This is a genomic window from Microbacterium tenebrionis, from assembly GCF_020682665.1.
GTDB lineage: Bacteria > Actinomycetota > Actinomycetes > Actinomycetales > Microbacteriaceae > Microbacterium > Microbacterium tenebrionis.
This window is the reverse complement of record NZ_JAGTTM010000001.1, coordinates 674505-785997: the sequence shown is the minus strand read 5'-3', so window position 1 is coordinate 785997 and position 111493 is coordinate 674505. Positions and strand designations below refer to the sequence as shown.

Below are 111493 nucleotides of genomic sequence, written 5' to 3'. Positions count from 1 at the left end.
CTCGTCGATCTCCGCGCGGGTGGCCTGGCCGCCGGTGCCGCCCGATCCGCGGGTCGACAGGGAGCCTGCGACCGCCGCGCGGCGCAACGCAGTCTGCAGCGGAATCCCCTCGGTCCACGCCGCGAGGAACCCCGCGTCGAAGCTGTCGCCGGCGCCCGTGGTGTCGACGACGTCGCACTCGAGCCCGGGGGCGCGCAGCACGGTTGCGCCGCCTGTGGCCAGACCGCCCGCGGCGCCGTCCTTGACGACGACGAGCGGTCCTCGTGCGGCCAGGGCGAGGGCTGCACTCTCAGCATCCGATGGGTCTTCTCCGAGCGCACCAGCCAGGGCGATCGCCTCGGCGGCGTTGGGCAGCAGCACGTCTACGAGCGGCAGGCATTCCGCGATGCCGGCCCAGCGACCGGCGGGATCCCAGTTCGTGTCGAGACTCGTCGTCACGCCCCGCGCGCGGAGGGAGGCGAGCACAGCGGGGAGCTCCGCGGTGAGCTCCGGCACCAGGAACGACGAGGCGAAGTGGACGTGCGCCGCATCCGAGGATGCCGCCAGCACCTCATCCGCCGTGATGCCGGCGAGCGCGCCGGTGAGCGTGAGGATCGCCCGGTCCTCGGGTGCCGAGAGGATGACGGACACCCCCGTCGGCTCGTCGACCGTGCGCAGCGCAGACACGTCGACGCCCGCCTCTGCGAGCAGTTCGCGGGTGCGATCGCCGAAGACATCGGGCCCCACACGCGCCACCAGCGCCGTGTCCACGCCGAGTCGAGCGAGACCCGCCGCACAGATCCCCGCACTCGACCCGAGCACGAGGTCGGCGGCCTCGAGCAGCTGCTCGGCCTGGCCGAAGCGGGGCACGACGTCGCCGCGCAGCACGAGGTCGAGATTCGCGTCGCCCGCGACGAGTATGCGTGTCATCAGCCCTTCATCCCCGACATCGTCATCGTCTGCACGAACTGCTTCTGCGCGAACAGGAAGAAGATCACCAGCGGCGCCGTCGCGATGACGTTGCCCGCCATGAGCAGTTCCCACTGGGTACGGCGCGTGCTCTGGAAGTTCGCGATGCCCAGCTGCACGGTGAAGATCGAGTCGTCGTTGATCGCGATCAGCGGCCAGATCAGATCGTTCCACGAGCTGAGCAGGGTGAAGATCGCCAGTGTCGCGATGGCGGGCTTGGCCAGCGGCAGGACGACCCGCAGGAACGTCTGCAGACGGTTCGCGCCGTCGAGCGCAGCGGCCTCCTCGATCTCAGCGGGGATCGACAGGAAGAACTGCCGCATGAGGAAGATGCCGAACGCGGATGCCAGCCACGGGACGAACGCCGCGGACAGGGTGTTGATGATGCCGAGCTTCGAGAACATCACGTAGGTGGGGATCATCAGCAGCTGGGTCGGGATCATGATCGTCGCGACGATCATGAAGAACCCGACGTTGCGGCCGCGGAACCGCAACCGCGCGAACCCGTACCCGGCGAGCGAGCACAGGATCACGTGCGCGACGATCGCGATCACCGAGACGATCACGCTGTTCATCAGCCAGATGAGGATGTCGGTCGTCGTGAACAGCGCGATGAACCCGTCGAGCGTGAACCGCGAGGGAACGAACGGCGGCGGGAACTTCACCAGTTCGTCGGCGGGTGAGAGCGACGCGAGGATCATCTGCGCGAACGGGATCACGAAGATCAGCGCGATCGGCGCGAGCACGAGGTGCCAGCCGCTAAACCTCTTGCGCCGGCGCGGAGGGCGCCCCGTGCGACCGGTCATGATCGCGTAGGTGTTGAGCACCATCAGAATGCCTCCATCTTGCGGCTGCGCGCATAGATCACCATTCCGATGGTGATGAGCAGCGTCACCGCGAACAGGATGTACGCTGCCGCCGAGCCGTATCCGAACTCGAGGGTCTTGAACGCCTTCTCCCAGAGGAAGTACACGATCGTCTTCGTGGCATCCAGCGGGCCTCCCCTGGTCGTCGTGTAGACGAGATCGAACAGTTGCAGCGCGGTGATCGTCTGCCAGATCGTGACGAACACCGTCACGGGACCGAGCTCGGGCCAGACGACCTTCCAGAACGTCTGCCAGCGGTTCGCGCCGTCGATGCGGGCCGCCTCGAGCAGCTCCTGCGGCACGTCCTGGAGGGCGGCCAGGTAGATCACGGTCGTGAACGCCGCCTGCCCCCACAGCGACATGATCGCGATGACGAGCATGGCCTGGCTCGGGTCCTCCAGCCACCCCTGCGCCGGCAGACCGACCGAGCGCAGCACGTTGTTGGCGAGGCCGTATTGCGGGCTGAACAGGTAGGTCGCGAGGATTCCGGTGGCCGCCGCGGAGGCGACGAAGGGCACGAAGATCGCGGTCCGGTAGATACCGATGAAGCGGATCTCGCGGTTCAGCGCCACGGCGAGGAACAGGCCGAGCAGGACGGATGCCGGGACGAACAGCAGCACGTACAGGCCGGTGTGGCTGACGGCCTCCCAGAACTCGGCATCCGTCATCAGGTACGAGTAGTTGTCGGCGCCGATGAACTGCGGCTCGGCGAAGCCGTTCCACTTCTGCAGCGAGAGCAGGAATGCCCACGCCGCGGGGAAGATCGACAGACCGAGGATGATGATCATCGCCGGGCCGGCGAAACCCCATCCGGTCAGGTCGGCCCGCAGGCGGCCGCGCCCCCGCCGCTTCTGCTGCCGCTCACGCGCGGCATCGTGGGGTTCGGCAGTCACCGGTCGTTCGCTCGTCATCGTCATCGTGGCTCCTCGCGCCGTGCGATCCCGCTTCTGGTGTCCGGTGCTCAGGAGAGCACGATCGACCTCGTCAGATGACGGGGCTGATCCGGGTTCAGACCGCGCCGCTCGGCCGTGACGACCGCGAGACGCTGCGCGAGGGCGAGCTCGATCAGCCCGTCATCGGCCCCCTGCACGACGGTAGCGCCCGTGCGCTCGACGTCGCGAGCGAGTCCGTCGTCGCGGACGCCGAGGAACCAGACCAGCGAACCCGGATGCGCGACGGCGAGCGGCCCGTGCCGGTAGTCGAGCAGCGGGTACGACTCCGCCCATGCCTGCGCGGCCTCGCGGATCTTCAGCGCCGCCTCCTGCGCGAGCCCGTACGTCCAGCCGCGACCCAGATACACGACGTGGTCGAAGTCCGTCGGCAGGTCCGGCTGGGCGGCGAGCGCCTTCTCCAAGCGGTTCGGCAGATCGGTCACGTCCTCGCCGAAGGCGGCACGTGCCAGGAGGAGGAATGTGGTCGGAAAGCGGGTCTGGACGACCGACTTCTCGTCGGCGAAGTCCAGCAGCAGCACATCATCCGCCGCGTCGGCGCAGGGCGAGTCGGCGACGCCGGTGACGACGACCTTCCGCACCCCGTCCGGGACGGCCGCGAGCGCCTCGAGGATCTCGGTCGTCGTGCCCGATCGCGTGATCGCGAGGACGGCGTCGTAGGGACGCCACGGACGCGGCTCGGATGCGTAGGCGGCATCCGTCTCGCCGAAGCCGGCCTGTTCCCGCAGCAGCGCGAACGACTCGGCGACGAACGCGGACGTGCCGCATCCGATCACCAGCATCCGCTCGCCGTCCCGGCGAAGCACCTGCGCAGCGCGCTCGCGCAACTCCAGGGCCTGCCGCCAGACGGCGGGCTGACTGGCGATCTCTTCAGAGGTGATGCTCATTGCTTTCCTTCTCCTGCTCGGTCGTTCCTGTGCGATCGCGAGGGCTCAGTCGCCCGAGAGCGACCGGTCCGCCTTCTCGGCGGCCGCCTTCAGTGCGTCCTCCGGCGTGCCCTGTCCCTGCAGGACCTGCGAGATCGCATTGGCGATGGCCTCGGACAGGCCCACGTACCCGGACACGGTCGGGCGGGCGTTGATCGCGTTCTCGTTGTTCTCGGCCATGACGTCGAGCCCCGGGAGGGCTGCGACCTGCTCGGCGAACTCCGGCGTATCGATCTCGCTCGTGCGCAGCGGGAGGTTGCCGTACGCGACGTTCCAGCGCAGATCCTGCTCCGGCGCGGTGAGCCACTTCATCAGCTCGACCGACCAGTGGTTCTCGTTCACGTCCTGGGTGTCGAACAGCGCCCAGATGTCGGGCCCCGAGACGGTCTGGTGGTCGCCGTCGGTGCCAGGGAGGATCGTGACGCCGTAGTCGGTGCCCGCCGTGTTCAGATCCCACAGCTGCCAGGGGCCGGACGTCATCATGCCGATCCGATCGGCGGCGAACAGCTGTGCGAACTTCGTGTCGGTCTGGTCGAGGTAGATGCTCTTGTCGTCGACGGCCATCTGGCGCAGGAACTCCAGCGCCTCTGCGCCCTCATCGCTCGCGAACGCGGCGGCGGACCGGTCGTCGGAGAGTATCTCGCCGCCGTTCTGCCACAGGTGCGGCCAGAACTGCCAGGTCGTCTCCTCGGATCCCGAGACCGAGTAGGCGTAGCCGAACGTCTCGTTCGCCGGGTCGGTGAGCTTCTTCGCGGCATCCCGGAAGTCGTCCCACGTCCACTCCTCGGTCGGATACTCGACGCCCGCGGCGTCGAAGACCGTCTTGTTGTAGATGAGCGAGATGTTGTCGACCAGGGCGGGGAAGCCGATGATCGCCTCGCCGGTGGGCTGCACCGTGGCGCGCGCGGCCTCCGAGAACTCGTCCCAGCCGACCTCAGGGTCGGCGACGGCGCCGGTGATGTCGAGCGTGCGCTGCGAGGATTCGAGCTCGCTGGCCCACGATCCGAATGCGTAGGAGATGTTCGGGTAGCTGTTGCCGGCGAAACCGGCCGACAGCTTCTGGAGGAGCTCTTCGGTCGAGGATGCTCCGGGCGAGATGTCGATCGTCACGTTCGGGTGGAGTTCCTCGAACTCCGTCGCGAGCCCCTCGAGGATGGTCTGCGCCTCGTCGCTCTGACCTGTCCACCAGGTGATGGTGACGTCGGCCTCCGGGTCGAGCTCGGTGGCGCCCTGGCTGCCTGCGCAACCGGCGAGGCCTCCGACGACGGCCAGTGCCGTGCCGATGACGATGGGGATCCGGCGACGGGTGCGGCGCTGCATGGTCCGGTCCTTCATGGTGGTCCTCTCTCTGAGCGAGTCGGTATTCATCGTGGCGATGCTTTGCTCATATCGCAATAACTTTGCGCGAAGCGATCATGTTGGATGCGCATGTAATGTTCGATTCGTTCGCTCTGCCCTACTCTCGGAGAACCGCGACGCGCCGCCCGCGCTCGCGCCCGCACTGCGCCGAAGGAGTCCCCGTGACCGATGCCCCGCTGTCCTGGGAGGAGCTGCGCGAGCTGCCGCTGGCATCCTGGACGCCCGTTCCTCAACTGCGACTGCCCGCCACCGACGCCGACCGGGCGGCGTTCCCTGCGATCGACGTGCACAACCACCTCGGACGCTGGCTCAGCGACGGCGAATGGATGATCGAGGACCCCGCCGCGCTCGTCGTGGTCATGGACGAGACCAACGTCGAATGCGTCGTCAACCTCGACGGGATGTGGGGCGACGAGGTGACGGCGAACGTCGAGCGCTACGACCGCTCCTTCCCCGGACGCTTCCTCACCTTCTGCCAGCTCGAGTGGGAGCGGCTCGCGGAGCCGGACGGCGTGGCGGCCCTGCAGGCGTCGCTGGCCGATTCCGCGGCCCGCGGAGCACGTGGCGTGAAGATCTGGAAGAGCCTCGGGCTCACGGTGCGCGACGCCGACGGGACGCTCATCCTGCCCGATGATCCCCGCGTCGTCGCCGTCGTCGAACGGGCCGGAGAACTGGGCCTTCCGGCGCTCATCCACACTGCCGACCCCAAGGCGTTCTTCGCGCCTCTCGACGCCTGCAATGAGCGCCTCGACGAGCTCATGCAGATGCGGGAGTGGTGGTTCGGCGACCGCACCGTGCATCCGACGTTCGATCGGCTCCTCGCCGCGCACCGAGCCCTCGTCGAGGCCTGCCCCGGCACCCGATTCATCGGCGCGCACGCCGGCTGCGCCGCCGAGGACCTCGATCTCGTGGAGGGCATGCTCGACGCCTGCCCGAACTACACGATCGACATCGCCGGTCGCATGGCTGAGCTCGGCCGGCAGCCCCGTCGATTCCGCCGGCTCATCGAGCGGCATCCCGACCGCGTGCTGTTCGGCACCGACATCTACCCGGCCGAGCGGGAGCAGTTCCGCCTGCATTTCCGCTTCCTCGAGACCGAGGACGAGGCGTTCTCCTACGCCCCGGGCGAGCCGGTCCCGCCGCAGGGTCGCTGGACGGTCTCGGCGCTCGGCCTGGACGCCTCGACGCTCGAGCGGATCTACCGCACGAACGCGCTGCGGGTGCTGGGGATCTGAGCGCGCTCAGCGCACCACTCTGCTGAACGCCGCGACGACGTCGGCCATCGCTTCGCGCGCGGGGCGGGTGTAGGCCCGCGGGTCGACGAGGGCGGGGTCCGCCTCCAGCGCCTGACGCACCGCCGCGGTGCTCGCGATGTTCAGCGCCGTTCCCACATTCACCTTGCGGATGCCGGCGCCCACGGCCGCACCGATGACGTCGTCCGCGACGCCCGACGATCCATGCAGCACGAGTGGCACCTCGACCCGCGCGGCGATGCGGGCGACGAGTTCGACATCGACACCTGCCGTACGGTCGCGCATCGCATGCGAACTGCCGACGGCGACGGCGAGCCCGTCCACGCCCGTCGCGCCGACGAAGGCGGCCGCGTCGCCCGGATCGGTGCGGACTCCCGGCGCGTGCGCACCGTCCTTGCCGCCGATCTCGCCGAGCTCCGCCTCTATCCAGAGCCCGGCCGCGCGGGCACGGCGTGCGGCATCCGCTGTCGCGGCGACGTTCGCATCGTCGTCCAGGCGCGAAGCGTCGACCATGATCGAGCTGATGCCCCATGCACTGGCGTTCTCGATCACGAGGTCGACCAGCGCGGGATCCTCGACGTGATCGATGTGGATCGACAGCGGCACGGAAGCGGCATCTGCCACTGCGGCGCACGCGGCGGCAATGGGCCGAGGATCACCGCCGTGGAAGCGGATCGCGTTCTCGCTGATCTGCAGGATTGCGCCGGTTCCGGCAACCTCCGCACCCTGGGCGATCGCCTCGGCGTGCTCGAGAGTGATCACGTTGAACCCGGCGACGGCGCGCCTGGCGGCGACGGCCTCGGCGATGAGGTCGGCAGTGGTCGCGAGGCTCATGCCCTCGCCTCGTCGAGCCGGCCGCCCAGGCTCACCGGCAGCAGGTCGGCGTGCGCGGCGGTGAGCGCATCGCACAACTCCCAGATCTGCTCCGGCGTCAGCGTCGAGCTCGCGTTCGGGTCGGTGAGCACGGCGCGACGCACTAGCTCGGGATCCCCCTCCTGAGCCGCGCGGATCGTGAGGTCGGCGACGGAGAGGTAGGTGCGGTTCAGCGCCGCGCCCGCCGGGGGAATCGACCCCCAGGCGACGGGATGGACGCCGTCGGAGTCGACCGTCGCGGGCACCTCGACCACGGCTCCCCGAGGCAGGTTGTCGATGAGTCCGTCGTTCGGGACGTTGGCGTGGATCTCCCGCCGGGTTCCGGTGACGATCGAGTGGATGATCTGCGGCGCATACTCGGCCGCATCGCCCTCATCGTGCAGTGGGATGTCGTCCCCGGCGGTGAGAAGCTGCTGCGCCTGGTGGAACTCGCGCACGTTCTCCTCGGAGATGCCGACGTACTGCAACGGCTCGATGCGGAACCGTTCGATCTGAGCATCCGACCGGAGGAACCAACTGAGGTACTCCGAGGAGTGCTCGCTCGTCTCGGTCGGGTAGAACCCCACTCGGCGGAAGATCTCGGCGCGCACCCGGCGCTGCAGATCCTCGTCCCCGTCGATGAGCGCCCGCAGTCGCGGGTAGAGGTCCTCGCCGTCGCGGCTCCACTCGGTGAGCCACGCCTGGTGGTTCACCCCGGCCGCGCGGTAGTGCGTGCCCTCGAGCGGGACGCCGATGAGCTCGCACAGGTCGTTGACCGTCCAGTAGACGCTGTGGCAGAGGCCCACGGCCTTGATGTCCGGGGCGACGACGGACATCCACCAGATGTTCATCGCCATCGGGTTCGTGTAATTGAGGAACCACGCGTCGGGGCAGACCTCCCCCATGTCGCGGGCGATGCCGGTGAGCACGGGGAACGTGCGCAGGGCGCGGAACACGCCGCCGACGCCGGTCGTGTCGCCGATCGTCTGACGGAGACCGCGGGATGCCGGGAGCTCGAGGTCGACCTTCGTGGCGTCGATGCCGCCGACCTGGATCATGTTGATCACGAAGTCCGCCCCGGTCAGTGCCGCGCGACGGTCGGCGGACGCCGTAACCCGGATGCTCCGGTCGAGCTGCGTCGCGACGTTCAGCGCGGTGAGCCGGGCGACCTCGAGGCGATCGGTGTCGATGTCGTGCAGCGCGATGTCGAGCGTCGGCAGGTCGGGGAGACGCAGCAGGTCGGTGATCAGCTGGCGGGTGAAGACGACGCTGCCGGCGCCGAGGAAGGTGATCTGGGGCATGTCCCGATTCTGGGCAGAATGCTCATTCCACGCAAGCATATGAGTGAATTGACACTCATATGCTCATCTGACATGCTCACTTTCCATGGCCACCGCGTACAGCACCAGCACTGTCGCCGAAATCGGCGGCTCCCCCAAGCGGTCTCGGCGCATGGCCGCGATCCTCGATCTCATCGCCGAGCGCCGCGAGGTCTCGCTGGCCGAACTCGCGGAGCAGTTCGGCAGCTCTGCCGCGACCCTTCGGCGCGACCTCACCGTCCTCGCCGATCAGGGCCTGATCATCCGCACGCACGGCGGAGCCAAGGCGACAGGATCACTGGCCGAGGTGCCGGTGGCGCTCCGCGATACGCGCTTCCAGGAGGCGAAGCGGCGCATCGCACGTGCGGCTGCCGCCCGTATCCCGCGCGAGCGGCACGCCATCGCGCTGAGCGGCGGGACGACGACGGCCGGTGTCGCGCGGGAGCTGGCCGGTCACACCGACCTCACGATCGTGACGAACTCCCTGTCGATCGCGTCACTCGTCGCACCGTACCCGCGGCTGCGCGTCGTGATGACCGGCGGCATCCTGCGCCCGCAATCGCTCGAACTGGTCGGCGTACTCGCCGAAGGCACGTTCAACGCGGTCAACGTCGGAACGGCGATCCTCGGAGCGGACGGCTTCACGGCGGCAGCCGGGGTGACGACGCACGACGAGACCGAGGCGCGCACCAATCACGCCATGGTCGCCAAGGCGCAGCGCACGATCGTCGTCGCCGACGGCTCCAAGATCGGCGCGGTCGCACTCGCCCAGATGGCCGAGACCTCCGCCGTCTCGATGCTGATCACCGACGAATCCGCGGATCCGGCGGCGCTGGAAGAGCTGCGCGCGGCCGGGGTCGAGGTCGTCATCGCGTAGGCGGGGCACCCCCTATGGCGCACGCCCGTGGACACGGGCGTAGGCTCGAGGCGTGACAGACAGCGAGCATCCGGCCGGCGCCCGCGCCCAGCTTCTGGCCGCGGCCCGCAGCGACGACTGGGGCATCCTCCCGCCGCTGTCCGCCGACGTTCGGGCTCGGCGATCCGCCGTGCTGATCCTGTTCGGCGTGCTCGACAGCATCCCCGCCACGACACCGGATGCCGCGATCGCGAAGGATCTCGACGTCCTGCTGCAGCGGAGGGCTCCGACACTGTCATCGCACCCCGGCCAGGTGTCGTTCCCCGGTGGCGGACGCGAGCCCGCCGACAGCGACGACGTCGACACGGCATTGCGCGAGGCCGAGGAGGAGACCGGGCTCGACCCGACCGGCGTGGAGGTACTCGGGGTGCTGCCCGCCCTCCCGCTCGCCGTGAGCAACCACCATGTCACGCCGGTGCTGGGCTGGTGGACGAAGCCTTCCAAGGTCGCCGCCGTGGATCACGCCGAGACCGTGGAGGTCTTCCGTGTACCGGTGGCGCAGCTGCTGGACCCCGCGACCCGCTTCACCTCCACACTGACGCGCGAGGGCATGACCTTCCGAGGCCCGGCGTTCGACGTCGACGGGACCATCGTGTGGGGCTTCACCGCCATGGTGCTCGACCGGCTGTTCGAGACGTGCGGGTGGACGGTTCCGTGGGAGGTGTCGCGGGAGCGGCCGGTCACCGTCTGACCAGGTCTGTGCCGCTGGGTAGTCTGGACGGGTGAAGATCCTCGTCCTCGGTTCCGGTGCCCGTGAGCACGCGATCATCCTCGCGCTGAAGGCAGAGGACGCCGGCCACGAGTTGCTCTGCTCCCCCGGCAACGCCGGCATCGCCGCGGATGCGACCCTCGTCACGGTCGACCAGCTCGACGGCCGCGCCGTCGCCGCATACGCGGACGAGCACGGGGTCGACCTCGTCGTGATCGGCCCGGAGGCGCCGCTCGTCGCCGGCGTCGCCGACGCCCTGCGCGAGCGCGGCATCCCCGTGTTCGGCCCCGGAAAAGCAGCCGCCCAGCTCGAGGGCTCCAAGGCCTTCGCGAAGCGGATCATGGATGCCGCGGGCGTGCCGACCGGACGCGCCGTGCGTGCGGCATCCGTCGCCGAGGTCGAGGCCGCATTCGACGATCTGGGCGCGCCGTACGTCGTCAAGGCCGATGGGCTCGCGGCCGGCAAGGGCGTCATCGTGACCTCCGACCGCGCCGAGGCGCTCGCACACGCGTCGCAGTACCTTCCCGCAGGACCCGTGCTCGTGGAGGAGTTCCTCTCCGGCCCCGAGGTCTCGCTCTTCTTCCTCTCCGACGGAGACACGGTGCGCGCGCTCAGCCCCGCACAGGACTTCAAGCGGGCCTTCGACGGCGACGAGGGACCGAACACCGGCGGCATGGGCGCGTACTCGCCACTCCCCTGGCTCGCGGCGCAGTTCGGCAGCGAAGCCTCGTTCGTGGCAGAGGTCACCGAGAAGGTCGCCCTGCCCGTCATCCGCCAGCTGGATGCCGAGGGCACACCGTTCATCGGGTTGCTGTACGCCGGCCTCATCCTCACCCCCGCAGGTGTGAAGGTCATCGAGTTCAACGCGCGCTTCGGCGACCCCGAGACCCAGGTGGTGCTCCCGCGCCTGCGCACTCCGCTGTCGCAGCTGCTGCTGGCAGCGGCATCCGGAAATCTCGAGGCGCAGCCGCAGCCGGAGTTCGCCGACGATGTGGCGATCACCGTCGTGCTCGCCAGCGAGGGTTACCCGGAGGCACCCCAGACCGGCCGTCAGATCTCGGGCCTCGCGGATGCCGCGGGCATCGAGGGCGTGCGGATCGTGCATGCCGCCACCGCGGGGCCGGATGCTCCCGGCGGCGACCTCGTCGCGACCGGCGGCCGCGTACTCAACGTCGTCGCGGTCGGATCGGACTTCGCCGATGCGCGCACCCGCGCGTACGAGGCGATGGGCCGCATCGGCCTGGACGGCGCGCACTACCGCCGCGACATCGCGGCCGCCGTCGCGGAGTAGGCGGGGGCGCTCAGACTTCATCTCGACCGGCCACGGCGACGTGCCGTGGGAGGACGCGTTCCGGATGCTGAACGCGATCGGCTACGAGTCGTTGAGCGAAGGCGCACAGCGCCGCAGTCGAAACGGGTTGAGCGAGCGAAGCGAGTCGAAACCTACAGCTCGATCCAGTAGCGCCGCAGGCGCGGGTGGCCCTGCTCTGCGGCATCCACGACGTCCTGCAGGACGCCGCCCGCGCCCTCGATCGTGCGGTACGACCCGGCGTTGTCGTCATCGCAGGTGAGCATGACGCTCTCGAGCCCGAGCTCGCGGGCGCGATCCATCGCCAGCGCGAGTCCGGCGTGCGCGTAGCCCTGCCGACGACGAGTCGGACGCACCGAGTACCCGATGTGCCCGCCGAAGTGCCGAAGCCACTCGTTGAGCTCGTGCCGGAACGACACGAATCCGACGACCTCGCCGTCGTCGGTGATCCAGAACAGGTCGTTGTGCACGCGGCCGTCAGGTGCGGGGATGCTCGTGTCGGCGAGTTCCCGGGCCTTCGTGAGCAGTTCGTCGAACGTTCCGCGCTCACTGTCGGTGGGAGCGGTCATCCCCGAGCCGTCGATGTGGATGCCGCCGAACTCGTCGACCGCCGCCGCCCACGAGTCGTAGAGGTCTGCGGTCGGGCGGGTGAGTGCGATCGTCATCGTCTCAGCGTAGGTGCTTCGGACGACGCAGGAAGAGCACGGCCACGACCCCGAGCAGGATGAACGCCGCCGGCAGCAGCATCGTCTGGGCCATGGCATCCGCGAACGGGGCCGCGATCGCATCCGGCGGCGCACCGCCGCCGAAGCCGCCCGACGCATCGTCCGCACCGGGCAGGTTCGCCTCGAGGCGACTCTGCATGAACGCGGCGATCGCAGCAGATCCCAGCACCGAGCCGATCGTGCGCATCGTGTTGTAGATGCCCGAACCGGCCCCGGCCTGGCGCATCGGCAAGTCGCGCGTCGCCGTCGTCGCGAGCGGCCCCCACATGCCGGCGTTCCCGAAGCCGAGGATCAGCGACGGCAGGAGCATCCACAGGATCGGGGTGTCGGTGTTCATCATCCACGCGAACAGGAACAGCGATACCGCGACGAGAAGAAGACCGGGCACGAGCATGACGCGCGGGTCGACACGGTCGAGGAGCCTTCCGGCGAACGGCGAGACGATGCCGGCGGCGAGCGCCATCGGGATCAGCAGCAGCGCCGACTCGGTCGGGGTGAGTCCGCGGGCGAGCTGCAGGAAGAACATCAGCGGCAGACCCTGAGCCGTGACGGTGAACCCGACGATGGCGATCGTGATGTTCGACCAGGCGAAGTTGCGGTCGCGGAACAGGCCGAGCGGCACCAGAGGCTCGTTCTTCGTGCGGCCCTGATACCAGAGGAACAGCGCCATCACGACAATGCCGGCGCCGATGAGGCCCCACACCGAGATCGGCCCCCAGATCACGCCCCAGTCGTAGGCCTCCGCCTCCTGCAGTCCGAACACGATGAGGAACATCGCGATCGCACTGAGGAAGACGCCGGGCACGTCGAAGCGGTGCGTGTGCGTCTCGAGCTTGGGCACGAGCATCCAGGCCAGCACGAATCCGACCACGCCGACGGGCAGGTTGATGAAGAAGATCCACTCCCAGCCGAGCCCGTCGACGAGGAACCCGCCCGCGAGCGGCCCGACGAGCATCGCGACGCCGGATGCCGCGCCCCACAGCCCCATCGCCGCTCCCCGCCGCTCGGGCGGGAAGGTGCGGGTGATGACGGCCATGGTCTGCGGTGTCAGAAGGGCGGCGCCGAGGCCCTGGGCCGCGCGCGCCCAGATGAGCATGTTCAGACTCGTCGAGAGCCCGCATGCGAGCGAGGCGAGTGTGAAGACGGCGAGCCCGATCAGGTAGAGGTTCTTCGGCCCGAAGCGGTCGCCGAGGCGGCCCGTGATGAGCAGCGGAACGGCGTAGGCCAGCAGGTAGGCGCTCGTGACCCAGACCACCCGGTCGAGGTTGTTGGACTCGGGATCGAGAGCCGCCTTGATCGCAGGGTTCGCGACGTTCACGATCGTCGTGTCGACGAGGATCATGAAGAAACCGATGACGAGAGCCCAGAGTGCGGGCCACGGGCTGCGCGGCGGTGCTGCAGCGGGTTCGGTGCGAGGTGCGGGGGCGTCGGTCACCCGGCAACGGTACACCCGGCATCCGACGACGCCCCCGGGACCGGGATAATGGGCACGTGAGCGAAGCGAAGAGCATCCCCGGCTGGCGTCATCTCTACTCCGGCAAGGTCCGCGATCTGTATGCATCGGAGGACCCGGCCGACACCCGCATCCTCGTCGTCGCATCCGACCGGGTGAGTGCTTTCGACTTCGTGCTCTCCCCCGGCATCCCCGACAAGGGCGCCCTGCTCACGAGACTCAGCCGCTGGTGGTTCGAGCAGCTCGACTTCCCGAACCACCTCGCCGAGGGCGAGGTGCCCGAGGCGGTCGCGGACCGCGCGATGCTCGCGCAGTCTCTGGAGATGCTGCCGATCGAGTGCGTCGTGCGCGGGTACATCACCGGCTCCGGCTGGGCGGAGTATCAGGAGAGCGGAACGGTGTGCGGCATCCCGCTGCCGGTCGGCCTCGAGAACGGCGACCGCCTGCCCGAGCCCCTGTTCACCCCCGCGTACAAAGCGCCGATGGGCGAGCACGACGAGAACATCGACTTCGACCGCGTCGTCGAGCTGGTCGGTGCCGAGCGCGCGGCAGAGTTGCGCGACACGTCGCTGGCGATCTACGCGCGCGCCTCGGCGATCGCCGAGGAGCGCGGCCTCATCCTCGCCGACACGAAGTTCGAGTTCGGGACGGATGCCGACGGCACGTTGCGCCTCGCCGACGAGGTGCTCACGAGCGACTCGTCGCGGTACTGGGATGCCGCCGCCTGGGAGTCCGGCTCCACGCCAGCGGAGCGCATGGCGTCGTTCGACAAGCAGATCGTCCGCGACTGGCTGGCCTCCAACTGGGACAAGCAGGGTGAGCCGCCGGCACTCCCTGACGAGATCGTCGAGCGCACGGCAGACCGATACCGGGAGCTCATCGAGCGCCTGACGGCCTGAGGCAGCATCCTCGTCGCGCTGCGGCCCGGCCCGGTCCGACACTTCGGGGGCCTTCTGCACAGATGTCGGACAGATGCGACGGATCGGTCCGACATCCGTCGCCCCGATCCCCGGACTGTCGCGCACACGGCCGGCACTCAGCAATCGGTAATGTTGCTCCGACCCCGAAAATGAGGAGCACCCCATGCCGGTCTGGAAGATCCACGGCGACGGCCGCACCGTCGCGCCGGGCAACGTCGTCCGCCCCGAAGAGCGGCTGAACTGGCCCGCCACCTTCGCGATCGGCGCACAGCATGTCGTCGCCATGTTCGGCGCGACCTTCCTCGTGCCGATCATCACCGGGTTCCCGGTGTCGACGACCCTGTTGTTCTCGGGCATCGGCACGCTGCTGTTCCTGCTGCTGACCCGCAACCGCCTGCCCAGCTACCTCGGCTCGTCCTTCGCGTTCCTCGCACCGATCACCGCCATCAACGCCGGGCAGGCACTCGAGACCCCGCAGCAGATCACGCAGGCGCTCGTCGGCGTCGTCGTGGTTGGCGTGCTGCTCGCCGCGATCGGCTTCCTCGTGCAGGCCGTCGGGGTGCAGTGGATCGACCGATTCATGCCGCCGGTGGTCGCGGGATCCATCGTCGCGCTCATCGGCTTCAATCTCGCCCCCGCCGCCTGGAACAACTTCACCCTGCAGCCCGAGCTCGCCTCGGTGACGCTGATCGCGGTGATCCTGTTCAGCGTGCTGTTCCGCGGGTTCCTCGGCCGCATTTCGATCTTCCTCGGCGTGATCGTCGGCTACATCGTGGCGATCTTCACGAACCAGGTGTCGTTCGACGGCATCGAGGACGCCGCCTGGATCGGGCTGCCCGACTTCCACCTCGCCGCGGTCACCGACCCCGCGGCCTGGCTGTACGTGCCGATGTTCCTGCCGGTCGTGCTCGTGCTCATCGCCGAGAACGTCGGGCACGTCCGCGGTGTCGCGACCATGACGAACGACCCGTCGATCAACAAGCACACCGGTCGCGCGCTCGTCGCCGACGGCCTCGCGACGACCCTCGCCGGCGGATTCGGCGGGTCTGCGACCACGACGTACGGCGAGAACATCGGCGTCATGGCCGCAACACGCGTGTACTCGACCGCGGCGTACTGGGTGACCGGCGGCGCGGCGATCCTGCTGGCGTTCTCGCCCAAGGTCGGCGTGATCTTCAACTCCATCCCGCCGGGGGTGCTCGGAGGCGTGACCACCGCGCTGTACGGCCTCATCGGCGTCATCGGCATCAAGATCTGGGTCGACAACCGCGTGGACTTCTCGCGCCCCGTCAACCAGTACACCGTCGCGGTGTCGTTCGTGATCGCCGTCGGCGGCTTCGCGATGAGCTGGGGAGCGTTCCAGCTCGGGGCGATCGTGCTCGGCACGGTGGCGGCGCTGCTGATCTACCACCTGGGCAACGCGATCGCCCGTGCCCGCAAGACCGGCGCGGACGACGGCGGCCCCATCCCGGCCGTCGGCCCGCTCGGCGGCGACCCGGAGTAAGCCGGCGACCGGTCCGATCTGCTGACCTTGCCCCGATCTGCTGACGAATCCGCGAAGAACGTCAGCAGATCGGGCTCCTGTCCGCAGACCGGGGCGCGAGACCGGATGCCCGACGTCAGCCGATGCGGCCGATGACGGCGTCGGCCGCGACCATGTCGCCGACGGAAGCCGTCTGCGACAACATGCCTGCGCGGTGGGCGGCGACCTGGGTCTCCATCTTCATGGCGTCGAGGACGGCGACGGCATCCCCCGCCGCGACCTCGGCACCGTCGTCGACGAGCCAGCGGACGAGGCTTCCGGGGACGGGGGCCCGCAGGTCGGCCGGGTCGGCGGATGCCGGCTCCGCAGCGGCCTCCCCCGACGGCGCGGAGGCGAATCCGCGCAGCAGCGCCGCGGGAACTCCGAGCACAACGCGCTTGCCGTCGATCTCGACGCCGAAGCGCTGCATCCCGGCATCCTCGAGGGGCGCCGGGCGCAGCTGCGGCTCGAGCCGCGGGAGCAGGGATGCTTCGATCCACTGCGTGTGCACCCCGAACGTCTCGGTGGCGAATTCCGGCTGGTCCACGGCGAGCCGGTCGAACGAGACGAGAGTCGCCGGCCCCTCGATCTGCAACTCGCGCAGCGCACGGCGCGCCCGAACCAGCGCAGCATCCCGCGAATCGGCGTGCACGATCAGCTTGGCGATCATCGAGTCGAACGCCGGCTGCACGGCGTCCCCCGCCTCGATGCCGCTGTCCCAGCGCACACCGGGCCCGCCCGGAACGCCGAGCGCCGTGACGAGCGCCGGGCTCGGCAGGAAGCCGCGCCCCGGGTCCTCGGCGTTGATGCGGAACTCGAACGCGTGGCCACGCGGCTCGGGCGTCGACGTGAACGACGGCCCCTCGCCCGAGGCGATGCGGAACTGCTCACGCACGAGGTCGACACCGGTGACCTCCTCGGTCACGGGATGCTCCACCTGCAGGCGGGTATTCACCTCGAGGAACGAGATCGTGCCGTCGGCGGCGAGCATGAACTCGACCGTGCCCGCGCCGCGGTAGGACACCTCGGCGCAGATGCGACGAGCGGCCTCGTGGAACTGCTCGCGCTGCTCGGACGTCAGACGCGGCGCCGGGGCCTCTTCGATGAGCTTCTGATTGCGGCGCTGCATCGAGCAGTCCCGGTCGCCGACCACGACGACGCCGCCCTGCCCATCGCCGAGCACCTGCACCTCGATGTGGCGCGGGCTCTCGAGGAACCGCTCGACGAAGCACTCGCCGCGGCCGAACGCGACGATCGCCTCGCGCGTCGCGGCGTCGAAGGCCTCGGCGACCTCGGACAGCTCGCGGACGACCTTGATGCCGCGACCGCCACCGCCGTACGCGGCCTTGATCGCGATCGGCACGCCGTGCTCCTCTGCGAAGGCGACGGCCTCGGCGGGACCCGACAGCGGCTGATCGGTACCGGCGGCGAGCGGCGCCCCCACCTTCTGCGCGATGCGGCGGGCGGTCATCTTGTCGCCGAGCGCGTCGATGCTGTCGGGCGCGGGTCCGATCCAGGTGAGCCCGGCGTCCTCCACGGCGCGCGCGAATGCCGCGCTCTCGGACAGGAACCCGTACCCGGGATGCACGGCATCCGCGCCGGACTTCCGCGCAGCGTCCATCAGAGCAGGGATCGACAGGTAGGTATCCGCCGCGGCCTGCCCGCCAAGTCCGACGGCCTCGTCGGCGAGGCGGACGTGCAGCGCCTCGGCATCCTGATCGGCGTACACGGCGACCGAACCGTACCCGGCCTCGGCGCACGCGCGGATCACGCGCACGGCGATCTCGCCGCGGTTGGCGATCAGAACCTTCTTCATGAGCGTGCTCCTTCGATGCGGAAGCGGATGCGGGCGCCGGGAGGCAGTTGAGCTGCGAGATCGAGGCAGCGATCGGTGACCGCGCCGATGATCGGATAGCCGCCGGTGAGCGGATGGTCGGGGAGGAACAGCACGGGCTGGCCGTCCGGCGGCACCTGGATCGCGCCGGTCACCGCGCCCTCGCTGGGCAGTTCCCCCGGTGTCTCGCGTTCGAGCGGCACGTCGCCGTGCAGACGGATGCCGACGCGGTCGGAGCGCGGCGTGACGAGCCACTCCTGCGTCGTCAGAGTCTCGAGAGCGGATGCCGTGAACCAGTCATCGCGCGGGCCGAGGGTGATGGCGAGCTCGACGAGGTCGCCGGATGCCGGCAGGTCGCGCGGCCGGGGAACCGGGTCGACGGCGGCCACCGCCGCATCGCCGATTGCGACGATGTCTCCGGCGGCGAGCGCGGCGGGCCCCAGGCCGGCAAGGGTGTCGCTGGAGCGACTGCCCAGGGCTGCGTCGACGTCGATGCCGCCGCGCACACCGATGACGTAGCGGAGCCCCTGCGCCGGGTGGCCGAGGGCGAGTTCGTCGCCGGAGACCGTGGCGAACGGGGAGCCATGCGGGATCCTGCGTGCGACGCCGTCCGCGTCGGTGAGCGTGATGTCGCCTGTGGCTCCGGCGACGACCGCGACGCCGTCGCCGTGGAACCGCAGCGCCGTTCCGCCGACGCTCTCGAGCACGGCCGCGCCGGGTGCGTTGCCGACGGCGCGGTTCGCGTCGCGCATGGCCGTGCGGTCGGCGGCCCCGGATGCCGAGACGCCGAGGGCGGCATGCCCGGGGCGTCCGAGGTCTTGGACGAGGAGCTGCAGCGACGGGCGGATGACCTCGATGGCCGGACGAGGCCGGGTGAGGGAAGAAGGCTTCGGCTCGCTCAACGCCCCGTTACTGGACTCATCCGCGCTGCCGAGCGGAGCAAGGGATGTCTCGGGGGAGCTGGCATCGGGTCTGGCGGGAGCCGACCGCAGGTCGGCGGGGGCATGTCTCCCCCGAGGCATCCCTTGCGCAGCGGACGCTTCGACAGGCTCAGCGGCCGACACGGCCTCCCGCGACGCGACGAAGCGCACGGACGTCCCGGGCGCCAGGAGAGCGGGCGGGTCGCGGTCGATGTCCCACATGACGGCATCCGTGCGTCCGATGAGCTGCCAGCCGCCGGGGCTCTCGCGCGGGTACACGCCCGTGAAGGCTCCGGCGAGCGCGACCGACCCTGCGGGCACGCGCGTGCGCGGTGACGACCGGCGCGGCACGTCGAACAGCGGATCATTGCCGACGACGTACCCGAACCCGGGGGCGAAGCCCGAGAACGCGACCTGCCAGTGCGCGGCGAGGTGCCGGTTCACGAGCTCTTCCGCCGAGACGCCCAGGAGCGCCGCGGCCTCGGCGAGGTCTTCGCCGTCGTACTGCACCGGAATGGTGACTGCGCTGGTGTGCGGCACGTGCTCGACATCCACGACCGTCGCCGAGAGCACCGCCGCCAGGGAGGCAGCTGTCGTGCGCACCGGGTCGAACCTGACGAGGACGGTCCGAGCGCCGGGAATGCGCTCGACGACGCCGGGCGTGCCGTCCCACGCGAGGTTCAGGCGCATCGCCTCGTCGAGATCGGCCGCCTCGACGAGGAGTGACCGGTCGGATGCCGTGAGGATGCGCATCAGACGATGTACTCCGCATCGGGCACGTCGGTGATGAACATGTATCCCGGCGCGTGGGTCACCGCGAACGGGGGCTTGGACGCCATGATCGCCGCCTGCGGGGTGACGCCGCAGGCCCAGAACACGGGGATCTCGCCGTCGCGCACCTCGGGGGCGTCGCCGAAGTCCGGCCGCGCCAGGTCGGCGATGCCGAGCGAGGCCGGGTCGCCGATATGCACGGGAGCCCCGTGCACAGCCGGGGTGCGACCCGAGATCTGCACGGCATCCGCCACTCGCCCGGCGGGGATCGGCCGCATCGAGACGACCATCTCGCCCCGCAGGCGTCCGGCGGGGGTGCAGTCGATGTTCGTGCGGTACATCGGCACATTGCGCCCGAGCTCCTGGTGACGGATCGGGATGCCGGCATCCACCAGCCCCGTCTCGAACGTGAAGCTGCAGCCGATGAGGAACGCGACGAGATCGGGATGCTCCTCCCACGCGTCGCGTGCATCGTTCTGCTCGCTGACGAGCTCACCGTCCCGCCAGATGCGGTACCGCCCGATGTCGGTGCGGATGTCGCTCCCCGGCGCGAGCGCGGACTCGACCTGTCCCGCCTCGATGACCTCGAGCACCGGACACGGCTTCGGGTTGCGCTGCGCGTACAGCAGCGTCTCGAAGGCCCAGTCCGCCGGCACCGCGATGAGGTTCGCCTGCGTGAGGCCTGCGGCGATGCCGCTGGTGGGCTCCGAGACACCGGAACGGTATGCGGCGCGGGCTGCCCGCGCGGAGGCGAGCTGATCGGCGGACGCGAGCACGGCCACGCTCACGCCCCCGCGAACGGCGCGATCGTGATGCCGGCGTCCTGCAGCATCCGCTTCGTCTCGGCCGCCATCGCGATCGACCCGGGGCTGTCGCCGTGCACGCAGATCGACTGCGCGTCGACGCGCACGTCGGTGCCGTCGATCGCGCGGATCACGCCCTGGTCCGCAAGCCGCACCATGCGCTCGGCGACCGCGGCCGGGTCGTGCAGCACGGCCCCGTCCTGGGCGCGCGAGACGAGCTGACCGTCAGGCTGGTAGGCGCGGTCGGCGAACGCCTCGGCGGCGACCTGCAGGCCGGCGCGGGATGCGACCTCGAGCACGACGCCGCCCGCAAGCCCGAGCAGCACGAGGTTCGGATCGATCGCCTTGATGGCCGCGACGACATCGGCCGACTGCCGCTCGTCGCGGGCGATCGTGTTGTACAGCGCGCCGTGCGGCTTCACGTAGGCCACGCGACCGCCGACGGCCGACGCGAGTCCGATCAGCGCGCCGAGCTGGTACTCGACGTGCGCCTGCAGCGTCGGCGAATCGATCTCGACGTTGGTGCGGCCGAAGTTCTCGTAGTCGCGGTAGCCGGGGTGGGCGCCGATCACGACGCCGCGCTGCACGGCTGCGGCGAGTGTCTCGCGGATGCCTTCGGGGCTCCCCGCGTGGAAGCCGCACGATACGTTCGCGCTCGTGACGATCTCGAGCATCGCCGCGTCGTCGCTGACGACGCGGTCGGCGACGTTCTCACCGAGGTCGGAGTTCAGGTCGATCACTGCCATGGTCAGGCCCCCGTTCCGAGGAAGGCGAAGATGGGTCCGACCGAGACGATACCCATGTACCAGGTCAGCAGGGTCACCAGGGTGCCGGCGATGAGCAGCCACAGCGGGTACTTGCGGGTGCCGAGCAGGTCGCGGCGGAACCACCCGATGTACATGAACACCGTGAGGCCGATCGGCAGGATCAGGCCGTTGAAGCCGCCGACGAACACGAGGATCGCTGCGGGCGCTGTGCCGATCAGCAGATAGATGATCAGCGAGACGATGATGAAGCCGATCGTCGCCCACTGCAGCGACCAGCCGCCCAGGAACCGCTTGTGGAATGTCGAGAGGAACGTCGCCGAGGTGTAGGCGGCGCCGATCACCGAGCTGATGGCGGCTGCCCAGAAGATCGCGCCGAAGATCCGCAGACCCGCCTCGCCGAGGACGATGCCGAACGCCTGACCCGCCGGGTTGGCGGCCTGCGTCGTGAGGTCGAGGGCGACGCCGGATGCCACGACACCGAGGATCGCGAGGAACAGCACGTAGCGCATGATGCCGGTCACGAGGATGCCGTTGGCCGCGGCGCGCATGACGGGGCCGGCGTGCTCGGGGCCGGTGTGACCGGAGTCGAGGTAGCGGTGCGCACCCGAGTAGGTGATGTACCCGCCGACGGTGCCGCCGACGATCGTGGTGATGGTGGCGAAGTTCAGGGTGTCGGGCACGAAGGTCTGCCGCAGCGCGTCGCCGATCGGCGGCTGCGACATGATCGCGACGATCACCGTCATCACGATCATGCCGACGCCGAGGACGACGAGGACGATGTCCATCACCTTCCCGGCCTTCTTGATGAGGAAGATGATGATCGCCAGGGCGCCGGTGAGCAGTCCGCCCCACTTGGCGTCGATGCCGAGGAGGGCGTTGAGGCCCAGCCCGCCGCCGGCGATGTTGCCGATGTTGAAGGCGAGGCCGCCGATGACGACGAGGATCGCGATGACGTGGCCCGAGAACGGGATCGCGGCGTTGGCCAGTTCGCCTGCGCGCTTGCCCGAAGAGGTGATCATCCGCCAGATGTTCAGCTGCACGGCGATGTCGACGAGCACCGAGATGAGGATGGCGAACGCGAAGGCCGCGCCCATCGTGGCGGTGAAGGTGGCGGTCTGGGTGATGAAGCCGGGGCCGATGGCGCTGGTGGCCATCAGGAAGATAGCGCCGATGACGGCGCTGCGACCTGCGCGCTTCTTCACGGCCGCGAGCTTCGCGTCGGTCTGAGACTGCTCTGATTGCGTGTGCTCAGGCATGGAGGGGGTTCCCATCGTCGTTGTTGGGTGTCGAGTGACACCGAGTGTAGAACACTTCAGGGTCTGATTGTTCTACAACTTTGTTTCGGGGATGCTACGACCAGGTCGCAGACGCCTAACATGAAGGCGTGATCCAACAGGGCCTGATCCAGCAGGGCGTGCTGGCCGACTCGCTCCGGCAGAGCATCATCGACGGCGAATTCGCGCCGGGATCGAAGCTGTCCGAGGCGATGCTGTCGGAGCGGTTCGAGGTCTCCCGCAACACCGTGCGCGAGGCCTTCCGCGTGCTCGCGGAGCAGGGGCTGCTCGACCACGCACCGCACCGCGGCGTCTCGGTCGCCGCCCCCACGATCGGCGACGTCATCGACATCTACCGAGCGCGGCGCACGATCGAGTGCACGGTGCTGCGCGAGTGCGAACCGGAGCACCCTGCCGTGCAGCGCATGCGCGACGCGCTCGCCGAGTCGGAGCGGTGGCTGCCCAAGGAGCAGTGGCAGCGCGTCGGCAGCGCCAACATGGCCTTCCACGTGGCGATCATCGATCTCGCCGACAGTCCGCGCCTGGCGCGCACCTATCGCAACCTGGCCGCAGAGCTGCGACTCGTCTTCCTCGAGATCGACGACCCGAGGGCGCTGCACGAGCCGTTCGTCCGGCGCAACCGGATCGTCCTGGATGCCCTGCTCAGCACGGGTCCGGCCGCTGCTGCCGACGCGCTCGAGGACTACCTGATCCAGTCCGAGCGACTCGTGCTGGGCGCTTTCGCCCGGATGGGCCGGAGCTAGGGAATAGATCGCGACCGGAGGCGTTTCACCAGTCATGAACGAGAAGCTTGCCGCGGCAACTACGATGGGTGCCGTCACCCTCTACGTCGCCGATCTCGACGCCATGACGGCCTTCTACCGCGACGTCATCACCCTGCAGGTGCTCGGCGCCGAGGGCGACGCCGTGACGCTCGGGCGGGCCGGCGTGCCGCTGGTCGTGCTGCACCACTCGCCCGGCCTCCAGCATGCGGCGCGCGGCTCGGCCGGCCTGTTCCACACGGCCATCCTCTTCGAGACGCAGGCGGCGCTGGCCTCCGCCCTGCTGTCGGTCGCGCAGCGCGCGCCGCAGCTGTTCACGGGCAGCGCCGATCACCTCGTCAGCCAGGCGTTCTACCTGAACGACCCCGAGGGCAACGGCATCGAGCTGTACTGGGACCGCGACCGCACGGAGTGGTCGTGGACGCACGGCCAGGTCGAGATGGCCACCCTGTACCTGGACCCGAACGCGTTCCTGCAGGAGCATCTGACGGAGCAGGCTGCGGCAGGCGCCACGGCGTCCGAGGCCGCACGCATCGGCCACGTGCACCTGTCGGTCGGCGACGTCGCGACCGCCCGCGATTTCTACGTCCGCCTGCTCGGGTTCGACACCACGGCATCCCTGGGCGAGCAGGCTCTGTTCGTCAGCGCCGGCGGCTACCACCACCACATGGCGATGAACGTCTGGAACTCGCGCGGCGCGGGGCCCCGGATGCCCGCGCTCGGCCTCGGTCAGGTCGACCTCGCCCTGCCGGATGCCGACGCGCTCGGCGAGCTCGGCGAGCGTCTGACGCACTTCGGCACGCAGGTCGCCGACGACGGGCGGACGCTGACCTTCCAGGACCCGTGGAACAACACCCTCAAGGCGCAGCTGGCCGCGTAGGCGCCGCCGCGGGACGGCGCGCCGCTCACGCCGATCCGCGCACCACCAGCTCGGTCGGCAGGATCGTGACCTCGGGCGGCTCGTTGCCGGCCAGGCGCGACAGCAGAACCCCTGTCATCGTCTTGCCCATCGCGTACATCGGCTGCCTGACCGTCGTCAGCTGCGGATCGGTGCTCAGGGCGACCTGCGAGTCGTCGAAGCCCACGATCGCCACATCGTCGGGAACGCGCACCCCCTTGGCGCTGAGCATCCGCAGCGCGCCGCGCGCCATGAGGTCGCCGGCGGCGAAGATCGCATCCGGCCGTCCTGCGGCCAGCAGACGCCTGGCCGCCTCGGCCCCGCTGGCCTCGCTGTAGTCGCCCGCCGTCTCGGCGAACGGCTCGAGCCCGGCATCCGCGAGCGCCGATCGAAACCCCTGGAGCCGATCGACCGAGGCGAGCATCGTCTGCGGGCCCGCGATGGTCGCGATGCGCTTGCGACCGGTGTCGATGAGGTGCTGCGTGGCCGAGCGCGCGGCCGAGGCGTTGTCGACGTCGACGACGTACTCACTGGGCCGTTGGTGCAGCGGCCGGCCGCCCCAGACCACCGGGACGGCGTCGGCGATGCGCTCGACGAACGCGTCACTGGTGTGGTGCGAGACGATCAGCGCCCCGTCGACCCCGCCGTTGCGCACGAAGCTCGTCATCTTGTCGCCGGGGTCGCCGGTGGCGATCAACAGGTTGAGCAGATAATCCGAACCGCCCAGCGCACCCGTGATCCCGGCCACGATCGACGCGAAGAACGGGTCGCCGAAGAAGCGCGTGGTGTCCTCGGGAACGATCAGCGCGATCGCGTGCGTCTGCCGTGAGGCGAGCGAGCGCGCCGCCCTGTTCGGGACGTAGTTGAGCTCGGCGATCGCCGATTGCACGGCGTGCAGCGCCTCGGGGCTGACCGCGGCGGAGCCGTTCACGACGCGCGAAACCGTCGACCGGGAGACCCCGGCCGCGGCGGCCACCTGTTCGATCGTCGCGCGTGAAGCCACGATGCTCCCTTCTGCCGCCGCTCCCGGCGGTCAGAGGGATCGTGCGGCGATGATCCGAGCGTACTCGCGACCGCTGTCCTTCACCGTGCGCTGCTGGGTGTCGTAGTCGACGCGGACGATGCCGAAGCGCTTGTCGTACCCCCACGCCCACTCGAAGTTGTCCATGAGCGACCAGTAGAAGAAGCCGCGCACATCCACGCCGGCATCCACGGCATCCAGCACCGCGCCGAGATGCGCACGCACGTACTCCGTGCGATCCGCGTCGCGGATGCGGCCGTCGGCGTCCACGACGTCGTCGAACGCGGCGCCGTTCTCGGTCACGTACAGCGCCACACCGCGCTCGCCGGTGTACTCGTCGGAGAGCCGGCGCAGGAGGCGCGTGAGCCCTTCAGGCTGGATCTCCCAGTTCTGCGCGGTGCGCGCGAGCCCGCGCTCGACCGCATGGATACCGGCATCCGAGGGGTAGGGGCTGCGCCCCTTCCGCGTCGTCGCCGGTGCACCGGAGACAGGCGGATGCTCTGGCGCCGTGCCCGACAGGAGATCGCCGTGGTAGTAGTTCACACCCTGCGTGTCGATGCGCTGCGAGATGGTCTCGAGGTCGCCGTCGTGCACCGCCGCCTCGAAGCGGGCGACCGCCTCGGCGTCGACCGCGCGGATGTCCTCGACGATGTCGGCCGGGTACTCGCTGCGGTGGATGGGGTCGAGGAACCAGCGGTTGAACTGCCCGTCGACCCGGCGCGCGGCATCCGCATCCGCCGGATTCTGCGGGTCGGCCGCGTCGGCGACCGTGTGGTTCAGGGTGATGCCGAGGTTCAGGCCCGCATCGCGCCCGCGGAGCTCGCGGATCGTCTCGCCGTGCGCGAGCAGCTGGTGGTGCGCGGCGAGCAGACCGTCGGCGATGCTCATCCGTCCCGGGGCGTGCTCACCGCCGGTGTACGAGAGGAACGACGAGCACCATGGTTCGTTGAGGGTCGTCCACACGTTCACGCGGTCGCCGAGCGCGTCGTGCACGGCTCCGGCGTAGTCGAGGAATCTCCAGACGACGTCGCGGTTCGTCCAGCCGCCGTCCTCCTCGAGCGCCTGCGGCATGTCCCAGTGGTAGAGCGTCAGCCAGGGCAGGATGCCGGCGCCGAGCAGCTCGTCGACGAGGCGGCTGTAGAAGTCGATGCCCTTCGCGTTCACCGCGCCGCCTTCCGGGCGCACCCGCGACCAGGACGTCGAGAAGCGGTACGTCTGCAGCCCCAGCTCGCGCATGAGCGCGACGTCGTCCCGGTAGCGGTGGTAGTGGTCGCACGCGAGGTCGCCGTTGTCGCCGCCGATGACCGCTCCGGGCACGCGGGAGAAGGAATCCCAGATCGAAGCCGTGCGCCCGTCTTCGAAGGCCGCCCCCTCGATCTGATAGGCGGCGGTCGCCGCACCGAAGAGGAACGGATCCGGGAACGGCCGAGACGTCATGGGGGTCATCCTTTGTTCGCATCAATCTATGGGAGCGCTCCCAGAGTTGTCAAGAGGCTGTTGTCCACCACATGACGAGTACCCTTGCTCCGTGCCCTCCTCCGCGCTCTCACCCGCTCTCGCCCGCGCCGAATCGCTGATCCGCAGCATCCCGGACTACCCGGAGCCCGGCATCCTGTTCCGCGACATCACGCCGCTGCTCGCCGACGCCGAGGCGCTCCGGGCGACCACCGACGCGATCGTCGAGCCGTTCGCCGGGCAGTTCGACGTCATCGCCGGCATCGAGGCGCGCGGTTTCCTCATCGCCGGCGCCGCCGCGATCGCCGCCGGCGTCGGGCTCATTCCGATCCGCAAGGCGGGGAAGCTCCCGCGCCCCGCGGCATCCGTCGACTACGCGCTCGAGTACGGCACTGCGACGATCGAGATGCACGACGACCTCCCGGCCGGATCACGCGTCCTGCTCATCGACGACGTGCTCGCCACGGGCGGAACCCTCGCCGCCGGGCGCGAACTCGTCGAACGGCTGGGCTCTCACGTCACGGGCATCTCGGTGCTGTTCGAGATCGACGGGCTCGGCGGACGCGACGCGATCGGCGACCTGCACACGGTCTTCCACTCCTGAGGAGTCCGGCCTCGCCGCCTCAGCGTTCGGCGGCGGGCGGCTTCGCGAGATCCGGCGGCGCGACGCCGCGCTCGATCGCGGTGCGGATCGACATCGCCGCATGCGCGAGACTGCTCACGGCGACGAGCTGGCGGGCTCGGGCGTTGATGGCCAGGAGCATCCGCCGGGCGACCACGTCCGGAGATCCGTCCGGCTGGAGGGCTGCGATGTTGCGACCGGCGAAGGGCTCGAGCGCGTCGGCGTACCGCATGAGCTCGTCGACGTCGTAGTCGAGGCCCACCTCGGCGGCCTGCGCGAGCGCGTGGGCGAGACCCTGTTCGGCGGCCCCAGGGTAGCCGCGCCAGTCCCGCCGCCGCATCAGCTCGTACGTGCGCTCGCGGTACGCCGCCAGACCGGGGTCGGTCTCGGATCCTCTCGGAGTCCCCAGCGCGAACGACTGGCAGGCGTTCATCACCTCCAGCGTCGAGACCCCGTCCGAGTCGATGAGGTCGGTGAGCGCGCGGATGGCCGCGGTGGATGCTCCGTACGAGTCGCGCATCACCGCGATCAGCAGCGCCCGGTCGACATGACTCTGCTCGTAGACGGCCGTGGTGCGATTGCGCAGCGTGCCCGCAGGCAGGATGCCGACCCGCATCCAGTGCTTCAGCGTCGTCGTGCTGACCCCGCTCTGAGCCGAGAGCTCGCTGAGCTTCATGCTTCCTCCCCCGATCCGACCGTTGGAGAGCGGCGGGCCACACCACTCTCCACGGTGCGAGATCTGTGCCAAGACTCTAGCCTGCCTTGTGCAGGGACACCCTCGCCGCTGGGGAACAGGGTGCGGGATCGTCGATGAGCATCGCTCTCGACGCGCCTGGGCGGATGACCGGGGGGTTCCAACGTCCGCCCGGGCAGCCTCTCCCGGCATCGGCCCCGCAGCCTGGGCGATAGACTGAGCCCGCCCGCCATCCCGCGACATCCGGAGCCGTTCATGCCCACCATCGTCGTCGACGTCATGCCCAAGTCCGAACTGCTCGACCCGCAGGGGAAGGCCGTCTCCGGTGCGTTCGCGCGCCTGGGCGTCACGGACTTCAGCGACGTCCGCATCGGCAAGCGCTTCGAGCTCACGGTCGACGGCGAGGTGACCGACGAGGTGCTCGCCGCGGCCGAGAAGGTCGCCGGCGACGTCCTGTCGAACTCGGTCATCGAGGACGTCGTGGGCATCGAGGTCGTCCAGTGACGCAAGGAACGGCCGCGACCGGCAAGAGGACCGTCCGCATCGGGGTCATCACCTGGCCCGGATCGCTCGACGATCGCGACGCGCAGCGCGCCGTCCGCCTCGCCGGCGCCGAGCCCGTCGCGCTGTGGCACGGCTCGCACGACCTCGAGGGCGTCGACGCGCTGGTCCTCCCCGGCGGATTCAGCTACGGAGACTACCTGCGCTCGGGCGCGATCGCCGCGCTCTCGCCGATCATGGCCGAGGTGAAGGATGCCGCCGCGAAGGGCATGCCCGTGCTCGGAATCTGCAACGGCTTCCAGATGCTCGTCGAGGCGCACCTGCTGCCCGGCGGACTCATCCGCAACGATCACCAGCACTTCGTGCGACGCGATCAGAAGCTCACGGTCGCGAACTCCGACACCGCGTGGACCAATACGTTCAAGACCGGTCAGGAGATCGTCATCCCCCTGAAGAACGGCGAGGGCGGCTACATCGCCGACGACGAGACGCTCGACCGGCTCGAGGGCGAGGGGCTGGTGGCCTTCCGCTACGCCGGGGTCAACCCGAACGGGTCGCTGCGTGACATCGCCGGCGTCGCGAACGAGGCGGCCAACGTCGTGGGCCTCATGCCGCATCCGGAGCACGCCACGGAGCCGGGCTTCGGCCCCGACACGTCGGCGGCCATGCGCTCCGGCATCGACGGCCTCGGCTTCTTCGCGAGCGCCATCGCCGCCGTCGCCCGCGTCGCCGCGTAGATCCCGCTCAGACCGTGCCGGCCGGCGGCCAGACGCCGATGATCACGGCCATGATGACGATCGTCACGAGCTCGTGAGCGATGTTCAGCGTGGTGAGCTGAGTCGTGAATCCGGCCCACAGCAGCACGCCGTCACGACCGAGCCGAGGAAGAACGACCCATCGTAGAAGTGCCAGGCGATGGCGGATGCTCCGGCGAGCACCCACTCCGGTCGATAGGCTCGAAGGGTGAGACTCTTCGTCACCGTACCCACAGCTCGGCTGGCCGAGAACCTCGGCACCCTCCCCGAGGGGGTCGAGCTCGAGATCTGGGATCTCGAGTCCCCCGCCCCGCGCGAACGCATCGACCTCGTGGTCGGTCCGTACATGGGCGGCACGAAGGCTCTCGGCGCTCTCGCCGGCCTCGACATCGGTCTCGTGCAGAGCCAGTCCATCGGCTACGACGGCGTCGAGGACACCCTGCCCGCCGGCATCCCGTTCGCGAACGCCGCGAGCGTGCACGAGACCTCGACGGCAGAGCTCGCGCTCGCCCTCACGCTCGCCGCGCAGCGTCAGCTCCCCCGGTTCGTGCTCGCTCAGCAGAGCGGCCAGTGGTCGCCGGTCTTCGCCGAGAGCCTCGCGGATCGCAAGGTGCTGCTGGTCGGCTTCGGCGGCGTCGGCGAGGCGATCGCGATGCGCCTGGAGCCCTTCGAGGTCGACATGACCGTCGTGGCCCGGACCGCGAGGCCGGTCTGGCACGAGCGACTGGGGCGCGTGCAGGTGCACGCGATCGATGAGCTCCCGGCGCTGCTGCCCGATGCCGAGATCGTCATCCTCGCCCTCCCCGGCGGACCCGAGACCCGCCACCTGTTCGACGACGGGATGCTCGGCCGCATGGCCGACGGCGCGCTGCTGGTCAACGTCGGCCGCGGCACGCTGGTCGACAACGACGCGCTCGCCCGCCAGCAGGGTCGCATCCGCGCCGCACTGGACGTGCTCGACCCCGAGCCGCTGCCGGCGGAGCATCCGCTGTGGAGCACACCCGGAGTCCTCATCGCGCCGCACGTCGGTGGGGCATCCACCGCCATGAATCCGCGGATCGCGCGCCTGATCCGCAAGCAGATCGAGAGGATGCTGCGCGGCGAGACCCCCGCGAACATCGTCATCGACGGCTGAACATCGAACCGATTCGATCCGCACGGTAGCGCGTCTGTAAGCGCTTGCCGTAGGCTCGAGCCATGACAGAGCTCGAACAGTTCGCAGCCCCCGGTTCCGAGTGGTGGCGCAGCGCCGTCATCTACCAGATCTACCCCCGCTCCTTCGCCGACGCCTCCGGCGACGGCATCGGCGACCTGCCCGGCATCACCAGCCGCCTGGACGCGCTGAAGGACCTCGGCATCGACGCGATCTGGCTGAGCCCGTTCATGACGAGCCCGCAGAAGGACGCCGGTTACGACGTCGCCGACTACCGCGACGTCGACCCGATCTTCGGCACCCTGGCCGACTTCGACGAGATGCTCGCGCAGGCCCACGCCCGCGGCATCCGCGTCATCGTCGACCTCGTCCCCAATCACTCCTCCGACCAGCACGCCTGGTTCCAGCAGGCGCTGAAGGCGGCCCCCGGCAGCCCCGAGCGCGCCCGCTACATCTTCCGCGACGGCAAGGGCGAGAACGGCGAGCTGCCTCCGAACAACTGGGAGAGCGTCTTCGGCGGCGGCCAATGGACCCGCATCACCGAGCCCGACGGCAGCCCTGGCCAGTGGTACCTGCACATCTTCGATGTCTCCCAGCCCGACTTCGACTGGACGAACGACGAGGTCCGCGAGGAGTTCCGCGGCATCCTGCGCTTCTGGCTCGATCGTGGCGTCGACGGCTTCCGCGTCGACGTGGCGCACGGCATGATCAAGAAGGACGGCCTGCCCGACTACACGCCCCCGGCCGATGCCGACTCGATGGGCGGCGGCGAGGACGACGTGCCGTACTGGGGTCAGGACGGCGTGCACGACATCTACCGCGACTGGCACGAGGTGCTCGCCGAATACGACGGCGACCGCGCGCTGTGCGGTGAGGCGTGGCTGCCGACGCTGAAGAAGACGGCGCTGTGGGTGCGCCCCGACGAGATGCACCAGACGTTCAACTTCCCGTACATGATGACCGAGTGGGATGCCGAGAAGATCGGCGCCGTCATCCGCGAATCGCTCGACGAGTTCGGTGCGGTCGGTGCGCCCAGCACCTGGGTGCTCTCGAACCACGACGTCATCCGTCACGCCTCGCGCCTCGCGCTCACGGCCGACAGCCCGCAGGGCGACGGCATCGGGCCGAAGTCCCAGGGCAAGCCGGACCAGGCGACCGGCCTCGCGCGCGCCCGTGCGGCCACGACCGTCATGCTGGCACTGCCGGGGTCCTCGTACCTGTACCAGGGCGAGGAACTCGGGCTGCCCGAGGCGATGGAGATCCCCGACGCGTTCCGTCAGGACCCGACCTGGTTCCGCACGAACGGCGAGCGCTACGGGCGCGACGGATGCCGCGTGCCGCTGCCCTGGGAGGCGGACGCCCCCGCCTTCGGCTTCAGCCCCACGGGCGCCTCGTGGCTGCCGCAGCCGGCCGAGTGGGCGTTGTTCGCGCGCGACATCGAGGAGGCGGATGCCGCATCCACCCTCAACCTGTACAAGCGGCTGCTGACCCTGCGCCGCGAGCGCGAACTCGGCACCGGGTCGCTCGTGTGGGAGGACCTCGGCGAGAACGCGGTCGCGTTCCGTCGCGGCGACCTGCACGTGGCCGTGAACCTCGGCGCAGAGCCGCTCGAGCTCGGCGAGGGCGTCTCCTTCGTCGTGCAGAGCCAGCCGTTCGAGGGCACCGCGTTGCCGACCGACCACGCCGTCTGGTACACGAAGGCCTGAGCAGACGCCAGATGGTGAGCATCGATGAGGTCGCGCGGAAGGCCGGGCTGTCCACGGCCACGGTCTCCCGCGCCCTCAGCGGTCGCGGCTACGTCTCGGCGGCGTCACGCGAGAAGGTGCTGCTCGCCGCGCAGGAGCTCGGCTACGTCGTCTCCTCCCGCGCGTCGAGCCTCGCCTCGGGCCGCACGCGCAACATCGGCGTGATCGTCCCGTACCTCGACCGGTGGTTCTTCAGCATGGTGCTCTCCGGGGTCTCCAGCGCCCTCATGAAGCACGGTTACGACATCACCCTGTACAACATCACCGCCGACAGCGACGCCCGCAAGGACGTGTTCGAGACGGCCCTGCGCCGCCAACGGGTCGATGCCGTGATCGCCGTGGCGATCGAGCTCGACGAGGACGAGACGGAGCACCTGCTGGCACTCGACCTGCCGGTCATCGCGATCGGAGGGCCGAACCCGGCCCTGGACACGCTGTCTATGGACGACGTCGCCCTCGCACGCCTGGCCACCGAGCACCTGCTCGGGCTCGGGCACACCGAGATCGCCCACATCGGCGCGAACCCCGAGTTCGACATCGACTTCCACATCCCCACCAACCGCCGGCTCGGATTCGAGCAGGCGCTGGCGGACGCCGGCATCGCGCCGAACCCGGCCTACCTCGAACCCGCCGACTTCACGGTCGATGGCGGCTACCGGGCTGCCAAGCAGCTGCTCGGACGGCCCGGTCCACGGCCGACCGCGGTGTTCGCGGCATCCGATGAGATGGCGATCGGCGCCGTGCTCGCGGCGCGCGACCTCGGCTACCGGGTGCCGGAGGACCTCTCGGTCGTCGGGATCGACGGCCACGAGCTCGGCGAGTTCTTCCGTCTGACGACCGTCGACCAGTTCCCGCTAGCGCAGGGCGAGCGGGCGGCGGATGCCGTACTGGCCAAGCTCGAGTCGAGCGACGAGCCCACCGCGCACGGCGAGCTGCCCTTCGAGCTCATCGTCCGCGGCACGACGGCCCGGCTTCCGAAGGCCTGAACGGAGTCGAAGCCGCACAGCTCCCACGCTAAACTGGTCCGCGGAGCGTCGGGAAGCCTGGTCGACATGTACTGCTGTCGACCCGAAAGGCGCCCATGTCGCGCATCCGCTCCTTGTTCCCCTCGTCCTCCGCCTCGGAGTCGATCCGCATCGGCGAGATCCTCCGCAAGGAGACCGTCGGCGGCATCCTGCTCGTCGCCTGCGCCGTCGTCGCGCTGGTCTGGGCGAACTCGCCATGGGCCGAGACGTACTTCGCGGTCCGTGACTTCGAAGTCGGATACGAGCCCTGGCACCTGCGCCTGAGCATCGGGGCCTGGGCGGCGGACGGTCTGCTGGCGATCTTCTTCTTCCTCGTCGGTCTCGAGCTCAAGCGCGAGTTCGTCAGCGGTGACCTGCGCCGTTTCAGTACGGCGGTCGTGCCGATCGTCGCCGCCGTCGGCGGTGTCGCCGTGCCCGCCCTGATCTACCTGGCCGTCACGGCCGGCTCCGCTGAGGCATCCCGCGGATGGGCGATCCCGACCGCGACCGACATCGCCTTCGCCGTCGCCGTGCTCGCCGTGATCGGCTCGCACCTGCCCAGCGCCCTGCGGATCTTCCTGCTCACCCTCGCCGTGGTCGACGACCTCATCGCGATCGGGATCATCGCGATCTTCTACACCGAGACGGTCGAGGTCGTCCCGCTCCTGCTCGCGCTCGGAGTGATCGCCGTCTACGGCACGATCGCGCAACTGTACCGCCGCTTCTTCCGGCTGCGCCCCACCGCGGCCTGGTTCATCCTGCTTCCGATCGGGCTCATGGCGTGGGCGCTGCTGCACGCCTCCGGCATCCATGCGACGATCGCCGGCGTGCTGCTCGGATTCACGGTGCCCGTGCTGCACCGCAGAGCCGACCGCGGCGAGGATGCCGGGCCCGGCCTCGCCGAGGAGTTCGAGCACCGGTTCCGTCCGCTGTCGGCCGGGTTCGCCGTGCCGGTGTTCGCGTTCTTCTCGGCCGGCGTCACGGTCGGCGGTGCGGACGGGTTCGCCTCCGCGTTCTCCGACCCGATCGTCATCGGCATCATCGTCGCGCTCGTGGTAGGCAAGCCGCTCGGGATCACAGCCGCGACATGGATCATCACCCGCATTCGGCGGATCGACCTCGACCCGGCACTGCGCTGGATCGACATCGCCGGGGTCGGCATCCTCGCCGGGATCGGATTCACGGTGTCGCTCCTGGTGGCCGAGCTCAGCTTCGCCGCGGGCAGCGCGGCGGCCGATCATGCCAAGGTCGCGGTACTCACGGCATCCGTGGTGGCCGCCGCCCTGGCGTCCGTCCTGCTGGGCGCACGCAACCGGCGGTACCGGCGGCACCGGAATCAGGACAGTTGACCGAGATCAGGATGATTCGGCGCGAAGGATCCTGATCCGGGGCACCCCTCCTGATCTCAGATGATGTCGCCGGTCAGGCCGGCGGGAACCCCCCGCTGAGTCGTCCGTGGAAGCGGCCGCTCGGCTCGTTGAGTCCGATGAGCTCGACCGTTTTGCCGTGCCGCACGTACTTGGTCTCGATGGCGTCGAGCGCGGCGACCGTCGACGCATCCCACACGTGCGAACGCGACAGGTCGATCACGACGTGGTCCGGGTCGGTGCTGTACTCGAACTGGGTCGTGAGGTCGTTGCTGGAAGCGAAGAACAACTCGCCGTCGACGGCGTAGTGCGCAGCATCGGCCGTCACCGTGCGCGTGACGGTCGCGAAGCGCGCCACGCGCCTCACGAACAGGACGGATGCCGCGATCACTCCAGCAACGACCCCGATCGCCAGATTGAGGGTGATGACCACGGCGAGCACAGTCAGCACCATGACCGCGGTCTCGCTCTTCGGCATCCGCTCAGCGTGGACGGGCGGATGCTGTGCCAGTCGAACGCCCCGATCGTGACCATGATCATCACGGCGACGAGCGCGGCCATCGGGATCGTCGCGACGAAGTCGCCGAAGGCGACCACGAGCAGGAACAGGAAGACCCCCGCGAAGAACGTCGAGATGCGGGTGCGCGCGCCGGATTCCTTGACGTTGATCATCGTCTGCCCGATCACGGCGCATCCGCCCATGCCGCCGAAGATGCCCGACAGGATGTTGGCCGCGCCCTGCGCCCAGGCCTCGCAGGTCTTGCTCGAGTGGGTGCCGGTGATCTCGTCGACGAGCTTGGCGGTCAGCAGCGACTCCATGAGCCCGACGACCGCCATCGCGAGCGCGAACGGCGCGATGATCGTGAACGTCTCCCACGTGAACGGCACGTTCGGGATGAACAGCTCGGGGAGGCTCCGCGGAAGCTCGCCCTGGTCGCCGACCGTCGGCACCTGGATGGCGAGAACGATGACGACAGCGGTCACGATGATCACCGAAACCAGCGGTGCAGGAACCACTCTCGTGATGCGCGGCATGACGATCATCACGATGATGCCGAGCGCGACGAGCGGATACACCAGCCACGGCACGCCCAACAGGTGCGGCACCTGCGAGCTGAACACGAAGATCGCCAGCGCGTTGACGAGCACCTCGCGGGTCAGATGCGGGGGCTCTTCAGCGCGGTGAGGACGGTGGGGTTCGACAGGTAACGGGCACGGTCGTCGAGGATGCTCATGCGGACACGGTGACCTTTCGAACCGGGGGAACGCTCCGAGTGGGGCAGGTCAACTGTAGCGAGACGAGCCAGTTCGCGATCCGCGCGATCGTCAACGCCGTGCTGAAGCCGGGCCCCGCGCTGGAGACGTACGCACACAGCTAGGCTCGGCCCCATGAGCATCGACCTCGACGCGCTGTACCGCGATCTGCACCAGCATCCCGAGCTGTCCTTCCAGGAGACCCGGACAGCGGGCATCGCCGCCGGTCACCTTCGAGATCTCGGGCTGGAGGTCGAGGATAGCGTGGGCATCACCGGCGTCGTCGGCATCCTCCGCAACGGCGACGGCCCCGTCGTCTGGGCGCGCGCCGACATGGACGCGCTGCCCGTGGAAGAACTCACCGGCCTGCCGTACGCGAGCACCGCGACCGGCATCGATCCGGACGGCAACACCGTGCCGATCATGCACGCGTGCGGTCACGACATGCACGTGACCGCCATGATCGGCGCCGTCGAACGCCTGGTCGCCGAGCAGAGCGCCTGGTCGGGCACGCTCGTCGTGCTCATCCAGCCGGCCGAGGAGTACGGCGCCGGCGCCAAGGCGATGCTGGATGCAGGGCTCCTCAACCGCCTGCCGAAGCCCGATGTCGTGCTCGGGCAGCACGTCACTCCCCTGCCGGCCGGTGTGATCGGCGTGCGGCCGGGCCCGCAGATGGCGGCCGCCGACGGCATCACCGTCACGCTGCACGGCCGGGGCGGGCACGGCTCGCGCCCGCACACGACGATCGACCCGGTGGTCATGGCCGCCGCCACCGTGATGCGACTGCAGACGATCGCCTCGCGCGAGCTCGACCCGCGCGAGGTCGGCGTCGTCACGGTCGGCTCGATCCACGCCGGCACCAAGAGCAACATCATCCCCGCGGATGCGACGCTCGCCCTGAGCCTGCGCTACCCGGACGACGCCGCCCGCGCACAGATCATCGCGGCGGTCGAGCGGGTCGTGCGTGCGGAGGCCGCGGCATCCGGGGCAGAACGCGAGCCGGAGTTCCGCACCGAGCACACCCTGCCGCCGACCATCAACGACGCCGAGGCGACTGCGCGGGTGACCGCAGCGCTGGAGCGCGCGCTCGGCGAAGGCACCGTGATCGACCCCGGCATGTTCACCGGCAGCGAGGACGTGTCGTGGTTCGCCCGTGATGCCGGAGTGCCGCTGGTGTTCTGGTTCTGGGGCGGGGTGGATCCCGAGGTGTTCGCGCAGGCGAAAGCCGCGGGGACGCTGTCGAGCAGCATCCCGACGAATCACTCGGCGTACTTCGCACCCGTCATGCACCCCACGATCGAGGTCGGAGTGACGGCGATGGCGACCGCGGTGCGCGAGTTCCTGGACTGAGAACGACCCCCTAGACCTGCACGACGCGAGGCGGCGGCGGGGGCGGCAGTTGCCGACGCGGCACGCCGTGCGCCTCGCGGTGCAGCCGCTCCATGCGGGCGTCGAGCTCGGATGCGGCTTCCGCGGCGCCGGTCAGGCTCTCGACGAGATGCGAGGGCACCTGGTTGGAGAACTTGTAGTAGATCTTGTGCTCGAGGCTCGCCCAGAAGTCCATCGCTATGGTGCGGAACTGCACCTCGACCGGCACCGGCAATGGCCCGGTCGAGAGGAACACCGGCACCTCGATGATCGCGTGCAGACTCTTGTAGCCGTTGGCCTTGGGCTCGGCGATGTAGTCCTTGACGACGCGGACCGTGACGTCGTCCTGCTGGGTCAGCAGCTCGAAGAGCTGGTAGACGTCGGCGACGAAGCTGCAGGTCACCCGCACGCCGGCGATGTCGGTGATCTCGGCGCGGATGCGCTCGAAGTCGGGCTCGTCGATGCCCTTGCGCGCGATCTTCTCGACGATGCTGTCGGGCGTCTTCAGTCTGCTCTTGACGTGCTCGATCGGGTTGTAGGCGTGGTCGTGCAGGAACTCGTCGCGCAGGATCGAGATCTTCGTCTCGACCTCCCGCATCCCGAACTCGTATTCCCGGAGGAAGCGCTGGAACTCGTCGCGGAGCTCGCGGGTCTGGCGGATGGAGTCTTCGGTGACCTCGATGGTCGTCATGGTTTCGACGTTACGGGTTCGTGATCGGAACGGGCTGTGCGTTCGGCACGAGCGGACAGGATGCCGCTTCCGCCGCCCGCGCTCGTAGGATCGCAGCATGACGGATGCTCTCTGGCCCCTCCGCACCGAGCGACTCGAGATCCGGCCGGCCGCCGCCGCCGACCTCGGTGCGATCTGGGAGTACCGGCGCCTGCCCGAGGTGAACCGCTGGCTGGGGCCGGCGCCCGCGACGCGCGAGGCCTTCGACGAGCTGTACCTCGACCCCGAGCGGCTCGCGACGACCCTCCTGATCACGCGGCAGCAGGACGGCGCGGTGATCGGCGACCTCATGCTGAGGATCGGCGATGCCTGGGCGCAGCGCGAGGTGATCGAGCAGGCGAAGGGCACCGAGGCGGAGCTCGGCTGGACGCTCGCACCCGAGCACACCGGCCAGGGCTACGCGACAGAGGCGGTGCGCGGGGTGATCGACCTGTGCTTCGGGGCTCTCGGCCTGCGCCGGGTGCTTCGCCGACAACGAGCCGTCCTGGCGCATGATGGAACGCCTCGGGATGCGGCGCGAGGAGCACAGCCGCAAGACGGCGCTGCATCGCTCAGGCGAGTGGATGGACGGCATGAACTACGGCCTGCTCGCGGAGGAGTGGCCGGCCTCCGGCTGACGCCGTGAGGATCGCGTGAGGGTCGCGCACGCCGCCGTAGGGATTTCGTGAGGATGCCGTCCGGACGGCTGCCGCGAGCTTAGGTTCGTCGTTCGTGACAGACCAGACCCCGGATGCCCCGCCGCTCGCGAAGCGGCTCATCATCGGCGACCCGCTCACGAGCGAACAGGCCGAGGAGCAGCTCCTGCCCAAGCGCCGCGCGCTGCCGATCTTCGCCTCGGACGCGCTGAGCTCGGTAGCGTACGCGCCGCAGGAGCTCGTGATGATCCTCCTCATCGGCGGACTGTCGTTCCTGTCGTTCAGCCCCATGGTCGCCGCAGCCGTCGTCGTGCTGCTCATCGTCGTCGTGCTCAGCTACCGGCAGCTCATCAAGGCGTACCCCTCCGGCGGCGGCGACTACGAGGTCGCCCGCACCAACCTCGGCGAGATCCCCGGCGTCGTCGTCGCCGCAGCTCTGCTCGTCGATTACGTCCTCACGGTCGCGGTGTCGGTGGCATCCGGCGTCGACAACATCATCTCCGCCCTCCCCGGTCTGAACCCCTGGCGGGTCGAGCTCGCCGTCGGGTTCGTGATCGTGCTCGTCATCGTGAACCTGCGAGGCGTCCGCGAGGCATCCACCGTCTTCGCGATCCCGACGTACGTGTTCATCGGGTCGGTGGGCGTCATGATCGTCACCGGCCTCGCGCGCACCGTCCTCGGCGACGCCCCGGTGGCCTCCAGCGCCGAGTTCGCGGTGCACGCCGAGAGCCTCAGCCAGGCGGCGGTGATCCTGCTGATCCTGCGCGCGTTCTCGAGCGGATGCTCCGCCCTCACCGGTGTCGAGGCCGTCTCCAACGGCGTGCCGGCATTCCGCACCCCGAAGGTGCGCAACGCCCAGGCGACCCTCGTGCTGATGGGATCGATCGCGATCTGCCTGTTCGCCGGCCTCACCGCCCTCGCGCTCATCACCGGCGTGCACTACGCCGAGAACCCGTGCGACCTCATCGGGTTCGACTGCTCGAACCCGCAGCCGAGCCTCATGGCCCAGGTCGCCGCCGCGACGTTCGGCGGAGGCAGCATCCCGTTCTTCATCGTGCAGGCGGCCACCGCCTGCGTGCTGCTGCTCGCGGCCAACACGGCCTTCAACGGCTTCCCGCTGCTGGGCGCCGTGCTCGCCCGCGACGGCTACGCCCCCAAGGCGCTGAACACCCGCGGCGACCGATCAGGTGACCGACTCGGGCTATCTGCGGCTGTACATGTCACAGCTGCGCAAGAAGCTCGAGGCGACGCCCGCCGAGCCCGTGCACCTGCTGACCGAGGCGGGCATGGGGTACCGGCTCGTGCTGTAGCCGGCCGGTCCCGGCTAAGGCGTCATCCGGTTCGTCCGCGCACCGCGCCCGACGCCGTTCACCGTGAGCAGCGACCCGGTGTCGGTGAACTCCTGCAGGATCTCGTTCTGCCGTTCCGAACCCTCCCGGTAGGTGAGCAGACTGACGACCACGGCGACCAGCAGGGCGCACACGAATCCGGGCAGCAGCTCGTACATCTGCGGCCATACGGCCTTCCAGAAGAAGACGCCGGCGGCTCCGACGAACATGCCGGCCAGCGCACCCCAGTTCGTGAGCTTCCGCCAGAACAGGCTCAGCAGGATGATCGGGCCGAAGGCCGCACCGAACCCCGCCCACGCGAACGACACGAGTCCGAGGATGGTGTCGTTGGGCACGATCGCGAGCAGCGCCGCGATGATGCCCACACCGAGCACGGTCAGCCGGCCGAGCGTCACCAGGAGCTTCGGCGACGGGTCCTTCCTGACCACCTTGAACAGGTCCTCCACGAGTGCGGAGGATGCCACGATCAACTGACTGGAGATCGTGCTCATGATCGCCGCGAGCACGGCGGCCAGCACGAGGCCGGCGACGAACGGATGCAGCAGCGTCTGCGACATCACCAGCACGACGGTCTCCGGGTTGCTCAGATCGATCCCCTGCTGCGCCATGTAGGCGATGCCGACGAGCCCCGAGAACACCGCGCCGATCAGCGAGATGATCATCCAGGTCATGCCGATGCGGCGAGCGCTCTTCGCCTCGCGCGGGCTGCGCAGCGCCATGAACCGCACGATGATGTGCGGCTGCCCGAAGTAGCCCAGGCCCCAGGCGAGCGCGGAGACGATGGCGAGGATCGTGCCGCCGGTCAGTGCGGTGCCGCCGATGAGCGACAGGTGATCGGGTGCCAGCTCGTCGATGTACGCACCGACCTCGCCGAAGCCGCCGACGGCGATGACGGCCGCGACCGGCACGACGATGAGGGCGATGACCATCATCAGTCCCTGCACCACGTCGGTGAAGGATGCGCCGAGGAACCCGCCGAACAACGTGTAGAGCAGCGTGACCCCGGCGACCAGCCCCATGCCGAGCAGGTAGTCCGAGTTGAACGAGCTCTCGAAGAACACGCCGCCGGCGACCATGCCGCTGGAGATGTACAGCGTGAAGAACACCAGGATGACGACTCCGGCAAGGATCCGCAGCAGGCGGGACGAGTCGCGCAGCCGGTTCTCGAAGAAGCTCGGCACCGTGATCGAGTTGCGCGACACCTGCGTGTACGCGCGCAGGCGCGGCGCCACGAGCAGCCAGTTCAGGTACGCGCCGATCGTCAGGCCCACGGCGATCCAGGCCTCGATGAGCCCGGACAGGAAGATCGCGCCGGGTAGGCCCATCACGAGCCATCCCGACATGTCGGATGCCCCGGCGCTGAGCGCCGCGACCCACGGCGGCAGGTCCCTCCCGCCGAGCATGTAGTCCTCGTGATCGGTGGTGCGGCGGAACGCCAGATAGCCGATGAGGAGCATGGCTGCGAAGTACAGCCCCAGTGCGATGAAGATGAAGATCTGATCGGACATCGTCGTCCCTTTCGTCATCGATCGTTCCCCCGATAGTGACAGGGTTGCGCTGCGACGGCTACCCCTACCCTCGCAGCAGCGAGGCGCGCACCGACGGTCTGGTCCGATCGGGGGTGAGCACGGCGAGCACGCGTACGAGCGTGGTCAGCCACAGCAGCGCCAGCCCGATGATGATCGCCTCAAGCGCCGTGATCGAGAACAGCCCGAACGCGAACGCCAGCACGACGGGGACGACGATGAGCAGCGCCACCCCCGCTGTGGTCAGCATCAGGGCGGGCGGCGGGCCGGGGATCGTGGTCACCGTCAGGACGCCGGCCACGACGAACAGCACGAGGGTCGAGAAGGCGGCGACGTTGTGCACGACGACGATGCGCTCGAGGGGGAACAGCCCCACCGCGGCGAGCGCAGCGCCGGCGGCCGCCCAGAGCACGACGACCCACGCGACCCGCCGCAGCGCCGCGTCGCCCTGGATGCGGTGCAGATCGCGGCCGATGTACGAGCCGACCGTGGCGGTGAGGATGCCGGCGACGACGAGCGTGCCGTTGAACGCCCACGCACCGGTTCCGATGCCGAGCTGCGAGAAGTTCAGCTCCCACCACTGCGGGTCGGCTGCCGTGATCATCGCGAACAGGGTGCCGATGATGAGGTAGCGGAACAGCAGGTTCGCGAGGTCGGCGGTGCGCAGACCGATGCCGGCCTCGAACGCGAGGCGGCCGGCCACAGCGCTCGCCACCCCGGTGATGAGGCCTCCGCCGACGGCCGACAGCTGCAGACCCTGGAGGCCCGCGCCGAGCACCTCGGTGGTCAGCAGCACGCCGAGCGCGGTGACCCCGGCGAAGGCGACGGTCAGCGCGATGGCCGACAACGACGAGATGATCGCCTGCCAGCGCGGCATGGCCGCGTGCTCGCCCCGGCGGTGCAACCGCGAGCTGACTGCGAAGGATGCCGCGGCAATCGCACCGGCGACGATCGCAACGGGAATCCCCACCGATCCGTCACCGGCGACGGGCCGCGGAGTGCCCCACAGTAGCAGCGTCCCGGCCAGGGCGCCGACGAGGAAGCAGACGACGGTGGCCCAGATCGCTCTGGTCTCCTGCGACATCCGCTGCTCGGCATCCATGCCCTCATCACATCACGGAGGTGCGACGTGGCGCGGTCGCCGTCCCCCGATCTGCGGATGTCGTCCCGATCTGCGGGCGTTCTCGAAGGATTCCTCCGCAGATCGGGAGCGGCTCAGCGGATCGGGTCGCTCATCAGCCGCGCATGGCGACGCCGCGGCGCCAGTAGCCCATGAACGCGACCTGGGCCCGGTCGATCCCGAGGTCCTTCACGAGGTGGCGGCGCAGGGTCGTCACGACACCGCTCTCGCCGGCGATCCAGAAGTACCGGTCGACATCGGCGACGCCGGCGCCCAGCGCCTCGCCGCTGCCGGAGTAGATCGGCGTCTCCCAGACGAGGTCCTCGCCGGCGGCATCCTGAACCGCGATCTCGGTGTGCCCGGTGTCGCCGAGATAGTCGAGCACGGTCGGGATGACGCGCAGCCCGTGCGCGGCATCCCCGCGGGCCAGCCAGTGCACCTCGACACCGTCGGGCGCGGCGATCGGCAGCGCGTCGTCCGCCGTCGGCACCTCGATGAACGCGATGCCGCGCAGGTCGCGCGGGGCGTCCTCGAGGATGCGCGCGATGGCCGGCGCCGCCGTCTCGTCGCCGACGAGCACGACCGAAGGTGCCGCCCCCGGGGCGTACTCGATACCGCTGCGGTCCTCGCGGCCGCGCCGGGGACCGACGATCCACAGCTCGTCGCCGACTGCCGCGCTGCTCGCCCACAGCGAGGCGGGACCGGTGAGCCCCGGCGCCAGGTGCAGTACGAAGTCGACGACGACCTCGGTGCCGGACGCTTCGACGTGCTCAGCGGCCGGAGTGCGCAGCTCGCGGATCGAGTACGTGCGCATCGAGCCGCGCTCGTCCTCCGGGACGGCGAGGTACGCGCCCCACCAGTCGTCGGTCTCGCGATCGATGTCGGGCAGGATGCCGGATGCTGGCGGGAAGACGAGCTTGATCCGCGCGTCGTAGACGTCGCCCGGGGTGCCGAACTCGTCGAGCTCGCTGCCGCCGAAGGTGACCCGCACGAAGTTCGGCGAGACGCGTTCGACGGCGCGCACCTCGGCGCGGGCGAGGACGTACGGCGGACGGGTGCGCGTGTCAGCGGACATGATGCCTTCCGATCGGGGTCACCATGGGCTTTCCCGAGACCGGGTCCGTGGTGATCTGGTTCGCCATGCCGAAGACCTCTTCGACGAGCGTGCGGGTGAGGACCTCGCTCGGCGCGCCCGCCGCGTGCACCCGGCCCTGGCGCATCGCGACGAGCTCGTCGCTGTAGCGGGCCGCGAGGTTGAGGTCGTGCAGCACCATGACGATCGTGGTGCCGCGGGCGCGGCTGAGGTCGGTGAGCAGGTCGAGGACCTCGACCTGGTGGGCGACGTCGAGGAACGTGGTGGGCTCGTCGAGAAGCAGGATGTCGGTCTCCTGCGCGAGGGCCATGGCGATCCAGACGCGCTGGCGCTGGCCGCCGGAGAGCTCGTCGACGCTGCGATCGGCGAGATCCGAGATGCCGGTGGCCTCCAGTGCGTCGGCGACCACCTCGTAGTCGTGGGCCGTCCAGCGGGCGAGCACCTTCTGATGCGGATGCCGCCCTCGCCCGACCAGGTCGGCCACCGCGATGCCCTCGGGCGCGATCGGCGACTGCGGCAGCAGGCCGAGGATTCGGGCGACCTCCTTGGTGGGCCGGGAGTGCACCGACCTGCCGTCGAGGACGATCTGGCCGGATGCCGGTGACAGCAGTCGCGCGAGCGAGCGCAGCAGCGTCGACTTGCCGCATCCGTTCGCTCCGACGATCGAGGTGATCCTCCCCGGCGCGATCTGCAGGTCGAGGCCGTCGATGACGGTGCGGTCGCCGTAGCCGAGAGTGACGGCGCAGGCTTTGAGGGTGTGCGCTTCGGTCACAGCGAGCCTCCCGAGCGGTTGGTGCGGATGAGCAGGTAGATCAGGTACGGCGCGCCGAGGACGCCCGTGACGACCCCAACCGGGTACCGGGTGCCGAGGGCGAACTGGGCGAGCAGGTCGCCGCCCAGCACGAGCACGGCGCCGACCAGCGCGGACGGCAGGAGCAGGTTCGCGCCAGGGCCCACGATGCGCGCGGCGATCGGCCCCGCCATGAACGCGACGAACGCGATCGGGCCCGTGCCGGCGGTGGCGAAGGCGAGCAGTGCGACGGCGCCGATGATGAACAGCACGCGGGTGAGGTTCACGCGCACACCCAGGCCCGCGGCGGAGTCGTCGCCGAGCTGCAGCATCCCGAGGGCCCTGGCCTGCGCGAACAGCAGCGGCAGCAGCACCAGACTCGCGACCGCGAGCGGGGCGACGTCATCCCACGAGGCGTTGTTCAGGCTGCCGGCGATCCACCGCATGGCGGTCTGGATGTCCCACTGCGCGGCTCGCGAGAGCACGTAGGAGATGACGCTCTGCAGCATCGCCGCGATGCCGATCCCGATGAGGATCACCCGGATGCCGGAGAATCCGCCCTTGTTCGAGAGCAGGTAGATGGCGATCGCCGTGACCAGCGCCCCCGCGACCGCGAGCGCCGACACGGACGGCCCGCTGAGCCCGAGGACGACGATCCCGACGACCGCGGCCGCGCTCGCGCCCTGCGTGATGCCGATGATGTCGGGGGCTGCGAGCGGGTTGCGCAGCAGCGTCTGGAACGAGACGCCGCCGATGCCGAACGCGATGCCGACGAGCAGCGCCATGGCGGTGCGCGGCAGCCGCAGCTCGCCCACCGTGAACGACGCTCCGGGCACCGTCTCGCCGAGGACGACGCGGATCACCTCGTCCGGCGTGTAGAAGGTGTTGCCGACCATGAGCGCCGTCGCGGCGAGCGCGACGAGGAGCGCCCCGAGGATGCTGTTCGCGACGACGTGCCTGCGGCGGCGCATCCGGCGCCCGGCGGCGATCGCCGCCCCCGCATCCGATCCCTGAGCCTGTCGAAGGGTCGGCACCCGCGCGGCCATCACAGCTCCCTCACCCTCTGACGGCGCACAATCCAGATGAAGAACGGCGCGCCGATGACGGCGGTGATGATCCCGACCTGGATCTCCTCCCCGTTCGGCGCGATCACGCGGCCGACGATGTCGGCCGCCAGCAGCAGGGCAGAGCCTGCCAGCGCGGTGAACGGCAGCAGCCAGCGGTGGTCGGTGCCGATGAGCATCCGGCAGACGTGCGGGATGACGAGGCCGACGAATCCGATGGGGCCGGCGATGGCGGTGGCGGCGCCGGCGAGGATGACGGCGCCGAGCGCCGAGATGAGCCGCGTGCGGAAGACGTTCTCGCCGAGCCCTGCGGCCATGTCGTCGCCGAGCGCGAGCGAGTTCATGCCGCGCGAGCACGCGAAGCAGATGAGGGCGCCCGCCGCGAGCACGGGCGCGGTGATCGCGATCCTCGGCCATTCCGCGCCGCCGACGCCGCCGACCTGCCACGACTGGAACGCTGTCAGCAGATCGACGCGCGGGAGCATGACCGCGCTGATGAGCGAGGCGAGCGCGGCGGATGTCGCGGCTCCCGCGAGCGCGAGCTTGAGGGGGGTGGCGCCGCCGCGGCCGAGCGACCCGACGGCGTAGACGAAGACTGCGGCGAGCGCTGCGCCGACGACGGCGACGGCGATCTGCGTGAAGGCGCCGGTCGCGCCGAAGAAGGCGAGGCCGATGACGACCGCGAGCGATGCGCCGTTGGCGACACCCAGGATGCCGGGGTCGGCGATGGGGTTGCGTGTCACCGCTTGCATGGTCGCGCCGGAGAGCGCGAGGGCGGCTCCGACGAGGATCGCGAGGACGGTGCGCGGTATCCGCTTGACGATGGCGGCCTGTTCGACGGTGTCGGTGTGCCCGCCGAGGGCGGCGAGGATGTCGCCCGGCGAGACGGCGCGGACGCCGAACGACACCGACAGGATGCTCAGGACGAGGATGACGCCGACGCCGATGAGCAGCCACGCTGTGCGCACCGATGCCGGGCGCCGCAGACCTGCGGCGCCCGGCTTCGGTGCTGTGGCGATCGAGGTCACTTGCCCGTCAGCGGTGCCTCGAGGATCGAGAAGTACTCGTCGATCCCCCACGGGATCGACAGCGGCGACGGGTTGGCGGAGTTGGCGATCGGGGTGGCGTCGGGCAGGATCGCGATCTGCCCCTGGGCGACCGCGGGGATCTTGCCGAGCAGCGGGTCCGCCTGGAGGGCGGCGACCATCGACTCGTCGCCGTAGGTGATGAACAGGTCGACGTCGTCGAACTTGTCGACCTCTTCGGCGCTGACGGTCAGGTAGAAGTCGGTCGCGTCGGCGTTGTCCTTCAGGATCTGCGGCTCGGGAAGACCCAGGTCGAGGAGGAATCCGGGGCGCGTGTCGATGGGCGTGTAGAAGCCCACCTGGCTGAAGTCGTTGGGGTCGATGTAGGTGAACAGGACCTTGGCGTCCTTCAGAGCCGGGTGCGCGTCGAGCGCGTCCTGCGTCTGGGACTCGAGGTCGGCGACCAGCTCTGCGCCCTCATCGGCGAGCCCCAGAGCTGTCGCGTTCATGGTGATCATGTCCTGGTAGGAGGTGCCCCAGGCGACCTCGGGGTAGGCGATGGTCGGCGCGATCTTGGAGAGCGTGTCGTAGTCCTCCTGCGTGAGTCCGGAGTAGGACGCCAGGATCACGTCGGGGTTCGTGTCGGCGACGGCCTCGAAGTCGATGCCGTCCGCCTCGTCGAAGAGCACCGGGGTCTCGGCGCCGAGCTCGTCGAGCTTCTCCTCGACCCAGGGGAGGACGCCGTTGTCGTCGTCGTCACCCCAGGCCACCTTGCTCATGCCGACCGGCACGATGCCCAGCGCGAGCGGCACTTCGTGGTTTGCCCACGCGACGGTGGCGACGCGCTCGGGCTTCTCGGTGATCGTCGTCTCGCCGTAGACGTGCTCGATCGTGACGGGGAATGCGTCGTCGGATGCCGGGTTGGAGCCCGCTGCGGTGTCGTCGGTGCTCGTGGGTGCCGTCGAGGAGCATGCGGCGAGGCTGAGCGCGAGGACCGCAGCGGCGCCGAGGGCGAGGAGTCGGGAGGTAGGCACGGGCGTTCCCTTCAAGGGTTTCGGTGGGTTCGGGAGGCGGCCGGGAGCCGGACGGCTTTGGTAAGCCTCCCCTAAGGTAGCACGGGGTTAGGGTGACCTCAGTTGCTGATGACGTGATGGCGACGGCGCTAGCGTTGTGCCATGAGGGTCACGGCGTCGGTGCGCAGCGCGAAGCGCAGTCCGCTGCTGCAGGTCGCGAAGTCGGCGATCGCCACGATCGGCGCGTGGCTGATCGCGGGCTGGCTCATCCCCGGTCCTCTGCCGGTGTTCGCGGCGATCGCCGCGCTGCTGGTGGTGCAGCCGAGCGTCAACCAGTCGTTCGCGAAGGCGCTGGAGCGCAGCATCGGCGTGATCGTCGGCGTCGTCATCGCCGTGGCCCTGAGCCTGCTGCTCGGCGCGCAGAGCTGGGTGGTGCTGCTGGCGATCGTCGTGGCGATGCTCGTCGCGTGGGCGCTGCGCGCCTCACCGGGAACGGGCAATCAGGTCGCGATCTCGGCGATGCTCGTGCTCGCTCTCGGATCGTCGAACCTCGAGTACGCGATCGATCGGATCCTCGAGACGCTGATCGGAGTGAGCTTCGCGCTCGTCGTCAACGCGCTGCTCGTGCCCCCGGTGCTCATCGCCCCCGCCCGTCGAGACCTCGGTCTGCTCGGCACCGAGATCGCTGCGAGCCTGGACCGCCTGGCCGCAGCCCTCTCGAGCACGCAGCGGCCGGGCGATCTGCAGGGGCTGATGGTCGAAGCGCGCCTGCTGCGCCCGATGCAGGCGGCGGCTGCGGCATCCGTATCGGCCGGCGAGGAATCCCTCACGCTCAACCCGCGCCGCGCGGCCAGAGGCGAGATCGCCGAGATGCGCGCGCTGCTCGATCGCCTCTCGCCGATCGTCACGCAGGTGATCGGGATGACGCGCGCGTTCTTCGACCACTACGACGACACGCTCGCCGCGGAGCCGACGGTGCACGCGATCGCCGAGCAGCTGCGCCGCGCGGGCCACGACGTCAGGCTCGCGGTGCAGGTCGCCGACATCGCTCCCGAGCCCGCGGCCGAGACCTCGGCGATCCCGGCGCTGACCGCACCGCTGCAGGTGAAGCCGCCGGCATCCGGTCACTGGATCCTCATCGGGTCGCTCATGGAGGACCTGCGCCGGATCCGTGGGGGGATCATCGGCGACGACTGAAGGTGAAGGTCGATCACGCCGTCGCGAAGGGGCTGTGGGCGACGGGCGAGACGCCGACCCGACCGTGAACGCGGCCGCGTGGTCGCTGACATCCGAACGCGTCGTGAAGAAGCCCGAGGGCCTCGACCTCGACCACCTGCTCGACCTCATCGAGCGCGACATGAAGGATGCACCGAGCATCTCGCCGTTCGCGCCGATCTGGATCACCGAGATGTCGAAGAGGCTGGATCACTGACCCCGCGGATCAGCTTGTGCGTGCCGTCGCACCACGGTTTGATCGCTGAAGACCCGCAACGACAGAGCGCGACGGTTCGACGAGGATTGTCGATGGTCTGCCCGTCTTCACCGACGACCTGAACCGCACCGCGCACGAGGAGCGGCCCGTCGGCGCACGCGGTGATCTGCACGTCGCGCTCAGGCATCGTCGCCCCCGGGTCGCAGAGAGCTCTCGCCCGCTTCGAACGCAGCCCTGACATGATCCGCAGCGCGATCGTCGAGCATCAGGCAGGCACCGGCCCCGAAGAAGATGTCCTCGATGAGTTCGGGGCGATCCTCCCCGAGCCCGCCGGCGAGATCGCGCGCCGCGATCTGCTCATGCACAGCATCCGCCTCCACATGCTCGTCGAAGTACTCCGCGACGTCGTCGCCGAAGCCGAGCCTGCGCACACCCTCGGCATACGAGCGGTTGGGCAACGACGAGGTCATCTCGAAGGCTGCCAGGTGGCCCACGATCGCGCCGATCAGCGACCGGTTCAGGCCGAACATCGACATGGCGTTCTGCGAGGCCAGCGTCACCGCCGGAACCCGATCGAGGTAGCCGCCGTAGTGTGCGTCGAGTCCGAGTCCACGCATCGTACGGGCGAAGATCTCCGCGTGCATGCGCTCGGGCCGTCCACCTCCGTACTCATCGGACTGGATCTCGACGAGCGCAACCTTCGCGCGACCGGTGAGCCGAGGAATGGCCCAGGAGTGCGGATCGGCTTCGCGCAGCGTGTAGATGCTGCGCTGGATCACGAACTCCCTCACCTGGTGGAGCGTCGCGTGTTTGGCGACGTACCGAGCAAGGGAGGGGCCGGGGTTCGGCGCCGTGAGCTCGAAAAGCGCGGCGGCGATGGACTCAGCATCCGCGGGCGGTACTGCGCCCACGGCGACGTCGCGGCGAAGCTCGCGTTCGAACTCCCGCTCGATCCCTCGCCGGACAGCCAGCAGCTCAGGGTTCCACTCCCATGCAGGGTCGATCCAGTCCAGAGATCCGTACGCGCACGCGTACAGCAGGAACAGGGTGATCTGCAGGTCGTCATCCGTTGCGATACCGGAGCTCGCGGTGAGCGCGTCCGCCGCGAGTTCGACCAGGTCTGCGCTTCGCCTATCGGCGATCGAGCCGGTGTGAATCGGATCGTCGAATCGGAGCCGGTTCAGCAGTGCGGCGCTGAGCGCCCCTCGTGCCGACACGGCATCGACGGCGTGGCTGTCGATCATGGATCCCCTTCGCGGGCGCTCGCGGATGCACCCGGCGACCAGCATTTCACGGGAACAGCCCAGAGCATCGGGGGTTGACGCAGGCCCTCAGCGTCTGATCGCCCTGATGATGGGGGAGGATCGTAAGGACATGGCTTCCCTCACCGACTCCCTCCCCGACGGCTCCGATGCGGATGCCGTCTACACGGCGTTCGTCGAATGGGCGGAGTCGACCGGCATCCAGTTGTATCCGGCGCAGGACGAAGCGGTCATCGAGATCGTCTCGGGGAACAACCTGATCCTCTCGACCCCAACCGGCACGGGGAAGTCGCTCGTCGCGATCGGTGCGCACTTCGCCGCCCTTGCCGACGGCCGACGGAGTTACTACACGGCCCCGATCAAGGCTCTGGTCAGCGAGAAGTTCTTCGCCCTCGTCGACGTGTTCGGCGCCGAGAACGTCGGCATGGTGACCGGCGACTCGGCGGTCAACGCGGACGCCCCGATCATCTGCTGCACCGCCGAGATCCTCGCGAACCTCGCCCTGCGTCAGGGCGATGCCGCTGATGTCGGGCAGGTGGTGATGGACGAGTTCCACTTCTACGCCGATCCCGACCGCGGGTGGGCCTGGCAGGTCCCGCTGCTGACGCTGCCGCAGGCGCAGTTCGTCCTGATGTCGGCGACGCTCGGGGACGTGACGTCTCTGGCTGACGATCTGACGCGGCGCACGTCGCGCGAGACGTCGGTGGTGACGGGCGTCGAGCGGCCCGTGCCCTTGCACTTCTTCTACGAGCTCTCCCCCATCCACGAGACGATCGAAGACCTGCTCTCCACGGGGCAGTCCCCGATCTACATCGTGCACTTCTCGCAGGCGGCGGCGATGGAGCGCGCGCAGGCGCTGTCGAGCACGAAGATCGCCACGCGGGAGCAGCGCGACGAGATCGCAGCCGTGATCGGTGAATTCCGGTTCACGACCGCGTTCGGGCGCACGCTGTCGAAGTTCCTCCGGGCCGGCATCGGCGTGCATCACGCTGGGATGCTGCCGAAGTACCGCCGCCTCGTCGAACAGCTCGCGCAGCGCGGGATGCTGCGCGTGATCTGCGGCACCGACACCCTCGGGGTCGGCATCAACGTTCCGATCCGCACGGTGCTGCTGACGGCCCTGACGAAGTTCGACGGCACGCGGATGCGGCAGCTCAATGCCCGCGAGTTCCATCAGATCGCCGGCCGCGCAGGGCGCGCCGGTTTCGACACCGCGGGCACCGTGGTGTGCCAGGCACCGGAGCACGAGTCCGAGAACGCCGCCGCGATCCGCAAGGCGGGCGACGACCCGAAGAAGAAGCGCAAGATCATCCGCAAGAAGGCGCCGGACGGCTTCGTCTCGTGGGGCGAGCCCTCGTTCCGCAAGCTCGTGGATGCGGAGCCGGAGCCGCTGACCTCCCACATGCAGATCACGAGCGCCATGATGCTGAACGTCATCGCTCGCGGCGGCGACGTGTTCGGCAATATGCGCGCGCTGGTATACGACAATCACGAGCCCCGCGCGCGGCAGCGACAGCTCGCGCTGCGGGCGCTGGGGATCTACCGGACGCTGCGCGAGTCGGGCATCGTCGAGGAGTACGAGGACCGGTCCCTGAGCCCGTCGAAGGGCGTCCGTCTCACCGTCGACCTGCAGCCGAACTTCGCGCTGAACCAGCCGCTGTCGCCGTTCGCGCTGGCGGCGTTCGAGCTGCTCGACCCGGATGCCGCGACCTTCGCGCTCGACATGATCTCGATCGTCGAATCGACGCTCGACGATCCGCGGGCGGTCCTCGGTCAGCAGGAGTTCCTCGCCCGCGGCGAGGCGGTCGCAGAGATGAAGCGCGAGGGCATCGAGTACGACGAGCGGATGGAGCTGCTCGAGCAGATCACGTATCCGAAGCCGCTGGAAGAGCTGCTCGGAGCGGCGTTCGAGACGTACAGCGCTGCTCAGCCGTGGATCCGCGACTTCGAGCTGCATCCGAAGTCGGTCGTGCGCGACATGTACGAGCGAGCCATGTCGTTCGGGGAATATGTCGCGTTCTACAAGATCGCCCGCTCGGAGGGCGTCGTGCTGCGGTACCTGTCGGACGCATACCGCGCCGCATCGCAGACCATCCCCGAAGAGCTGAAGAACGAAGACCTCCGCGACCTCATCGAATGGCTCGGCGAGCTCGTGCGGCAGGTGGACTCCAGCCTGCTGGACGAGTGGGAGGAGCTGCGCGCCGGCACGGACGACGGCCAGGTCGACCTCGCCGCCCTGAAGAGCGCGGAACACGTGGACGAGCCGATCGTCCCTCCCGCGCCCAAGCGACTGACCGCGAACGTCCGCGCCTTCCGCACGCTCGTGCGCAACGAGCTGTTCCGGCGGGTGCAGCTCGCCGCCCTCGAGGACGTCGACGCTCTCGTCGAGCTCGATCCCGCGTTCGGAGCCGATGCCTGGAACGACGCCCTGGATGCGTACTTCGCCGAGCACGACGAGATCCTCACCGGGGCGGATGCCCGCAGCTCGAAGCTGCTTCTGCTGACCGAGGGATCATCGCAGTGGACGGCGCGTCAGATCTTCGACGATCCCGCCGGGGATCATGACTGGGGTATCTCGGCGACCGTGGATCTGGCGGCATCCGATGAGGCGGGCGAGGCCGTGGTGACCGTCACCGCCGTCGACCGCCTCTAGCGGGGCCCGCTCAGGCCTGCATGACGGCGAGGACGTTGCCCGCCGGGTCGCGGAACCACGCGATGTCGGGGCTCTGTCCCCCGCCGCACACGATGCCGCGCTCGTCGGACGGGAACTCCGCGTCGCTGTAGATCTTGGTCTGCACGCCGCGGGCGATGAGGTTGTCGACGACGGCATACACGTCCGCCACCGGGAAGTTCAGGATCGTGAAGCTCGCAGGCTCGTGGTTCGGCTTCGAGTACACGAGGATCCACCCGCCCCTCGGCAGACGGATGTCGAGGAACCCCATCGGGTTCGCCTCGACCTCGAGCCCGAGCGTTGTGCCGTAGAACTCGTGCGCCGCGTCGATGTCGTCGACGCTGAAACCGCTGAACGCACCATCCACTGGGAATCTCTCTCGCGGTCGAGGGGTCGGCGCCTGGCGCATCCGGGTCGCCGGCGCTGCTGCAGCAGCTCGTCGTGAACCTCGTGCACAACGCGATCGCGCACAACCGCTCCGGCGGTTCGGTCACGGTGCGGGTCGAGGCGGCGCCGGGCGGACGCGCGACCGCGATCACGCAGGGACGGGACTCGGTCTCGCGATCGTCGACGGCATCACCCGGGCGCACGGCGGGATGCTGGAGCTTGCACCGCGCGGGGCGGCGGGCTCGTGGCGACCGTGCGACTGCCCGGGTGAACGGGTCACGCCCGGCGACCCGGCGACACATCGGGGGCCGTTTGCACAGATGTCGGACGGATCCTGCCGAAGCATCCGACATCCGTGATCGCGGCCCCCGATATGTCGGGCGTGACGCTGCCCGGCCTCAGGCGACCTTGCGGCGCGTCGCGGCGAGCTCCTGCCCGAAGGAGCGCGCCGACTTCTCCGCGTTCTCCTTCAGCTCGTTCGCGACGTCGGTGAAGGCGTCCAGGGCGGGTTTCACACCGACGAGCGTGAACGGACGCTGCACGACGCGCAGGTCGAGGCCCCAGACATCCTCAGCCAGCTCGGCCAATGGGCGTCGGCGAACCTCGAAGTGCCGGAGCACTGAACGACCTCAGCCTCGCGGTCGCGATACTGATCCGCGTTCGATGAGCTCCTGCGGGAGCACCCGCACACGCATGGGGTCGGTCGCCCCTTCGATCCGATCGATGAGGATCTGAGTCGAAAGCGCGCCGAGCTCGCGTGAAGGCTGAGAGATCACGGTGATCGTCGGCTCGGTCACCGACGTCCATGGCGCGTTGTCGAACCCGACCAACGAGATATCATCGGGGATCCGCAACCCGAGGTCGCGGATCGCACGAAACGCGTGGAACGAGACCATGCTGTCGGACGCGACGATCGCGGTGACCGCGTCGTCGCCGGTGACAAGATCAGTCACGATCCGACGAGCGTTCTCCTCGTCTGCGCCGAGGCGCACGTAGGCGAGCGGGTCTCCGATGCCGGCGCGCTGAAGGGCATCCGCGAACCCAGCAATGCGCTCGGCGATCACCGAGGACTTGAGACCCGGTACGAACTCGCGGGACTCCGCATCCCACATCGACCGGAACCCACCAGCGGATATGTCGTCGAGCGCCGACACGTACGCGATTCGACGATGCCCGGCTCGCACGAGCACATCGGCGAGACGCGTCGCGCCCTCACGATTCGCCGCGACGACGGCATCCGCCTCGATCCCGTGCACGAGTCGGTCGAAGAACACCATGGGACGGCCGGCCTCGACGATGTCGAGAAAGCTGGCGGGGTGGATCGACGACGCGGGCGCGATGACGAGCCCATCGACCCGCTTGGCGAGATGCAGATCGATGGCCTTGCGCTCCGTCTCGACCTCCTCGCGAGAGTTGGACAGGATCAGGTCGTACCCTGCAGCCTCGGCGACATCAGCAGCCCCGCGAGTCGCCTGCGCGAATGCCGAGTTCTCGATGTCGCCCACGATGATGCCGATCGCCTTCGATCGCCCGGTGCTCATGCTGCGCGCGACGGCGTTCGGCCGGTACCCGAGCGCGGATGCCGCTTCCTGAACACGTGCGCGGACCTTCGCGCTCACCGCTCCGTAGTCGCCGAGCGCACGCGCCGCGGTCGCCTTGGCGACGCCGGCTCGCGCGGCCACGTCCGCTACGGTCACGTCGCGAAGCCCGTCCCCGTGTCCGCTCACCGCTCATCACCCCTTTAACTTCATCGACGGGTTCCACCCTATTGACGGCTCGATCGTCGCCGTGTACTGTCCAAGTCAACGCAAAATTGAGACCGGTCTCAATTTACCCCAGCTTCGCCCCAGCGTCCACACCCTCCCGATAATGCAGTCCTCTGAGAGGAGCCATCCGATGGCCAAGAAAACCCTGACATTCCGCCGCTTCGCAGTCGCCGCCGCAGTAGCAGGAGCCCTGGCGCTCACCGCCTGCAGCTCGACCGGCAACGCCTCAGCCGGCGGCGACCAGGACGAGAACCCGTACGGTCTGATCACACCCGGTCAGATCCGGGTTGCGAGCCTAGGCGATGCGAAGCCGTACACATTCACCGACGCGAGCGGTGAATTCACCGGCTTCGACGTCGAACTGTTCACCGATGTCGCTGAACGCATCGGCATCGACGACGTCGTGTTCACCGGCCAGGACTTCTCCGGCCTGCTCGCCGCTGTCGCCAACGGGCAGTTCGACGTCGGCGTCGCGGCGATCGGGATCACCGAGGAGCGTGAGCAGACAGTCGACTTCTCGGACGGCTACCTCGCCGGATACCTCACCGTCATGGCCAGCCCTGACAGCGGCATCACCGACGAGAAGAGCCTCGCGGGCAAGCGGCTCGGCGTCGTGCAGGGCACCCTGCAGGAGGCCTACGCCGTGAAGAACTTCACCGACACCGAACTGGTGCGCTTTCCCGACAACAACTCCGCAATCTCCTCCGTCAACAGCGGCGCGATCGACGCGCACTTCCTCGACTACGAGGCCGCGAAGGAGTATGCCGACCAGTACGGTCTCGAGAACGCCATCGACATCCCGTCATTCGACGCGCCGGCCGGCTTCGCGATCGCCAAGGGCAACGACGAGTTCAAGGATGCTCTGAACGAGGCGCTCCACGCCGCGATGGAGGACGGCACGTGGAAGGAGCTCTACCAGAAGTGGTTCCCCGGGTCCCCGATGCCCGACCAGTACCTGCCCAGCGACGAGCAGCGCGAGGACACCGGCGACAGCAAGTGACGGCTGCTGTGGGTGCGGGCGCTGCCCGCACCCACAGCCCGAAGGGAGATCCGCATGGATTGGCTCGATAACCTCATCAGGACGTTCTTCGACTTCGACGCGATGATCGCGGTGCTGCCGCAGCTTCTCGGCACCGGTCTTGTGAACACCCTCGTCATCTCAGTGTTCGCGACATTGTTGGGCATCGTGATCGGCATGATCCTCGCGATCATGGGCGTCTCGCGCACCGCATGGCTGCGCCTGCCCGCACGCATCTACACGGACATCTTCCGTGGGCTTCCCGCGATTCTGACCATCCTGCTCATCGGGCAGGGCTTCGCCAGGATCAGTCAGCAGATCTTCGGGCCGTCTCCGTATCCACTCGGCATCCTTGCGCTCAGCCTGATCGCCGGCGCCTACATCGGCGAGATCTTCCGCGCCGGCATCCAGAGCGTCGAACGCGGGCAGCTGGAAGCCTGCCGCGCGCTGGGAATGACATACGGCAGCGCCATGCGCCTCGTCGTCGTCCCGCAGGGGATCCGCCGGGTGCTGCCGGCCCTGGTCAATCAGTTCATCGCGATCGTCAAGGATTCGAGCCTCGTGTACTTCCTCGGGCTGCTCGTCAGCGAGCGGGAGCTGTTCCGCGTGGGACAGGACGCCGCCGTGCTCACCGGCAACCTGTCGCCCCTCGTTCTTGCGGGCGTCTTCTACCTCGTGATCACCGTGCCGCTCACGCACCTCGTGAACTACTTCGACAACCGATTCCGCACCGGACGCCGTAAGGCGACCCCGCCCAAGAGCGGTCTGGACGAGATCGCCGAGAAGCCTGTGAGCCCAGCACTGGCCCAAGGAGAGAACACATGACCTACACCTCGCCGCTCCCCGTGACCGAGGGCCGTTTCTACGAAGGCTCGCGACTGCAGATCGACAACCTCGTGATGGCGTACGGCGACGTCGATGTCATCCGCGATGTGTCGATCGCCGTCGAACCCGGCACGACCACCTGCATCATCGGACCGTCCGGGTCGGGCAAGTCGACGCTGCTGCGCGGTGTGAACCGGCTCCACGAGCCGAAGGCGGGCAGCGTAGCGCTCGCCGACGACGATGCTCTCGCGTTGAAGCCGGATCTGCTGCGCCGCCGCGTCGGTCTCGTGTTCCAGCACTTCAACCTGTTCCCCGACCACACCGCGCTCGAGAACGTGGCCCTCGCACTGCGCAACGTCAAGAAGATGTCCAAGGGCGAGTCCAGGCGCATCGCCCTGGCACGGCTGACCGAGGTCGGCCTCGCAGAGCGCGCAGACCATCGCCCGCGCGACCTCTCCGGCGGGCAGCAGCAGCGTGTGGCGATCGCACGCGCCCTGGCGATGGAACCCGAGGTCATGCTCTTCGACGAGGCGACGAGCGCGCTCGACCCCGAGCTGGTCAAGGGTGTGCTCAACCTCATGGCAGAGCTCGCCCAGCGCGGCATGACGATGCTCGTCGTCACTCACGAGATGGGCTTCGCGCGCAAGGTCGCAGATCAGGTCGTCTTTATGGACGAGGGCCGAGTCGTCGAGGCGGGAACTCCGGACGAGATATTCGACGCCCCGAAGAGCGACCGGCTGCGGCTGTTCCTCTCCGAGGTCCTCTGATGGTCATCCGCACAGCGATCATCGGCTTCGGCACCGCGGGGGGCCTCTTCCACGCACCGTTTTTGGCCGCCGATCCAGCCTTCCGCATCGACGCGATCGTGACGCGAGATCCCGCTCGCGTCGAGCGTGCGACGAGCGAGCATCCTCAGGCCCGCATCCTCGCCGATACCGCCGCCCTGTGGGAGATGACGGACTCGATCGATCTGGTCGTCGTCGCCTCGCCAAGCGGCAGCCATGCCGCTCACGCCGAGTCGGCGCTGCGTGCCGGTTACCACGTCGTCGTCGACAAGCCGTTCGTCGCCGACGCGGAGACCGGCGAAACCCTGATCGCGATCGCCGCGGCTCGAGACCTGATGCTGACGGTGTTCCAGAATCGTCGTTGGGACGGCGATTTCCTCACCGTGAGCGACCTGGTGAAGTCCGGGCGTCTCGGCGAGATCCGCCGCTTCGAGTCGCGATTCACCTGGTGGCAGCCGCAGGCGCCGGAAGGATGGAAGGCAGAGGCACCGGTCGCCGAAGCTGGCGGCATCCTGTTCGATCTCGGGCCGCACCTCATCGATCAGGCGCTGCAGCTGTTCGGGCCGGTCGTGGACGTGTACGCCGAGATCGACACCGTGCGCGAGGGCGTCGCGGCGGACGATGACGTGTTCATCGCCCTTGAGCATGAGTCCGGCGTGCGCTCGCACCTTTGGATGAGTGCGGTGGCTCCAGAGCCCGGGCCGCGGTTTCGCGTGCTGGGCGCCGAAGGCACGTACGTCTCCTGGGGGCTCGACGGCCAGGAGACTGCACTGGTCGCCGGGCGGCGACCGGGCGATCCCGGCTTCGGCGAACGCGACCAGGCCGAGTGGGGATCGATCACCACAGGCGACAACGGCGAGAGCGTACCCATGACACGCGGCCAGTACGAGCGCTTCTACGCCGGCGTCGCGGCATCCATCAACAGCGGGTCGCCGGTCCCTGTCGATCCGGCAGACGCCGTCGCCGGCCTGCGCGTGATCGCCGCAGCTCGCGCAGCAGCAGCGTCAAGAACCAAGAAGTGAGGAACAAAATGTCAGCAAACGGTTCGAAGAAGGTCGTCGTCATCGGCGGGGGCATCCTCGGCGCATCGACCACAGCCCATCTCGCTCGCGCAGGCGCCGATGTGACCCTCGTCACCCAGGGCTCGCTCGCCGACGGCGCCTCCGGTCGTTCGATCGCGTGGCTCAATTCGTCCGGAGACCGCTCCTCCAGCTACCACTACCTACGGCTGCTGGCCATCGACCGGTACCGCACCTGGGCGGCGAGGCACGCGGACAGCAACGCCTATCTCCGCTTCGACGGGGCGCTGAAGTGGGCCGGCCCTGAGGACAGCTTCCGCCGGACATTCCAGTTCGAGCGATCGGTGGGCTACGACTCGCTCTGGATCGACAGGGACGACGTCGAGCGGCTCGCGCCCGGTGTCGACGCCGCCGCGATCGCCGACGAGGGTGCGATCTTCAACCCTGGCGAAGGATGGGTGAGCCTGCCCGACATCATCGCCGTGCTGGTGGCGGAGGCGAAAGACGCTGGCGCCACCGTCATCGAGAACGCCGGCGAGGTCCGCGTCGACGTGAACGAAGACACAACGGTCGGCGTCATCCTCGGCGACGGGTCCGCTGTCGCAGCGGATCACGTCGTCCTCGCGACGGGACCCGCGGTTCCGGCGCAGCTGGCCGCACTCGGCGTCACCGTTCCCGATGCTTCGCCCGCCGCATTCGTCCTGTTCACCGATCCGGTGGACTTCACCATGAAGACCGTGCTGAACACGCCTCGAGTGGCGGTGCGCCCGACACCCGACAACCGCCTGGTGCTGGATGCGGCATGGGCGGAGGAATCGATCGTGGTCGGCGACGACGGCACCATCGAGGTTCCCGACGAGTCGGTTCACGGGCTGCTCGACGAAGCCTCGAAGGTGCTGACGGGCAGGCCGACTCTGACGGCGTCGCACGTGGGCGCCGGATGGAAGCCCATCCCCGGTGACGGCGACCCGGTAGCGGGTCCCGTGCCCGGAGTCGCCGGGCTGTACGCACTGTTCACCCATTCGGGGGCGACTCTGGGCCTCGTACTCGGCGAGCTCGCCGCGGACGAGGTGATGACCGGCGAGCCGTCCCCCGTGCTGGAGGCGTTCCGCTTCGAACGGTTCAACGACCAGGCACTTCCAGCCACGGTGGGAACCGATGCCTGGTCACCCGTAGCGGAGGCCTGAGCCCCGGCACGCCCTGGGGTCGACACGCCACTCGTCGGATGCTTCGGCCGATTCGGTCCGAAATCCAGCGTGTCGGCCCCCGAAGCGTCATGCACCACCGGCGGCGAATTCACCAGGGGCTGGGCTTGTAGTCCTTCAGGAACACGCCATACAGGTCGACGCCGGCCTCGCCCTGCACGATCGGGTCGTACACGCGGGCGGCGCCGTCGACGAGGTCGAGCGGTGCGGGCGCTCGTCGGTGATCCATCCGGTGTCGACGGTGGTCATGAGGATGCCGGATTTCTCGAGCATCTCGAGCGGATCGACCTGCTCGACCGACTGCACCCAGCTGTTGATGTGATCGATGTCGGGGACGAGCCCGCCGGCGTCGAATCGTTCCGCCGGCGGGCGAGCGCCCACCGCAGCTAGAGCCGGTCGACTCCCGTCGCAGTGACGACCGCCTCGCCGGCCTCGTCGGATGCCGCGAGGCCGACCGGCTCGAGACCGCGCACCCGTCAGCAGAACGACTCGACGCCGCCCCACCCGCCGACCCAGGCCTCGACCCGAGGATCGGGCCGCAGCACGTGAGTTCCCACGGCAGTCATCCGCCGCGTCCGGAACGCATCCTCGTGCCCCCAGCGGTCGGCACGTCGCGTGGCGCGTCGCGAGCGCAGCCTTCCGATGGGTGCGCCATCGCCGTCGACGAGGTCGACAGCGCCCAGATCTCCCGTGCCGAGGCCGTGGACGAGGTGGACGAGCCAGTCCGGATCGAGCACGACGACGGGTCGGCGCATCTCCCACAGCACCCGGGAGTCCACAGGGCGTCGGGCGTCGCGGGCCTCCACGACCCGCGGGTCGTCGGCGAGCGCATCGGGCACGACGTCGAGCAGCAGCCTGGCTCGGGGAAACGCGGCGAACAGGGAGTCGGCCATGATGAACAGCGCTGCCGGCGGATGCTCACCCTGCACCTGCACGACGAGGTCGGCCGCACCGGGCCACAGCGCCCGCGGAGACGACCCGGGAACCGGAATGCTCGACTGCATGCGCAGCGTCTGCGCGTTCGCGCGGTCGATGCCCGACCCGTCCCGCTCGGCCCACTCGGGACCGTCGTGCCAGGCGACCGCACCAGCGATGTGCGCGAACACCGCACCGGCCTGCCACATGCGGTGCGCCCACTCCCAGTCCTCACCCCCGTACGACGCGAACGTCTCGTCGAAGCCGCCGACCTCATCGAACATGCGTCGCGCGCAGGCGATCACGGCACCGATCACGAATCGGTAGGAGCGGTCGTCGGAGTCGAGCAGATCCCCGCTGCGGGCGTACTCCTCGGCGAGCCACTCGGGTTCCGGCAGCTCCCGACCCGCCGCCGCCTCGACGATCGGCACGTCGGGCGCGACCGCCGAGAGATCCGCATGGCGGCGACGACCGACGACCACCGCCTCGGGCAGGAGCGCGGGGAGCCTGCTCAACGCCCGCACGTAGCCGGGTTCGGGCGCGGTGTCGGCGTCGAGGAAGCACAGCACCTCGCCGCTGCTCGCCCGCACTCCGAGGTTGCGGACCGCTGCCAGACGGAACCCGCGATCCTCCTGCCGCACGAGCGTCACCCCGTCGGGCACGTCGAGCCCGCCGGGCGAGCCGTCATCGGCGACGATGACCTGCAGCAGCTCCTGCGGATAGTCCTGTGCGGCGAGCGCATGCAGGGTGCGGGCGAGCTGCCCCGGCTGGTCGTAGTGCGCGACGATCACCGACACGGTGGGAAGCGGATCCGGGTGGATGCCGTCGAGCGAGTCCCATCGATTGCCGACGACCCACCTCGCGGTCACGAAGCCCTCCCCGCCCACAGGCGGACATACGCCTGTGCCGCCTCAGCGCGCGACAAGGGCAGACGCGTGAGCCCGTGCCAGGTCGCGTCAGGATTCGCACGTGCATGACGCAGCGCACCGACCAGGTCGCTCTCGCCGACGGGTGTGAGCGTGCCGGGGCGCAGCGCGGCCATCTCGTCGACATAGCGGTTGCGCACGGCGACCGGGCGCCGGCCCCAGCCGATCCACGAAGCGAGCGACCCGGATGCCGAGATGTGCCGGTGCGCGATCACCGGCACGCTCACCGCGCGCCCGCGACGAGCGATCTCGGCGTCGTCCAGCCATCCGGTCACGTCGACCTCGACGCCGATGGCGGCCGAGCGCCGCACGAAGGCCTCGAGCTCGGCCGCGTGCCCGTCCGACGCGCGTCCCAGCACCGTGAGCGCGCCGATCCCCGCGGCAGCCGCGGCGTCCGCCGCCTCGTCGTGGCCCTTGCCCGGATAGAAGAACCCGAGCACCCCGACTGACCCGTCGGGTCGCTCCCGCCCGGCGTCCTTCTCCAGTTCCACCGGCAGCGGGATGACCTCGGCCGCCCCGGACCAGACGTCCTCCTCGCGCAGCAGTTCGCGCTCGTGCTCACTGTTCACGACCACTGCGCTCGCAGCCGCCGCGACGCGGGCGTACGCCGCGCGACGGCGAGGCCGATTCAGCTCACCGTCGGATGCCTGGGGCACGTCGTGCAGGGTGACGCTCACTCGCAGGCGCGATGCGAGCTCGGCGAACGTGCGGGATGCCTGCTCGGGCGACGCACCCCAGAGCCGATCGGTGAAATGCGCGTGCACGTCGGTGCCGGCGGGCAGTCGAGCGAGTCCGGCGGCGTCGACGGTGTGCGCCTCGGTGACGTCTCGAATGGCATCCGCCATGCCGCGGGCATAGACCGCGACGCCGTGATCACCAAGGTGCACGAGCAGCAGCGGCGCACCGGTCATGCCGCACGCCAGTCGGTGAGGAGCGGCGCGAGCCGAGCGGTCGCCGCGGCGACGAACCCGGGATGCTCGGCGTACCAGGCGAGGTGCGCCTCGCGCACCTCCGCGTCGCTCACGGGCCTCCCCTCGACGATCCACTGCTCCTGCGGCTCGTCGCTCAGCGCCCAGGCCTCGATCACCTCGGGAGCAAGTGGTGCGCGCACCGAGTCGAGCAGCGGGCGCCCCGGGTCGACGGGTCCCTCCGCCGCCCCCAGCGCGTCGAGGATGCGGGCACCCAGCGGCAGCCAGACCGCGTTGCCGGGGTGGTTCACGGTGCGCATGTGGTCGCCCGACACGGCCTCGAAGAGGTCGGACACCGGAATGTGGGTCGATCGCTCACGCTCACGCAGGACTTCGACCGAGGCCCGGCCGATGGCCCGCACCGCATCCGGTGTCAGCGCAGACGCAACCGGCAGCCCCGCGGCCGCCGCGAGCGTGCGCACGTCGTGGTACGCCACGAGCGGTGGATCCTCATCGACGCCCGGAACGCGGATCGCGGCCTGGAACGGATGCAGCCCCGCGAACCGCACGGGCGGCACCGTGAGCACCCTGGCTGCGGTCGCAGCAGCCACCTGGCGCGTGCCGAGCGGAAGGTCGTGATAGTCGTCGCGCACCGGCTGCGTGACGACCGTGTGGGCCGCGGCCACCACCTCGTGCAGGCGTCGCGCATCGTCGGCCGACATCTCGTGCACCGGCGGAACCCGGATGAACCGACGATCCTCGGCATCCATCACCAATCGCAACGACTCGGCCTGGCAGTTTCCCAGCACGACTCCGAAGCTGTCGGGCAGGGGGGTGATCGCGTAGAATTCGCCGTAGTGCCTTCGACGTCCTAGCACCGCCGGCTCGACGGGCGCAACGGTCGTGACGTCGGGCGAGTTGGGGTTCATGCTTCGAACGTATACCTGTGGATCTCTTCGTCTCACCCCGTTGCTTTTCCCGAGATCCATCACTTCGGTACGCGCGCAACGCCCGTCTGAACGAGGAGGAATCCATCGCCACAACCTCTGCGCGCATCCGCGTCGCCTCCGTCCCTGCCGCGCACCCGTACGTGCGCGCCATCACCGATCCCCGGCGCGTCACTCTCCTGACCGACCCGCCCGTGCCGGACGCACCCCCCGAGCAGTGGTGGCCGCCGGTCGCGATGACCGGACAGTGGCTCAGCGAGAACGCCGCCGAGTACGACCTGCTGCATGTGCACTTCGGGCTCGAGTCGTTCACCCCTGACGAGTTGCGCGCAGGACTCGACGCGGCACGCCTCGCGGGCCGGCCCGTGGTGTTCACGGTGCACGACCTCGACAATCCCCAGATCGTCGACCAGGAGCCCTATCGCGAGCTGCTCAATGTGATCGTCCCGGCGGCCGATCACCTCATCACGCTCACGCCCTCCGCGGCGGCGGAGATCGAGCGCCGGTGGCGTCGTGCCAGCACGGTGCTCGCCCACCCGACACTGCTCGAGCAGACCGCCGCGGACAGCCGGGTGAGCAGGGCAGGCACCGTTCGGGTCGGCATCGCGCTGCGCGACCTGCGTCCGAACATCGACGCAGAGGGCGCGGTGCGCGCAGCCGCGCGGGCGGCCGGGCTGCTCGAGGCAGCGGGCCAGGCGGTCGAGATCGAGGTGCTGATGAACGACCGGGTACGCGATGACCGTGCAGCGGAGCGGGTGATCGACGCCGCCGACGGGCATGCCGCTGTGCGAATGCGCAGGACCCCCTATCTCAGCGACGCGGAGATCGAGGAGTGGCTCCGGGGGCTGGACCTGTTCGTTCTTCCCTATCGGCACGGGACGCACTCGGGCTGGGTGGAGCTCTGCTACGACCTGGGGGTGCCGGTGGCGGGAACCGACGTGGGCCACATCCGGTCGCAGCATCCGTCCGAGTTCTGCGTCATCGATCTGGACGACCCCCGCACGCTGGCCGCCGCGGTGACGTGGGTCCACCGCTCGCCGGCGTCGTCCTCGCCGAGGGCGACGCACCTGGCGAACCGCCGCGCCGAGCGCCAGCAGCAGCGACGCGCGATTCGGGCGGCGCACGCCCGCCTCTACTCGGATGCCGTGGCAGGCGTTCGGACACATGCCGCCGCGGGAATTCAGGCATGAGGGCCGCGCAGCGCCTTCGCGTGCTCGTCGTCGCTCCCGAACGACATCCCCTGCGACAGCCGCACGCGGGCGGACTGGAGGCGGTCGTGTGGAATCGTGTGCGGTGGCTGAAGCGTCGCGGACACGACGTCGAGCTGTGCGCCGCCGCCGGATCCGACTTCCTCGGATCGGGCGCCGACCTGCAGCTGCCCAGCCCTCGCTGGCGTTGCATCGATGAGACCTCCGATTCGGAGAACCCGGCGGGGCACCGAGGACGGATCGCGGATGCCTTCGCCCGGGTGCGCCGCCGGCTGACTGACCCGGTCGACGGCGTCGATGTGGTCGACAACCACAGCCTGCACGGCGATCCGATCCTGTGGAGCCGCGACGCGGGCATCCCAGTCGTCACGACCCTGCACACGCCGCCCCTCCCCGACATGGTGCATGCGGCGCGCTCCCTGCCGCCGACGGCACCGCACCGCTTCCTCGCCGTCAGCCAGTACACGGCACGAGCGTGGTCCGACGAGGGAGTCGACGCCTTCGTCTTCCCCAACGGTGTCGACAGCAGCGAGTGGCGACGAGGACGCGGCGGCGAGCAGTGGGTGTGGTTCGGTCGCATCGTGCCCGAGAAGGCTCCCCATCTGGCCATCCGCGCAGCCCGGCTCGCAGGCGCGCGCCTGCGGATCGCCGGCCGGATCGGCGACCAGCGGTACTTCACCCGTGAGGTCGAGCCTCTTCTCGGCGACGGCGTGGAGTACGTCGGGCCGCTGCGCCAACCCGAGCTTTGCGCTCTCGTCGGAGCGTCGTCGGTCGCGCTGGTCACCCCGGTCTGGTCGGAGCCGTTCGGCCTGGTGCTGGCCGAGGCGCTGATGACGGGCACTCCTGTGGCCGCGTTCGACGCGGGCGGTGCGAGCGAGGTGCTGGCGGGGCTGCCCGGATGCACGGTCGTGCCCGCCCGTGACGTGAGCGCCCTCGCTCAGGCGGCCCTCTCCCTAGCCGCTCGGTCGGCGTCGCCCGCGTTCCGGGATCGCGTGCGCGCGGCGGCATCCGCCCGCCACTCGCTCGCGCGCCGTCATCGCGAGGTCGAGCGCGTGCTCACCGTCGCCGCGCACAGTCGTATGGCCGAGGTCGACTCGCTCATCGCAGGCGCGGAGGCGGTCGGCGCATGATCGGCTGGTACGTGCACCATCACGGATGGGGCCATCTCACGCGGATGCAGGCGATCCGCCCGCATCTCGACGACGAGGTCACCGTGTTCTCGTCGCTTCCCGCTCCTGGTGACCTCGGCGACGACACCGCGTGGGTCCGCCTGCCTGCGGACGCGGATCCGGTGGTGACCGCCGACGGCGCCGTCCGCGCCGCGCACGAGCTCGGCGATGTCACCGCCGGCGGGGCGCTGCACTGGGCACCGGTCGGGCATCCAGGCCATCAGACGCGGCTCGCGATGATCGCCGACTGGATCGCCCGCCACCCCGTTTCGGCGTTCGTGGTCGACGTCAGCGTGGAGGTCACCGCATTCGTCCGCCTTCTCGGCGTTCCCACCGTGGTGTTCGCGCAACCCGGCGATCGGTCCGACCGCCCGCACCGGCTCGGCCACGCCCTCGCCGATCGGATCGTGGCACCGTGGCCGGAGGGCATGTTCGATGCGTCCGAGCTGTCCGATCACCGTGCGCGCGTACGTCATGTCGGCGGGATCTCGCGGCACGACGGGCGGTCGCGCCACACGGCCGACGATGCCGCTCGTCGGGCGCTGTTCCTCAGCCGTACGCTCGACGAATCACGACTCGAGCAGACGATCGACCTGCTGACGGCTCGAGGCTGGGAGGTCGAGACGGCCGGCGCCCGTGACGACGATCGGGTCGCCGACGTGTGGCCGCTGCTCTGCCGCGCGAAGGTCGTGATCAGCGCCGCCGGCCTGAACGGGGTGGCCGATCTCGCGACCGCGGGCGCGCGCGCGGTCGTGCTGCCCCAGGACAGACCGTTCGGCGAGCAGGAGCACACGGCCAGAGTCCTGCAGGCCGCGGGCCTCGCCTCGACAGCGCCCGCCGGATCGTCTCCCGCACAGGTGGTCGAGCTCGTGGAGCGGGCAGCGGTCTCCCCGCCCGACTGGAGCGGATGGGGCGTCACCGGCGCCGCTGCGCGTGCCGCCCGAGGCATACAGGAGGTCGCCTCATGACGCGGATCGCCGTGATCACACCGGCGTCGCACAACCGCCTCGCACATCTGCATCGCCAGCGCCGCTTTCTGCGCGAGGTGCTGCCGCCCCATCATGACGTGGTGCGCATCGAGGCGTGGCTCGACAGCGAGCCCCCGCCACCGTTCGACGGCGTAATTCACGTGCACGTCCCACCGGGCCGCGATGGGATGCGCGTCGGCGCAGGACGCAACGCCGCCGCCGAGATCGCTGTCTCGCGCGACGTCGATCTGCTCGTGTTCCTCGACGTGGACTGTCTGCCGGGCCCGCAGCTGCTCGATCGATACGCTGAAGCGATTCGCTCGCACCCGAACGGGCTGCTGTGCGGTCCGGTCACCTACCTCGAGAGCGTGCAGCGACCGTCAGCCGCCGAACAGCTCGAGGCGATGGTCCGACCGCATCCCGTGCGTCCGAACCCGGCCGTCGGCGTCGTCGCGACCGCCGACGCGAACGAGTACGACCTCTTCTGGTCGCTGTCGTTCGCGGTGACGCCGGCGACCTGGGCGCAGCTGGGCGGGTTCGACGAGCGGTACGAGGGCTATGGCGCCGAAGACACCGATCTGGGCCGACGGGCGCGGTCGCAGGGCGTGCCCCTGCACTGGGTGGGCGGCGCGCATGCGTTCCATCAGTGGCATCCGGCCGGCACTCCCCCGTGGCGTCATCTCGACGACATCCTGCGCAACGGCGCCCTGTTCGCCGAGCAGTGGGGCAAGTGGCCGATGGGCGGCTGGATCGACGAGTTCGTCGCAGCGGGCGCGGTCGAATCCCACGACGGCGGCTACCGCCGGACGGTGCGCGCCCCTGCCGTCCCGGGGCCGTGACGGCGCGTTCTTGCCGCGTCCGGTCACCAGGGGCTGGGCTTGTAGTCCTTCAGGAACACGCCATACAGGTCGACGCCGGCCTCGCCCTGCACGATCGGGTCGTACACGCGCGCGGCGCCGTCGACGAGGTCGAGCGGGGCGTGGAAGCCCTCCTCCGCCAGGCGCACCTTGGTGTGGTGCGGGCGCTCGTCGGTGATCCATCCGGTGTCGACGGCGGTCATGAGGATGCCGGAGGTCTCGAGCATCTCGCCGGCGCTCGTGCGGGTGAGCATGTTCAGCGCGGCCTTGGCCATGTTCGTATGCGGATGCCCCGGGCCCTTGTATCGGCGCGAGAACTGCCCCTCCATCGCCGAGACGTTCACGACGTACTTCCGGTGCGCGTCCGATGCCTCCATCGATGCGCGCAGTCGGCTGATGAGGAGGAACGGCGCGGTCGTGTTCGCCAGCTGCACCTCGAGCATCTCGAGGGGATCGACCTGCTCGACCGACTGCACCCAGCTGTTGACGTGATCGATGTCGGGGACGAGGCCGCCGGCGTCGATCGCGGAGCCGTCGGCGTGCTTCGCGAGCGACGACGAACCGGGCGCCATCGCGAGGCGGGCGAGGTCCTCCGCCGTCAGCGCCTGGCCGCCCTGCTCGGCGACGGTGCCGCCGAGGGATGCCACCGACAGCAGCGGATTCGCCGCGACAGACGCCTCGAGCGCCTGCGGGTGCGGGTCGGCGGTGTGCCCGAAGGTCTCCATCTCGGGGAGGGGCCCGTCGGGGAGCGGCTGCATCTCAGCATCCGCCAGCAGCGAGTACGCACCCGGCGAGCGCCGCACGGTCTGCGCGGCGTTGTTGATGAGGATGTCGAGCGGGCCCTGAGCCGCGACGGAATCGGCGAGCGCGATCACCTGAGCGGGGTCGCGCAGGTCGATGCCGACGATGCGCAGGCGGTGCAGCCAGTCGGCGGCATCCGGCAGCGACGAGAAGCGCCGCACGGCGTCCCGCGGGAAGCGCGTCGTGATCGTCAGGTGCGCGCCGTCGCGGAGCAGACGCAGCGCGATGTGCATGCCGATCTTGGCCCGCCCGCCGGTGAGCAGCGCGCGACGGCCGGAGAGGTCGGTGCGCGCGTTGCGCTTGGCGTGGCTGAAGCGGGCGCAGTCCGGGCAGAGCTGGTGATAGAACGCGTCGACGAGCGTGTACGGCTGCTTGCAGATGTAGCAGTTGCGGGGCTTGAGCAGCTCGCCGGCGATCGGGGCATCCACGCTGGAGGCGAGGTCGTTGCCGCGGGTCTCGTCGTCGATGCGGTCCGGGGCGCCCGTCGCGGTCTTCGCCACGACCGCCTTGTCGGCCTCGGCGATCGCGTCGCGGATCTCCTTGCGGCGGGCGCGCTTGACGGCCTTGAACATCCGCCCGGTCGCGCGGCGGACGGCGATGTAGTCGGGATGCTGCTCACTCATCGAATCGAGCGATGCGAGCACCCGGAGCGTGGTGGCGAGGTCGTCGGGGTCGAGGCCGTCGCCGAGGTCTGCGGGGCTGTCGGCGGGGGCATCGGTCACCATGCCGATTCTACGCGAGCGACCTGGGGGGGGCGTGCTCCCGCGGCGGCCGTGACTCTGTCGGCGACCCCGCGTATCGTCGGCCCCATGGAAAGCGCACACGGCATCATTCCGGCATACCTCCTCGCCCGCCTCGCCCAGTCGGGCCGGTTCCCGAAGGCCGCGGATGCTGCGCGCCAGACCCTGCTCGCCGGCAGACCCCAGTTCCGTGCCCGCCTGAACCTGTCGATCGACGAGCACGGCGACCTCGTCGCCGAGCTGACGGATGCGCCGAATCGCACGATCAGCGATGCGAACGGCACCGAGACGCTGCCCGGGGCCGTCGTCCGCAACGAGGACGACCCGCCCGTCGACGACGCCTCGGTCAACGAAGCCTTCGACGGACTCGGTGCGACGTTCGAGATGCTGCTGGCGGCGTTCCAGCGCAACTCCCTCGACAGTGCCGGAACAGGGCTCGACGCGACCGTGCACTACGGCACCGACTACGACAACGCGTTCTGGGACGGTGAACGCATGGTGTTCGGCGACGGAGACGGCGAGGTCTTCCAGGGGTTCACGCGATCGATCAGCGTCATCGGTCACGAGCTCGGGCACGGTGTGATCCAGCACACCGCGAACCTCGAGTACCAGGGTCAGCCCGGTGCTCTGAACGAGTCCATGGCAGACGTGCTCGGTGCGCTGACCGAGCAGTTCTCGCTCGGTCAGACGGCGGATGCTGCGACCTGGTTGATCGGCGCCGGCATCTTCACCGACGAAGTCCAGGGGCAGGCGCTGCGGTCGATGATCGAACCGGGCACCGCCTACGATGACGACGAGCTCGGCAAGGATCCGCAGCCCGCCCACATGAGCGAGTTCGTGCGGACAACCGAGGACAACGGCGGCGTGCACATCAACTCCGGCATCCCGAATCGGGCCTTCGCTCTGACGGCACGCGCGCTCGGCGGCAACGCCTGGGAGCGGGCCGGAACGGTCTGGTACCGCGCGCTGACCGGGGGCCTGTCTCAGGCCGCGACGTTCCGCGCTTTCGCGGACGCCACTGTCGAAGCGGCTGAGCGCGAGTACGGTGAAGAGGTGACCGCCGCAGTTCGCGACGCCTGGACGACCGTGGGAGTGCTGGATGCCGAAGGAGCTCGACGCGCCGGATGACGACGACCGGCTGGTCGTCGCCGTCGTCCGATCCGGCGGTGTCGCCGGCATCAGCCGCCGGTGGACGGTCGCGCCGCCCCGGCCCGAGATCGACGTGTGGGTCGGCCTGATCGAGCGCTGCCCGTGGGACGCGCCGCAACACAAGGATCGGGGGGCGGATCGCTACGTGTGGAGCATCCAGGCGCGGATGCCGCAGCAGGTGCGCGAACGCGAACTCGCCGACTCCGAACTGCAGGGCGCGTGGCGGGAGCTCGTCGAGGCAGTGCGCGAGGCCGACAGCCCGTCGCCCTCGCCTACACCCGCGCCGAGTCCGATCCCGCCGCGGGAGGATCCAGCATCACCCGAGTGACCGGCAGCGCCTCAGGGTGCTCCTGCTGCAGCCAGGTCATGATCTTCTCCCGCACGAGGCACCGCAGGTCCCACTGGTCGTCGGAGTCCTTCGCTGAGATCGTGAAGCGCAGCGTGACGTGACCGCCCTCGGAGCCGGTGACGACCACTCCGGCCTTGCGGCGGTCCCAGGCGTCGGATCCTTCGACGATCTCCATGAACTTCGCGCGGACGGCATCGACCGGCACTCGCCAGTCCAGGTCCATGAACACGGTGCCGAGGATCTTCTCGCTCCTGCGCGTCCAGCTCTCCACCGGCTGCGAGGTGAAGTACGTGCACGGCAGGATCAGCCGGCGCTCATCCCAGATGTAGACGACGACATAGGAGAGGTTGATCTCGCCGATCCGCCCCCATTCGCCTTCGACCACGACGACGTCGCCCACGCGGATCGAGTCCGTGAAAGCGATCTGGACGCCGGCGATGAGGTTGCCGAGTGTCGACTGCGCAGCCAGTCCCGCGACGATGCTCACCACGCCGGCGGACGCCAGGATGCTGGTGCCCACCGCCCGCACCTCCGGGAACGAGAACAGCACGACGCCGACGGCGATCACCCCGACCAGCACGACGACGAGGCGGTTGAGCACCGTCAGCTGCGTCTGGCGGCGACGGGCCTCCGCGCTCGTGGCGTCGCGTCTGCTGTCGTACTGCATGAGCCGTTCCATGCCGAACGTCACGAGCGTGGACAGCAGCCACGCACCGACGAGAACGGTGGCGATGAAGAGGATGCGCTCGAGCACCGCCCACCACGACAGCGCCGCCGGGGCCGTCGTCGCGCACACGATCCAGGACGCGACGACGAGCGCCAGCGTCATGGCCGGCACGCGGATGCGCCGTTCGAGATCGCCGATCCAAGCCGAGCGTCCGCGCGCACGCCCGGCGATGAACCGCACGACGATGACGGCGACCGAGACCAGCACGACCGCGACGGTGGCGCCGACGAGAGTGCCGACCCACGAGGACCAATCGAGAGCGAATTCTGCGAGTGACATCATCGCTCCACCATAAACACGGGTGCCCGCCGTGACGCAAACAGACCCTTGCCTCGTCGCGGCGGTCGGGCGCGTACGCGAAGATGATGGGGATGAAGAAGATCGTCATCGCCGATCTCTGAAGGACGCCATGGGACTTTTCTCTCAGCGCAATGACGAAGAGAACACCTGGGCGGCGCTGCCCGGTGAACCGCGTGGACCGCGGGACGCCGCCGATGTTCTGGATGCCGCGCCCGACGTGGATCCGCTCGCCGTCGGACTCGGCGCGCAGTACACCTCGGTCGTGTTCCCCGTCGCGCCGCCGGCGCCGGAGGCCGCCGAGGCATCGGATGCCGCGCCGAAGGATCCCGTCGAACCCGACCCGCATGTGCTCGGCCCCGGGCTCCTGCCGACCCCCTTCACGGCTGACGAGATCCGCGATGCGGCGCGCGGCGGCAAGACGATCCGCATCCTCGTGGAGGAGCCGGACGGCACGACGGTTCACCGCGTCAACCGGTTCCGCGACCTCGACGATGAGCGCGCGACGCTGGAGCGATGGACCTCGGGCCCGACCGGGATCGTCCAGGGCGAGATCGCGAGCTCGCGCGTCACCTGGCGCGAGCTGCAGGGGCATGCGACGTTCCGCGCCGAGCAGACGACGCTGTCGTCCGAGGCCCTGGAGCTGCCGATCGGACGCGTGGACTGCCTGCGCTACGAGGTGCGCGACTCGGCGGATGCCGAACCCGATGTCTTCTGGTTCGCGACGGGCATCCCGGGATGCCCGTTCGCTTCGAATCGCCGACGGATGCGGGCGTGCAGCGCACCACCGTCGTGAAGATCGAGCGACCCTAGAGCGCCTCGTCGAGTCGCTCCGGCCGGGCGCCGAGGCCGACGAACCGTCCGGTCAGATGCGCGAGCCGCGGATGGTCGCGCAGCAGGCGCAGCGGCAGGGGCAACGGAGCATCCGGGGCGCGCTCGGCGATCAGCGGGCCCTGCAGTCGGCGCTGCACGAACTGCGTGACGCGCGTCGGCGGAGTGCGGCGCCGTTGCACGTGCCGCAGGTCGGCGGTCGTCGGCGAGCCGGCGCGCAGCACCGGGCCGAGGATGCGAGCCGCGGCCACGGCATCCTGGATCGCGAGGTTGATCCCGACGCCGCCCGCCGGCGACATGGCGTGCGCGGCATCGCCGATGCAGAGCATCCCGTCGACGTACCAGCGGCGCAACCGCTCGAGACGCACGCGCAGCAGGTGCACGTCGTCCGCCGCGACAGCGGCCGCGGCATCCGCCATGCGCGGGGAGATCCGTGCGATGCGGTCCTTCATGGCCGACACGTCGGCGTCGGCGCCGTTCCAGGTGCCGGCGGGGATGACGTGGGCGATCTGGAAGAAGTCGCCGCGGTCGATCGTGATGATCATGCCGGAGCCCGCCTGGATGAACGGATAGGCGTCACCGGGCTGCTTGGACAGGCGGAACCAGAGCACGTCCATCGAGGCCGCGACGCCCTGCGGCTGCAGACCGGCGGCGGCGCGGATGTCGGAGTCCCGACCGGAGGCGTCGACGACGAGTCGCGCCCGGATGGTCACCTCGCCGTCCGGGCCCGTCCCCGTCACGCCGGCGACCCGGCCGCCGTCGCGGACCAATCCGTCGATACGGGTTTCGCGGAGGAGCACGAACCCCGGATGCCGCGCAGCGGCGTCGGCGAGAAGATCGAGGAAGTCCCACTGCGGCATGAACGTCATGGTCTTCCGACGGGTGGGGAGCCGGGTGAAGTCGGCGAGCACGAGCTCGGCACCCTGCCAGCTCACGCTCACGCGCGGCATGTCGTCATGCGGGCGGGCGAGGAAGTCGTCGAGAAGTCCGAGATCGGCCAGGAGCTCCTGCGTGGACGGGTGGATCGTGTCGCCGCGGAAGTCGCGTAGGAAGTCGGCGTGCTTCTCGACGACGGCGACCTCGACTCCGTGCCGGAGGAGCGCGAGCGCGAGCATGAGTCCGGCGGGGCCTCCGCCGACGACCACGCAACCGGTGTCGATGTGGGTGCTCATGTGTCCACCGTCGCCCTCCGGGTGCGATGATGCACGCATGGTCAATAAAGTCGGCAGACCCTCAGGAGGCGGGAATGCCCGCGCATTGCTCCTGAATGCCGCACACCGGCACTTCGAAGCCGGCGATCTGGCGGCGATCTCGACCCGCCGGCTGGCCGCCGAGGTCGGTGTGAGCCACACACTGGTCAATTATCATTTCGGCTCCCGCGACGGTCTCCTCGCCGTAGCCGTATCGTTGCGCGCGGCACCGCATCAGGTGATCGGTGCGGCCAGAGATGCCGAGGGACGGCTCGATCTCGCGCGACTCGTGCACGGGCTGGTGCTGGTGTGGGAGCATCCGGAGCACGGTGCACGCCTGGCGTCGTTCGCACGCGGTCTCGCCGCCGGCGACCCGCGGTCGTCCGTGCTCTCGTCGTACCTGCAGCACACGGTGTTCGAGAGTCTGGCCGCACAGTTCGGGCAGGATCGGGCGCGGCGCATGGCGACCGCGATCATCGGCGTGATCTTCGGACGGTACGTGCTCGAGCTGCCCGTGCTCACCGGGCTGTCGGCGGCAGGGACGGCGACGCTCCTGCTGTCGATGCTGCGTCAGCCGTAGGCTGTGCGGCAGGACGGACACGAGGGGGAATCATGCCCACTGCCGACGAGGCATCCAGACTGCTGGGGCTCGCGCACCACACCCATGAGCGGGGCGACGACCTGCTGCAGATCGCCGTGGACGTCAGTCTGCTCACCGGCGAGAAATCGTCCTTCGGCTCGGCGGGCAACACCGCGACGCACGACGAGAGCATCGGCTACTTCCTCGGCGAGGTCGAGAAGATCGGGTGGCGGCTGGAGTCGAGCGCCTTCACGTTCATCGAGAGCGGGGCGACGACCTCGGCGCGCATGTGGGGCACGGGCGAGGGCGTCGTGAATCACGGCGCCGTGGTCGGGTACTACGTGTTCCGACGGGCCTGAGGCCGCGCCGTCGCCCGTTACGGTTGAAGGATGACGATCACCGCCGCGGCAGACGGCTCCGCCCTCGGCAACCCCGGCCCGAACGGCTGGGCCTGGTACATCGACGACGCCAACTGGGCGGCTGGCGGATCACCGCACGGCACGAACAACCAGGGCGAGCTGCAGGCTGTTCTCGAACTGCTGCGGGCGACCGCCGGCACGAACGAATCGCTGCTCATCATGTGCGACAGCAAGTACGTGATCGACTCGATCACGAAGTGGATGCCGGGGTGGAAGCGCCGCGGATGGCGCAAGGCCGACGGCGCGCCGTTGCTCAACCGCGATCTCATGGAGGCGCTGGACGAGCAGATGCAGGGCCGGGACGTGAAGTTCGCGTGGGTGAAGGGCCACGCCGGCCATGATCTGAACGAGGCTGCCGACGAGCGCGCGAACGCCGCCGCGAAGGCGTATCAGGCAGGGCGCGAGCCGGATCGCGGCCCGGGGTTCACGATGGGTGGCGGTTCGGACGCTTCGACAGGCTCAGCGACCGGACCGGCGAGCGCCGAGCCCGTCGCGATACCGGAGCCCCCAGGGTCGCGCGCGCCGTCGTCGCAGCCGCTCTGGGCCGAGACGTCGTCGCTGTTCGACGATCTCGACGCATCTGAGCCCATCGAAGACCCCGAGGCATCCGCCATCGATCTGCACGTGACCCTCACGCCCGACGAGCACGCGCGCCTGCGCGACCGCGCCGTCGCGCAGAGCATCTCGCTCGAGCAGGCGCTGCGTCGCCTGATCTGAGTTCCGCTTCGACTCGTCCCCGCAGTTCGGCACTGCGCCGTCGCCAGTGATTCGGGCGCTCTGGTGCCGTAGGCTCCTGTCATGGATTCTCGCGCGCGCACCGTCTCCCGTGTTCTGCTCGGCGCATCGCTGGTGTTCGCCGGGGTCTCGCACCTCACATTCGCCCGCGACGAGTTTCAGGCCCAAGTGCCCGAGTCGGTGCCGCTCGACCCGGACACGACGGTGCTCGCATCGGGAGTGGTCGAGGTCGGACTGGGCGCGGCGCTGCTGTTCGCACGCAAGCGGCGAGGGCTGGTCGGCGTCATCGCTGCGCTCTTCTTCATCGCCGTGTTCCCCGGAAACATCGCCCAGTGGATGCATCACCGCGACGGGTTCGGTCTGAACACCGAGGTGAAGCGATTCGTCCGACTGTTCTTCCAGCCCGTCTTGGTCTGGATCGCCTTCTGGTCGACCCGGCGTTGACCGGCTCCGCCGCGCACGGCGGAGTTACGAACGCGGGGCGCCCAGCACCTCGCGCTCGAGACGGGAGAACGATTCCTCCATGCCGTCGGCCATGCCGGTGGCGAGGATCATGTCGCGGGTGTCCTTGTCGGGGTACTCGATGAGAACCGTGACGAGGGTGGCGCCGTCCTCTTCATAGAGGTTCAGGTCGTTGAGCGTCTCGATCGGCTGGCCCTGCATTCGCTCGGTGGTGACCGCGCGGCGCGGAGCGTCCACGAGCAGCACTTCACCCTCGAAGCCGAAGGGCTCGCCCTCGGTGTCGCCGACAGGCGCCCACGAGGTGCGGTAGCTGTCGCCGACCGTGGCGGAGACGCTGCACTCCGTCATCTCCCAGCCGTCCGGACCGAGCATCCACTGCCGGACGAGGTCGGGCTCGTGGTGAGCGCGCCAGACGAGCTCGCGCGGACCGTTCACGAGCCGGGTGATGCGCACGTGCGTGTCGTCGAGCAGCTCGACGCGGGTGCCCTTGCCCTCGGCGTACTCGCGCAGATCCTGCAGCACGGCGTCGATCTGGGCCATCGCCATCGTGGCGCCCTCGATCGCGCCCATCGAGATGATCTGCTCGAGCGCCTCGAGCGAGGTGAAGTGGCTGACGGTGACCATGCGCGTGCCGTCGGCGGTGGGCTCGAAGTGGAACTCCATCCGCATCGCCGGGAAGTCCTGGTTCGGGTTGCCCTCTTCATCCGCGAAGCCGTCGAGCACCTCGAATCCCTTGGGCTCGTCGATCGAGAGGAACTCCCAGTACCCCGACGACTTCTCGCCGCGCGGACCGGTCATCGAGTAGTTCGCGCGGCCGCCGACAGTGTGGTCCCAGGCGGTGAAGACGGCCGGCCATCCGGGAGGGCCCCAGAACCGCTCGAGCTGACGCGGGTCGCTGTAGGCGCTCCACACGCGCTCGACGGGCGCGGCGAAGTCGGCGGTGACGGTCATCGTCAGGTTCTCGGTGTCGGTGGTGACGTCGGTGACAGGCATTGCTCATACTCCTTCATTGGATTCAGCCAGCAGATCATCGAGGCGGGAGATGCGCGCCCGCCACAGCTCTTCGTATCGGGCCAGCAGCGCCCGAGCGCGCGCGATCATCTCGGGATTCGCGCGGACGAGCCGCTCGCGCCCCTCGGCGCGTTTGATGATGAGGCCGGCGGCCTCGAGGACGGCGACGTGCTTCTGCACCGCCGCGAAGGACATGTCGTAGTCGCCCGCGAGGGTCGACACCGACTGCTCCTCGGCGATCGTGCGGCGCAGGATGTCACGTCGTGTCGCCGTCGCCAGTGCGTGGAAGACACGGTCGATCTCCGTCTCGCTCAGTTCAGCTTGTGCAACCATTTGGTTGTACATTATGACGAGGCGGAGGGCCTGTCAAGGTGTCGGATGTCGGGAAAGTGTTCTCGTTGCACTAGCGGCCTTTTCGTTGCACTAGCTGATTTTCTCGCTGCACTAAATGCAACGAAATGCGCTGAGCCGCCGTCGCGGTGTCAATGGGAGGTACGATCGCGGTGACCCCGGACCCTGCTAGACGGTATGTAGCGACCTCCTTACTAGAAGAGGGCCACTACATATCGTCTAAACCGGCGGCCCGCGATGGACGGTCGGCGGCGCGGTCGCTCGTGTGGGCTACTGAGAGAGCTCACGATCTAGTCGGTCGAGGAGTACCTCGAGGGAGACTTCGAATTCTTCTTCACTGCGGTCCTCGCTGAGTAGAGACCGGAGCCGCTTCACCTCGGGAGCTTCGTCTAGTGAGACGTTGCCGTCCCGGTGGGGGATGGTCGCGTTACCCTCATCGAGTGGTTCTTCGACAGGCGCGGTTTGGGCTCCGCGGACGGAGGACTCGAGGAGGAGTTGTCCGAGGAGGAAGCTGCTGAAGGACCGGTAGGCGCCGACGGCCTGCGCGTCGGTGAATCCCTCCTCGATCAGTGCACTGAGGAACGTGTTGACGACTTCGATGCTGCGCAACGGCGGGCGCAGCCAGGGCGCTGCGGGGTGCCGGGTGGCGACCAGGGGGAAGGCGAGCGGGTGTTCGCTGGCGATCCGGCGCACCTCATGAGCGACCAGCTGCAGAAACGCTTGCCAGTGCTCCACCTTCTCCTTTTTCAACGTCGCGGTGAGGTCGCTCATCAGCAATGCCACCACACCCTCGAGAAGGTCTTCCTTGCCGTGCACGTAACGGTACAGCGACATCGCTTCCACGTTGAGTTGCTGTCCGAGCGCCCGCATTGACAGTCCTTGTGCGCCGGAGCGGTCGATGAGTTCGAGCGCGCTCTTCACGATCAGATCGCGGCTTAGCCGCGGTGATGACGATCCTGCAGTTTCTGTACTCACGCACGTACCTCCATGTCAATCCTCCTCCGGAATCAGCCCGCGACCACCAGCATTGTCGAACCAGAACGGCTTACGGTGTACGCTCAGACCAGGCTTACGACGTAAACACCCGATTGGCAAGTCCCACCCCTCACCTGCCGCTATCGCCGCGCGTCGGTGGGCGCACCCGAACGAGGAGACCTAATGCCGGATAGTCGCACACCCAACCCTTACGACCGCCCCGAACCGAACACGTCTTCCGGCACGGCTGGCGCTGCCGCGTACACCGTGACCGGTGGCGACACCACCCGGGAGCAGGTGCTGGCGCGGGAGAAGGAGCAGTTCGGTGGGATGAAGTTCGGTTCCGCGTTCTTCGGGTGGTTGACTGCCACCGGGACAGCGGTGATCCTGACCGCGCTGCTCGCCGCGACCGGCACCGCGATCGGTCTGGGAAACCAGGTCGACCCGAACCAGGCTGCCGACGCCGCCGCGGACAACGCCACCACCGTCGGCATCATTGGCTCCATCGTCTTGGCGGTCATTCTGCTCGTTGCGTACTTCTGCGGGGGGTACGTCGCCGGACGGATGGCGCGCTTCGACGGTGTCAAGCAGGGGGTCGCGGTCTGGCTGTGGGCGATCATCATCGCCGTGGTCCTCGCAATCGTCACCGCGATCGCGGGCGCCCAGTTCAACATCCTGGGGAACCTAAACAGCTTCCCCCGCATCCCGATCAACGAGGGCGACCTCACGGCCGGAAGCGTCATCACCGCCATCGTCGCCGCCCTCGTCGCCCTCGCCGGCGCCATCCTGGGCGGCCTTGCCGGGATGCGCTACCACCGCCGCGTCGATAAAGCCGGCCTCGGCCGCTAGCTCCCTGTCTCCATTCATCACTGATGTCCCGGGCGCCCGTCCCGGGGGAAGAGAGAACCAAAATGATTGACACCACCAACCTCAACGACCTCATCGGCGCCGACGTGTACGGCTCAGATGACCACAAGATCGGCTCCGTCGGTCAGGTCTACGTCGACTCCGAGGCGCAGACCCCCACCTGGGTGACCATCAAGACTGGCCTGTTTGGCACCTCCGAAACCTTTGCACCCCTCGATGACGCGTCCTTCGACGGCAACCAGGTCCGTGTCGCGTACACGAAGGACAAGGTCAAGGACGCCCCGCGGATCTCCAGCGACGGCACCATCAGCCACGAAGAAGAAGACGCGCTGTACGCCTACTACGGCAACGGCGCCCCCACCACCGCCTCTGACGCGCCCCTGTACGACCAAGACGCTAACCGCGGCGGCACAACCCCCGACACTCGCGAATCGACCGAGGGCTACGACGTGACAAATCCGACCACCGATGATGCGATGACCCGCTCCGAAGAGCAGCTGCACGTCGGCACCGAGAAGGTGGAGACCGGTCGGGCACGGCTGCGGAAGCACATCGTGACCGAGCAGGTCACCAAGACCGTCCCGGTCAGCCACGAAGAAGTCACCGTCACCCGGGAACCGATCACCGACGCCAACATCGGCGACGCGATGGCCGACGGGGACCTCACCTCGGAGGAGCACGAAGTGGTCCTCACCGGTGAGCGTGTCGTGACCAGCAAGGAAACCGTCCCGGTCGAGCGTGTCAGCCTCGGCACCGAGACGGTCACCGAGCAGCAGCAGGTCACCGAAGATGTGTCTCACGAAGAGATCGAGCTGGTCGACCCCGACACCGACAACCGTCCCTCGAAGTAGACCACCCCTGTCGTGCCGGTCAGTTCAGAGCGGGCTCCTGACCGGCACGGCCCCACCCCACTGAGCCCGCCCCGAGAAATGCAGTTCACTCCTGACCCCTCGAGCCCACTCGGTGTGTCAATCACCTATCTGAAAGAGAGTCATCACCGTGAATTTCCTCGAAGTGCTGCAGAACGGTTTGGCGGCAGTCGTCGCCTTCGTCCCGCTCGCCCTGCTGTTCCTGCTCATCCTGATCGTCGGCCTCATCGTCGCCAAGCTCATCTCCAAGGGCCTGGAAAAGCTACTGGAGAAGGTCGGGTTCGACCGGCTTGTCGAGCGCGGCGGTATCAAGAAGGCCCTCGCGAAGTCCAAGCTCGACGCCTCCGACATCGTCGCGAAGATCGTCTATTACACGCTGGTGCTGTTCGTGCTCCAGTTCGCATTCGGCGTCTTCGGACCGAACCCGGTCAGCGACCTCCTCGCCGGCATCATCGCATTCCTGCCGAAGATCATCGTCGCCATCATCATCATCGTCATCGCCGCCGCGATCGCCGCCGGCGCGAAGGGACTCATTCAGAACACCCTGGGCGGCCTGTCCTACGGAAAGATCCTCGGCAACATCGTCGCGATCTTCATCCTGTTCCTCGGGGTCACCGCCGCGCTGAACCAGATCGAGGTCGCTACGACCGTGACCACGCCGATCCTCATCGCGGTGCTCGCGATCATCGCCGGTGTGATCATCGTCGGTGCCGGTGGCGGGCTCGTCAAGCCCATGCAGCAGCGCTGGGAAGCGATGCTGACCAAGGCGGAGGAAGAGGCCCCGAAGATCCAGCAGGAAGTCAGCAACGCGCCCAGCGTCGCTGAGCAGGCCAAGCAGGCAAAGGACCAGGTCCAGAACGCGACCCGCACCCAGCCGCAGCGTCCCCCGATGCCGCCGCGCGCCTGACCCTTTCCACACGACACCTGAGGCTGGTCCCGCCCCCCCGGCGGGGCCAGCCTCACCCCAACCGATGGGCCCCCATGCACAAGCTACTCCGCTTCCTCCCGATCCTTCTCCCGGTCGTGATGAAGTTTGTTCGTTCACGCCGCGGCGGAGACTCGTCCGGCACCACGTCTCGTCGACGCTGATGACCAGCCCGCCCGACGGTGCTGCCGGGATGGTGCGGCACGAGGAGCGCCTGGACGTCCACGTTGAGACTTTTCCGACGGAGACGGTGCGGATCGACAAGGTGGTCGTCACCGAGCAGCGCACCGTCACCATCGATGTGCGACGTGAGGAGCTGCGGATCACCCGCACACCCCTCGCCTCAGGCGGCTCCCCTCCCCATCCCGCGGCGCCGCGCACGACACCGCCGATCGTGATGATCCTGCGAGAAGAGCAGCCGGTCATCACCATGGCCATCGTTCCCGTGGAAAAAGTGACCGCGACTGTCACCGTTCACACCGCCGACCACCATCTTCGCGAATCGCTCCGCTGTGAGCGCATCGATGTGAGCACGCCACCCGCCTCCTGACTCCTTTCTCAGCTCACACGTCCCAGCGCTGCGCTCGAGCGGGAATCATCACCCCGGGTCCCCGCTCGACGCTACTTCGCGGTCGACCTGCAGCTTCTGTGCGCAAGGAGTGGGCGGACGAGTTAGCGGATGTGGAGGGCGGCCGGCTGCACGGTCACGGTGAACGCGTGGGTGTCTCCGATCTGCTCACCGTCGATCTCGAACGGGCGCGGTTCGGGGAGGGTCACTTCCAGTTTCCGGGCGCGTGCGTGGGTGACCGTGTCGGTGCTGGTGGTCTCGTCAGTGTTGCCGATCAGGCGCTTCAAACCGTTGTCCCACAGCATCGTCTTCACCGTTCCCGCCCACTGCGCGATCCCCTCCGCGCTGAGCAGCAGATAGTCCAGTTGCCCGTCGGAAGGGTCCGCGTCCGGGAGCAGGGTGAACCCGCCCTGCAGGGTGCCGCAGTTAGCGATCAGCAGTGTGTGGCCTTCCTCGTCGCGGCCGGGCTGGTCATCGGCGGTGATGTGGAACGGCACGATATCGGAGGCGGCGAGGGCGCGGCCGAGGGATTCGGCGTAGGCCAGCCAGCCGGCTTTGTCTTTGAGATCGTCGTTGGTTTCAGCGATCATGTGCGCGTCGATCCCGAATCCGACCATCACCACGAACCCGTGCCGCTCATGCCCGCCAGCGAGGTCTACGTCCACCCAGCCGATATCTACCGGGCGCGCGTGCCCTGTGAGAGCGCGGGTGAACGCGGCCGGGATGTCGTTTAACGGGATGTCGAGGTTGCGGGCCAGTAAATTCCCTGTTCCCAGGGGCACGATTCCCATCTCTAGGGAGGTGTCGATTCCGGCGAGGTGTTCGGCGACGGCGCGTACCGTGCCATCTCCGCCGGCAACCACCACCAGATCGGGATTCCATTCAACGGCCCGGCCGGTAGCGCCCCCGCCTGGGTCGTCCTCGGTGGTTTCCCACCAGAAAACCTCAGGTGTGGGGGCGTCGGTGAGGGCGGCGTGAAGGCCCTCGGTGAGGGTGTCCTGGTCGGTTTTGGAAGGGTTCCACACGATCGCCAGGCGACGCGTCATCGAGCACTCCTCTATGCGGACGACCGAGCGAGGGGCGGGACGCAAGATCGCATCCTCACCCCTCTCGTGCGGCCCGGGTGGTTGCCTATTCGGCGTGTTCGTCTTCTTCGGGTTCGAAGGTGGACGAGGTGCCCGTGTGGCCGGCGGCGACGCCGCCGGGGTGGTTAGGGATGGTGCCATCCGCACCGAGCCCGTCGGGCTTTGTGGTGCCCTCTGGGTCGTGGGTGGGCACTTCCACGTCCGGTCCCTCGAGCGAGTTCTCGTCCGAGAGTGGCTTGTCGTGGTCGGTCATGATCTGCTCCTTCGCAGGCGAGCGGGGGTGGGGTGTGGGAGGAAGGGAGCACCTTTCTCCCACGGGACGTATTACTTGACTTCGTCCTTGACGTTCTCCACGCCCTTTTTCACCTTCGCGTCGGCCTGGTCAGCGATACCCTCGGCAGCGAGCTTGTCGTTGTCGGTGGCGTTGCCGATCTTCTCCTTGGCCTTCCCGGTGGCGTCCTGGGCGGCGTTCTTGATCTTGTCGTCGAGTCCCATGAGCGGGTCTCCCTTCTTCTCGCGAGCTCGCGCCGCGGGTGCGGCGTGAGTGGTCACTTCTCGTCAGTGTCGATGACGGCGTCTTCTGCGGCGGCCATCGCCGCAGCCCCCTCTTCAGGCGATTCGGACCCGGCAGCGGCAGCGGTGTTGTCGTCCGTGGCGTCGTCGTGATCCTCGGATGCTTTTGAGCTGTTCTTGTCGTGCGATGCGTCGTGCATGCGTTCTCCTGACTAGGCGCTGTGCTATAGCCGAGGGCGGCGGATCCGCCGAGGCCGGGATTAGCGGTGTGTGAGGCGTCGCAGGAGCCCGGCGACGGGTCGCTGCTGTTCACCCTGCTGAGCGCCGAGCACGATGAGTACTCCGGTGAGGGCGGGGAGCACCCATTGCAGGATTCGCTGCTGACGCTGAACGGCAGCAAGTTCGTCCGATGCGTCCGGGTTCGGTTCGGTGACGCCTTTGCCGCCTTCGTCGGCGTGCTTGCTGATCTTCGTTCCAAGGATCCCCGCGTATAAGGTGGCGGCGGCCGCGGCGATGGTGACGGCGAGCTTCACCTTCGTGTTGGTTCGGGCTTCGGGTTGGGATGCCAGTCTGCTCTTGTTCCCGAGGATCAGGCCTGCCCCGCCGGTTCCGTGCACGAGGATCGCGGCGAGCTGGATTGGCGCCCACCGTGCCCAGCCGAGCGAGGAGAGACGGAGTCGTTCTGCGGGGTCTTTCGCTTTCGCGGTTGCACCATTCAGTCCCACCGCACCCATCAGGGTTCCGCCGAACCAGGCGGCAAGTCCGAGGTCGTGCATTGAGCGTACGAGCGTGTTGCGTCCAGCCATAGTGTGCGTCCTATCCAGGGGTGTGGGGTGTTGTGAGGTCAGGCTTTGGACTTGCGTCCGACGATGAGGCCGTAGATGAGCAGGACGAGGATCGATCCGCCGATGGCGAGCAGCCAGGTTTGCAGGGAGAAGAAGTCCTGCAGGGGGGCGTTGAAGATCAGTCCGCCCAGCCATCCGCCCAGAAGGGCGCCGACCACGCCCAGGAGGAGGGTGATCAGCCAGCCGCCGCCCTGTTTGCCGGGGAGGATGAGTTTCGCGATGGCGCCGGCGATGAGGCCGAGAAGCAGGAAGCCGAGGAATCCCATGATGTGTCCTTCGTGTAGGTGGTGGGGGTAGTTAGTTGCGGCGGGTGAGGGTGGTGATCAGGGCGAGGAGGCCAGCGAGGGAGAGGAGGCCGATGGTGACCGTCCGGGTGGGGTTGTGCGCGTACGTGTCCCGCACCCAGCCGACCCCCGCCGCCACACCCTGCTGTGCCCGATCTACAGCTGCCGAAATGGCGGCGCTGATTTCTGCGGTCGTGGAGCCGACTGCTTCCGATGCTCGTTCCCCACTGTTGTAGTCGGGGTCGTTCTCGTCGTGGGTACTCATGGTTGTGCCTGCCTACTTGTTGAGCGCGCGAGTGAGCTTCCGGCTGCCTCGCCTACTTGTTGCGCGGGCTGTGCGGCGTGCGGAGCGCACCCCGGGGCTGTTCCACGCCTTCTTCGCGTTCTTTTTGATGGTGCGGTAGCGGCTGCGTCCGGCGCGCGCGCCGAAGGTGTACGCGCCGAACGCGATCGCCGCGACAAGCAGGATGCGTAGATAGGGCATCGGTGGTTCTCCTTTCCGGGGAGCCGAGGTCAGGCGAGGCGGCGTTCGTCGTGCGCGAGTTTGGCGCGCAGTCCGGAGTGCACGGAGATGTAGGTGGGGGTGTCTTTGCCGGTCAGGGTGGCGAGGTTGGTGACCAACTGGTCCACGTCCTTCACGACTTGCCGGGGTGAGGTGTTCTGCCTCGGGGTGACGCTGATGTGCATCACCGGCTGCTTGCGGATGTCGTTGGCGGTGACGGAGGAGAACAGGATCTCGTCCCGCTGGTTCAGGGAGTGCTTCAGCGCATCGGAGACGAACGATTCCTGCACGGTGACCCGTCCCAGAGGGGACTGGGAGCCGGTGGAGCGCAGGACCGTGTGGGTGCGGCCCCCGCCAATGCGGGTGAGAGCGACGATCAGCAGGATCACTAGGAAAACGATCAGCACCAGCGCGGCGATCGCGATCCAACTGACCGCGGTCGCACCGATCAGTGTCTGATCGACGACGCCCTCCAGCCAGGACCGTCCGGCCTCGGTCGCGCCCGTCCAGTACTCGGTCGCGGCCGGCCAGACGATGATGGTCACCAGCACGGCACCGATGGCGAGGAAGAGCAGCCCGACGATGAACAGGACAATCCTGTTCAGGGCGCGGTTGGTGCGGTTCATTGCTCGTCCTCGTTCTGTTTCGGGCGCACGACGCGGACCCGGGGCTTCAGTGTGGGGGTGAGCTCGTAACTGTCCACCTCGGTTTGCACGATCGACTTCAGCGGGGCGGCATCCAGCGGGATACCGAGGCCGGGCCGGAGGGTGACATCGACGGTGCGGTGGGACACGCCGACGGTGATGTCCTCCCGGGACAGTCCGGTCTCTTCGCTGAGGTGCTGCGCGACGGACGCGGCGATGACCCCGTTATCGACCAGGACCGCGCGTTCCCCGAACTGCATCTGGTGCTTGGAGAGACGCCCAGGGGCGAGGGCGAGGAACAGGAACACGAACCCGATGATCGCGAGGACCACACCGGCAAGGATGATGATCCAGCCGGGACGTTCGGTGGGCAGCCCGATCAGGAACCCGGCTTGCGCTGCCGGGCCGAGAAGCAGCGCCGGCTGGGCGAGGAGGTACAGGACGATCTCGGTGCCCAGGTAGGTCAGGACGAGGATCATCAGCACTACGGCGATGATCATCGCGACGGTGCGGGGGGAATGCGATTCCCGGCGCAAGACGCGCCGGAAGGCGGGGCTGCTCATCTCACTCGTTTCTGCTCGGCGATCACAGCGCCGGTGATGGTGACATTCACCCGGGTGACCTCGCGGCCGGTGATCTGCCCGATCCGGTCCCGTAGCTGCTCCTGGACCCGCGCGACACGCTCCAGTACCGGGGTGCCGGCGGTGATCGCGGCTGTGTCTTCCAGGTTCGGGATCGGAAGGGGGGTGCGGATGGTGACCGCCATCCCACCGCGCGCCTCGGCGACGTCAATGTTCACGTCGCTACGGTCCACCTTCAGGGTGGTCGCGGCGGTTTCTTCGGCGATCTTGACCAGGACGCGCTCTTTCACGGTGATCCGCCCCGGGGCCGCCCCGGCGGCGACCCGCTGGGGGTCTCCGCCGGGGTGACCGGCTCCTGCCGCGACCATTACGAGGTGCGCCGGCCGGAGAACGCGTTCGCGAGGCCGCGGACGTCGAGCTTGCCCGACACGACTCGGCCCACGAGCGCACCGATCCCCATGAACAAGGCGACCAGGAGGAATCCCCAGAACCCGAACAGCAGGATCGACACGGCAAGGATGACGCCCAGCAGGGCGCCGGTCACGGTCGGGCTCATGAGACGCGCGACTCTTCCTCGTTCTTGTCGTCCGAGGGCAGGTGCACGTCGTTGACCTCGACGTTGACCTCGACGACCTCGAGTCCGACCAGCGAGCTGATCGCGCCGGCGACTGCGGCGCGGACATTGGAGGCGACGTCCTGCACGGGCATCGGGTACTCCACGACGATGGTGATGTCGGCGGCGGCCTGGGTCTCGCCGACCTCGACCTTGACGCCCTGGGCCTTGTCGTCCGCGTTCACGACGTTACGGATCGCGCCGAGCGCGCGGGCTCCGCCGCCACCGAGCGCGTACACGCCGGGAACCTCACGGGCAGCGATACCGGCAACCTTGGCCACCACACCGTCGGCGATGGTGGTGGTGCCGGCGGCGGACTCGTCACCGGCCGGGCGGGGAGCGAAGGAACGGTCGACCCGGGAACCGGTGGCCGGCTTGGGCGCGGCGGGAGTGGTGGGAGCAGCGGGGTTCAGGTCTTCAGCCATGGGAATCCTCTAACGGTAGTGATGAGGCACACAACGGTCTGGTCGGCCGCTGTGTCAGGGCGATATGCTCGCGCTTACAATGTAAGAGTCGCCTCCGGGCACATTCGTCACAAATTGGTTGAAAGAATTTTTTGCGACATGAGTTCACGACGCGACATCCCCTCCCCCGACCTGGTCGAGGTTGCCGACGAGATCCTCGCCGAGCGGGCGATCGGCGGGGATGCGGACGCGTTCAAAGCCCTCATCGTCCGGTACGGGTCCCTAATCCGGGCGTATGTGGCGCGGATCGTGGGATCGCTCACCGACGCGGATGACGTCACTCAAGAGGCTCTCTACACCGCCTGGCGTCGACTGCCGGAGCTGCGCGACCCGGCCGCGGTGAAACCCTGGCTGATGCGCGTCGCGAGCCGGCACGCGTTCGCCCATCTCCGACACCGACCCCCCACCGAGCCACTACCGATCCTGGACGCGGCCTACCCCTCCACCACGGAGCCCGAGACCGTCGCCGTCCGCAACGCGCAGCTGACCGCGTTGTCCCAAGCCCTAGACAACCTCCCGGACCAAGAGAGACGCTGTTGGCTGCTCCGCGAAGTCGGAGAACTCAGCTACGACGACATCGCGAAAGAACTCGACATCCCTCGATCCACCGTTCGAGGCAAACTAGCCAGAGCCCGCGCGAGCATTCACGCGCAGATGGAGGGATGGCGGTGACTGATCACAGCACCACCCGCGCACTGGACTGCGGGAAAACCATCGACGAGCTCAGCGACTACCTCGCCATGGACCGGATCCCCTTCGACCCGACCATCGAAACCTGCCCGGAATGCCTCAACGCCCTACACGCCCTCGACCAGGTCGCCCAGCTCTCCCGCGATCTCCTCGACGATGATGCCGCCCACCTGACCCCACCCCCCGCAGGATGGTTGGACACGATCATGACCAGCATCCACCACGACGTCCGCGCGGGAAGATCGCTGCCCCTGCACCACCCCGACCCGAGGGTGCACCTCAGCGTCACCGAGGGTGCCGTGCGGGCGCTGCTGCGGTCTGTCGCCGACCAGATCCCCGGGACCGTGATCGGCAAAGCCCAGATCAACGGTGATGCTGAGAAACTCGGCGCACCCGTGACGATCAGTGTCACGCTCAGCATCGCCTGGGGCACCCCGATGACCCCGACCGCGCACGATGTCCGCCAGCGCATCTACAACGCGCTCAGTACGCACACCCACCTCAACGTCACAGCCGTCGACGTGACCATCGAAGACGTCCACGGCCACGACACCAGCCGTAGGGAGCAGCCATGAGCACCGAGACCCCCGCCTCTGATCACCAGCCGGCATCATTGCTCAATCCGAACGTTCTGACCGCCACCGTCCGCGACGTTGACGGTGTCACAGACCTGTTCGCGCCCGCATCAGCGATCACCCAGGTCCCACATCTGGTCAGCGCGATCGCCACCGGCCAAGACGAACGCTACAACCGTGTCGACATCGCCACCCGCGGCGTCACCACCGACATCACTGCTCGCATCGGTGTCGGAAGCAGAATCCCCGCCCCGGACACGGCACGCCGCGTTGCCGACACCATCCTCGACAGCATCGGCGACCACCCCGACACGATCATCACCGTGCAGATCTCCCGCATCGCCTGAGGGCAAACCCAGTGACAGGTACGGGCGGCGGCGCTTGCGTGCGCTGCGGGCACGACCCCGACGAACACCACAACACCTGCCGGGTAGACCTGCTCACCCGACGCCGCTGGGACAAATGCCCATGCCCTGGACACCTGGAGCTCGACGCTGACCAATAGCCACCCCAGCGGACACCTGCTCGCCCGCGCCGGTATGCGCGCGTCTATCGTGGGTGTCAAGGCCGGGATCGGCCCTCTCACATCCGGAGGTGCGCACCGTGGCGCAAACCAAGACAGACAAGAAAAAGACGGCGAAGAACGAGAAGAAGAGTTCCACGAAGGCCGCGAAAAAGGCCCTCGACCGCGCCGAAGAAGCCGTGCGGAAGGCCCGCAAGGCGGTAGCCCGATCATCCAAGAAGCTGCGCACCCGCGCCGCAGAGCTCGCCCAAGAATCCCAGGAACTCTCCGCCAAACACGCCAAAGCCCTCCGACGCAGCGTCACCTCCATCGAAGAGAAAGACACCCAGAACCCGTCACCCCCGCCGACCGCTACACCCCTGCCCCGCACGTCAACGCGAAAGGCCCGCTCCGCACAGGAAAGAACGTCTTCCACCCCCACGCTGAAAGAACTCCGCACCCAAGCAAGAGAGCAGAAAGTCACCGGGTACTACCGGATGAACAAAGCTACGCTCGTCGCCGCGCTCACCCCACCGCGCACCTAACTCACCAAGTCAGGATCCCCGACCACCGTGCCGCCATCCCGGGCCAGCAGACGACAGCTGGTGGCAAGAAGACGCCATCTCGTGACGGTGACCCGTTGGTCGCAATGGGCGCCCCCTTTCTCGCGAGTCGCAGACAATGCCCTGGAAGCAGGTTTGCTTGCAGGACTCGTCAGCTTGCGACGTGTCGAGAGATTCCCACGATGACAGTTGGCGCGGCCCCGCGTCGATCACGAAGAGGGTTGCTCGGCTTGGGGAGTTACTAGTGTTCCTTGGCGGCCCTATCGTCGATGACAAACGCCCGTCCAGGGCAGAAACATGTCACGGCAAAGTTGCCTCGGCCCGGCCGAAACCAGCCGATATGAGTGACATCTAGTGTCATCCGACGGCATTTCCGACATCGGAGGAAGATTCACCGTCTCCCGGCGCCGCCGAACACTGCGTGCGCGAGAGGCGCTGCCGAGACCGCCAGCAGCACGATCGCGAGCGGCGGAGCAGGCACGAGCAGCAGAGCACCACCGACGACGAACCCGGCGAAGATCACGGCCGAGACGGCGCGGCGACCGATGCGGATGAGCGCGTCCAGGCGTCGCTCGAGCCGCGAGGTGTCGAAGGTGAGCGTCCCCTCTTCGAGCTCGGTGACGACGGCGTCGATGCGGCCGGGCAGGCGAGCGGCCGTGGTGACCGAGTCCCAGGCCTGGTCGACCATCCCCCGCATCGTGCTGCCGCCCTCGTCGCGCAGCAGTTGAGCGGCGAACGGCTCGACGGCGTCCCACACGTTGAACGCCGGGTTCAGCCCGCTGCACATCCCCAATGTCAATGAGACGGCGCGGAACAGCAGCAGCATGCCTTCGGGCAACTGGAACGGCAGCGAACGCACGGTGTCGCCGAACTCGACGGCGAAGTCGCGGAACTCGCGCTGGTCGACCGAGGCGAGCTCGGCGAAGCCCATCCCACCGAACCGGGCGAACAGCGCGGTCAGCGCCCGCTCGAACTCCTTCGTGTCGGCCGAGGGCAGCAGCACGCCGACCTCCTGCGCGGCATCCACGAGCTTTCGCCCGTCGCGGGCGGCGACCGCGATCACCATCGCCCGCAGCCCGCTGCGCAGGCTCTGCGGAACCTCGCCCATCATCCCGAAGTCGACGAAGGTCAGCCGCCAACCACCCGCCGACGGTGTCACGAAGATGTTGCCCGGGTGCGGATCGGCGTGGAAGAAGCTGTGCGTGAACACCTGCTCGAACATGGCTGCGGCGAAGGCATCGGCCACGGCAGCGGGATCGATGCCGGCCGCTCGAAGGCCCTCGATGTCGTTGATCTTGATCGCGGTGACGTCCTCGAGCGTCAGCACCCGGCGGGTCGTGCGCTCCCACACGACGGCGGGGGTTCCGACGCGGGCGTCGTCGGCGAAGTTCTCCCCGAACCGCTCGGCGTTCTGCGCCTCGTGCAGATAGTCGACCTCCTCGAGGCTCGTCTGCGCGAACTCCTCGATGAGCGCGGGAGCGTCGACCCGGTCGGAGACGATGCGTACCCGCCTCAGCCACCCGGCCACCTTGCGCAGCGCAGACAGGTCGACCGCGACGATCTCGTCGATGCCGGGGCGCTGCACCTTGACAACGACGTCGCGCAGGCCGGTGTCGGCGGCATCGAGGTCCGCCAGGCGCGCCCGGTGCACCTGCCCCAGGGACGCCGCCGCAAGCGCCCGCTCGTCGACCCAGGCGAAGGCGCGCTCGAACGGGACGCCGAGCTCTGCTTCGGCGAGCGCCCTGATGTCGGCGAAAGGCACGGCGGGAACCTCGTCCTGCAGGCCCGCGAGCTCGTCGGTAACCTCGGGCGGAAGCACGTCGAGGCGGGAGGAGAGGAACTGTCCGACCTTGATCATGAGCCCGCCGAGGTCGACGGCGAGCGCGTGGAACCGTCGGGCGATGCGTCGCATCCGCTCGGGTCGGGTGCGCTCGGCGACCCGGTCGAGTCCGATGCGCGGCAGGAAAAGCTCGAACCACCACAGCTGCACGAGCTGGGCGGAGGCGAAGCGCATGATGCGCCGGTAGCGGGCGCGGTGCGGGTGGGGACGCGCCTCGGGCTCCCGGCCCTCGACCGCCCCCGGTCGTGACGTGGTCACTCCTGAGCGAGGATCGCGTACAGCTTGCGGCGGGCGTCGTCGAGCACCTCGATGGCGCTGTCGATCTGCGCGGAGCTGCCGCTGCGGGCGAACTGCGTGGCGGCGCCGGCGAGGTCGACGCCCGCCTTGACGAGCGCGCGGTGCTTCTCACCGCCGAAGCGGATGCCGTCACCGGCACCCTCTGGGCCACGGGAACCGCCGGGGCCGGAACCGGCGGCGGACTTCCACGCCGCCGGCGCCTCGGCTTCGTCGGCGACGGCGCGGCCGGCCTCGGTGAGCGCGTAGGTCTTGCGGCCGTTCTGCTCTTCAGCTTCGACGAGGCCCTCGTCGGCGAGCAGCTGCAGCGTCGGGTAGACGGAGCCGGCGCTGGGCTTCCACGAGCCGCCCGAGCGCTCTTCGATCTCGCGGATGATCTGGTATCCGTGCATCGGCTCGTCGGAGAGAAGCGAGAGGACGGCGGCGCGCACGTCGCCGCGCGGCATGCGCGGGGAGTTCGCCGGACGCTGGTCGAAGGCCCGGCGCAGCTGATCCACCGCATCGAAGAGGACGGATGCTCCGGCGCCGCCGAACCCGCCCAATCCGCCGGGTCCCCCTGAGCCGAAGCCGGATCCGCCCGAGCCGAAACCGCCGAAGGGCGAGCCGGATCCGAAGCCGCCGCTGTGGTCTGAGCTGTTCATGATGTCCTCCTGGTTCGCGATGTGCGCCAGCCGGAATCCGCGCTGGAGTGCGTTAACGATATATCGCAATGTGTCGTTCGGGAAGGGTGAACGTCGCGACCCGGTTCGGGGCCAGCTCACCGGCTCCGCAAGAACTCCGAGACCTCGTCCGCGGTCGGCGCCGTCGTCGGCCCACGACGGGTCACCTTGAGCGCCGCCGCCGCATTCGCCCGGCGACTCGCCTCCACCCACCCGGTTCCGCTCGCGATCCCGGCCAGCAGCGCCCCGGTGTGCGTGTCTCCGGCGCCGTTCGTATCGACCGGCTTCTGGGGGAATCCGGGCACGTACGTCGACTCGCCACGCGCGTGCACGGCGCATCCCTCGGCACCGTCCCGCACGATCGAGACGGCTCCCTCACGCAGTAGCGGCGTCACCGCAGCGGCTTGCGCGACGATCTCGCGATCCGGCGACGGGGGCACCGCGATCGACGCCGCCGCCAGCAGGTCGGTGGTCTCCTCGGCGTTGCCCGTCCAGACGTCCGTGCGCGCGAGCATCGCGTCGCGCACCTCGGCGGGCAGCGTTGCGAACGCCGCGCCGGGGTCGAGCACGACGACGGCTTCCGGCGGCAGCGTCGGCAGCCACTCCAGTAGCGGGTCGCGGGTCTGCTCGACGGCGAGCGAGTAGCCGGTCACGCACACGAGGTCGCCCGCAGCGACGGATGCCGTCGACAGCGACGCCGACGTGATCTCACGCTCAGCGCCGAGGGTCGTCACGAAGGTCCGCTCCGCGGTCGGCTCGACGAGCACGACGCACACTCCGGTGTCGCCGTCCGGCACCGGAGGCGCGGATGCCGCGATCCCCTCGGCCGCCAGCGTCGACCGGATGAGGTCGCCGTGCGGGCCCGTGCCCACGGCGCCAGCGTGCACGCACGACGCCCCGAGCCGCGCGGCCGCGAGCAGCACGGTCACCGCTCCCCCGGCGTACTGCGCGTCGGAGGAGGCCATCACGTTCTGTCCGCGGGCGGGGAGCTCCGGCACCTCGATCACGAGGTCGACGAGCGCCTGGCCGGCGTGGATCACGCGTGGCTGATTCATGCGGTCAGCCTATCCAGCGCGATCGTTCGCCCTGTGCGGCGCGAGCGCGTCCTCGATGACCCGGGATGCGGCATCCGTCGTCCGCGCCTGCACGCGTGTTCCGCCCAGCATGGCCGTGGTCTGCGGGGCCAGCCCGACGTGGCCCAGGACGGGGACGCCTCTGGCGAACAGCGTCGGCACACGCTCGACGGTCGAGCCAACGCACGCGATCTGGCGGACGGTCACGCGGCGCGCGGCGGCACCGTGATGTCGAACCGCGCTCGGATGTCGAACCGTGCTCGACCGCCGAGTCGCGGCTTCTGCTCTGGGTCGACATAGGGCGGTGGGATGAACCACACCTTCGATGACGGCCCCGTGCCATCGACGCGGACTTCCCACCCGTTGTCGTGGATACGGTGGTGGCACGTCTCGCACAGCAGCACGCCGTTCGCGAGGTCGGTCGGCCCCGCGTCGCGTCGCCACCATCGGATGTGATGCGCCCTCGTCATCTCGGGCGGCAGAGCGCACATGGCGCACCCGCCGTCGCGCTCGACCAGCGCGAGACGCTGTGCCCGGGTGAACAGGCGCTTCTCGCGGCCCCACTCGAGAATCTCGCCGTCTCCTCCGAGCACGCACGGGATGACGCCCCCGTCGGCGGCCATGCGCCGGGCCGCGGCGATACTGATCGGCTGGTCGAGGCCGTCGATCGTGGCCGCGCCGAGGCCGGACTCGAGATCCTTCACGTTCATCCGCACGACCACTGTCGCTCCGGCAAGCGGCAGGCCCTTCGCGTCGCACCCGAGCACGTGCGCGCAGAAAGCGACGAGCGCGTCGGCCTGGATCATGGGAACCGTGCGCCGATCGGCATCGGGGGCGTCGGGGTCGACGGCATCCTTCCGCGCGACGAATGCGGCGCTGACCGAGCCGCGCAGCGCCGCGACGACCGGCGCAGCCGCCTCGGCGTCGAGCTTCGCATTGAGGTGCACGAACCCGTCGCGTTCGAACATCGTGAGCGAACGCTGCGAGCGCCGCTCTTCGTCGCGTGGTTCGACGCCGTCCGGGTCGAGCCACGCCTCGGCGCGCACGACGAGCCTGCGCACTTCGTCGAGCCCGAGCCCGACTGCCGACTCGACGAGCACGCGCTCACCTTCGGCCGTACGCTCGGCGCCGGCTGCGATCCGGCACCGGTCGAGCATCGCGATGATGACCCCAGCCGCCCCGGCGCTGAGCTCACCCGCATCCAACGCCCGGCGCACGTGCGGATACTTCGCCGGCAGCCGCGCCCCCAACAGATCACTGCGCGATGCCGTGCTCTCGCCCACCTTGATCAGCCGCGCCGCGTCGCCGGTCGAGACGCCCATCGTCGTGGAGATCATCTTCGCGGGCGTGCGGAACCCCTGTTGCTTCGGCAGCGATTCCGCCCCGAGCTCCGGGCGCGATTCGCGCGCCAGCCCTGCGGCGACATCGACCTCGACGGCGTCCAGCCGGCGATGTACTGCCGCGAGCGCCGAGGCGACGAAGATCAGTTGATCCTTCGTAAATTCATTTGATTCCTCAGCATCACCCCATGCCGCGTCGAGGCTTCTGATGGCCTCGTGCAGAGCGGTGAGTTTGGACATGCCCCCAGCGTAGCGAGCAGCTCGGACATTCTCGTATCTTTGTTCGAATCTGTGGAATGATCGGGCTGGGATCGGGTGACCTATTGCTACTCGGACGTGGATCTCCTCATCGCGCTCGGAGCTCGATGGGGCGGCGGAGCATGGGATCAGTTCGGTTCGTGGTGCACGCCCTCTGGCTGGGGATGCTGTTGTCAACCACCTTCGTGATCAACCGTGCCCGTGGCATGCTGGCGACTCGCCCACGATCAAGGAGGCAGTCATGACCGATCCCACCCCGTTCCCCACCGATCCGCTCGAGCCCGAGGGCGTCGATCCCGACCTGAGCAGTGACGACGATGAGCGCCAGCAGTCGCCCGGAGCGGATGAGGAGCGTCCGGATGACCAGGCGCCCTCGTTCGACGAGCAGCAGAGCGATCGGATCGCCGCTGAGGAGCAGGGCCGCAACGAGGACTATCCGCCGGTGCCGTGACGTCGCGTCGCATACCTCTGACGGGTGTCAGGCCTCGAGAAGGGTGCGCACCTCGGTGATCGACCGCCCGTAGGCGAGGCGGGCGGCGTCGGCCTGGTGGTCGGAGCGGACCTGAACGACGGTGGCGCCGTGCGACACCCAGCGTCCGGCGGAGCGAGTGAGCTCGAGGCCCGGGAGCTGGACGGCTTCAGGCAATGCGGCCTGGCCGGTGCCGACGCGTACGACTGAACCGATCATCGTGACGAGCCAGGATTCGCCGAGGTCGTGCGGTCGGATGGACGCGATGGGGCCGCCGGGTCCACGGAAGACCTGGAACATGGTGTCAGCGCGACGCACCGCCCAGGTCTCTCCCTCGTGGATGACGTCGCAGGCGATGTCGGCGTGCAGGGTGATCTCGGCGCCGTAATGACGGAGCGCCTCGATGCATTCAGGGCTCAGCAGTCGCTCATCGATCTCACGCTCGCGCCGTCGGAGCTCGGCGCGGTGCTTCTCGCGGGCGATGGGAGCGTACTCGACTTCGAGTTCGCGGCGGTTCGCTCGCGCACCTTCGGCCAGGCGGCGGTGCAGCCAGGCGGGGTCGATCTGCACGAAGTAGCGGAAGTGGATGTCGACCGGCCCGCGAGTGAACTTGCGGTCTTCGACGAGAAGCTGGACGCCGTGGTCGACGGACCAGACAGCGGCGACCTCGCTGTCGACGACGGCGACCCACGACCAGCCCGGCGATCGGATCGCGGGCGACGACCGCTCGAGCGCTGCGCTGAGCAACGTGCCCCGCGGCACGGTCATCGACCGAGCGTGGGAGACTACGTCATCCCCCATCGCCACGCTGTCGCGGTCGACGCGGAGCTCGATGGGGCGGCGGAACATGGGATCAGCGTAGTTCGCGGCCGCGGCTTTCGACCTCTGTCCAGCCGGACTACGACCAATGTCCGACCCCTCCCGCTAGTCTGACCCCAGCCGGTCCGCACGAACCACGGAGCCCCACCCGGAGCTCCGGAATCGCGCCTTGAGAAGGGCGGCATTCGTCGTGCGTGCGGTCGGCGCCCCTCGGCATCCGTCGTGGGGCAGGCCGGTGCTCCACGCACACTCCCAAGGGGAAAATCACATGTCCGTACCCAACCCGCCCGCAGCTCCTGCTCCGCAGCAGATGCCTCCGCCCATGCCGCCGGTCGACCAGCCGGCGACGCCCGCGAAGCGCAACGTCCTGGCACTCGTCGCGCTCATCACCGCCGCCGTCGGATTCATCTTCGCGTGCATCCCGGGCGCACTCATCGTCGGCTGGATCCTGCTGCCGATCGCCTTCGTGCTCAGCATCGTCTCGCTGTTCCTCAAGGGGAGCGGCAAGTGGATGGGCATCGTCGGCCTCGTCGCGTCGGTCGTGGGGACGATCGTCGGGTTCGTCGTGTTCTTCGCGGTGGTGGCCGGCGTTGCCCAGGAGGCATTCGAGGACGAGTTCGGCAACGGCGACACGGTCGTGAGCGAGCCGACGGACGAGTCCGGCGAGGATGCCGCACCCGCCGCCGAGGAAGGATCGGATGCCGCAGCAGAGGGCACGCGTGAGAACCCGTACGCGCTCGGTTCGACGATCAGCTCGTCCGACTGGACCGTCGTGATCAACAGCCACACGGCGGATGGGGCGGCCGCGGTCGCCGAGGGCAACCAGTTCAACGAGGCGGCGCCGGCCGGTTCGCACTACGAGATCGTGAACTACACGGTCACGTACACCGGCACAGACTCCGGGCTTGCGCCCGAGGTCGGCGTGGATGTCGTCACCAGCGCCGGCAACGTGATCAACAGCTACGACGCCATGGTCGTCCTCGCGGATAACTTCATGGCCGACGAGCTGTACAACGGAGCATCGGCAACGGGCTCACAGGCCTTCCTCGTGCCCGACGGCGAGACGGCACTGATCCGCGTGCGCCCGGGGATGTTCGCCGACGAGGTGTTCGTTCAGCCGTAAGGGAGCTGGATGAACAGCAGGGACCCGGCCGTGGGGAGCCGGGTCCCTGCTCTCTTCTGTTAATGGGAGCTTCAGGACGCTTTGGTGATCTCCCCAAACGATCAGCGCAGTTCGACGGGATCGTGGGGCTTCGATCGAAATGCACACGGTCGTGGATAGGCTGCTGAGAAGAGAGCCGGCCACACGGGAGCACAGGTGAAGAAGCAGATCAATGTCGTCGGGGCGGTCGTCGTGCGTGACGGAACGATCCTGTCAGCGCAGCGAAGCGCATCCATGTCGCTGCCGGGAATGTGGGAGTTCCCGGGCGGCAAGATCGAAGCTGGCGAGACCCCTGAGCAGGCGCTCCGTCGCGAGATGCAAGAAGAGTTGCTGTGCACGATCGATGTCGGTGCGCACGTCGAGACGACGAGCTTCGAGTATGACTTCGGTGTCGTGACCCTGACGACCTTCTACGCAACCCTTGTAGAAGGCGAGCCGCGCCTCACAGAGCATGCCGAGATTCGTTGGATCGCTGCAGCGGATCTCGACTCGGTTACATGGGCACCCGCCGATGTCCCGGCGGTGCACCGAATCATGAGCGACCTCGCGGCGTAGGTCGCAGGATGACTCGTTCAGGCGATCAGCTCCAACTCGACAACACCTTTGGGTTTTTTGACCGCACCGTCCAGTCGGACCAGCTGTTCCATCCCGTGCTCATCGCCAACGATGGCGCGAACACAATGCTTCGCGCCATTCGCCATGAACTGCGTCGATCCCGCTCCTTCGTATTTTCTACTGCGTTCGTCACGACGAGCGCAGTCGCCATGCTCAAGCAGGCGCTACTGGACTTCCCCGGCAAGGGGACGATCATCACCTCGACCTATCTCGGGTTCAATACGCCGGCCGCCTTCCGTGAGCTTCTCAACCTCCCCGGCATCGAGGTTTTCGTCCATTCGGGTGCCAGGGGCGGATTCCACGCGAAGGGATACCTCTTCGAACAGGCCGGTAGCACAACCGCCATCGTCGGCAGTTCCAACCTGACCGAAACTGCCCTGCTCACGAACCACGAGTGGAACTTGCGGTTCTCTGCTTTGCCAGGCGGAGACATTGTCGATCAACTACGTCGCGCGGTCGACGACCAACTGAAGTCTTCAACGCGCTTGACGGGTGCATGGATCGACAACTACGCAGCGGAGTATGTTCCTCCCCCGCCTCGTTCCCGAGTAGTACAGCTCCCCGGAGAGACCGGCGCCACACTTATGCCGGAAGGGATCGTCACGGCAAACGCCATGCAAGTTGAGGCACTTGACGAGATCCAGAAACTCCGAGACGCCGGGGAGCGTAGAGCCGTCGTCATTTCAGCGACTGGCACCGGAAAGACCATCCTGTCGGCACTTGACGTGCGGTCGGTTGGGCCGCAACGCATGCTGTTCGTCGTACACCGCGAGCAGATCCTTGACCGCGCTATCGAAGAGTTTCGGCGCGTACTCGGCGCCCCTGCACACGAATTCGGCAAGTTCGTCGGCGCAAGGCGAGAGATCGACCGCAAGTATGTGTTCGCGACAATTCAGTCGTTGACGAGCGCGGACAACCTGAGCGAGATCCCGCCCACGCACTTCGACTATGTTCTCATCGACGAAGTACACCGGGCAGGGGCGGACAGCTACCGCACGGTTCTCGAGTACTTAGAACCGAATTTCCTACTCGGGATGACAGCTACGCCCGAGCGTACCGACGGCTTCAACGTGTTCGAGCTCTTCGACTTCAATGTCCCATACGAGATTCGGCTGCAGCAGGCTCTCAAGGAAGAGATGCTCGCTCCCTTCCACTACTACGGCGTCACTGACTTCGTCATAGATGATGAGGTCATCGACGACGCGAGCCAACTTGCGTCTCTCGTGGCTCCCGAGCGCGCTGACCACATCATTCGGGCTATCGAAACATATGGGCATGTTGGCAGCCCCACTCGCGGACTCCTGTTCTGCGGTCGAACCACCGAGGCTCAAGAACTGTCGCGGCTGCTCAATGAACGGAACGTTCACGGTCGCCGCTTGCGCACTGTAGCGCTGACCGGCGCGGACACAGTCGAGACGCGGAACGCCGCCGTCACGCAGCTAGAGTCCGGTGAGCTCGACTACATCGTCACCGTCGATGTCTTCAACGAAGGCATCGACATCCCCAGCGTGAACCAGGTCGTGATGCTTCGACAGACGAAATCGAGCATCATCTTCACGCAGCAACTCGGCCGCGGACTGCGGAAGGCCGCGGGCAAGGACCACCTGGTCGTCATCGACTTCATAGGCAACTACGCCAACAACTACCTCATCCCCATCGCGCTCTTCGGCGATAACAGTCTGAACAAGGACTCGATACGCAAGAAGATTATGGACTCACAGGAGGCCGGCGCGATCTCGGGACTGTCCAGCGTGAACTTTGACAAGATCTCGCGTGCACGCATCTTCCGATCGCTCGCAGACACGAAGCTCGACAGCATCCAGAACCTCAAACGAACAGTTGCCGAGCTGGAGAATCGACTCAATCGACCGCCGACGCTTCTCGATTTCGCTCGCTTCGACACTGCGGATCCCGTGGTCGTCGCGACGAAACGAGACAATTACTGGTCCCTCCTCCATGCACTAAAGCGCGTTGACCGTGCGCCCACGCCTGAACAGTCTTCATGGCTCACCTTCTTGTCCAATGAAATTCTTAACGGCAAGCGTCCACACGAGCTCTTGCTCCTCCAGGCCCTCATCGACGCGCCGGAACGCAGCCTGCGCACCGACGAGTACGAGCAACTACTCAACGACCACGGCGTCGGTGCCGACGCCGAAACGATCGGCTCGACGCTACGCATCCTTCAACTGGAGTTCTTCACCGACGCAGAACGCGCCAAGTACGGCTCCCCAATTGTTCAGCGCGTCGGCGAATGGCTTGTTCTCTCGTCCTCACTTGAAGCGGGTTTGAAACGAGATCCGCGGTTCAAACAGCACTTCGACGACCTGATCGCAACTGGCTTGTTCCTAGCCCGTCACCGCTACCGGTGGAAGGGCGGCCTCGTCGTTGGCCAGCGGTACTCACGCAAAGACGCGTGCCGTCTGCTCAACTGGAACAAGAACGTCCAGAGCACGATTTACGGCTACAAGGTTGACTACACGTCATCGTCGTGCCCCATTTTTATCACGTACGACAAACACGAGGATGTCTCCGCCAGCACAGCGTACGGCGACGAGTTCCTTAACGAATCCACTTTGCACTGGTATACGCGCAGCCGCCGGACGCTAAGGAGTGGCGAGGTACAGGCGATTGTGGAGAATCGTGTCCCGCTGCACCTGTTCGCGAAGAAGGACGATGCCGAGGGAACTGATTTCTACTATCTCGGTGAAGCACGTTCATCGAACGCCAAAGAGACCAAGATGCCGGACGATAACGGCGTTCCCCTCGACGTCGTGACCATGGACCTCGGGATTGCATCACCGCTCGAGCGAAGTCTCTACGAGTACTTGACCGGCTCACACGAGTAACGCTCCCCTGCTACGGTCACCCCATGCCCTCCCCTCAGACCCTCGCCGCCCTCCGCGACTTCGTCGAGGCTCGCGACTGGGACCAGTTCCACAGCCCTGAGAACCTGGCGAAGAGTGTCTCGATCGAGGCTGCGGAACTCCTCGAGCTCTACCAGTGGGGCGGCTCGCCTGACCAGCAGCGCGTCGAGGAGGAGCTGGCCGACGTCGTCACTTACTGCATCCACCTCGCGAACAAACTCGGCGTCGATCTCGACGAGATCGTCATGCGCAAGCTCGAATCCACGGAGCAGAAGTACCCGGTCGAGCTCGCCAAGGGCCGCATGACGAAGTACACCGAGCTGCAGCAGCACAGCGAGGAAGAAGAGTGACCGGCTTCAGCATCCAGCACGTCGCCTTCGACAAGAACGCGGTCGACACCTGGGCGGCCGAGCATCCTCGCCACACGAACTGGCCCGTCGTCTACGTCATCGACCGCGCGGGCAACCGACGCAAGCTCTATGTCGGCGAGACCACGAGCACGCAGAAGCGCATGCGCCAGCACCTCGCCGGTTCCAAGAAGAACGAAGGTCTCGACTCGATCCGCGTGGTCATCGACGAGCGCTTCAACAAGTCGGTGTGCCTCGACCTCGAGTCGCACCTCATCCGCTGGTTCCACGGCGACGGGCAGTACGAGCTTTTCAACGGCAACGACGGGCTCACCGACGCCCAGTACTACGACCGCGATCTGTACCGGGAGTCGTTCCGCGACGTGTTCGAGGCGCTGCGCGCCGAGGGACTGTTCTCGCGCAGCATCCCGCAGATCGAGAACTCCGACCTGTTCAAGCTGTCGCCGTTCAAGGCGCTCAACCACGATCAGGCCATCGCGATCACCGACATCGTCGAGGGACTGCTCGAGGATCTGCAGCATCCAGACGTCCGCTCGACCCTCGTCGTGCAGGGCGAACCGGGAACCGGCAAGACGATCATCGCGATCTTCCTCATGAAGCTGCTCGCTGACATCCGCGACTTCCAGGATCACGACGACGTGCAGCCCGACTCGATGTTCGCGGAGTTCTTCGTCCCCGAGTACCGCGAGCTGCTCGCCGATCTGCGCATGGCGCTGGTGATCCCGCAGCAGTCGCTCCGGGAGTCAGTCAAGAAGGTGTTCAAGAAGACTCCCCGTCTCGATCCGTCGATGGTGCTGACGCCGTTCCAGGTCGGCGAATCGGATGCTGCGTTCGACCTCATCCTCGTCGACGAGACCCATCGCCTCGGCCAGCGCGCGAACCAGGCCTCGGGCGTGCAGAACAAGAAGTTCCGCGAGATCAATGAGGCGCTGTTCGGCGAGGATGCTGCGCATTACACCCAGCTCGACTGGATCAAGGCGCGCAGCAAGCATCAGCTGCTGCTCGTCGACGGCGAGCAGAGCGTGCGCCCGCACGACCTGTCGCCCGCGGTGCTCTCGCGCGAGGTTCGGGAGGCGCGCGACCTGCACCGCCACTACCGGCTCACGACCCAGATGCGCGTGCAGGCGGGAGCTGACTACGTCGAGTACGTCCGAGCGCTCCTGCGCGACGAGCATCCTGCGTTGCCCTCACTGGGGAGCTACGACTTGCGCTTCTTCGATGATCTTGGCGAGATGCAGGCGGCGATCCGCGAACAGGATGCGTCGGTCGGGCTGTCGCGTCTCGTCGCGGGCTACGCGTGGGACTGGAAGTCGCGGCGTGACCCCTCCGCGTTCGACATCGAGCTCGACGGCGTGCAACTGCGCTGGAACAGTACCGACAAGGACTGGATCAACTCCGCCCACTCCCTGGACGAGGTCGGATCGATCCACACCGTGCAGGGATACGACCTCAACTACGCCGGCGTGATCATCGGGCCCGACCTGCGCGTCTCGCCGACGACCGGGCGGATCGTCGCCGACTGGGACGCGTACCGCGACAAGAAGGGCAAGGAACGGACGGGCCACCTCGCCGAGACGTTCGACGACGAAGACCTGCTCGTCTTCATCCGGAACATCTATGGTGTGCTGCTGACGCGGGGAATGCTCGGGACGTACGTGTATGTGTGCGATCCGGGATTGCGGGAGCGGCTGCGTACTCGCCTCTCGGCCGTGATCTGACTGCTCGCACTCTCCACAATCGTGGGCACGCCACGACTTCTCCACATCCACGCTTCCGACGCTCTGTCGCAGCGTTCCGTCCGGCACACTGATCACGCAGAACCCTAGATCTACTACTTCTACTAGTTACGGCGTACCCTGGAGGGGTGGCAACCGTGAGCAAGACCGAACTCAACCAGCAGACCGCGCGCGTGCTGGCGAGAGTCGCCGCGGGTGAGCGCCTGACCGTCACGGATCGCGGGCGCCCGATCGCTGAGCTGACGCCACCCACTGCCGACGTCTGGTCGCAGCTCGTCGCGAGCGGGCAGGTCCAGTTGCCGGCGACGACCGGCGCATTGTCGCGCCCGAGTGTGAAGGCGACGAAGACGACCCGCGAGATCCTCGACGACCTCCGAGCCGATCGACTGTGATCTACCTCGACACGTCGGCCGCAGCGAAAGCGATCATCGAAGAGCCCGAGAGCGAAGCCATCCGGAAGCTCTTCGCCGATGGCACCCTGTTCGTGTCATCGAAGCTTCTGGCCGTCGAACTCCATTCCGTCGCGGACCGGCGCGTGATCGACCCGGCCGATGCCGACGACCTGCTCGATCGGGTCGCCCTCGTCACGCTCGACGCTGAGATCATGGACCGGGCGATCACGATGCACAGCGGTCTGCGGACGCTCGATGCGCTGCATCTGGCCACCGCCGTCCACGTGGGCACCGCGATCGCCGGCATCCTGACCTTCGACAATGAGCTCGCGGCCGCGGCCGAGCGCCACGGCGTCCCGTCGGTCTCTCTGCCTGCCTGAACGGCTAGATCATTACCAGCGGAGCGCGGCTTACTCCTGGGCCAGACGCACGGTCATCGTGGTGCCCAGCGCGGTCACCTCGTACGACAGTTCCCCGTCCTTGTACGTGAAGGTCTTCGTCTCGTCGCTCGAAGCCAGCAGCGCGCCGTCGGTCTTCGAGGTGTCGTTCACCGAGTCCCAGGTGAAGTCGGTAGATCCGTCCTCGGGAACCTCGACGGTCCCCGCCCAGTAGAGCGACTTCTGATCGGGAACCACCCACTGGACCTCGATCGTGTCGCCCGTGATCGTCGCTTCCTGGAAGCTGTCCGGAGAGTTCGAGTTCGTCTGCTTCCACGTTCCGGTGAGGTCCACGGGCTCAGGCGCCGCGGCCTCCCCAGTCTGCGGTGCGTTCGCTGTGGAGTCGTTCGGCTGGCCTGCCGGCGTGCTCTCTCCACCGCATCCGACAATGCCGGTTCCGACGAGGGAGAGGAAGACGAGAGCGGTCGCGAGCTTCAAGGGTGACTTCGTCATGGGGTCCTTCGGGTTCATCAGCACCGGCCATCATCGCGGTGCTCAATCGTGAAACTAGCAGAGCATTGGCGGCGCGATCGCGCCGCCGGGACGATCGCATCCGGATCTGCTTCGTCCAGCGATACTAAGATCCGGTTAGCCCCCGTGCACGCGATCAAGGGCGGCAAGGAGTGACCAGTGAAGACCGACCTGACGACGCCACAGGGCATCTTCGGCATGCCGCAGCACCTGACGGTGCCGATCTATCAGCGCCCGTACGTCTGGAACGAGGAAGAGCAGTGGGCTCCTCTGTGGGCCGACATCCGTCGTATCACCGAGCATCGGCTCGACAGCCCCGGAGTATCCGCGAAGCACTTCCTCGGCGCCGTCGTCACGCAGGATGCCGAGGCCGGCCCGGTCGGCGTGCAGGAGTTCCACATCGTCGACGGGCAGCAGCGCCTCACGACGCTTCAGATCGCGCTCGATGCCGCAGCTGCCGCGTTCCAGCAACGCGATGCCTCAGCGCTCGCGGCACGGCTCACTTTTCTCACGCACAACGACGCGATGTTCGCCGGACACGATGACTCGCGCCTCAAGCTCCGCCACACCAATCGCGACCGCGCGGCCTTCGATGAGGTGATGCTGGCCGAGCCGCCCATCGACTACGCGCACCTGGATCACGGAGACTCTCTCATCGCGCGAGCGCACGAGTACTTCACCTCGCACATCGGCGCATGGCTCGACGCCGGCCCCGAGAACATCACGGCTCGCGCGGATGCCCTCGCGATGTCGTTGCAGCACTCCCTCGAACTCGTGATCATCCGTCTCGCTCCGGATGAGGACTCGCAGGAGATCTTCGAGACCCTCAACGCCCGTGGTACTCCGCTCACGGCGGCGGATCTGATCAAGAACTACGTCTTCCAGCGCCTGAAGGCAGAGGGCCAGGACACGATCGAGGCGTATCGCCGCTGGCCGTTCGAGACCAAGTTCTGGGAGGCAGAAGTCAGCGTGGGTCGCTTTGCGACTACGCGCAGCGCCCTGTTTCTCGGCCAATGGCTCGTCTCTCAGGTCGGCAAGGAGATCAGCCCGAGGTCGACGTTCGCGCGGTTCAAGTTCTTCACCGAGCACGAGGCCGGGCGCTCCATGTCCGCCCTTCTCGATCTCATCACCGCACAGGCCGCGACGTATCAGCAGTTGACCGAGATCGCGGCGGACTCGCACGCCGATCTCGATCGCGCCGCGCTGCACTTGTACCGCATGAGCGTCGCTCAGGTCGAGATGACCAAGCCGATCATCCTGTGGCTGACCTCACCCGAGACCTCGTATCGTCCGACCACCGTCGCAGCTGTGATCGACGCCGTCGAGAGCTGGATCATCCGACGCCGCCTGCTTCGCCTTCAAAGCAGCGACCTCGGGCGCGTGGCGGCCGAGATGATCGCGGCGGTGCGCGGAGCGTCGGACGCCGACGTCGTGGATCGCGTGCAGCACTACCTCACCAGCCTGCAATCCGCGAGCACATACTGGCCGGGCGACGAGGAGCTCCGGTCGACGCTGCGCTCGATGCACTTCTATCGGCGGTTCTCCCAGCCGATGCAGCGCATGCTGCTGCAGGCCGTCGAGGACTGGTACCGCGGCTACACCTCGAGCGGACCGTCCAAGACCGGCATCCGGATCCATCGCGACAAGCACCAGGTCGAGCACATTCTGCCGCGCAGCTGGCGCGCCCACTGGCCGGTGATGGATGCCGCAGCCGAAGCCGAGCGCGACGATGTCGTGCACCGGCTCGGCAACCTCACCCTGCTGACCGGATCGCTGAACGCCTCCGTCTCGAACGGCGCGTGGCTCGGCAAGGACGGGAAGCGCGCTGCACTCGAGCGCCACGATGCCTTCCTGATGAACCGGCCGATCGTCACGTCCTCCGCGGACGGATGGGACGAGGCGTCCATCGCGCGGCGGACGGACGAACTGATCGATGCACTGCTGTCGACGTGGCCCGTTCCTGCGGGCCACGAAGGCAAGACGGTAGATCGCGTCGTGCGTTTCAGCAAGGCGACGACGTCGTACGCGAATCTGGTCGACGCGGGTCTGCTCGCGGTCGGCACCGCGCTGGTCTGCATGGATGGCCGCTGGCCTGACGCATGCGGAACGGTTCTTGCCGGCGGCCAGATGCTCTACGACGGGAAGACATACAGCTCTCCGGCAGCGGCGGCGCGGGTAGTACGCGGCGGACGCAGCGGTAACGCCTGGTACTTCTGGAAAGTCGAGGGAGGACCGTCGCTCAACGATCTGCGGGAGCAATTGCTGCAGCAGGGCTGACGCGCTGAGTCGATAACAGGCTTCTCCCGGGGTTTGCCAGATCGGCTCCCGGGCCACACCGACCTCGGGAGCCGCTGGTCAACGCATCCGGATCCCACGCATCAGCCCATCCACCACAGCATCCACCCGCTTCTCATCGAGCGGCCTGCCAAGCAGCGCGGCGTACGACGACATCGCGATGAACTGGTCGGCGACGGCCGCGGCATCCACGTCCGCCCGCACCTCGCCGGCGGCCTGCGCCGTCGTGAGCCGCGCGACGATCTGCTCGATGATCGGCCCAGCGAGCTTCGCGTTGAGGGCGGCGCCAAGCTCGGCATCCGTCGCGGTCACCGCGATCAGCGCCCGCGCGACCTCGACGCTCGTCCCGTGTCCGGCCTGAACGGACATGGCCGAGAACCAGGCGCGGAGATCCGCCGCCAGATCGTCCGTGACCGGCAGCGAAGGCATCGGCAGCGCGCCCTCGAGCAGCGCCTCCCCGAGGATCTCCGCCTTCGACGGCCACCAGCGGTAGATCGTCTGCTTCGACACCTCGGCCTCGGCGGCGAGGCCCTCGATCGTGACGGCGGCGTAGCCGTCCGCGGCGAGCGCGGCACGCATCGCCGCCAGAACCGACTGGCGGGCTTTCTCACTGCGAGGACGAGGCATCCACTGAGCGTATCGAGGCGTACACTGATCTATAACGAGACGCACCGTCGCGAAACGATCTGCAGGAGGGACCATGGCACTGACCGCACACTCCACCATCGGCGAATGGCTCGAAGACCCCACGGGCGGCGAGCTCGTCCGCGGACTCCTCGCCCAGTCCGGCGCCGACCCCGAATCCCTCACCCACGTGCTCGGCCTGCCGCTGCAGCAGCTCGTCACCCTCAGCCAGGGGCAGATGCCGCAGTCCGTCGTCGACGACCTCGTCCGCGCCGCGAACGGCGGCGAGATCCCCGAAGCCACTGAAGCGACCGGCTGGGTCGAGCAGATCACCCCCGGACGCTTCACGGGGAAGACCGTGATCGTCACGGGTGCGGCATCCGGAATCGGCAAGGCCACGGCATCCCGTATCGCCCGCGAAGGCGGACGCGTCATCGCCTCCGACATCGCCGCCGAGAAGCTGGATGTCCTGAAGAGCGAGTTTCCCGACGTCATCACCGTCGCCGGCGACCTCACCCGGCAGGACGCGATCGACGCCGTGCTCGCCGCCGCCGGCGACCAAGTGGATGCTCTCGCCAACGTCGCCGGCATCAACGACGACTTCTCCCCCGCCGGCGAGACCACGGATGCCGTGTGGGACCGCGTCATCGCCATCAACCTCACCGCGCCGTTCAAACTCATGCGCGCCGTCCTCCCGCTCATGGAGAAGGCGGGCCGCGGCTCGATCCTCAACGTCTCGAGCGAGGCGGGCCTGCGCGGCAACGCGTCGGGCAACGCCTACACGGCGAGCAAGCACGGCATCATCGGCGTCACGAAGTCCGCGGCGTTCATGTACGGGCCGAAGGGCATCCGCGTGAACTCCGTCGCTCCCGGCGGCGTGGCCACCGGCATCCCGATGCCGCCTCAGATGTCCGAAGCCGGGTCTGCGCGGCTGGCGCCGTTCCAGCAGGCGATCCCGTCGCTTGCGACCGCCGAGCACCTCGCTGCGTCGATCACGTTCCTGCTGAGCGATGACGCCGTGAACATCAACGGTGCGGTGCTCGCGTCGGATGGTGGGTGGTCGGTGCAGTAGGGGCCCCGCTCCCCACGCCCGCGCTACCGTCTTGGTATGCCTCCCGTCCCCGAGTACGAGATCGAGTTCCGCTGGAAGGAGCAGGTCTTCTACTGGGAGGGAGATCGAGGACTGCACTTCGACGGCGGCTGGGGCGTGAAGCCCTACGCGACGTACTTTCCCAGCGCCGAACGATGGCGTGAGGTCGCTCCCGACTGGGCCATGGATAAGCGCGAGCTCGTGCTGCAGCGGCTCATCGACCACGGACCCGTGCACCGCGTCGAGGAGACGGACGTCTACAGCTATCCGATCGGCGTCACTCGCTGAGACACCGAGATCGGCTGCGGCTCGGGCACTCGCCCTCCACATCGGGCAAGCCGCCCGCCTTGTCCCCGGTTGATGTGATCACGCACCCTGCCGTGGGTCTCGGTGCCGCATCGTGTTGCCCATGGGATCAGATATTTCGGCATCCACTCTCGGATCGGCTGATGGCGGCGTACCATGACTTCATTGACAGCAACGCAGTCAGGAGCCGCCGCCATGTCAACGATCACCGTCCGCGGACTCGATGATGAAGTGATCCGTGCACTCAAGGTTCGAGCGGCGCGTGAAGGACGGTCGATGGAAGCGGAAGTTCGTGGCATCCTCACCGCGGCGGCGAAGACGGCCGACGGTGAACGCGGCTTCGGCACCTTCCTCGCCGAGGCCTTCGGGGGAGCGGGCCTTCCCGAGATCCCGCCGCGGGCCGACTTCCCCGAACCGATCGACCTGCCGTGATCGTTCTCGACACCAACGTCGTCTCAGAGTTCATGCGCCCCAGCCCGGATGCCGCCGTCCTTGCCTGGCTCGACGGCATCCCCCGCGGTGAGGTCTGGACGACATCTGTCACCGTCGCCGAGATCGCAGCCGGCATCGCCGACCTGCCCGAGGGGAAGCAGCGCACCCGGCTCCAGTCGGGGTTCATCACGGCACTGCGCGGGTTCGACGATCGCATCCTCGCCTTCACCGCCGTCGCCGCGCTGAAGTACGGCGAGATCATCGGTCACCGCAACCGTCTCGGCCGCCCCATCAGCATCGCCGATGCGCAGATCGCGTCCATCGCCGAGCACGCGCGAGCCACGCTTGCAACGAGGAACACCAGAGACTTCGACGGCATCGACATCACGGTGATCAACCCCTGGGATGCCGACGCCGCACGCCCGTGAGCGATCACCCACCCGAACGTCCGACCCCGGTGCGACAATCTCTCCATGAAGCTCTCGGAGCTCGTCGACACCACGCGCGAGGTCGCGGCGACCACGTCGCGCCTGGCGAAGATCGACGCGCTCGCTCGTTTGCTGCGGGATGCTGCGCCCGACGAGCTGCCGGCCCTCATCGGGTTGCTGCTCGCCTCGCCGCGGCAGGGGCGCCTCGGCGTCGGTTGGCGCGGTATCGCAGCGCTGGAGGTCACGCACGCGACCGACGCGACCCTGACGATCGCAGACGTCGACCGAGCGCTCGATGAGCTCGCGCACGCCTCCGGCGCCGGATCCGCTGGCGCGCGATCAGAGACGCTGCGTGCTCTCGCGAGCGCAGCCACGGCGGACGAGTGGGACTTCCTCGCCCGCGCCATGCTCGGCGAGCTCCGCACCGGGGCGCTCGGCGGTGTCCTGCTGGACGCGATCGCGAAAGCATCCGATCGTCCGCCTGCAACCGTGCGACGGGCGGCGATGCTGTCCGGCGACCTCGGCGCCACCGCCGCGCTCGCCCTGACCGGCACGGCAGAGGACCTCGAGAACGTGAGCCTCGAGGTCCTGAGACCCGTCCTGCCCATGCTCGCCGGCACCGCCGCGACACCGAGCGCCGCGCTCGAGCTCACCGGCGAAGCATCCGTCGAATACAAGCTCGACGGCGCCCGCATCCAGGTGCACCGCCACGGCGACGACGTCGGCGTCTACACCCGCAGCCTCGCCGACATCACCCATCGCGTGCCCGAGATCGTCGACATCGTGCGCGCCCTGCCCGCCCACGACCTCATCCTCGACGGCGAGACGCTCGCGCTCGACGAAGACGGCGGACCGCGCCCGTTCCAAGAGACCATGTCGCGCTTCGGCGCCGACGTCTCGCGCGAGATCGCGCTGCGCCCCTGGTTCTTCGACGTGCTCCACGTCGACGGACGCGACCTGCTCGACGAGCCCCTCTCGGCGCGGCTCGAAGAGCTCGACCGCGTCGCCGGTGATTGGCGGATGCCGGGCGTCGTCACGTCCGAGCCGTCCGCGGCGGAGGAGGTCTCACGCGAGGCCCTCGCCGCCGGCCATGAGGGCGTTGTCGTCAAGGCGATCGACTCGCCGTACTCGGCCGGGCGTCGCGGCAAGTCCTGGGTGAAGGTCAAGCCCGTCCTCACCTACGACCTCGTCGTTCTCGGCGCCGAGTGGGGATCGGGGCGCCGCCGCGGCAAGCTCTCGAACCTGCACCTCGGCGCCCGCGACCCCGACGGCGAGTTCGGCGAGCCGGGTGGCTTCGTCATGGTCGGCAAGACGTTCAAGGGGCTCACCGATGCGCTGCTCGCCTGGCAGACCGAGACGTTCGCTTCGTACGAGACGTCGCGTTCCGAGTATGCGGTCCTCCTGCGCCCCGAACTCGTCGTCGAGATCGCGATCGACGGAGTGCAGCGTTCACCGCGCTACCCGGGCGGCCTCGCGCTGCGCTTCGCGCGCGTCAAGGGGTACCGGCCGGACAAGACCGCGGTCGAGGCGGATACGATCCAGTCTTTGCGCGCGCTGCTGCGGGAGTGACGCCGTCCCCGTTTCAAGACCGTCATCCAGCTCCGCACCACCTGCACCATCGATGCCGAGCCCGCCGGAGTGCCGGGGGCGCGATGTCGGTGCAACTCGATAGCTTCGAACCGTGAACGATGTGGCCCTTCGCTTCAGCGATGACCTTGAGTTGCTGCAGCGCCATGCCTTCATCGACTACGGTCTCGTGGCGCAGCCGCAGCGCACCACTGGCGAACTGGAGTTCCAGGGACAGAATAATCGCGACCGCATCGTCCTGACATGGAGCACAAGCCGCGATGGCAACGTCATCCGATGGTCGCTCCACAGGCCCCGCGCGGGCGGCAAGCAGAACGAATCGCTCTCCGAGGGCGTCTTCCCGCAGAAGAGCGTATTCATCCCCGGGATGAGCGCACTGGCGACGCTCACCGAAACCCCGCCGGTCCGGACGATCGCACCGACGGGAAGGCTCGCCGCAACAGTATTCGGCGGCACGATGGCACTGGTCGTACTGTCTCTGATGCGCCTGATCGGTGTATCGATTCCCCCTCAAGCGTGGCAGGATGCCGATCTCTTCCCGCCGCTGCCCGAGATCGTCTCGACGGTACAGCAGGTCGCGGGTTCGCTGAGCTTCGGCG

Annotated in this window: 120 protein-coding genes and 5 pseudogenes (2 of these 125 only partly in view); 63 read left to right on the top strand and 62 right to left on the bottom strand. The window is 68.5% G+C overall.

Going from position 1 to position 111493, the window contains the following annotated elements; all coding sequences use genetic code 11:
• The 5 genes in view from KEC56_RS03990 to KEC56_RS03970 are tightly spaced (at most 45 nt apart) and all read right to left on the bottom strand, a layout consistent with a single transcriptional unit that may run on beyond the window.
• Positions 1–909, bottom strand: the 5' portion of a protein-coding gene (locus tag KEC56_RS03990; RefSeq protein WP_227529900.1) for a carbohydrate kinase family protein. The gene continues 9 nt to the left of window position 1, outside the view; only the first 909 of its 918 coding nucleotides appear in the window; the start codon lies at positions 907–909; the stop codon falls past the left edge of the window.
• Positions 909–1778 carry a carbohydrate ABC transporter permease gene (locus KEC56_RS03985; protein ID WP_227529899.1) on the bottom strand — a complete coding sequence of 290 codons (870 nt, stop codon included), beginning with the start codon at positions 1776–1778 and terminating at the stop codon, positions 909–911. Before KEC56_RS03985 ends, KEC56_RS03990 begins: the two co-directional genes overlap by 1 nt.
• Positions 1778–2731: a carbohydrate ABC transporter permease gene (locus tag KEC56_RS03980; RefSeq protein WP_227529898.1), complete on the bottom strand. Its 954-nt coding sequence runs from the start codon at positions 2729–2731 to the stop codon at positions 1778–1780. Before KEC56_RS03980 ends, KEC56_RS03985 begins: the two co-directional genes overlap by 1 nt.
• Positions 2732–2775: 44 nt before the next feature.
• Positions 2776–3651 carry an SIS domain-containing protein gene (locus tag KEC56_RS03975; protein WP_227529897.1) on the bottom strand — a complete coding sequence of 292 codons (876 nt, stop codon included), beginning with the start codon at positions 3649–3651 and terminating at the stop codon, positions 2776–2778.
• A 45-nt stretch (positions 3652–3696) separates the two neighbouring features.
• Positions 3697–5025 (bottom strand): ABC transporter substrate-binding protein, encoded by a 1329-nt coding sequence (locus tag KEC56_RS03970; protein WP_227529896.1) that lies wholly within the window; start codon positions 5023–5025, stop codon positions 3697–3699.
• A gap of 185 nt (positions 5026–5210) precedes the next feature.
• On the opposite strand from KEC56_RS03970, the gene KEC56_RS03965 reads away from it, so the two are divergent.
• The gene (locus KEC56_RS03965; protein ID WP_227529895.1) at positions 5211–6284 is read left to right on the top strand and encodes an amidohydrolase family protein; all 1074 of its coding nucleotides are present in this window, start codon (positions 5211–5213) and stop codon (positions 6282–6284) included.
• Between the two features lie 6 nt (positions 6285–6290).
• Here KEC56_RS03965 and KEC56_RS03960 read toward each other — a convergent pair whose 3' ends face one another.
• The gene (locus KEC56_RS03960; protein ID WP_227529894.1) at positions 6291–7136 is read right to left on the bottom strand and encodes a class II fructose-bisphosphate aldolase; all 846 of its coding nucleotides are present in this window, start codon (positions 7134–7136) and stop codon (positions 6291–6293) included.
• Positions 7133–8455, bottom strand: coding sequence for an alpha-galactosidase (melA, locus tag KEC56_RS03955; RefSeq protein ID WP_227529893.1), 1323 nt, complete (start codon positions 8453–8455; stop codon positions 7133–7135). Before melA ends, KEC56_RS03960 begins: the two co-directional genes overlap by 4 nt.
• Positions 8456–8540: 85 nt before the next feature.
• On the opposite strand from melA, the gene KEC56_RS03950 reads away from it, so the two are divergent.
• The 4 genes and pseudogenes from KEC56_RS03950 to KEC56_RS03935 all read left to right on the top strand — a co-directional run.
• Entirely contained in the window at positions 8541–9350 is an 810-nt protein-coding gene (locus tag KEC56_RS03950) for a DeoR/GlpR family DNA-binding transcription regulator (protein WP_227529892.1), read from the top strand.
• Between the two features lie 52 nt (positions 9351–9402).
• Positions 9403–10080 (top strand): NUDIX hydrolase, encoded by a 678-nt coding sequence (locus KEC56_RS03945; protein ID WP_227529891.1) that lies wholly within the window; start codon positions 9403–9405, stop codon positions 10078–10080.
• Positions 10081–10111: 31 nt separating this feature from the next.
• Entirely contained in the window at positions 10112–11389 is a 1278-nt protein-coding gene (gene purD / locus KEC56_RS03940) for a phosphoribosylamine--glycine ligase (protein ID WP_227529890.1), read from the top strand.
• A pseudogene (locus KEC56_RS03935) lies at positions 11388–11474 on the top strand (TIM barrel protein); the annotation flags it as partial. The gene purD and the pseudogene KEC56_RS03935, both read left to right, overlap by 2 nt.
• A 67-nt stretch (positions 11475–11541) precedes the next feature.
• On the opposite strand, the gene KEC56_RS03930 reads toward KEC56_RS03935, so the two are convergent.
• Both KEC56_RS03930 and KEC56_RS03925 read right to left on the bottom strand, forming a co-directional pair.
• Positions 11542–12072: a GNAT family N-acetyltransferase gene (locus KEC56_RS03930; RefSeq protein ID WP_227529889.1), complete on the bottom strand. Its 531-nt coding sequence runs from the start codon at positions 12070–12072 to the stop codon at positions 11542–11544.
• 4 nt (positions 12073–12076) lie between these two features.
• A complete protein-coding gene (locus KEC56_RS03925; protein ID WP_227529888.1) occupies positions 12077–13567 on the bottom strand; it encodes an MDR family MFS transporter in 1491 nt (496 codons plus the stop codon).
• Positions 13568–13623: 56 nt separating this feature from the next.
• On the opposite strand from KEC56_RS03925, the gene KEC56_RS03920 reads away from it, so the two are divergent.
• Positions 13624–14484, top strand: a complete 861-nt coding sequence (locus KEC56_RS03920; RefSeq protein ID WP_175988915.1) for a phosphoribosylaminoimidazolesuccinocarboxamide synthase — start codon at positions 13624–13626, stop codon at positions 14482–14484.
• A 184-nt stretch (positions 14485–14668) separates the two neighbouring features.
• Positions 14669–16009, top strand: a complete 1341-nt coding sequence (locus KEC56_RS03915) for a uracil-xanthine permease family protein (RefSeq protein ID WP_227529887.1) — start codon at positions 14669–14671, stop codon at positions 16007–16009.
• Between the two features lie 115 nt (positions 16010–16124).
• Here KEC56_RS03915 and KEC56_RS03910 read toward each other — a convergent pair whose 3' ends face one another.
• The 5 genes from KEC56_RS03910 to KEC56_RS03890 are packed head-to-tail and all read right to left on the bottom strand — an operon-like array spanning position 16125 to position 22378.
• Positions 16125–17843 carry an acetyl/propionyl/methylcrotonyl-CoA carboxylase subunit alpha gene (locus KEC56_RS03910; RefSeq protein ID WP_227529886.1) on the bottom strand — a complete coding sequence of 573 codons (1719 nt, stop codon included), beginning with the start codon at positions 17841–17843 and terminating at the stop codon, positions 16125–16127.
• Complete coding sequence (locus KEC56_RS03905) at positions 17840–19534, bottom strand: 5-oxoprolinase subunit B/C family protein (RefSeq protein ID WP_227529885.1); 1695 nt, start codon at positions 19532–19534, stop codon at positions 17840–17842. The genes KEC56_RS03910 and KEC56_RS03905 overlap by 4 nt, the downstream gene beginning before the upstream one ends.
• The gene (locus KEC56_RS03900; RefSeq protein ID WP_372456230.1) at positions 19534–20340 is read right to left on the bottom strand and encodes a putative hydro-lyase; all 807 of its coding nucleotides are present in this window, start codon (positions 20338–20340) and stop codon (positions 19534–19536) included. Before KEC56_RS03900 ends, KEC56_RS03905 begins: the two co-directional genes overlap by 1 nt.
• A complete protein-coding gene (locus KEC56_RS03895) occupies positions 20337–21101 on the bottom strand; it encodes a LamB/YcsF family protein (RefSeq protein ID WP_175987092.1) in 765 nt (254 codons plus the stop codon). The genes KEC56_RS03900 and KEC56_RS03895 overlap by 4 nt, the downstream gene beginning before the upstream one ends.
• Positions 21102–21103: 2 nt before the next feature.
• The gene (locus tag KEC56_RS03890) at positions 21104–22378 is read right to left on the bottom strand and encodes an NRAMP family divalent metal transporter (RefSeq protein WP_227529884.1); all 1275 of its coding nucleotides are present in this window, start codon (positions 22376–22378) and stop codon (positions 21104–21106) included.
• A 128-nt stretch (positions 22379–22506) separates the two neighbouring features.
• Between KEC56_RS03890 and KEC56_RS03885 the strand changes: the two genes are divergently transcribed.
• The gene (locus KEC56_RS03885) at positions 22507–23160 is read left to right on the top strand and encodes a GntR family transcriptional regulator (RefSeq protein ID WP_227529883.1); all 654 of its coding nucleotides are present in this window, start codon (positions 22507–22509) and stop codon (positions 23158–23160) included.
• A gap of 34 nt (positions 23161–23194) precedes the next feature.
• Positions 23195–24058 (top strand): VOC family protein, encoded by an 864-nt coding sequence (locus KEC56_RS03880; RefSeq protein WP_227529882.1) that lies wholly within the window; start codon positions 23195–23197, stop codon positions 24056–24058.
• Between the two features lie 25 nt (positions 24059–24083).
• Here the strand turns inward: KEC56_RS03880 and KEC56_RS03875 are convergent, their stop codons facing one another.
• The gene (locus KEC56_RS03875) at positions 24084–25079 is read right to left on the bottom strand and encodes a LacI family DNA-binding transcriptional regulator (RefSeq protein ID WP_227529881.1); all 996 of its coding nucleotides are present in this window, start codon (positions 25077–25079) and stop codon (positions 24084–24086) included.
• A gap of 30 nt (positions 25080–25109) precedes the next feature.
• Entirely contained in the window at positions 25110–26534 is a 1425-nt protein-coding gene (locus KEC56_RS03870) for a GH1 family beta-glucosidase (RefSeq protein WP_227529880.1), read from the bottom strand.
• 91 nt (positions 26535–26625) lie between these two features.
• Here KEC56_RS03870 and KEC56_RS03865 point away from each other — a divergent pair, with 91 nt between their 5' ends.
• The gene (locus tag KEC56_RS03865; protein ID WP_227529879.1) at positions 26626–27156 is read left to right on the top strand and encodes an adenine phosphoribosyltransferase; all 531 of its coding nucleotides are present in this window, start codon (positions 26626–26628) and stop codon (positions 27154–27156) included.
• 19 nt (positions 27157–27175) lie between these two features.
• Here KEC56_RS03865 and KEC56_RS03860 read toward each other — a convergent pair whose 3' ends face one another.
• Positions 27176–27850 (bottom strand): MerR family transcriptional regulator, encoded by a 675-nt coding sequence (locus KEC56_RS03860; RefSeq protein WP_227529878.1) that lies wholly within the window; start codon positions 27848–27850, stop codon positions 27176–27178.
• A gap of 273 nt (positions 27851–28123) precedes the next feature.
• Between KEC56_RS03860 and purS the strand changes: the two genes are divergently transcribed.
• From purS to nhaA, 6 genes are all read left to right on the top strand, one after another.
• The gene (purS, locus tag KEC56_RS03855) at positions 28124–28372 is read left to right on the top strand and encodes a phosphoribosylformylglycinamidine synthase subunit PurS (protein WP_175987107.1); all 249 of its coding nucleotides are present in this window, start codon (positions 28124–28126) and stop codon (positions 28370–28372) included.
• The gene (gene purQ / locus KEC56_RS03850; protein ID WP_227529877.1) at positions 28369–29106 is read left to right on the top strand and encodes a phosphoribosylformylglycinamidine synthase subunit PurQ; all 738 of its coding nucleotides are present in this window, start codon (positions 28369–28371) and stop codon (positions 29104–29106) included. The genes purS and purQ overlap by 4 nt, the downstream gene beginning before the upstream one ends.
• A 226-nt stretch (positions 29107–29332) precedes the next feature.
• On the top strand, positions 29333–30259 hold the full coding sequence (locus KEC56_RS03845) for a 2-hydroxyacid dehydrogenase (protein ID WP_227529876.1): 927 nt from the start codon (positions 29333–29335) through the stop codon (positions 30257–30259).
• 62 nt (positions 30260–30321) lie between these two features.
• Positions 30322–31983, top strand: coding sequence for a glycoside hydrolase family 13 protein (locus KEC56_RS03840; protein ID WP_227529875.1), 1662 nt, complete (start codon positions 30322–30324; stop codon positions 31981–31983).
• Between the two features lie 11 nt (positions 31984–31994).
• Complete coding sequence (locus KEC56_RS03835; protein ID WP_175987113.1) at positions 31995–33008, top strand: LacI family DNA-binding transcriptional regulator; 1014 nt, start codon at positions 31995–31997, stop codon at positions 33006–33008.
• A 95-nt stretch (positions 33009–33103) separates the two neighbouring features.
• On the top strand, positions 33104–34375 hold the full coding sequence (nhaA, locus tag KEC56_RS03830; RefSeq protein WP_227529874.1) for a Na+/H+ antiporter NhaA: 1272 nt from the start codon (positions 33104–33106) through the stop codon (positions 34373–34375).
• Between the two features lie 73 nt (positions 34376–34448).
• Here the strand turns inward: nhaA and KEC56_RS03825 are convergent.
• Positions 34449–35536, bottom strand: a pseudogene (locus KEC56_RS03825) (SulP family inorganic anion transporter); the annotation flags it as partial.
• A gap of 101 nt (positions 35537–35637) precedes the next feature.
• Here KEC56_RS03825 and KEC56_RS13885 point away from each other — a divergent pair.
• Entirely contained in the window at positions 35638–35772 is a 135-nt protein-coding gene (locus KEC56_RS13885) for a hypothetical protein (RefSeq protein WP_264674996.1), read from the top strand.
• Positions 35773–35782: 10 nt separating this feature from the next.
• Positions 35783–36997: an amidohydrolase gene (locus tag KEC56_RS03820; protein WP_227529873.1), complete on the top strand. Its 1215-nt coding sequence runs from the start codon at positions 35783–35785 to the stop codon at positions 36995–36997.
• Between the two features lie 10 nt (positions 36998–37007).
• Here KEC56_RS03820 and KEC56_RS03815 read toward each other — a convergent pair whose 3' ends face one another.
• Positions 37008–37706 carry a GTP pyrophosphokinase gene (locus KEC56_RS03815; protein ID WP_227529872.1) on the bottom strand — a complete coding sequence of 233 codons (699 nt, stop codon included), beginning with the start codon at positions 37704–37706 and terminating at the stop codon, positions 37008–37010.
• 97 nt (positions 37707–37803) lie between these two features.
• Between KEC56_RS03815 and KEC56_RS03810 the strand changes: the two genes are divergently transcribed.
• From KEC56_RS03810 to KEC56_RS03800, 3 genes and pseudogenes are all read left to right on the top strand, one after another.
• Positions 37804–38370: a GNAT family N-acetyltransferase gene (locus KEC56_RS03810; protein ID WP_227529871.1), complete on the top strand. Its 567-nt coding sequence runs from the start codon at positions 37804–37806 to the stop codon at positions 38368–38370.
• 131 nt (positions 38371–38501) lie between these two features.
• Positions 38502–39563: pseudogene (locus KEC56_RS03805) on the top strand (APC family permease); the annotation flags it as partial.
• A pseudogene (locus KEC56_RS03800) lies at positions 39559–39690 on the top strand (winged helix-turn-helix domain-containing protein); the annotation flags it as partial. The pseudogenes KEC56_RS03805 and KEC56_RS03800, both read left to right, overlap by 5 nt.
• Positions 39691–39704: 14 nt before the next feature.
• On the opposite strand, the gene putP reads toward KEC56_RS03800, so the two are convergent.
• The 7 genes from putP to KEC56_RS03765 all read right to left on the bottom strand — a co-directional run bounded on the left by putP (position 39705) and on the right by KEC56_RS03765 (position 47381).
• Positions 39705–41237: a sodium/proline symporter PutP gene (gene putP, locus KEC56_RS03795; RefSeq protein ID WP_227529870.1), complete on the bottom strand. Its 1533-nt coding sequence runs from the start codon at positions 41235–41237 to the stop codon at positions 39705–39707.
• A 64-nt stretch (positions 41238–41301) separates the two neighbouring features.
• The gene (locus KEC56_RS03790) at positions 41302–42357 is read right to left on the bottom strand and encodes a DUF998 domain-containing protein (RefSeq protein ID WP_227529869.1); all 1056 of its coding nucleotides are present in this window, start codon (positions 42355–42357) and stop codon (positions 41302–41304) included.
• Between the two features lie 133 nt (positions 42358–42490).
• Entirely contained in the window at positions 42491–43450 is a 960-nt protein-coding gene (locus KEC56_RS03785) for a siderophore-interacting protein (protein WP_227529868.1), read from the bottom strand.
• On the bottom strand, positions 43440–44240 hold the full coding sequence (locus KEC56_RS03780; RefSeq protein WP_227529867.1) for an ABC transporter ATP-binding protein: 801 nt from the start codon (positions 44238–44240) through the stop codon (positions 43440–43442). The genes KEC56_RS03785 and KEC56_RS03780 overlap by 11 nt, the downstream gene beginning before the upstream one ends.
• Positions 44237–45304: a FecCD family ABC transporter permease gene (locus KEC56_RS03775; RefSeq protein WP_227529866.1), complete on the bottom strand. Its 1068-nt coding sequence runs from the start codon at positions 45302–45304 to the stop codon at positions 44237–44239. Before KEC56_RS03775 ends, KEC56_RS03780 begins: the two co-directional genes overlap by 4 nt.
• On the bottom strand, positions 45304–46350 hold the full coding sequence (locus tag KEC56_RS03770) for a FecCD family ABC transporter permease (RefSeq protein WP_227529865.1): 1047 nt from the start codon (positions 46348–46350) through the stop codon (positions 45304–45306). Before KEC56_RS03770 ends, KEC56_RS03775 begins: the two co-directional genes overlap by 1 nt.
• Complete coding sequence (locus KEC56_RS03765; RefSeq protein ID WP_227529864.1) at positions 46347–47381, bottom strand: iron-siderophore ABC transporter substrate-binding protein; 1035 nt, start codon at positions 47379–47381, stop codon at positions 46347–46349. The genes KEC56_RS03770 and KEC56_RS03765 overlap by 4 nt, the downstream gene beginning before the upstream one ends.
• Before the next feature lie 141 nt (positions 47382–47522).
• On the opposite strand from KEC56_RS03765, the gene KEC56_RS03760 reads away from it, so the two are divergent.
• Together KEC56_RS03760 and KEC56_RS03755 are read left to right on the top strand one after the other, a co-directional pair.
• Positions 47523–48557: an FUSC family protein gene (locus KEC56_RS03760; RefSeq protein WP_227529863.1), complete on the top strand. Its 1035-nt coding sequence runs from the start codon at positions 47523–47525 to the stop codon at positions 48555–48557.
• Positions 48558–48591: 34 nt separating this feature from the next.
• The gene (locus KEC56_RS03755; RefSeq protein WP_372456228.1) at positions 48592–48792 is read left to right on the top strand and encodes a hypothetical protein; all 201 of its coding nucleotides are present in this window, start codon (positions 48592–48594) and stop codon (positions 48790–48792) included.
• Here the strand turns inward: KEC56_RS03755 and KEC56_RS03750 are convergent.
• Both KEC56_RS03750 and KEC56_RS03745 read right to left on the bottom strand, forming a co-directional pair.
• Positions 48761–48979, bottom strand: a complete 219-nt coding sequence (locus KEC56_RS03750) for a CDGSH iron-sulfur domain-containing protein (protein WP_175987141.1) — start codon at positions 48977–48979, stop codon at positions 48761–48763. The genes KEC56_RS03755 and KEC56_RS03750 overlap by 32 nt on opposite strands.
• Complete coding sequence (locus KEC56_RS03745; RefSeq protein ID WP_227529862.1) at positions 48972–50036, bottom strand: iron-containing redox enzyme family protein; 1065 nt, start codon at positions 50034–50036, stop codon at positions 48972–48974. The genes KEC56_RS03750 and KEC56_RS03745 overlap by 8 nt, the downstream gene beginning before the upstream one ends.
• A gap of 130 nt (positions 50037–50166) precedes the next feature.
• On the opposite strand from KEC56_RS03745, the gene KEC56_RS03740 reads away from it, so the two are divergent.
• Entirely contained in the window at positions 50167–52707 is a 2541-nt protein-coding gene (locus KEC56_RS03740) for a DEAD/DEAH box helicase (RefSeq protein WP_227529861.1), read from the top strand.
• Positions 52708–52717: 10 nt separating this feature from the next.
• Here the strand turns inward: KEC56_RS03740 and KEC56_RS03735 are convergent, their stop codons facing one another.
• From KEC56_RS03735 to KEC56_RS03720, 3 genes are all read right to left on the bottom strand, one after another.
• Complete coding sequence (locus tag KEC56_RS03735) at positions 52718–53134, bottom strand: VOC family protein (RefSeq protein WP_227529860.1); 417 nt, start codon at positions 53132–53134, stop codon at positions 52718–52720.
• 376 nt (positions 53135–53510) lie between these two features.
• Positions 53511–53699, bottom strand: a complete 189-nt coding sequence (locus tag KEC56_RS03725; protein ID WP_227529859.1) for a hypothetical protein — start codon at positions 53697–53699, stop codon at positions 53511–53513.
• 42 nt (positions 53700–53741) lie between these two features.
• Entirely contained in the window at positions 53742–54809 is a 1068-nt protein-coding gene (locus KEC56_RS03720) for a LacI family DNA-binding transcriptional regulator (protein WP_227529858.1), read from the bottom strand.
• A 199-nt stretch (positions 54810–55008) separates the two neighbouring features.
• Here KEC56_RS03720 and KEC56_RS03715 point away from each other — a divergent pair, with 199 nt between their 5' ends.
• The 5 genes from KEC56_RS03715 to KEC56_RS03695 are packed head-to-tail and all read left to right on the top strand — an operon-like array spanning position 55009 to position 59712.
• A complete protein-coding gene (locus KEC56_RS03715) occupies positions 55009–55878 on the top strand; it encodes an ABC transporter substrate-binding protein (RefSeq protein ID WP_227529857.1) in 870 nt (289 codons plus the stop codon).
• A 54-nt stretch (positions 55879–55932) separates the two neighbouring features.
• Positions 55933–56721 carry an amino acid ABC transporter permease gene (locus KEC56_RS03710; RefSeq protein WP_227529856.1) on the top strand — a complete coding sequence of 263 codons (789 nt, stop codon included), beginning with the start codon at positions 55933–55935 and terminating at the stop codon, positions 56719–56721.
• The gene (locus KEC56_RS03705) at positions 56718–57488 is read left to right on the top strand and encodes an amino acid ABC transporter ATP-binding protein (RefSeq protein ID WP_276573119.1); all 771 of its coding nucleotides are present in this window, start codon (positions 56718–56720) and stop codon (positions 57486–57488) included. The genes KEC56_RS03710 and KEC56_RS03705 overlap by 4 nt, the downstream gene beginning before the upstream one ends.
• Positions 57488–58528, top strand: coding sequence for a Gfo/Idh/MocA family protein (locus tag KEC56_RS03700; protein ID WP_227529855.1), 1041 nt, complete (start codon positions 57488–57490; stop codon positions 58526–58528). Before KEC56_RS03705 ends, KEC56_RS03700 begins: the two co-directional genes overlap by 1 nt.
• A gap of 8 nt (positions 58529–58536) precedes the next feature.
• Positions 58537–59712: an NAD(P)/FAD-dependent oxidoreductase gene (locus tag KEC56_RS03695; protein WP_227529854.1), complete on the top strand. Its 1176-nt coding sequence runs from the start codon at positions 58537–58539 to the stop codon at positions 59710–59712.
• A gap of 109 nt (positions 59713–59821) precedes the next feature.
• Here KEC56_RS03695 and KEC56_RS03690 read toward each other — a convergent pair.
• The 4 genes and pseudogenes from KEC56_RS03690 to KEC56_RS03675 all read right to left on the bottom strand — a co-directional run.
• Positions 59822–60184, bottom strand: a pseudogene (locus tag KEC56_RS03690) (short-chain dehydrogenase); the annotation flags it as partial.
• A gap of 22 nt (positions 60185–60206) precedes the next feature.
• Positions 60207–61514 (bottom strand): glycosyltransferase, encoded by a 1308-nt coding sequence (locus KEC56_RS03685; RefSeq protein ID WP_227529853.1) that lies wholly within the window; start codon positions 61512–61514, stop codon positions 60207–60209.
• Positions 61511–62482 (bottom strand): hypothetical protein, encoded by a 972-nt coding sequence (locus tag KEC56_RS03680; protein WP_227529852.1) that lies wholly within the window; start codon positions 62480–62482, stop codon positions 61511–61513. The genes KEC56_RS03685 and KEC56_RS03680 overlap by 4 nt, the downstream gene beginning before the upstream one ends.
• Entirely contained in the window at positions 62479–63408 is a 930-nt protein-coding gene (locus KEC56_RS03675) for a WcbI family polysaccharide biosynthesis putative acetyltransferase (protein ID WP_227529851.1), read from the bottom strand. The genes KEC56_RS03680 and KEC56_RS03675 overlap by 4 nt, the downstream gene beginning before the upstream one ends.
• Positions 63409–63425: 17 nt before the next feature.
• Here KEC56_RS03675 and KEC56_RS03670 point away from each other — a divergent pair, with 17 nt between their 5' ends.
• Genes KEC56_RS03670 through KEC56_RS03655 form a run of 4 tightly spaced genes read left to right on the top strand, consistent with a single transcriptional unit; the run spans position 63426 to position 67610 of the window.
• The gene (locus KEC56_RS03670) at positions 63426–64616 is read left to right on the top strand and encodes a glycosyltransferase (RefSeq protein ID WP_308012993.1); all 1191 of its coding nucleotides are present in this window, start codon (positions 63426–63428) and stop codon (positions 64614–64616) included.
• Positions 64613–65764 carry a glycosyltransferase gene (locus KEC56_RS03665; RefSeq protein WP_227529849.1) on the top strand — a complete coding sequence of 384 codons (1152 nt, stop codon included), beginning with the start codon at positions 64613–64615 and terminating at the stop codon, positions 65762–65764. Before KEC56_RS03670 ends, KEC56_RS03665 begins: the two co-directional genes overlap by 4 nt.
• Positions 65761–66771 carry a glycosyltransferase family 28 protein gene (locus KEC56_RS03660; protein WP_227529848.1) on the top strand — a complete coding sequence of 337 codons (1011 nt, stop codon included), beginning with the start codon at positions 65761–65763 and terminating at the stop codon, positions 66769–66771. The genes KEC56_RS03665 and KEC56_RS03660 overlap by 4 nt, the downstream gene beginning before the upstream one ends.
• The gene (locus KEC56_RS03655; protein WP_227529847.1) at positions 66768–67610 is read left to right on the top strand and encodes a glycosyltransferase family 2 protein; all 843 of its coding nucleotides are present in this window, start codon (positions 66768–66770) and stop codon (positions 67608–67610) included. The genes KEC56_RS03660 and KEC56_RS03655 overlap by 4 nt, the downstream gene beginning before the upstream one ends.
• Positions 67611–67633: 23 nt before the next feature.
• On the opposite strand, the gene KEC56_RS03650 is transcribed toward KEC56_RS03655, so the two are convergent.
• Positions 67634–69154, bottom strand: coding sequence for an SDR family NAD(P)-dependent oxidoreductase (locus tag KEC56_RS03650; RefSeq protein ID WP_227529846.1), 1521 nt, complete (start codon positions 69152–69154; stop codon positions 67634–67636).
• A gap of 84 nt (positions 69155–69238) precedes the next feature.
• Between KEC56_RS03650 and KEC56_RS03645 the strand changes: the two genes are divergently transcribed.
• Together KEC56_RS03645 and KEC56_RS03640 are read left to right on the top strand one after the other, a co-directional pair.
• Positions 69239–70297 (top strand): M4 family metallopeptidase, encoded by a 1059-nt coding sequence (locus KEC56_RS03645; RefSeq protein WP_227529845.1) that lies wholly within the window; start codon positions 69239–69241, stop codon positions 70295–70297.
• Positions 70269–70646, top strand: a complete 378-nt coding sequence (locus tag KEC56_RS03640) for a protealysin inhibitor emfourin (RefSeq protein ID WP_227529844.1) — start codon at positions 70269–70271, stop codon at positions 70644–70646. Before KEC56_RS03645 ends, KEC56_RS03640 begins: the two co-directional genes overlap by 29 nt.
• Here the strand turns inward: KEC56_RS03640 and KEC56_RS03635 are convergent.
• Positions 70591–71676: a mechanosensitive ion channel family protein gene (locus tag KEC56_RS03635; RefSeq protein ID WP_227529843.1), complete on the bottom strand. Its 1086-nt coding sequence runs from the start codon at positions 71674–71676 to the stop codon at positions 70591–70593. The genes KEC56_RS03640 and KEC56_RS03635 overlap by 56 nt on opposite strands.
• Before the next feature lie 127 nt (positions 71677–71803).
• On the opposite strand from KEC56_RS03635, the gene KEC56_RS03630 reads away from it, so the two are divergent.
• The gene (locus KEC56_RS03630) at positions 71804–72487 is read left to right on the top strand and encodes a hypothetical protein (protein ID WP_227529842.1); all 684 of its coding nucleotides are present in this window, start codon (positions 71804–71806) and stop codon (positions 72485–72487) included.
• 13 nt (positions 72488–72500) lie between these two features.
• On the opposite strand, the gene KEC56_RS03625 is transcribed toward KEC56_RS03630, so the two are convergent.
• A complete protein-coding gene (locus KEC56_RS03625; protein ID WP_227529841.1) occupies positions 72501–73694 on the bottom strand; it encodes an FAD-dependent monooxygenase in 1194 nt (397 codons plus the stop codon).
• Positions 73695–73731: 37 nt separating this feature from the next.
• On the opposite strand from KEC56_RS03625, the gene KEC56_RS03620 reads away from it, so the two are divergent.
• The 4 genes from KEC56_RS03620 (at position 73732) to KEC56_RS03605 (ending at position 75890) form a co-directional block, all read left to right on the top strand.
• Positions 73732–74292 carry a TetR/AcrR family transcriptional regulator gene (locus KEC56_RS03620; RefSeq protein ID WP_227529840.1) on the top strand — a complete coding sequence of 187 codons (561 nt, stop codon included), beginning with the start codon at positions 73732–73734 and terminating at the stop codon, positions 74290–74292.
• Between the two features lie 32 nt (positions 74293–74324).
• Positions 74325–74651: a hypothetical protein gene (locus KEC56_RS03615; RefSeq protein ID WP_227529839.1), complete on the top strand. Its 327-nt coding sequence runs from the start codon at positions 74325–74327 to the stop codon at positions 74649–74651.
• Positions 74652–74681: 30 nt separating this feature from the next.
• Complete coding sequence (locus KEC56_RS03610) at positions 74682–75428, top strand: ribonuclease H family protein (RefSeq protein ID WP_227529838.1); 747 nt, start codon at positions 74682–74684, stop codon at positions 75426–75428.
• Between the two features lie 81 nt (positions 75429–75509).
• Complete coding sequence (locus KEC56_RS03605) at positions 75510–75890, top strand: DoxX family protein (protein ID WP_175987185.1); 381 nt, start codon at positions 75510–75512, stop codon at positions 75888–75890.
• A 24-nt stretch (positions 75891–75914) separates the two neighbouring features.
• Here KEC56_RS03605 and KEC56_RS03600 read toward each other — a convergent pair whose 3' ends face one another.
• The 3 genes from KEC56_RS03600 to KEC56_RS03590 form a co-directional block, all read right to left on the bottom strand.
• A complete protein-coding gene (locus KEC56_RS03600; RefSeq protein ID WP_175987188.1) occupies positions 75915–76901 on the bottom strand; it encodes an SRPBCC family protein in 987 nt (328 codons plus the stop codon).
• Between the two features lie 3 nt (positions 76902–76904).
• Positions 76905–77252 (bottom strand): ArsR/SmtB family transcription factor, encoded by a 348-nt coding sequence (locus KEC56_RS03595; RefSeq protein ID WP_175987190.1) that lies wholly within the window; start codon positions 77250–77252, stop codon positions 76905–76907.
• Positions 77253–77540: 288 nt separating this feature from the next.
• A complete protein-coding gene (locus tag KEC56_RS03590) occupies positions 77541–78191 on the bottom strand; it encodes a TetR/AcrR family transcriptional regulator C-terminal domain-containing protein (protein WP_227529837.1) in 651 nt (216 codons plus the stop codon).
• Positions 78192–78428: 237 nt separating this feature from the next.
• On the opposite strand from KEC56_RS03590, the gene KEC56_RS03585 reads away from it, so the two are divergent.
• The 4 genes from KEC56_RS03585 to KEC56_RS03570 all read left to right on the top strand — a co-directional run bounded on the left by KEC56_RS03585 (position 78429) and on the right by KEC56_RS03570 (position 81456).
• Positions 78429–79094, top strand: coding sequence for a hypothetical protein (locus tag KEC56_RS03585; RefSeq protein WP_227529836.1), 666 nt, complete (start codon positions 78429–78431; stop codon positions 79092–79094).
• A gap of 62 nt (positions 79095–79156) precedes the next feature.
• Positions 79157–79963, top strand: a complete 807-nt coding sequence (locus tag KEC56_RS03580) for a DUF2382 domain-containing protein (RefSeq protein ID WP_175987194.1) — start codon at positions 79157–79159, stop codon at positions 79961–79963.
• Positions 79964–80111: 148 nt separating this feature from the next.
• Positions 80112–80888: a mechanosensitive ion channel family protein gene (locus KEC56_RS03575; RefSeq protein ID WP_227529835.1), complete on the top strand. Its 777-nt coding sequence runs from the start codon at positions 80112–80114 to the stop codon at positions 80886–80888.
• Positions 80889–81099: 211 nt separating this feature from the next.
• Positions 81100–81456 carry a YsnF/AvaK domain-containing protein gene (locus tag KEC56_RS03570; RefSeq protein ID WP_227529834.1) on the top strand — a complete coding sequence of 119 codons (357 nt, stop codon included), beginning with the start codon at positions 81100–81102 and terminating at the stop codon, positions 81454–81456.
• Positions 81457–81578: 122 nt separating this feature from the next.
• Here the strand turns inward: KEC56_RS03570 and KEC56_RS03565 are convergent, their stop codons facing one another.
• From KEC56_RS03565 to KEC56_RS03505, 13 genes are all read right to left on the bottom strand, one after another.
• Positions 81579–82520: a diacylglycerol/lipid kinase family protein gene (locus tag KEC56_RS03565; protein WP_175987200.1), complete on the bottom strand. Its 942-nt coding sequence runs from the start codon at positions 82518–82520 to the stop codon at positions 81579–81581.
• An 85-nt stretch (positions 82521–82605) separates the two neighbouring features.
• Positions 82606–82812 (bottom strand): hypothetical protein, encoded by a 207-nt coding sequence (locus tag KEC56_RS03560; RefSeq protein ID WP_126893728.1) that lies wholly within the window; start codon positions 82810–82812, stop codon positions 82606–82608.
• A 71-nt stretch (positions 82813–82883) separates the two neighbouring features.
• On the bottom strand, positions 82884–83054 hold the full coding sequence (locus KEC56_RS03555) for a CsbD family protein (protein ID WP_126893758.1): 171 nt from the start codon (positions 83052–83054) through the stop codon (positions 82884–82886).
• A 53-nt stretch (positions 83055–83107) separates the two neighbouring features.
• The gene (locus tag KEC56_RS03550) at positions 83108–83272 is read right to left on the bottom strand and encodes a hypothetical protein (protein WP_153245000.1); all 165 of its coding nucleotides are present in this window, start codon (positions 83270–83272) and stop codon (positions 83108–83110) included.
• 60 nt (positions 83273–83332) lie between these two features.
• Positions 83333–83878 carry a hypothetical protein gene (locus KEC56_RS03545; protein ID WP_175987202.1) on the bottom strand — a complete coding sequence of 182 codons (546 nt, stop codon included), beginning with the start codon at positions 83876–83878 and terminating at the stop codon, positions 83333–83335.
• A gap of 38 nt (positions 83879–83916) precedes the next feature.
• Complete coding sequence (locus tag KEC56_RS03540) at positions 83917–84183, bottom strand: GlsB/YeaQ/YmgE family stress response membrane protein (RefSeq protein WP_175987204.1); 267 nt, start codon at positions 84181–84183, stop codon at positions 83917–83919.
• A 31-nt stretch (positions 84184–84214) separates the two neighbouring features.
• Positions 84215–84466: a hypothetical protein gene (locus tag KEC56_RS03535; RefSeq protein WP_126893725.1), complete on the bottom strand. Its 252-nt coding sequence runs from the start codon at positions 84464–84466 to the stop codon at positions 84215–84217.
• 12 nt (positions 84467–84478) lie between these two features.
• On the bottom strand, positions 84479–84685 hold the full coding sequence (locus KEC56_RS03530) for a hypothetical protein (protein ID WP_175987206.1): 207 nt from the start codon (positions 84683–84685) through the stop codon (positions 84479–84481).
• Positions 84686–84714: 29 nt separating this feature from the next.
• On the bottom strand, positions 84715–85329 hold the full coding sequence (locus KEC56_RS03525) for an Asp23/Gls24 family envelope stress response protein (RefSeq protein ID WP_227529833.1): 615 nt from the start codon (positions 85327–85329) through the stop codon (positions 84715–84717).
• Complete coding sequence (locus KEC56_RS03520; protein WP_175987210.1) at positions 85326–85910, bottom strand: DUF2189 domain-containing protein; 585 nt, start codon at positions 85908–85910, stop codon at positions 85326–85328. The genes KEC56_RS03525 and KEC56_RS03520 overlap by 4 nt, the downstream gene beginning before the upstream one ends.
• Positions 85907–86218, bottom strand: coding sequence for an NTP pyrophosphohydrolase (locus KEC56_RS03515; RefSeq protein WP_175987212.1), 312 nt, complete (start codon positions 86216–86218; stop codon positions 85907–85909). Before KEC56_RS03515 ends, KEC56_RS03520 begins: the two co-directional genes overlap by 4 nt.
• A 77-nt stretch (positions 86219–86295) precedes the next feature.
• A complete protein-coding gene (locus KEC56_RS03510; RefSeq protein WP_058632868.1) occupies positions 86296–86484 on the bottom strand; it encodes a DUF2273 domain-containing protein in 189 nt (62 codons plus the stop codon).
• Complete coding sequence (locus tag KEC56_RS03505; RefSeq protein ID WP_126893720.1) at positions 86481–86966, bottom strand: Asp23/Gls24 family envelope stress response protein; 486 nt, start codon at positions 86964–86966, stop codon at positions 86481–86483. The genes KEC56_RS03510 and KEC56_RS03505 overlap by 4 nt, the downstream gene beginning before the upstream one ends.
• 138 nt (positions 86967–87104) lie before the next feature.
• On the opposite strand from KEC56_RS03505, the gene KEC56_RS03500 reads away from it, so the two are divergent.
• The 4 genes from KEC56_RS03500 (at position 87105) to KEC56_RS03485 (ending at position 89317) form a co-directional block, all read left to right on the top strand.
• Positions 87105–87677, top strand: a complete 573-nt coding sequence (locus KEC56_RS03500; RefSeq protein ID WP_175987214.1) for an RNA polymerase sigma factor — start codon at positions 87105–87107, stop codon at positions 87675–87677.
• Positions 87668–88270, top strand: a complete 603-nt coding sequence (locus tag KEC56_RS03495; RefSeq protein WP_126893718.1) for an Asp23/Gls24 family envelope stress response protein — start codon at positions 87668–87670, stop codon at positions 88268–88270. Before KEC56_RS03500 ends, KEC56_RS03495 begins: the two co-directional genes overlap by 10 nt.
• Positions 88267–88617: a hypothetical protein gene (locus KEC56_RS03490; protein ID WP_126893717.1), complete on the top strand. Its 351-nt coding sequence runs from the start codon at positions 88267–88269 to the stop codon at positions 88615–88617. The genes KEC56_RS03495 and KEC56_RS03490 overlap by 4 nt, the downstream gene beginning before the upstream one ends.
• A 256-nt stretch (positions 88618–88873) precedes the next feature.
• On the top strand, positions 88874–89317 hold the full coding sequence (locus KEC56_RS03485; protein WP_126893716.1) for a Rho termination factor N-terminal domain-containing protein: 444 nt from the start codon (positions 88874–88876) through the stop codon (positions 89315–89317).
• A gap of 409 nt (positions 89318–89726) precedes the next feature.
• On the opposite strand, the gene KEC56_RS03480 is transcribed toward KEC56_RS03485, so the two are convergent.
• The 5 genes from KEC56_RS03480 to KEC56_RS03460 all read right to left on the bottom strand — a co-directional run bounded on the left by KEC56_RS03480 (position 89727) and on the right by KEC56_RS03460 (position 94781).
• A complete protein-coding gene (locus KEC56_RS03480; protein WP_372456227.1) occupies positions 89727–91433 on the bottom strand; it encodes an ABC1 kinase family protein in 1707 nt (568 codons plus the stop codon).
• A complete protein-coding gene (locus tag KEC56_RS03475; protein ID WP_227529832.1) occupies positions 91430–92110 on the bottom strand; it encodes a PadR family transcriptional regulator in 681 nt (226 codons plus the stop codon). Before KEC56_RS03475 ends, KEC56_RS03480 begins: the two co-directional genes overlap by 4 nt.
• Positions 92111–92226: 116 nt before the next feature.
• Entirely contained in the window at positions 92227–93183 is a 957-nt protein-coding gene (locus tag KEC56_RS03470) for a PfkB family carbohydrate kinase (RefSeq protein WP_227529831.1), read from the bottom strand.
• A gap of 9 nt (positions 93184–93192) precedes the next feature.
• Positions 93193–93408: a 3-methyl-2-oxobutanoate hydroxymethyltransferase gene (locus KEC56_RS03465; RefSeq protein WP_227529830.1), complete on the bottom strand. Its 216-nt coding sequence runs from the start codon at positions 93406–93408 to the stop codon at positions 93193–93195.
• Entirely contained in the window at positions 93405–94781 is a 1377-nt protein-coding gene (locus KEC56_RS03460; RefSeq protein WP_227529829.1) for an HNH endonuclease signature motif containing protein, read from the bottom strand. The genes KEC56_RS03465 and KEC56_RS03460 overlap by 4 nt, the downstream gene beginning before the upstream one ends.
• A 259-nt stretch (positions 94782–95040) precedes the next feature.
• On the opposite strand from KEC56_RS03460, the gene KEC56_RS03455 reads away from it, so the two are divergent.
• A complete protein-coding gene (locus KEC56_RS03455) occupies positions 95041–95250 on the top strand; it encodes a hypothetical protein (protein ID WP_227529828.1) in 210 nt (69 codons plus the stop codon).
• Positions 95251–95277: 27 nt separating this feature from the next.
• On the opposite strand, the gene KEC56_RS03450 is transcribed toward KEC56_RS03455, so the two are convergent.
• On the bottom strand, positions 95278–96117 hold the full coding sequence (locus KEC56_RS03450) for a hypothetical protein (protein ID WP_227529827.1): 840 nt from the start codon (positions 96115–96117) through the stop codon (positions 95278–95280).
• 238 nt (positions 96118–96355) lie between these two features.
• Here KEC56_RS03450 and KEC56_RS03445 point away from each other — a divergent pair, with 238 nt between their 5' ends.
• From KEC56_RS03445 to KEC56_RS03415, 7 genes are all read left to right on the top strand, one after another.
• Positions 96356–97210 (top strand): hypothetical protein, encoded by an 855-nt coding sequence (locus tag KEC56_RS03445; RefSeq protein ID WP_227529826.1) that lies wholly within the window; start codon positions 96356–96358, stop codon positions 97208–97210.
• 195 nt (positions 97211–97405) lie between these two features.
• The gene (locus KEC56_RS03440; RefSeq protein WP_227529825.1) at positions 97406–97804 is read left to right on the top strand and encodes a (deoxy)nucleoside triphosphate pyrophosphohydrolase; all 399 of its coding nucleotides are present in this window, start codon (positions 97406–97408) and stop codon (positions 97802–97804) included.
• Between the two features lie 8 nt (positions 97805–97812).
• Positions 97813–100710: a DEAD/DEAH box helicase gene (locus KEC56_RS03435; RefSeq protein ID WP_227529824.1), complete on the top strand. Its 2898-nt coding sequence runs from the start codon at positions 97813–97815 to the stop codon at positions 100708–100710.
• A gap of 23 nt (positions 100711–100733) precedes the next feature.
• Complete coding sequence (locus tag KEC56_RS03430; RefSeq protein WP_227529823.1) at positions 100734–101078, top strand: nucleotide pyrophosphohydrolase; 345 nt, start codon at positions 100734–100736, stop codon at positions 101076–101078.
• Positions 101075–102814: a DUF2075 domain-containing protein gene (locus KEC56_RS03425; protein WP_227529822.1), complete on the top strand. Its 1740-nt coding sequence runs from the start codon at positions 101075–101077 to the stop codon at positions 102812–102814. The genes KEC56_RS03430 and KEC56_RS03425 overlap by 4 nt, the downstream gene beginning before the upstream one ends.
• A gap of 146 nt (positions 102815–102960) precedes the next feature.
• Positions 102961–103224 carry a type II toxin-antitoxin system Phd/YefM family antitoxin gene (locus KEC56_RS14010; protein ID WP_227529821.1) on the top strand — a complete coding sequence of 88 codons (264 nt, stop codon included), beginning with the start codon at positions 102961–102963 and terminating at the stop codon, positions 103222–103224.
• Positions 103221–103604 (top strand): type II toxin-antitoxin system VapC family toxin, encoded by a 384-nt coding sequence (locus tag KEC56_RS03415; protein ID WP_227529820.1) that lies wholly within the window; start codon positions 103221–103223, stop codon positions 103602–103604. The genes KEC56_RS14010 and KEC56_RS03415 overlap by 4 nt, the downstream gene beginning before the upstream one ends.
• A gap of 30 nt (positions 103605–103634) precedes the next feature.
• On the opposite strand, the gene KEC56_RS03410 is transcribed toward KEC56_RS03415, so the two are convergent.
• Positions 103635–104114, bottom strand: a complete 480-nt coding sequence (locus KEC56_RS03410) for a hypothetical protein (RefSeq protein ID WP_227529819.1) — start codon at positions 104112–104114, stop codon at positions 103635–103637.
• A 177-nt stretch (positions 104115–104291) separates the two neighbouring features.
• Here KEC56_RS03410 and KEC56_RS03405 point away from each other — a divergent pair, with 177 nt between their 5' ends.
• The gene (locus tag KEC56_RS03405; protein ID WP_227529818.1) at positions 104292–106409 is read left to right on the top strand and encodes a GmrSD restriction endonuclease domain-containing protein; all 2118 of its coding nucleotides are present in this window, start codon (positions 104292–104294) and stop codon (positions 106407–106409) included.
• A 78-nt stretch (positions 106410–106487) separates the two neighbouring features.
• Here the strand turns inward: KEC56_RS03405 and KEC56_RS03400 are convergent, their stop codons facing one another.
• Complete coding sequence (locus KEC56_RS03400; protein ID WP_227529817.1) at positions 106488–107054, bottom strand: TetR/AcrR family transcriptional regulator; 567 nt, start codon at positions 107052–107054, stop codon at positions 106488–106490.
• Between the two features lie 73 nt (positions 107055–107127).
• On the opposite strand from KEC56_RS03400, the gene KEC56_RS03395 reads away from it, so the two are divergent.
• From KEC56_RS03395 to KEC56_RS03370, 6 genes are all read left to right on the top strand, one after another.
• On the top strand, positions 107128–108123 hold the full coding sequence (locus KEC56_RS03395) for an SDR family NAD(P)-dependent oxidoreductase (RefSeq protein WP_227529816.1): 996 nt from the start codon (positions 107128–107130) through the stop codon (positions 108121–108123).
• A 36-nt stretch (positions 108124–108159) separates the two neighbouring features.
• The gene (locus tag KEC56_RS03390; RefSeq protein ID WP_227529815.1) at positions 108160–108429 is read left to right on the top strand and encodes a hypothetical protein; all 270 of its coding nucleotides are present in this window, start codon (positions 108160–108162) and stop codon (positions 108427–108429) included.
• Between the two features lie 213 nt (positions 108430–108642).
• Entirely contained in the window at positions 108643–108879 is a 237-nt protein-coding gene (locus KEC56_RS03385; RefSeq protein ID WP_227529814.1) for a FitA-like ribbon-helix-helix domain-containing protein, read from the top strand.
• A complete protein-coding gene (locus KEC56_RS03380; RefSeq protein WP_227529813.1) occupies positions 108876–109307 on the top strand; it encodes a type II toxin-antitoxin system VapC family toxin in 432 nt (143 codons plus the stop codon). The genes KEC56_RS03385 and KEC56_RS03380 overlap by 4 nt, the downstream gene beginning before the upstream one ends.
• A 45-nt stretch (positions 109308–109352) precedes the next feature.
• A complete protein-coding gene (locus KEC56_RS03375) occupies positions 109353–110876 on the top strand; it encodes an ATP-dependent DNA ligase (protein WP_227529812.1) in 1524 nt (507 codons plus the stop codon).
• Positions 110877–110988: 112 nt separating this feature from the next.
• Positions 110989–111493, top strand: the 5' end (the start) of a protein-coding gene (locus tag KEC56_RS03370; RefSeq protein WP_227529811.1) for a hypothetical protein. It continues 845 nt past the right edge of the window; the window shows 505 of its 1350 coding nt (coding positions 1–505); the start codon lies at positions 110989–110991; its stop codon lies off the right edge, out of view.

Coding starts and splice junctions, on each gene's coding strand:
- KEC56_RS03700 (WP_227529855.1), top strand. CDS start 57,488: ATGGTCATCCGCACAGCGATCATCGGCTTCGGCACCGCGGGGGGCCTC.
- KEC56_RS03550 (WP_153245000.1), bottom strand. CDS start 83,272: ATGCACGACGCATCGCACGACAAGAACAGCTCAAAAGCATCCGAGGAT.
- KEC56_RS03570 (WP_227529834.1), top strand. CDS start 81,100: ATGGTGCGGCACGAGGAGCGCCTGGACGTCCACGTTGAGACTTTTCCG.
- KEC56_RS03970 (WP_227529896.1), bottom strand. CDS start 5,025: ATGAAGGACCGGACCATGCAGCGCCGCACCCGTCGCCGGATCCCCATC.
- KEC56_RS03410 (WP_227529819.1), bottom strand. CDS start 104,114: ATGACGAAGTCACCCTTGAAGCTCGCGACCGCTCTCGTCTTCCTCTCC.
- putP (WP_227529870.1), bottom strand. CDS start 41,237: ATGTCCGATCAGATCTTCATCTTCATCGCACTGGGGCTGTACTTCGCA.
- KEC56_RS03820 (WP_227529873.1), top strand. CDS start 35,783: ATGAGCATCGACCTCGACGCGCTGTACCGCGATCTGCACCAGCATCCC.
- nhaA (WP_227529874.1), top strand. CDS start 33,104: ATGTCGCGCATCCGCTCCTTGTTCCCCTCGTCCTCCGCCTCGGAGTCG.
- KEC56_RS03715 (WP_227529857.1), top strand. CDS start 55,009: ATGGCCAAGAAAACCCTGACATTCCGCCGCTTCGCAGTCGCCGCCGCA.
- KEC56_RS03565 (WP_175987200.1), bottom strand. CDS start 82,520: ATGACGCGTCGCCTGGCGATCGTGTGGAACCCTTCCAAAACCGACCAG.
- KEC56_RS03705 (WP_276573119.1), top strand. CDS start 56,718: ATGACCTACACCTCGCCGCTCCCCGTGACCGAGGGCCGTTTCTACGAA.
- KEC56_RS03400 (WP_227529817.1), bottom strand. CDS start 107,054: ATGCCTCGTCCTCGCAGTGAGAAAGCCCGCCAGTCGGTTCTGGCGGCG.
- KEC56_RS03655 (WP_227529847.1), top strand. CDS start 66,768: ATGACGCGGATCGCCGTGATCACACCGGCGTCGCACAACCGCCTCGCA.
- KEC56_RS03680 (WP_227529852.1), bottom strand. CDS start 62,482: ATGACCGGTGCGCCGCTGCTGCTCGTGCACCTTGGTGATCACGGCGTC.
- KEC56_RS03645 (WP_227529845.1), top strand. CDS start 69,239: ATGGAAAGCGCACACGGCATCATTCCGGCATACCTCCTCGCCCGCCTC.
- KEC56_RS03390 (WP_227529815.1), top strand. CDS start 108,160: ATGCCTCCCGTCCCCGAGTACGAGATCGAGTTCCGCTGGAAGGAGCAG.
- KEC56_RS03895 (WP_175987092.1), bottom strand. CDS start 21,101: ATGGCAGTGATCGACCTGAACTCCGACCTCGGTGAGAACGTCGCCGAC.
- KEC56_RS03455 (WP_227529828.1), top strand. CDS start 95,041: ATGACCGATCCCACCCCGTTCCCCACCGATCCGCTCGAGCCCGAGGGC.
- KEC56_RS03625 (WP_227529841.1), bottom strand. CDS start 73,694: ATGAGCACCCACATCGACACCGGTTGCGTGGTCGTCGGCGGAGGCCCC.
- KEC56_RS03860 (WP_227529878.1), bottom strand. CDS start 27,850: ATGAAGCTCAGCGAGCTCTCGGCTCAGAGCGGGGTCAGCACGACGACG.
- KEC56_RS03775 (WP_227529866.1), bottom strand. CDS start 45,304: ATGGCCGCGCGGGTGCCGACCCTTCGACAGGCTCAGGGATCGGATGCG.
- KEC56_RS03620 (WP_227529840.1), top strand. CDS start 73,732: ATGGTCAATAAAGTCGGCAGACCCTCAGGAGGCGGGAATGCCCGCGCA.
- KEC56_RS03905 (WP_227529885.1), bottom strand. CDS start 19,534: ATGCGCATCCTCACGGCATCCGACCGGTCACTCCTCGTCGAGGCGGCC.
- KEC56_RS03460 (WP_227529829.1), bottom strand. CDS start 94,781: ATGTCCAAACTCACCGCTCTGCACGAGGCCATCAGAAGCCTCGACGCG.
- KEC56_RS03510 (WP_058632868.1), bottom strand. CDS start 86,484: ATGAGCCCGACCGTGACCGGCGCCCTGCTGGGCGTCATCCTTGCCGTG.
- KEC56_RS03695 (WP_227529854.1), top strand. CDS start 58,537: ATGTCAGCAAACGGTTCGAAGAAGGTCGTCGTCATCGGCGGGGGCATC.
- melA (WP_227529893.1), bottom strand. CDS start 8,455: ATGCCCCAGATCACCTTCCTCGGCGCCGGCAGCGTCGTCTTCACCCGC.
- KEC56_RS03915 (WP_227529887.1), top strand. CDS start 14,669: ATGCCGGTCTGGAAGATCCACGGCGACGGCCGCACCGTCGCGCCGGGC.
- KEC56_RS03630 (WP_227529842.1), top strand. CDS start 71,804: ATGGGACTTTTCTCTCAGCGCAATGACGAAGAGAACACCTGGGCGGCG.
- KEC56_RS03980 (WP_227529898.1), bottom strand. CDS start 2,731: ATGACGATGACGAGCGAACGACCGGTGACTGCCGAACCCCACGATGCC.
- KEC56_RS03375 (WP_227529812.1), top strand. CDS start 109,353: ATGAAGCTCTCGGAGCTCGTCGACACCACGCGCGAGGTCGCGGCGACC.
- KEC56_RS03560 (WP_126893728.1), bottom strand. CDS start 82,812: ATGACCGACCACGACAAGCCACTCTCGGACGAGAACTCGCTCGAGGGA.
- KEC56_RS03535 (WP_126893725.1), bottom strand. CDS start 84,466: ATGAGTACCCACGACGAGAACGACCCCGACTACAACAGTGGGGAACGA.
- KEC56_RS03745 (WP_227529862.1), bottom strand. CDS start 50,036: ATGATCGACAGCCACGCCGTCGATGCCGTGTCGGCACGAGGGGCGCTC.
- KEC56_RS03530 (WP_175987206.1), bottom strand. CDS start 84,685: ATGCCCTATCTACGCATCCTGCTTGTCGCGGCGATCGCGTTCGGCGCG.
- KEC56_RS03760 (WP_227529863.1), top strand. CDS start 47,523: ATGAGGGTCACGGCGTCGGTGCGCAGCGCGAAGCGCAGTCCGCTGCTG.
- KEC56_RS03435 (WP_227529824.1), top strand. CDS start 97,813: ATGACTCGTTCAGGCGATCAGCTCCAACTCGACAACACCTTTGGGTTT.
- KEC56_RS03540 (WP_175987204.1), bottom strand. CDS start 84,183: ATGGGATTCCTCGGCTTCCTGCTTCTCGGCCTCATCGCCGGCGCCATC.
- KEC56_RS03880 (WP_227529882.1), top strand. CDS start 23,195: ATGAACGAGAAGCTTGCCGCGGCAACTACGATGGGTGCCGTCACCCTC.
- KEC56_RS03950 (WP_227529892.1), top strand. CDS start 8,541: ATGGCCACCGCGTACAGCACCAGCACTGTCGCCGAAATCGGCGGCTCC.
- KEC56_RS03975 (WP_227529897.1), bottom strand. CDS start 3,651: ATGAGCATCACCTCTGAAGAGATCGCCAGTCAGCCCGCCGTCTGGCGG.
- KEC56_RS03580 (WP_175987194.1), top strand. CDS start 79,157: ATGATTGACACCACCAACCTCAACGACCTCATCGGCGCCGACGTGTAC.
- KEC56_RS03840 (WP_227529875.1), top strand. CDS start 30,322: ATGACAGAGCTCGAACAGTTCGCAGCCCCCGGTTCCGAGTGGTGGCGC.
- KEC56_RS03710 (WP_227529856.1), top strand. CDS start 55,933: ATGGATTGGCTCGATAACCTCATCAGGACGTTCTTCGACTTCGACGCG.
- KEC56_RS03910 (WP_227529886.1), bottom strand. CDS start 17,843: ATGAAGAAGGTTCTGATCGCCAACCGCGGCGAGATCGCCGTGCGCGTG.
- KEC56_RS03660 (WP_227529848.1), top strand. CDS start 65,761: ATGATCGGCTGGTACGTGCACCATCACGGATGGGGCCATCTCACGCGG.
- purS (WP_175987107.1), top strand. CDS start 28,124: ATGCCCACCATCGTCGTCGACGTCATGCCCAAGTCCGAACTGCTCGAC.
- KEC56_RS03430 (WP_227529823.1), top strand. CDS start 100,734: ATGCCCTCCCCTCAGACCCTCGCCGCCCTCCGCGACTTCGTCGAGGCT.
- KEC56_RS03610 (WP_227529838.1), top strand. CDS start 74,682: ATGACGATCACCGCCGCGGCAGACGGCTCCGCCCTCGGCAACCCCGGC.
- KEC56_RS03450 (WP_227529827.1), bottom strand. CDS start 96,117: ATGTTCCGCCGCCCCATCGAGCTCCGCGTCGACCGCGACAGCGTGGCG.
- KEC56_RS03870 (WP_227529880.1), bottom strand. CDS start 26,534: ATGACGTCTCGGCCGTTCCCGGATCCGTTCCTCTTCGGTGCGGCGACC.
- KEC56_RS03595 (WP_175987190.1), bottom strand. CDS start 77,252: ATGGTTGCACAAGCTGAACTGAGCGAGACGGAGATCGACCGTGTCTTC.
- KEC56_RS03605 (WP_175987185.1), top strand. CDS start 75,510: ATGGATTCTCGCGCGCGCACCGTCTCCCGTGTTCTGCTCGGCGCATCG.
- KEC56_RS03445 (WP_227529826.1), top strand. CDS start 96,356: ATGTCCGTACCCAACCCGCCCGCAGCTCCTGCTCCGCAGCAGATGCCT.
- KEC56_RS03735 (WP_227529860.1), bottom strand. CDS start 53,134: ATGCGCCAGGCGCCGACCCCTCGACCGCGAGAGAGATTCCCAGTGGAT.
- KEC56_RS03675 (WP_227529851.1), bottom strand. CDS start 63,408: ATGAACCCCAACTCGCCCGACGTCACGACCGTTGCGCCCGTCGAGCCG.
- KEC56_RS03500 (WP_175987214.1), top strand. CDS start 87,105: ATGAGTTCACGACGCGACATCCCCTCCCCCGACCTGGTCGAGGTTGCC.
- KEC56_RS03600 (WP_175987188.1), bottom strand. CDS start 76,901: ATGCCTGTCACCGACGTCACCACCGACACCGAGAACCTGACGATGACC.
- KEC56_RS03960 (WP_227529894.1), bottom strand. CDS start 7,136: ATGAGCCTCGCGACCACTGCCGACCTCATCGCCGAGGCCGTCGCCGCC.
- KEC56_RS03475 (WP_227529832.1), bottom strand. CDS start 92,110: ATGAACAGCTCAGACCACAGCGGCGGCTTCGGATCCGGCTCGCCCTTC.
- KEC56_RS03470 (WP_227529831.1), bottom strand. CDS start 93,183: ATGAATCAGCCACGCGTGATCCACGCCGGCCAGGCGCTCGTCGACCTC.
- KEC56_RS03490 (WP_126893717.1), top strand. CDS start 88,267: ATGAGCACCGAGACCCCCGCCTCTGATCACCAGCCGGCATCATTGCTC.
- KEC56_RS03785 (WP_227529868.1), bottom strand. CDS start 43,450: ATGTCCGCTGACACGCGCACCCGTCCGCCGTACGTCCTCGCCCGCGCC.
- KEC56_RS03640 (WP_227529844.1), top strand. CDS start 70,269: ATGCCGAAGGAGCTCGACGCGCCGGATGACGACGACCGGCTGGTCGTC.
- KEC56_RS03505 (WP_126893720.1), bottom strand. CDS start 86,966: ATGGCTGAAGACCTGAACCCCGCTGCTCCCACCACTCCCGCCGCGCCC.
- KEC56_RS03495 (WP_126893718.1), top strand. CDS start 87,668: ATGGCGGTGACTGATCACAGCACCACCCGCGCACTGGACTGCGGGAAA.
- KEC56_RS03815 (WP_227529872.1), bottom strand. CDS start 37,706: ATGACGACCATCGAGGTCACCGAAGACTCCATCCGCCAGACCCGCGAG.
- KEC56_RS03665 (WP_227529849.1), top strand. CDS start 64,613: ATGAGGGCCGCGCAGCGCCTTCGCGTGCTCGTCGTCGCTCCCGAACGA.
- KEC56_RS03635 (WP_227529843.1), bottom strand. CDS start 71,676: ATGATGTCACTCGCAGAATTCGCTCTCGATTGGTCCTCGTGGGTCGGC.
- KEC56_RS03985 (WP_227529899.1), bottom strand. CDS start 1,778: ATGGTGCTCAACACCTACGCGATCATGACCGGTCGCACGGGGCGCCCT.
- KEC56_RS03810 (WP_227529871.1), top strand. CDS start 37,804: ATGACGGATGCTCTCTGGCCCCTCCGCACCGAGCGACTCGAGATCCGG.
- KEC56_RS03555 (WP_126893758.1), bottom strand. CDS start 83,054: ATGGGACTCGACGACAAGATCAAGAACGCCGCCCAGGACGCCACCGGG.
- KEC56_RS03520 (WP_175987210.1), bottom strand. CDS start 85,910: ATGAGCAGCCCCGCCTTCCGGCGCGTCTTGCGCCGGGAATCGCATTCC.
- KEC56_RS03740 (WP_227529861.1), top strand. CDS start 50,167: ATGGCTTCCCTCACCGACTCCCTCCCCGACGGCTCCGATGCGGATGCC.
- KEC56_RS03615 (WP_227529839.1), top strand. CDS start 74,325: ATGCCCACTGCCGACGAGGCATCCAGACTGCTGGGGCTCGCGCACCAC.
- KEC56_RS03890 (WP_227529884.1), bottom strand. CDS start 22,378: ATGCCTGAGCACACGCAATCAGAGCAGTCTCAGACCGACGCGAAGCTC.
- KEC56_RS03650 (WP_227529846.1), bottom strand. CDS start 69,154: ATGGTGACCGATGCCCCCGCCGACAGCCCCGCAGACCTCGGCGACGGC.
- KEC56_RS03835 (WP_175987113.1), top strand. CDS start 31,995: ATGGTGAGCATCGATGAGGTCGCGCGGAAGGCCGGGCTGTCCACGGCC.
- KEC56_RS03750 (WP_175987141.1), bottom strand. CDS start 48,979: ATGCCTGAGCGCGACGTGCAGATCACCGCGTGCGCCGACGGGCCGCTC.
- KEC56_RS03385 (WP_227529814.1), top strand. CDS start 108,643: ATGTCAACGATCACCGTCCGCGGACTCGATGATGAAGTGATCCGTGCA.
- KEC56_RS03930 (WP_227529889.1), bottom strand. CDS start 12,072: ATGACGATCGCACTCACCCGCCCGACCGCAGACCTCTACGACTCGTGG.
- KEC56_RS03585 (WP_227529836.1), top strand. CDS start 78,429: ATGCCGGATAGTCGCACACCCAACCCTTACGACCGCCCCGAACCGAAC.
- KEC56_RS03790 (WP_227529869.1), bottom strand. CDS start 42,357: ATGGATGCCGAGCAGCGGATGTCGCAGGAGACCAGAGCGATCTGGGCC.
- KEC56_RS03525 (WP_227529833.1), bottom strand. CDS start 85,329: ATGAACCGCACCAACCGCGCCCTGAACAGGATTGTCCTGTTCATCGTC.
- KEC56_RS03395 (WP_227529816.1), top strand. CDS start 107,128: ATGGCACTGACCGCACACTCCACCATCGGCGAATGGCTCGAAGACCCC.
- KEC56_RS03545 (WP_175987202.1), bottom strand. CDS start 83,878: ATGGCTGGACGCAACACGCTCGTACGCTCAATGCACGACCTCGGACTT.